At 41.8% G+C, this 115343-nt stretch carries 84 protein-coding genes and 3 pseudogenes (1 of these 87 running past the window's edge); 44 read left to right on the top strand and 43 right to left on the bottom strand.

Annotation, left to right across the window (positions count from 1 at the left end):
• From BCU94_RS04635 to galU, 8 genes are all read left to right on the top strand, one after another.
• Window positions 1-40: the end of an SDR family oxidoreductase gene (locus BCU94_RS04635; protein ID WP_102475745.1), read on the top strand. The gene continues 848 nt to the left of window position 1, outside the view; the window shows 40 of its 888 coding nt (coding positions 849-888); its start codon lies off the left edge, out of view; the stop codon is at window positions 38-40.
• Window positions 28-1158 (top strand): UDP-N-acetylglucosamine 2-epimerase (non-hydrolyzing), encoded by a 1131-nt coding sequence (gene wecB / locus BCU94_RS04630; RefSeq protein WP_102475744.1) that lies wholly within the window; start codon window positions 28-30, stop codon window positions 1156-1158. Before BCU94_RS04635 ends, wecB begins: the two co-directional genes overlap by 13 nt.
• The gene (locus BCU94_RS04625) at window positions 1159-2361 is read left to right on the top strand and encodes a glycosyltransferase family 4 protein (RefSeq protein ID WP_102475743.1); all 1203 of its coding nucleotides are present in this window, start codon (window positions 1159-1161) and stop codon (window positions 2359-2361) included.
• Between the two features lie 19 nt (window positions 2362-2380).
• On the top strand, window positions 2381-3361 hold the full coding sequence (locus BCU94_RS04620; RefSeq protein ID WP_102475742.1) for an SDR family oxidoreductase: 981 nt from the start codon (window positions 2381-2383) through the stop codon (window positions 3359-3361).
• A complete protein-coding gene (locus BCU94_RS04615) occupies window positions 3345-3899 on the top strand; it encodes a sugar transferase (protein WP_102475741.1) in 555 nt (184 codons plus the stop codon). The genes BCU94_RS04620 and BCU94_RS04615 overlap by 17 nt, the downstream gene beginning before the upstream one ends.
• Window positions 3900-3933: 34 nt before the next feature.
• On the top strand, window positions 3934-5100 hold the full coding sequence (locus BCU94_RS04610; RefSeq protein WP_102475740.1) for a nucleotide sugar dehydrogenase: 1167 nt from the start codon (window positions 3934-3936) through the stop codon (window positions 5098-5100).
• Window positions 5101-5440: 340 nt separating this feature from the next.
• Window positions 5441-7372, top strand: a complete 1932-nt coding sequence (locus tag BCU94_RS04605) for a nucleoside-diphosphate sugar epimerase/dehydratase (RefSeq protein ID WP_102475739.1) — start codon at window positions 5441-5443, stop codon at window positions 7370-7372.
• 48 nt (window positions 7373-7420) lie between these two features.
• Window positions 7421-8299: a UTP--glucose-1-phosphate uridylyltransferase GalU gene (galU, locus tag BCU94_RS04600; protein WP_102475738.1), complete on the top strand. Its 879-nt coding sequence runs from the start codon at window positions 7421-7423 to the stop codon at window positions 8297-8299.
• Between the two features lie 103 nt (window positions 8300-8402).
• On the opposite strand, the gene BCU94_RS04595 is transcribed toward galU, so the two are convergent.
• Complete coding sequence (locus BCU94_RS04595; RefSeq protein WP_241904956.1) at window positions 8403-9158, bottom strand: site-specific integrase; 756 nt, start codon at window positions 9156-9158, stop codon at window positions 8403-8405.
• A 14-nt stretch (window positions 9159-9172) separates the two neighbouring features.
• Between BCU94_RS04595 and BCU94_RS04590 the strand changes: the two are divergent.
• From BCU94_RS04590 to BCU94_RS04580, 3 genes and pseudogenes are all read left to right on the top strand, one after another.
• A pseudogene (locus tag BCU94_RS04590) lies at window positions 9173-10254 on the top strand (DegT/DnrJ/EryC1/StrS aminotransferase family protein); the annotation flags it as partial.
• A 56-nt stretch (window positions 10255-10310) separates the two neighbouring features.
• Window positions 10311-11477, top strand: a complete 1167-nt coding sequence (locus BCU94_RS04585) for a nucleotide sugar dehydrogenase (RefSeq protein ID WP_102475737.1) — start codon at window positions 10311-10313, stop codon at window positions 11475-11477.
• A 16-nt stretch (window positions 11478-11493) separates the two neighbouring features.
• Window positions 11494-12498 (top strand): NAD-dependent epimerase, encoded by a 1005-nt coding sequence (locus BCU94_RS04580; RefSeq protein ID WP_102475736.1) that lies wholly within the window; start codon window positions 11494-11496, stop codon window positions 12496-12498.
• A gap of 478 nt (window positions 12499-12976) precedes the next feature.
• Here BCU94_RS04580 and BCU94_RS04575 read toward each other — a convergent pair whose 3' ends face one another.
• Entirely contained in the window at window positions 12977-17998 is a 5022-nt protein-coding gene (locus BCU94_RS04575; protein WP_102475735.1) for a S8 family serine peptidase, read from the bottom strand.
• 520 nt (window positions 17999-18518) lie between these two features.
• Here BCU94_RS04575 and BCU94_RS04570 point away from each other — a divergent pair.
• Window positions 18519-19412 carry a LysR family transcriptional regulator gene (locus BCU94_RS04570; protein ID WP_102475734.1) on the top strand — a complete coding sequence of 298 codons (894 nt, stop codon included), beginning with the start codon at window positions 18519-18521 and terminating at the stop codon, window positions 19410-19412.
• A gap of 55 nt (window positions 19413-19467) precedes the next feature.
• On the opposite strand, the gene BCU94_RS04565 is transcribed toward BCU94_RS04570, so the two are convergent.
• Entirely contained in the window at window positions 19468-20409 is a 942-nt protein-coding gene (locus BCU94_RS04565) for a LysR family transcriptional regulator (protein WP_206747667.1), read from the bottom strand.
• 158 nt (window positions 20410-20567) lie between these two features.
• Window positions 20568-21422: a DUF4097 family beta strand repeat-containing protein gene (locus tag BCU94_RS04560; RefSeq protein ID WP_102475732.1), complete on the bottom strand. Its 855-nt coding sequence runs from the start codon at window positions 21420-21422 to the stop codon at window positions 20568-20570.
• A gap of 483 nt (window positions 21423-21905) precedes the next feature.
• Between BCU94_RS04560 and BCU94_RS04555 the strand changes: the two genes are divergently transcribed.
• The 4 genes from BCU94_RS04555 to BCU94_RS04540 all read left to right on the top strand — a co-directional run bounded on the left by BCU94_RS04555 (window position 21906) and on the right by BCU94_RS04540 (window position 26714).
• Entirely contained in the window at window positions 21906-22181 is a 276-nt protein-coding gene (locus BCU94_RS04555; protein ID WP_102475731.1) for a helix-turn-helix transcriptional regulator, read from the top strand.
• Entirely contained in the window at window positions 22174-23409 is a 1236-nt protein-coding gene (locus tag BCU94_RS04550) for a type II toxin-antitoxin system HipA family toxin (protein WP_102475730.1), read from the top strand. The genes BCU94_RS04555 and BCU94_RS04550 overlap by 8 nt, the downstream gene beginning before the upstream one ends.
• A 591-nt stretch (window positions 23410-24000) precedes the next feature.
• Window positions 24001-26031 carry a hypothetical protein gene (locus tag BCU94_RS04545; protein ID WP_102475729.1) on the top strand — a complete coding sequence of 677 codons (2031 nt, stop codon included), beginning with the start codon at window positions 24001-24003 and terminating at the stop codon, window positions 26029-26031.
• A 476-nt stretch (window positions 26032-26507) separates the two neighbouring features.
• A complete protein-coding gene (locus BCU94_RS04540) occupies window positions 26508-26714 on the top strand; it encodes an MbcA/ParS/Xre antitoxin family protein (protein ID WP_102475728.1) in 207 nt (68 codons plus the stop codon).
• Between the two features lie 92 nt (window positions 26715-26806).
• Here BCU94_RS04540 and BCU94_RS04535 read toward each other — a convergent pair.
• Window positions 26807-26929, bottom strand: a pseudogene (locus tag BCU94_RS04535) (IS3 family transposase); the annotation flags it as partial.
• 278 nt (window positions 26930-27207) lie between these two features.
• On the opposite strand from BCU94_RS04535, the gene glmM reads away from it, so the two are divergent.
• The 9 genes from glmM to cysC all read left to right on the top strand — a co-directional run bounded on the left by glmM (window position 27208) and on the right by cysC (window position 37813).
• Entirely contained in the window at window positions 27208-28563 is a 1356-nt protein-coding gene (gene glmM, locus BCU94_RS04530) for a phosphoglucosamine mutase (protein ID WP_102475727.1), read from the top strand.
• A gap of 181 nt (window positions 28564-28744) precedes the next feature.
• Window positions 28745-29821 (top strand): dTDP-glucose 4,6-dehydratase, encoded by a 1077-nt coding sequence (gene rfbB, locus BCU94_RS04525; protein WP_102475726.1) that lies wholly within the window; start codon window positions 28745-28747, stop codon window positions 29819-29821.
• Window positions 29814-30728: a glucose-1-phosphate thymidylyltransferase RfbA gene (rfbA, locus tag BCU94_RS04520; RefSeq protein WP_198590851.1), complete on the top strand. Its 915-nt coding sequence runs from the start codon at window positions 29814-29816 to the stop codon at window positions 30726-30728. Before rfbB ends, rfbA begins: the two co-directional genes overlap by 8 nt.
• Window positions 30728-31309 carry a dTDP-4-dehydrorhamnose 3,5-epimerase gene (gene rfbC, locus BCU94_RS04515; RefSeq protein ID WP_102475725.1) on the top strand — a complete coding sequence of 194 codons (582 nt, stop codon included), beginning with the start codon at window positions 30728-30730 and terminating at the stop codon, window positions 31307-31309. The genes rfbA and rfbC overlap by 1 nt, the downstream gene beginning before the upstream one ends.
• Window positions 31306-32445 (top strand): sugar nucleotide-binding protein, encoded by a 1140-nt coding sequence (locus BCU94_RS04510; protein WP_102475724.1) that lies wholly within the window; start codon window positions 31306-31308, stop codon window positions 32443-32445. Before rfbC ends, BCU94_RS04510 begins: the two co-directional genes overlap by 4 nt.
• Before the next feature lie 393 nt (window positions 32446-32838).
• Window positions 32839-33744: a sulfate adenylyltransferase subunit CysD gene (cysD, locus tag BCU94_RS04505; protein WP_076537299.1), complete on the top strand. Its 906-nt coding sequence runs from the start codon at window positions 32839-32841 to the stop codon at window positions 33742-33744.
• A 121-nt stretch (window positions 33745-33865) separates the two neighbouring features.
• The gene (gene cysN / locus BCU94_RS04500; protein ID WP_102475723.1) at window positions 33866-35272 is read left to right on the top strand and encodes a sulfate adenylyltransferase subunit CysN; all 1407 of its coding nucleotides are present in this window, start codon (window positions 33866-33868) and stop codon (window positions 35270-35272) included.
• 101 nt (window positions 35273-35373) lie between these two features.
• A complete protein-coding gene (locus BCU94_RS04495; protein ID WP_102475722.1) occupies window positions 35374-37101 on the top strand; it encodes an SLC13 family permease in 1728 nt (575 codons plus the stop codon).
• 73 nt (window positions 37102-37174) lie between these two features.
• Window positions 37175-37813: an adenylyl-sulfate kinase gene (gene cysC, locus BCU94_RS04490; protein WP_102437575.1), complete on the top strand. Its 639-nt coding sequence runs from the start codon at window positions 37175-37177 to the stop codon at window positions 37811-37813.
• 434 nt (window positions 37814-38247) lie between these two features.
• Here cysC and BCU94_RS04485 read toward each other — a convergent pair whose 3' ends face one another.
• The 4 genes from BCU94_RS04485 to BCU94_RS04470 all read right to left on the bottom strand — a co-directional run bounded on the left by BCU94_RS04485 (window position 38248) and on the right by BCU94_RS04470 (window position 43900).
• The gene (locus BCU94_RS04485) at window positions 38248-39642 is read right to left on the bottom strand and encodes an RsmB/NOP family class I SAM-dependent RNA methyltransferase (RefSeq protein ID WP_102475721.1); all 1395 of its coding nucleotides are present in this window, start codon (window positions 39640-39642) and stop codon (window positions 38248-38250) included.
• 193 nt (window positions 39643-39835) lie between these two features.
• Window positions 39836-41236 (bottom strand): BamA/TamA family outer membrane protein, encoded by a 1401-nt coding sequence (locus tag BCU94_RS04480; RefSeq protein ID WP_241904955.1) that lies wholly within the window; start codon window positions 41234-41236, stop codon window positions 39836-39838.
• Between the two features lie 129 nt (window positions 41237-41365).
• Entirely contained in the window at window positions 41366-43045 is a 1680-nt protein-coding gene (locus tag BCU94_RS04475; RefSeq protein WP_102475719.1) for a phosphoethanolamine--lipid A transferase, read from the bottom strand.
• Between the two features lie 183 nt (window positions 43046-43228).
• Window positions 43229-43900: a DUF2461 domain-containing protein gene (locus tag BCU94_RS04470; RefSeq protein ID WP_102437567.1), complete on the bottom strand. Its 672-nt coding sequence runs from the start codon at window positions 43898-43900 to the stop codon at window positions 43229-43231.
• Between the two features lie 230 nt (window positions 43901-44130).
• Here BCU94_RS04470 and BCU94_RS04465 point away from each other — a divergent pair, with 230 nt between their 5' ends.
• The 3 genes from BCU94_RS04465 to BCU94_RS04455 all read left to right on the top strand — a co-directional run bounded on the left by BCU94_RS04465 (window position 44131) and on the right by BCU94_RS04455 (window position 46466).
• Window positions 44131-44559 carry a RimK/LysX family protein gene (locus BCU94_RS04465; protein ID WP_102437565.1) on the top strand — a complete coding sequence of 143 codons (429 nt, stop codon included), beginning with the start codon at window positions 44131-44133 and terminating at the stop codon, window positions 44557-44559.
• 140 nt (window positions 44560-44699) lie between these two features.
• Window positions 44700-45338 carry a fumarylacetoacetate hydrolase family protein gene (locus tag BCU94_RS04460; protein ID WP_102475771.1) on the top strand — a complete coding sequence of 213 codons (639 nt, stop codon included), beginning with the start codon at window positions 44700-44702 and terminating at the stop codon, window positions 45336-45338.
• 168 nt (window positions 45339-45506) lie between these two features.
• On the top strand, window positions 45507-46466 hold the full coding sequence (locus BCU94_RS04455) for a diguanylate cyclase (RefSeq protein ID WP_102475718.1): 960 nt from the start codon (window positions 45507-45509) through the stop codon (window positions 46464-46466).
• 225 nt (window positions 46467-46691) lie between these two features.
• Here the strand turns inward: BCU94_RS04455 and BCU94_RS04450 are convergent, their stop codons facing one another.
• The 6 genes and pseudogenes from BCU94_RS04450 to BCU94_RS04425 form a co-directional block, all read right to left on the bottom strand.
• The gene (locus tag BCU94_RS04450; protein WP_102475717.1) at window positions 46692-47252 is read right to left on the bottom strand and encodes a CBS domain-containing protein; all 561 of its coding nucleotides are present in this window, start codon (window positions 47250-47252) and stop codon (window positions 46692-46694) included.
• Window positions 47253-47497: 245 nt separating this feature from the next.
• Window positions 47498-47642: pseudogene (locus tag BCU94_RS04445) on the bottom strand (IS3 family transposase); the annotation flags it as partial.
• 380 nt (window positions 47643-48022) lie between these two features.
• Entirely contained in the window at window positions 48023-48892 is an 870-nt protein-coding gene (locus BCU94_RS04440) for a DMT family transporter (protein ID WP_102437559.1), read from the bottom strand.
• 106 nt (window positions 48893-48998) lie between these two features.
• Complete coding sequence (locus BCU94_RS04435; RefSeq protein WP_102475770.1) at window positions 48999-50588, bottom strand: PAS domain-containing methyl-accepting chemotaxis protein; 1590 nt, start codon at window positions 50586-50588, stop codon at window positions 48999-49001.
• Between the two features lie 306 nt (window positions 50589-50894).
• On the bottom strand, window positions 50895-52370 hold the full coding sequence (locus tag BCU94_RS04430; protein WP_102475716.1) for a CotH kinase family protein: 1476 nt from the start codon (window positions 52368-52370) through the stop codon (window positions 50895-50897).
• 327 nt (window positions 52371-52697) lie between these two features.
• A complete protein-coding gene (locus BCU94_RS04425) occupies window positions 52698-53261 on the bottom strand; it encodes an isochorismatase family protein (RefSeq protein ID WP_102475715.1) in 564 nt (187 codons plus the stop codon).
• Window positions 53262-53542: 281 nt separating this feature from the next.
• Between BCU94_RS04425 and lgt the strand changes: the two genes are divergently transcribed.
• Window positions 53543-54340: a prolipoprotein diacylglyceryl transferase gene (gene lgt / locus BCU94_RS04420; RefSeq protein ID WP_102475714.1), complete on the top strand. Its 798-nt coding sequence runs from the start codon at window positions 53543-53545 to the stop codon at window positions 54338-54340.
• A 135-nt stretch (window positions 54341-54475) separates the two neighbouring features.
• On the opposite strand, the gene BCU94_RS04415 is transcribed toward lgt, so the two are convergent.
• On the bottom strand, window positions 54476-54898 hold the full coding sequence (locus BCU94_RS04415; protein ID WP_198589356.1) for a YeeE/YedE family protein: 423 nt from the start codon (window positions 54896-54898) through the stop codon (window positions 54476-54478).
• Window positions 54891-55310 (bottom strand): YeeE/YedE thiosulfate transporter family protein, encoded by a 420-nt coding sequence (locus BCU94_RS04410; protein ID WP_076537249.1) that lies wholly within the window; start codon window positions 55308-55310, stop codon window positions 54891-54893. The genes BCU94_RS04415 and BCU94_RS04410 overlap by 8 nt, the downstream gene beginning before the upstream one ends.
• A gap of 331 nt (window positions 55311-55641) precedes the next feature.
• Here BCU94_RS04410 and BCU94_RS04405 point away from each other — a divergent pair, with 331 nt between their 5' ends.
• Complete coding sequence (locus BCU94_RS04405; protein ID WP_102437550.1) at window positions 55642-57345, top strand: FAD-dependent oxidoreductase; 1704 nt, start codon at window positions 55642-55644, stop codon at window positions 57343-57345.
• A gap of 908 nt (window positions 57346-58253) precedes the next feature.
• On the opposite strand, the gene BCU94_RS04400 is transcribed toward BCU94_RS04405, so the two are convergent.
• Genes BCU94_RS04400 through BCU94_RS04375 form a run of 6 tightly spaced genes read right to left on the bottom strand, consistent with a single transcriptional unit; the run spans window position 58254 to window position 77452 of the window.
• Window positions 58254-58511, bottom strand: a complete 258-nt coding sequence (locus tag BCU94_RS04400; RefSeq protein ID WP_102475713.1) for a hypothetical protein — start codon at window positions 58509-58511, stop codon at window positions 58254-58256.
• A 47-nt stretch (window positions 58512-58558) separates the two neighbouring features.
• Window positions 58559-60187, bottom strand: a complete 1629-nt coding sequence (pfaD, locus tag BCU94_RS04395; protein ID WP_102475712.1) for an eicosapentaenoate synthase subunit PfaD — start codon at window positions 60185-60187, stop codon at window positions 58559-58561.
• Between the two features lie 9 nt (window positions 60188-60196).
• Window positions 60197-66319 carry a beta-ketoacyl synthase N-terminal-like domain-containing protein gene (locus BCU94_RS04390; protein WP_102475711.1) on the bottom strand — a complete coding sequence of 2041 codons (6123 nt, stop codon included), beginning with the start codon at window positions 66317-66319 and terminating at the stop codon, window positions 60197-60199.
• A gap of 14 nt (window positions 66320-66333) precedes the next feature.
• Window positions 66334-68625, bottom strand: coding sequence for a PfaB family protein (locus tag BCU94_RS04385; RefSeq protein ID WP_102475710.1), 2292 nt, complete (start codon window positions 68623-68625; stop codon window positions 66334-66336).
• Window positions 68622-76598, bottom strand: coding sequence for a type I polyketide synthase (locus tag BCU94_RS04380; RefSeq protein ID WP_102475709.1), 7977 nt, complete (start codon window positions 76596-76598; stop codon window positions 68622-68624). The genes BCU94_RS04385 and BCU94_RS04380 overlap by 4 nt, the downstream gene beginning before the upstream one ends.
• Window positions 76595-77452 carry a transcriptional regulator gene (locus tag BCU94_RS04375; protein WP_241901113.1) on the bottom strand — a complete coding sequence of 286 codons (858 nt, stop codon included), beginning with the start codon at window positions 77450-77452 and terminating at the stop codon, window positions 76595-76597. Before BCU94_RS04375 ends, BCU94_RS04380 begins: the two co-directional genes overlap by 4 nt.
• A gap of 519 nt (window positions 77453-77971) precedes the next feature.
• Here BCU94_RS04375 and fusA point away from each other — a divergent pair.
• Window positions 77972-80002, top strand: coding sequence for an elongation factor G (gene fusA / locus BCU94_RS04370; protein WP_102475708.1), 2031 nt, complete (start codon window positions 77972-77974; stop codon window positions 80000-80002).
• 192 nt (window positions 80003-80194) lie between these two features.
• A complete protein-coding gene (locus BCU94_RS19875) occupies window positions 80195-81022 on the top strand; it encodes a 4'-phosphopantetheinyl transferase superfamily protein (protein WP_277869087.1) in 828 nt (275 codons plus the stop codon).
• Window positions 81023-81128: 106 nt separating this feature from the next.
• Here the strand turns inward: BCU94_RS19875 and queF are convergent, their stop codons facing one another.
• Window positions 81129-81983 (bottom strand): NADPH-dependent 7-cyano-7-deazaguanine reductase QueF, encoded by an 855-nt coding sequence (gene queF, locus BCU94_RS04360; protein WP_102475707.1) that lies wholly within the window; start codon window positions 81981-81983, stop codon window positions 81129-81131.
• Between the two features lie 121 nt (window positions 81984-82104).
• Here queF and syd point away from each other — a divergent pair, with 121 nt between their 5' ends.
• On the top strand, window positions 82105-82758 hold the full coding sequence (syd, locus tag BCU94_RS04355) for a SecY-interacting protein (RefSeq protein WP_102475706.1): 654 nt from the start codon (window positions 82105-82107) through the stop codon (window positions 82756-82758).
• Window positions 82759-82897: 139 nt separating this feature from the next.
• Here syd and BCU94_RS04350 read toward each other — a convergent pair whose 3' ends face one another.
• Both BCU94_RS04350 and BCU94_RS04345 read right to left on the bottom strand, forming a co-directional pair.
• The gene (locus BCU94_RS04350; RefSeq protein WP_102475705.1) at window positions 82898-83671 is read right to left on the bottom strand and encodes a Zn-ribbon-containing protein; all 774 of its coding nucleotides are present in this window, start codon (window positions 83669-83671) and stop codon (window positions 82898-82900) included.
• 44 nt (window positions 83672-83715) lie between these two features.
• Window positions 83716-84048 carry a hypothetical protein gene (locus BCU94_RS04345; protein WP_102437528.1) on the bottom strand — a complete coding sequence of 111 codons (333 nt, stop codon included), beginning with the start codon at window positions 84046-84048 and terminating at the stop codon, window positions 83716-83718.
• A 191-nt stretch (window positions 84049-84239) separates the two neighbouring features.
• Here BCU94_RS04345 and BCU94_RS04340 point away from each other — a divergent pair, with 191 nt between their 5' ends.
• Complete coding sequence (locus BCU94_RS04340) at window positions 84240-84626, top strand: DUF3192 domain-containing protein (RefSeq protein WP_102475704.1); 387 nt, start codon at window positions 84240-84242, stop codon at window positions 84624-84626.
• On the opposite strand, the gene BCU94_RS04335 is transcribed toward BCU94_RS04340, so the two are convergent.
• A complete protein-coding gene (locus tag BCU94_RS04335; RefSeq protein WP_102437524.1) occupies window positions 84623-84853 on the bottom strand; it encodes a DUF2789 domain-containing protein in 231 nt (76 codons plus the stop codon). The two genes, BCU94_RS04340 and BCU94_RS04335, sit on opposite strands and share 4 nt — an antisense overlap.
• Before the next feature lie 165 nt (window positions 84854-85018).
• Between BCU94_RS04335 and BCU94_RS04330 the strand changes: the two genes are divergently transcribed.
• Window positions 85019-85657 carry a GNAT family N-acetyltransferase gene (locus tag BCU94_RS04330; RefSeq protein ID WP_102437597.1) on the top strand — a complete coding sequence of 213 codons (639 nt, stop codon included), beginning with the start codon at window positions 85019-85021 and terminating at the stop codon, window positions 85655-85657.
• The gene (locus BCU94_RS04325) at window positions 85658-85972 is read left to right on the top strand and encodes a DUF962 domain-containing protein (protein ID WP_102475703.1); all 315 of its coding nucleotides are present in this window, start codon (window positions 85658-85660) and stop codon (window positions 85970-85972) included. It abuts the gene before it with no gap.
• 1607 nt (window positions 85973-87579) lie between these two features.
• Here the strand turns inward: BCU94_RS04325 and BCU94_RS04320 are convergent.
• Both BCU94_RS04320 and BCU94_RS04315 read right to left on the bottom strand, forming a co-directional pair.
• On the bottom strand, window positions 87580-87966 hold the full coding sequence (locus tag BCU94_RS04320) for a DUF3301 domain-containing protein (protein WP_102437520.1): 387 nt from the start codon (window positions 87964-87966) through the stop codon (window positions 87580-87582).
• A complete protein-coding gene (locus BCU94_RS04315) occupies window positions 87963-88991 on the bottom strand; it encodes a DUF3549 family protein (protein WP_102437518.1) in 1029 nt (342 codons plus the stop codon). Before BCU94_RS04315 ends, BCU94_RS04320 begins: the two co-directional genes overlap by 4 nt.
• A gap of 119 nt (window positions 88992-89110) precedes the next feature.
• Between BCU94_RS04315 and BCU94_RS04310 the strand changes: the two genes are divergently transcribed.
• The 5 genes from BCU94_RS04310 to purU all read left to right on the top strand — a co-directional run bounded on the left by BCU94_RS04310 (window position 89111) and on the right by purU (window position 93677).
• Entirely contained in the window at window positions 89111-89428 is a 318-nt protein-coding gene (locus BCU94_RS04310; protein ID WP_102475702.1) for a YqcC family protein, read from the top strand.
• A gap of 1 nt (window position 89429) precedes the next feature.
• Window positions 89430-90275, top strand: a complete 846-nt coding sequence (gene truC / locus BCU94_RS04305; protein WP_102437514.1) for a tRNA pseudouridine(65) synthase TruC — start codon at window positions 89430-89432, stop codon at window positions 90273-90275.
• 440 nt (window positions 90276-90715) lie between these two features.
• Window positions 90716-91180 (top strand): flavodoxin, encoded by a 465-nt coding sequence (locus tag BCU94_RS04295; RefSeq protein WP_102475701.1) that lies wholly within the window; start codon window positions 90716-90718, stop codon window positions 91178-91180.
• Entirely contained in the window at window positions 91132-92604 is a 1473-nt protein-coding gene (locus BCU94_RS04290) for a PTS transporter subunit EIIC (protein ID WP_102475700.1), read from the top strand. Before BCU94_RS04295 ends, BCU94_RS04290 begins: the two co-directional genes overlap by 49 nt.
• A gap of 200 nt (window positions 92605-92804) precedes the next feature.
• Window positions 92805-93677 (top strand): formyltetrahydrofolate deformylase, encoded by an 873-nt coding sequence (gene purU / locus BCU94_RS04285; protein WP_102437509.1) that lies wholly within the window; start codon window positions 92805-92807, stop codon window positions 93675-93677.
• 100 nt (window positions 93678-93777) lie between these two features.
• Here the strand turns inward: purU and BCU94_RS04280 are convergent, their stop codons facing one another.
• The 14 genes from BCU94_RS04280 to BCU94_RS04215 form a co-directional block, all read right to left on the bottom strand.
• Complete coding sequence (locus BCU94_RS04280; RefSeq protein WP_102475769.1) at window positions 93778-94113, bottom strand: rhodanese-like domain-containing protein; 336 nt, start codon at window positions 94111-94113, stop codon at window positions 93778-93780.
• A 94-nt stretch (window positions 94114-94207) separates the two neighbouring features.
• The gene (locus BCU94_RS04275) at window positions 94208-94417 is read right to left on the bottom strand and encodes a DUF2892 domain-containing protein (protein ID WP_102437507.1); all 210 of its coding nucleotides are present in this window, start codon (window positions 94415-94417) and stop codon (window positions 94208-94210) included.
• Between the two features lie 22 nt (window positions 94418-94439).
• Window positions 94440-97703 (bottom strand): efflux RND transporter permease subunit, encoded by a 3264-nt coding sequence (locus tag BCU94_RS04270; protein ID WP_102475699.1) that lies wholly within the window; start codon window positions 97701-97703, stop codon window positions 94440-94442.
• A gap of 3 nt (window positions 97704-97706) precedes the next feature.
• Complete coding sequence (locus BCU94_RS04265; RefSeq protein WP_102475698.1) at window positions 97707-98780, bottom strand: efflux RND transporter periplasmic adaptor subunit; 1074 nt, start codon at window positions 98778-98780, stop codon at window positions 97707-97709.
• Window positions 98781-99019: 239 nt separating this feature from the next.
• A complete protein-coding gene (locus tag BCU94_RS04260) occupies window positions 99020-100291 on the bottom strand; it encodes an outer membrane protein transport protein (RefSeq protein WP_102475697.1) in 1272 nt (423 codons plus the stop codon).
• Window positions 100292-100695: 404 nt separating this feature from the next.
• Window positions 100696-102147 carry a sodium/proline symporter PutP gene (gene putP / locus BCU94_RS04255; RefSeq protein WP_102475696.1) on the bottom strand — a complete coding sequence of 484 codons (1452 nt, stop codon included), beginning with the start codon at window positions 102145-102147 and terminating at the stop codon, window positions 100696-100698.
• Window positions 102148-102308: 161 nt separating this feature from the next.
• On the bottom strand, window positions 102309-103013 hold the full coding sequence (locus BCU94_RS04250; RefSeq protein WP_102475695.1) for a DUF3379 domain-containing protein: 705 nt from the start codon (window positions 103011-103013) through the stop codon (window positions 102309-102311).
• A complete protein-coding gene (locus BCU94_RS04245) occupies window positions 103006-103569 on the bottom strand; it encodes a sigma-70 family RNA polymerase sigma factor (protein ID WP_102437495.1) in 564 nt (187 codons plus the stop codon). Before BCU94_RS04245 ends, BCU94_RS04250 begins: the two co-directional genes overlap by 8 nt.
• 96 nt (window positions 103570-103665) lie before the next feature.
• Window positions 103666-105288, bottom strand: coding sequence for a BatD family protein (locus BCU94_RS04240; RefSeq protein ID WP_102475694.1), 1623 nt, complete (start codon window positions 105286-105288; stop codon window positions 103666-103668).
• A complete protein-coding gene (locus tag BCU94_RS04235; protein ID WP_102475693.1) occupies window positions 105282-107270 on the bottom strand; it encodes a VWA domain-containing protein in 1989 nt (662 codons plus the stop codon). Before BCU94_RS04235 ends, BCU94_RS04240 begins: the two co-directional genes overlap by 7 nt.
• The gene (locus BCU94_RS04230) at window positions 107270-108274 is read right to left on the bottom strand and encodes a VWA domain-containing protein (protein WP_102475692.1); all 1005 of its coding nucleotides are present in this window, start codon (window positions 108272-108274) and stop codon (window positions 107270-107272) included. The genes BCU94_RS04235 and BCU94_RS04230 overlap by 1 nt, the downstream gene beginning before the upstream one ends.
• Complete coding sequence (locus BCU94_RS04225; RefSeq protein WP_102475691.1) at window positions 108262-108813, bottom strand: DUF4381 domain-containing protein; 552 nt, start codon at window positions 108811-108813, stop codon at window positions 108262-108264. Before BCU94_RS04225 ends, BCU94_RS04230 begins: the two co-directional genes overlap by 13 nt.
• Window positions 108814-109761: a DUF58 domain-containing protein gene (locus BCU94_RS04220; protein WP_241904013.1), complete on the bottom strand. Its 948-nt coding sequence runs from the start codon at window positions 109759-109761 to the stop codon at window positions 108814-108816.
• 18 nt (window positions 109762-109779) lie between these two features.
• A complete protein-coding gene (locus BCU94_RS04215) occupies window positions 109780-110736 on the bottom strand; it encodes a MoxR family ATPase (protein WP_102437486.1) in 957 nt (318 codons plus the stop codon).
• A 400-nt stretch (window positions 110737-111136) separates the two neighbouring features.
• Between BCU94_RS04215 and fadI the strand changes: the two genes are divergently transcribed.
• The 3 genes from fadI (at window position 111137) to BCU94_RS04200 (ending at window position 115025) form a co-directional block, all read left to right on the top strand.
• The gene (gene fadI / locus BCU94_RS04210; RefSeq protein WP_076537168.1) at window positions 111137-112447 is read left to right on the top strand and encodes an acetyl-CoA C-acyltransferase FadI; all 1311 of its coding nucleotides are present in this window, start codon (window positions 111137-111139) and stop codon (window positions 112445-112447) included.
• 5 nt (window positions 112448-112452) lie between these two features.
• Window positions 112453-114573 carry a fatty acid oxidation complex subunit alpha FadJ gene (gene fadJ, locus BCU94_RS04205; RefSeq protein WP_102475690.1) on the top strand — a complete coding sequence of 707 codons (2121 nt, stop codon included), beginning with the start codon at window positions 112453-112455 and terminating at the stop codon, window positions 114571-114573.
• Between the two features lie 263 nt (window positions 114574-114836).
• Window positions 114837-115025: a hypothetical protein gene (locus BCU94_RS04200; RefSeq protein WP_241901111.1), complete on the top strand. Its 189-nt coding sequence runs from the start codon at window positions 114837-114839 to the stop codon at window positions 115023-115025.
• The last annotated feature ends 318 nt before the right edge of the window (window positions 115026-115343 follow it).

Here is a 115343-nt window from a genome sequence, read left to right as displayed (position 1 = left end):
CTATAAACATAGATATGAGATATACAGATGCAAAAATTAAAAGTAGCAACTATTGTAGGTACTCGTCCTGAAATCATCCGTTTATCGAGAACAATCGCAAAATTAGATAAATACTGCGATCACACTTTAATTCATACTGGTCAGAATTATGACTTTGAATTAAATCAAATATTCTTTGATGATTTAGGTATTCGCGCACCTGATGTTTTTTTAGAGTGTGCTGGCGAAACTGCTGCAGATACAATGGCACAAGTTATCAGTAAGTCTGATAAAGTTTTTTCTGAGTTGCTGCCGGATGCCTTACTTATTCTAGGTGACACAAATAGCGCCCTTTCTGCTATTTCTGCCAAACGTCGAAAAATTCCTATTTTTCACATGGAGGCTGGTAACCGTTGCTTTGACCTGCGTGTACCGGAAGAAATAAATCGTAAAATAGTTGATCATATTTCTGATGTGAACATGCCTTACAGTGATATTGCCCGTGAATATTTATTACGCGAGGGATTGAAGCCTGAGTTTATTATTAAAACAGGTAGTCCGATGGATGAAGTCTTAACATTTTATAAAGAGAGTATTGATTCATCTGATGTTCTTTCTCGCTTAGAACTTGAAGCGGGAAAATACTTTGTTGTTAGTGTGCACAGAGAAGAAAATGTTGATTCAGACTCAAACATACACAAATATGTTGATGTGCTTAATACGCTTGCAGATAAATTTGCTTTACCAATTATTGTTTCAACGCATCCAAGAACGCGTAAGAAAATAGAAGCGCTAAATCTTCAGTTTTCACCTTTGGTTCAACTGTTAAAACCATTAGGTTTTTCTGATTATGTTAAGCTTCAAAAAGATTCTAAATTAGTCTTAAGTGACAGCGGAACTATCACTGAAGAATCTTCAATTATGAACTTTTCAGCGCTAAACATTCGTGAAGCTCAAGAAAGACCTGAAGGTTTTGAAGAAGGCGCGGTTATGTTTACCGGCATGGAGATTGACCGAATATTGCAAGCGATTGACATATTAGAAGATCAAAGTGACGGTGAGCAACGAACTTTGAATATAGTCGCAGATTACGTTGCGCCAAACGTTTCAGAAAAAGTAGTAAGAATCATCACTAGCTATACTGATTATGTTAATAAATTTGTTTGGAAAAAATCTTAAATGCATTTAGCTATTATTGGTGATGATAGCCTTCCTGATAGTACGTTAGTTCATGCAAAAATGTTGCATGAACTTGCTGCGGAATTTGTAAAACAGGGGCATACCACGGTTATAATTGCACCAGGGAAACCTAATCAGACTGTCCGCTTAAATAAGTCTGTTATTGATGATATTACTTATTGGAAATTTAAAAGTGGTAAATTAAGAGGGCAAGGGAAGTTAAAACGGGCAATTAATGAAACTTTATTATCTTTTAATGCTTGGCTGGCTATTCGTCATGAAGTTGATAATGAACCCTTTGATGGAGTGATTTATTATTCACCATCCATTTTTTTTGGCCCGTTAGTAAACAAAATCAAGATTAAAAACAGCTGTAAATCTTATTTGATTTTACGTGATATGTTCCCACAATGGGCTGTTGACGAGGGGTTGATAAGAAAGGGCTCTTTTATTGAGAAATATTTCCGCTATTTCGAAAATATTAATTATAGCGCTTCTGATTCTATCGGTTTAATGTCACCCAAAAATTTGACCCTGTTTACTGAACAGCACCAAGATAAGTTTAATACGCACGTATTATATAATTGGGCAGATACCAATGCTTCCTTAGTGAGAATTGATAGTGAAAATTTACGTGAAACCTATGGTTTGCAAGATAAAGTTATTTTCTTTTACGGCGGCAATATTGGTCATGCCCAAGATATGGGCAATTTATTACGTTTAGCGAATTCAATGAAAGAAGTCACTAATGCTCATTTCCTTTTTCTAGGACAAGGTGATGAAGTTGCGTTAGTAAAAGAAACCATTGAGTCTAAAAACCTAACAAATACCACTTTGTTAGGTTCAGTCACTCAAGCAAGATACAAAGAAATATTGACCCAAGTTGATATCGGTCTTTTTTCCTTAGCTGCATCGCACAAAACGCATAACTTCCCTGGCAAATTGCTTGGTTACATGGTTGAGTCATTACCAATTTTAGGCAGTATTAATGAAGGCAACGATTTAAGTGAAGTGATTACTGACGTTGATGCAGGTTATATTCTTGTTAATGGCCAAGATTCTGAGTTTTATCATGCAGCGAAGGCGCTTGCTGCGGATGAATATCTAAGAAAGCAAATTGGTGATAATGCAAACCGTTTGTTAGCAAGCCAATTTTCGGTTAAATCAGCTGCAAATACAATATTAAACAACTTAAAGTCATAATATCTAGCAAGGGCATGTAATGGAAATAGTTTTAACTGGCATGAGTGGTTTTGTGGGTCAGGCTCTTTTACCTCGTTTGCTTAATAAAGAAAATAATATACGTGCAGCTGTTCGTAGCCTAAATAAAACACTTGATGGGCAAATTTCTCAGTTTTCTATTGATAACATATGTAGAAATCAAAACTGGAAAAACATTGTAACAGGTGCTGATATTGTCATTCATTGTGCTGCTCGTGTACATGTTATGGATGATAGCGTATCAAATCCATTGGACGAGTTTCGTGAGGTGAATACCTATGGAACGTTAAACCTTGCCCAGCAGGCTGCGGATTTAGGGGTAAAACGCTTTATATTTATCAGCTCGATTAAAGTAAATGGAGAGTCTACCGAGCTTGGTTTTCCATTTAAACCTGACGATACTTTTATACCTACTGATCCTTACGGTTTAAGTAAGTACGAAGCTGAAGTCGGTTTACATAAAATAGCCAAAGAAACGGAGATGGAAGTAGTTATTATCCGTCCAACTTTAGTTTATGGACCAGGAGTCAAGGCTAATTTTGCTTCGTTATTAAATCTAGTATCTAAAGGGTTACCGTTACCTTTCGGTTGTATTTTTGGTAATCAGCGCAGTTTAGTGTCAGTCACTAATTTAGTCGATTTAATTATAACTTGTATTGACCATCCTAAAGCTGTTAATCAAGTGCTATTGGTATCAGATGACAATGATGTTTCAACAGCCTCTATGGTTAAAGAAATGTCTAAAGCTTTAGGGAAGTCAAGTAGAATGCTACCTGTTCCACTGTGGTGCTACTCTGTGGCTGGTAAACTGTTTAACAAGCAGGATGTCGTCAATCGTTTATTAGGCTCATTACAAGTTGATATATCTCATACCAAAGAGACGCTTGGTTGGGCTCCACCACAAACTATTGAGCAAGGCTTTAAAGAAACGGCTGATGCATTTTTGAAAAATAAAGAGAAATTAAATGATTCGATTAATTGATTTTGTAGCTGCTTTTTTGGGCTTATTATTCCTTTGGCCATTATTAGTCATTGTAACCATAATTGGCTTGTTTGATACAGGCTCACCGATTTTTATACAAACTCGTGTTGGTAAAAATAAAAAACAGTTTAAGTTAATTAAATTTCGTACCATGTCTGTTGAAACTAAATCTGTCGCGAGTCATTTAGCTAGTAATGCTTCAATCACGAAATTTGGTACATTTCTTCGTAAAACGAAAATTGATGAACTACCTCAGTTAATTAATGTTGTTAAAGGTGAGATGAGCTTGGTTGGTCCCCGCCCAAATTTATTTAATCAGGAAGAATTGATTAAAGAGCGTGATGCGTTAGGTGTATACAATGTGTTACCAGGTGTTACAGGTTTAGCTCAAGTACAAAATATTGATATGTCTACACCTAAGGTTTTAGCTGAAACAGATAAGCAAATGATCGACACTTTAACTCTTAAAAACTACTTTAAATACATCATCATGACAATAACTGGTAGCGGTAGTGGTGATGCTGTAAAACCTAAATAACTTATATTTAAAAGATTAAATTGGATAATATAGTATGAAAATTGCAGTTGCTGGTACGGGTTATGTAGGTTTATCAAATGCAATGCTCTTGGCGCAAAATTATGAAGTCGTTGCGGTGGATATCATTTCAGAAAAAGTGGAGATGCTTAGTAACAAAGTATCCCCGATTGTTGATGTAGAGATAGAAGATTTCTTAGTAAACAAAGCGCTTAACTTTAAAGCTACGCTTGATAAACATCTTGCGTATAAAGATGCCGAATATGTGATTATTGCCACTCCAACTGATTACGATGCTGAAACTAATTATTTCAATACATCATCGGTAGAAGCAGTAATTAAGGATGTAATGTCAATTAACCCTAATGCTGTTATGGTAATTAAGTCTACTGTACCAGTTGGTTATACAGCACGTATTAAGAAAGAACTTGGGTGTAATAACATATTTTTTTCACCTGAGTTTTTACGTGAAGGGCGTGCTTTATACGATAACTTACACCCATCACGTATTATCGTTGGTGAGCGTTCAGAGAGAGCTGCAGTCTTTGCTAACTTATTAGTGGAAGGTGCAGTAAAAGAAAACATAGAAGTATTGTTTACTGACTCAACAGAAGCTGAAGCAGTTAAATTATTTTCAAATACTTATTTAGCTCTTCGTGTGGCTTACTTCAACGAGCTTGATTCTTACGCTGAATCGCACGGTCTAAATGCTCGCCAGATAATCGAAGGGGTTGGCTTGGATCCTCGTATCGGTAACCATTATAATAATCCTTCATTTGGTTATGGTGGTTATTGCTTGCCTAAAGATACGAAACAATTGCGAGCTAACTATGCAGATGTACCAAACAACATCATTAGTGCGATTGTTGAATCTAATAAAACACGTAAAGACTTTGTTGCAGAATCAATTTTTAAGCGTAAGCCTAATCGCGTAGGTATTTATCGTTTGATAATGAAGTCGGGTTCTGACAATTTCAGAGCATCGAGTGTTCAGGGGATCATGAAGCGCTTAAAGGCAAAAGGCATTGAAGTGGTTGTGTATGAACCTGTTTTACACGAAGATGAGTTTTTCCACTCTAAAGTCATTAAATCACTTGAAGAGTTTAAAGCGAGTTGTGATGTGATTGTATCAAACAGAATGGTTGATGAAATTCGTGATGTTGCGGATAAAGTGTATACTCGAGATTTATTTGGTTCTGATTAGTATTCGTTGCTAACTAGATTAATAGACCTATCTATCTATCTATCTATTATGATTTTAGCGCTAGAGTATTGATTTACTTAAACTAGCGCTAATTTTGTCTGTCTCATCATCAAAAAAGTCGATAAAAATGTGTCTCATCGGTTTTTTGTTCACATTTATTCCTACAATTCCAGAGTAGTGCACAAGTTAAGTTTTTTCTTCGTGTTCTTTCATGCTCTCACATATAATATCCTAAGCTAGTTGTACGCATTACTCATATTACCCTGTAAATGGTATAGTGGTGAGGCGTTCGTATTTAAAGAAGTAATACACTATGATTTTTAAGTTTATGGAGCGGAAAATGGATTTTTTGCAAAAGTTGTTTCGTTTAGAGCGTAGTCAAAAACGTTTAGTGAGTATCGCAATTGACACTGTTTTTCTAAGCTTTGCCTTTTGGGCTGCGTTATTAGTCAGAGTTGATGATGTCAGTGTGTTACTTAATGGGCATTACTGGGCTTTGGTTGCTACAAGTATTCCTTTCAGCATTTTAGCGTTCGCCAAGCTTGGTTTGTACCGCGCGGTATTGCGTTATATGAGCTTACAAGCAATAACGGCTATTTTACTTGGTATTGTCGCGTCAACTGTCACTTTAGTGTTCGTCTCTTATTTTACTGAAGCGCATCTGCCTCGCACTGTTCCTATCATATATGCCATGTTCGCTTTGGTGTTTGTAGGGGGAACGCGTGCACTTGTTCGTTCTTTAGTTGGCTCAGGGCTTAAACGCGACGGTGAGCCAGTGATTATTTATGGCGCAGGGGTCAGTGGACGTCAGTTACTGAACTCTTTGGTATTAAGCCATGAATATTATCCTTATGCTTTCGTCGATGATGATAAAGCGTTACATGGCACCGTAATCCAAGGCGTTCACGTTCATTCTCCTTCAATCATACGTAAACTCATCAGCCAAAAAGCAGCGACAAAAGTGTTGCTTGCGATACCGAGTGCAACCAGAGCCAAACGTAAAGACATTCTTAATCGTTTAGAGTCACTGTCAACTCAGGTATTAACCATCCCAGCTATGGCAGATCTGGTGAGTGGTAATAAACTGTATAGTGATATTAAAGAAGTCGAAATTGATGATTTATTAGGGCGTGATTCGGTCGCGCCTAGACAAGACTTATTAACCGCGAATATTACCGACAAAGTGGTTATGGTAACGGGTGCAGGCGGTTCTATTGGCTCTGAACTATGTCGTCAAATTTTAAAAAAATCACCAAAGAAATTAGTGTTATTCGAACTGTCTGAATATTCGCTTTATGCCATTGAAAGAGAGTTATCAGCAACAGCAAAAGAGCTTGGGCTTAATGTTCGCATTTTACCGATGATGGGCTCGGTTCAACGTGAGAATCGTGTCCAAGCGATTATGGAATCTTTTGGCGTTCAGACTGTATACCACGCTGCGGCTTATAAGCATGTCCCATTGGTTGAGCACAATGTTGTTGAAGGTGTACGAAATAACGTGTTTGGCACCCTATACACAGCAAGAGCGGCTATTGCTGCAAAAGTTGAAACCTTTGTTTTAGTTTCAACAGATAAAGCGGTACGACCAACTAACGTTATGGGCACAACCAAGCGTATGGCAGAGCTTGTGTTACAAGCTTTTTCAAAAGAGGATCATCAAACTCGCTTTTGTATGGTGCGATTTGGTAATGTTTTAGGGTCATCAGGCTCTGTAGTACCGCTATTTAGAACCCAAATTGCCAATGGCGGACCAGTAACTGTAACTCACCCAGAAATCACCCGTTTCTTTATGACCATTCCTGAAGCATCGCAATTGGTTATTCAGGCTGGTGCTATGGGTAAAGGCGGTGATGTGTTTGTATTAGATATGGGTAAATCAGTCAAAATTGTCGATTTAGCCAGTAAAATGATCCGACTGAGTGGTTTTGATGTCCGTGATGAGTTTAACCCCGAAGGCGAAATAGCGATTGAATATAGTGGATTACGCCCTGGTGAGAAGCTCTATGAAGAACTATTGATTGGTGATGATGTCACGGGTACCGAGCATGAAAGAATAATGACGGCCAATGAGGTTCATCTTTCATGGGCAGAGTATTCTAAAATTCTTGAGCGTTTAGATGCTGCTTGCCATGCTTTTGACCATGCCACAATACGAGACATTTTATTAACCACGCCGACAGGCTTTGCGCCAACGGATGGTATTTGTGATTTGCTTTATCAGCAAACAGAAAAAAACAAACCAGCTGTTCAAAATGTGGTTAATTTAGTCTAGTATATTTTTATCATTATTTTTCAGTCACCTAATTAAATAAGGTTTTTCATGAAAGTTGTTATTCCCGTTGCAGGTCTTGGCACACGTATGCTTCCTGCAACTAAAGCGATTCCAAAAGAAATGCTACCTATCGTGGACAAGCCGCTTATTCAGTATATCGTTAATGAGTGTGTAGCTGCTGGCGTTAAAGAAATTGTACTGGTTACCCATGCCAGTAAAAATGCCATTGAAAACCACTTTGATAAATCTTACGAGCTTGAATCAACGCTTGAAAAGCGTGTTAAACGTCAGCTGTTAGAAGAAGTACAATCAATTTGTCCTAAAGACGTTTCTGTTATCAGTGTTCGTCAAGGTGAGGCTAAAGGCCTAGGGCATGCAGTGTTGTGTGCTAAACCTTGTATCGGTAATGAACCTTTTGCAGTGGTATTGCCTGATGTTATTTTAGATGAATATACAGCAAACCAAAAAACTGAAAATTTAGCTGCGATGATGGCACGTTACCATACCAGTTTTGCTAGTCAGATTATGGTTGCGCCAGTACCAGATAATGAAGTGAACAAATACGGTATTGCAGATTGTAATGGTGAAGAAATCGCCCCAGGTGATTCAGCTAAAATCAAAGCTATGGTTGAAAAGCCTGCCATTGGGACTGCTCCATCAAACTTAGCTGTTGTTGGTCGTTATGTGCTATCAGAAAAAATCTGGAATCTATTAGCTAAAACACCAGCGGGCGCGGGTGACGAAATTCAGTTAACAGATGCGATTGATATGCTAATTGAACAAGATACTGTTGAAGCGTTCAATATGACCGGTAAATCACATGATTGTGGTGACAAACTGGGTTACATGAAAGCCTTTGTTGAATATGGCCTTCGTGATAAAAATCTAGGTGATGATTTTGCTAAAGTAATTAAAACATTGCTCTAGATTAGATTACTTTCGCATTTCAAATAAAAACCAACTCACAATGAGTTGGTTTTTTGCTTTTAGAGACAAAATTATAAAATGGGGATTTTAAACCCCAAGCCTTTTACGAAAAGCCTTCACTTCGCATCAGCGTATCAAATGCATTTCCATCAGTACGTGATGCATTAGCTACATAAGGGGCATATACGTCAAACAATAAGCGAGTATCGCTGTGACCAAGCATTTGTGAGATGTACAAGGGATTCTCAAGGGCTGCTATATGAAGCACTGCTGCAGTGTGACGCGTCTCGTAAGCGCGTCTGCGTTTAAGTCCTGCTTTGATTAATGTGGGGTACCATAATGCTTTACTGACATAATGTGTATCCAGTGGCGCACCGGATTTTCCGGTAAACACAAAGTCAGAATAGGGGGCATACCCTGACTCACTTGAATCTTTAATGCGTTTAAAGGCTTCGTAGATGGTACCGCACATCTTTAAGTCTCGGCGTGATTTAGGCGTTTTTACATCACAGACCTCACCATTTACCCAGTTCTGACGGATACGAATTAAACGGTGTTCAAAATCAATATGCTGCCATTCAAGGCCGTGTATCTCACAGCTGCGTATACCAGTCCAAAACCGGATAATAAAGTAATCCTTCCACTCTTGTGGCACCTTGTCTAAAAACTTGTGCACTTCTTCAATCGTCATTGGGTATGACTCTGCTTTTTCTTCCTTGAGCGCTTTGTAGCGTCTTAAGGGATATTCAAATTTACATTCTTCAGCGGCCAAGCTAATGATGGCAATAACAGGCCAAAGTAAGAAATTAATACGGCGATTGGATAATTGACGTGTCTCACTGTCTTTCATTATTTCCATAAGTTCCTGACGAAAATAATCTATCTATCTATTGGACTGGGCAAGAATGTCGTCATTTTGAAACTGAATTTGCGGCTTGGTGTGGTTGTGATTATGCAATTGCACTGGGTAATGGCACTTTGGCGCTTGATTTGGTTCTAAATGCCTTAGGGGTAGGTGCTGCTTTTAAAGGCACAGAGCTTGATGAGGTGATCACCACGCCTCGTACCTTTTTGGCATCCGCTTCTTCAATTGTTACCGCCGGTGCGAACCCTGTATTTGCGGATGTAGACTTAAATAGCCAAACGATTACTGCTGAGTCAATAGCAGCAGTATTAACACCGAACACAAAAGCTGTGATTGTAGTACACTTTGCGGGTATGCCTGCTGAAATGGATGCCATTATGGCATTGTCTGAAAAGCATGGTTTTTATGTGATTGAAGATTGTACCCAAACTCATGGTGCTAAATATAAAGGGCAGGGCGTAGGTTCTATTGGTCATATTGGTGCTTGGTCTTTTTGCCAAGACAAAATTATGACTACTGGTGGTGAAGGCTGCATGGTGACTACCAATGACAAAACGTTGTGGTCTAAAATGTGGTCTTATAAAGATCATGGTAAAAGCTTTGATGCAATTTATAACCGAGAACACCCATCAGGGTTTCGTTGGTTACATGAAAGCTTTGGTACTAATTGGCGTATGACTGAAATGCAAGGTGCGATAGGGCGCATTCAGTTAACTCGAATGCTAGATTGGACTGCTAAACGTCAATCAAATGCAAAAGCGATAGACACAGCTGTGGCAGATATAAATGTAGTCAGAACTGTTGTTGTGCCTGATTATATTGAACATGAAGAATACAAGCATTATTTATTTGTAAAGCCAGAGAACTTAGCCGAAGGCTGGAGTCGTGATCGTATTGTGGATGAAATTATGGCTTTTGGGGGCCAGCTTTTCAAGGCAGTTGTTCTGAGATCTATCTTGAGAAAGCCTTTGATAATACCCCTTGGCGTCCTGAATATCGTTTACCCAATGCATTAGTATTAGGTGAAACCAGTATAATGTTTTTGGTTCATCCTACATTGACTGAGGCTGAAATAGATAAAACATGTTAAATTCTTAAGCATGTCTTATTACTGGCACAGAAGTAAATTATTGAGGTTATAAAGAAATGAAAATAGCAGTTGCTGGTACAGGTTACGTTGGTTTATCTAACGCAATGCTTTTGGCTCAAAAGAATGAAGTTGTTGCGGTTGATATAATCCCTGAAAAAGTAGAAATGCTCAATGAAAAAAAAGCGCCAATTGTTGATGTTGAAATTGAAGACTTCTTAGCTAATAAAACTCTCAATTTTAAAGCTACTCTTGATAAAGACATCGCATATAAAGACGCTGAATATGTAATTATCGCTACGCCAACAGATTATGATGCTGAAACAAATTATTTCAACACATCATCTGTAGAGGCGGTAATAAAAGATGTAATGGCAATAAATCCTTCGGCAGTAATGGTTATTAAATCCACAGTCCCAGTTGGTTATACAGCGCGTATTAAAGAAGAGTTGGGGTGTGATAACTTAATATTTTCACCAGAATTTTTGCGTGAAGGCCGTGCTTTATATGACAACTTGCACCCATCCCGTATTATTGTAGGTGAGCGTTCAGAACGAGCTCAAGTGTTTGCGAACCTATTAGTGGAAGGTGCAGTAAAAGAAAACATAGATGTTTTGTTTACTGATTCTACGGAAGCTGAAGCTATTAAGTTGTTTTCTAACACTTATTTAGCGCTTCGCGTTGCCTACTTTAATGAGTTAGACACCTATGCTGAATCCCATGGCTTAAATTCACGTCAAATAATTGAAGGGGTTGGCTTAGATCCTCGTATCGGCAGTCATTACAATAACCCTTCATTTGGTTATGGGGGTTATTGCTTACCTAAGGACACGAAACAATTACGCGCAAACTACTCAGATGTGCCAAATAATATCATCGGTGCAATTGTTGACTCAAATACCACGCGTAAGGATTTTATAGCAGATGCAATTTTAAAGCGTGAACCTAAAATCGTGGGTATTTACCGTCTAATAATGAAAACTGGGTCAGATAATTTCAGGGCATCGAGTATTCAGGGGATTATGAAACGCCTGAAAGCTAAAGGAATTCAAGTAGTGGTTTTTGAGCCAGTGATTGAAGAAGACCACTTTTTCCACTCTGAAGTTATAAAATCGCTGGAAGACTTTAAAGCTATGTCAGATGTTATTGTATCTAATCGCATGGTTGATGAAATCCGAGATGTAAGTGATAAGGTGTATACTCGTGACCTTTTCGGTTCAGATTAGTTTTTGAGGTAATGATATGAAGTATTTGGTCACTGGTGCAGCTGGATTTATTGGTAGTGCAGTTGTTGAAAAACTAGTAGCAAACGGACATGAGATAGTTGGTATTGATAATATTAACGATTATTACGACCCTGCTTTAAAGCATGCACGTTTAAAACGTATCGAGCACAAAAAATTTCGGTTAGTTGAATTAGATATTGCGGATAGAGAATCTGTAACTCAATTATTTAAAAGTGAAAGCTTTGACCGTGTTATTCACCTGGCCGCACAAGCCGGCGTACGATATTCGATTGAAAATCCACATGCTTATGCTGATTCGAATTTAGTTGGGCATTTAAATATTTTAGAAGGCTGTAGAAACACAAAAGTTCAACACCTTGTTTATGCCTCATCTAGTTCGGTATATGGTTTGAATAGTAAGACGCCATTTGCTACTTCTGATAGTGTTGACCATCCTGTTTCGCTTTATGCTGCAACTAAAAAGTCTAATGAGTTGATGGCGCATAGCTATTCTCACCTTTACGATATTCCAACGACAGGTCTTAGATTTTTTACTGTATATGGTAGCTGGGGGCGGCCTGATATGGCCCCGTTTATTTTTACCAAAAAGATCCTTGATGGCGAAATTATTGACATCAATAATAATGGTGACATGTGGCGTGATTTTACTCACGTCAGTGACATTGTTGAAGGTGTGGTTCGTATTGCTGATGTAATACCAAGTCGGGATAAATCTTGGACTGTTGAAAATGGTTCACCAGCGACCAGCTCTGCTCCATATTCAGTTTATAACATAGGCCATGGTTCGCCGATTAACTTAATGGGCTTTGTCAAAGCCATTGAGGATGAATTGGGTATTGAAGCCAGGAAAAACTTTAGAGAGATGCAGCCTGGTGATGTGTATCAAACTTATGCTGATGTAGCTGATTTATTTGAAGCTACGGGTTATAAACCTAGAGTTGGTGTAAAAGAAGGTGTTGCTGAGTTTGTAAAATGGTACCGCGAGTTTTATAACAAATAGTTATATCTATCTATTTATTTTTCTTTTTACTTTGTTGATAGAGAAAATAAGTTATCATCCCAAAACATACTATAGACGCAAAGCCTACAGCGACGAGTGGCATCCAATAATTAACCGTATCAGTAAACATAAGCGTTCTCTCACCTTATTATTCGGGATTTTATTATAATACCACAGTACACCTGTAGTGGATCAGTAAAGCTGGCCACTACTTTGCAGTCAATTGGTGTGTTTGGTTATAGAATAAGTTATCTGAAAGCTCAGCATTGCACGAAATCCGTAGCTCGACAATGTCCAAAAATTAGCAGATCGTTTTAATCATGACAGCATGTGAGCACAAACTGTGGGCTTAGTTCACTAAAGGGTACCGCTTACCAATAAAGTTTGCTTAAAAGCATAAAAAAGACCTTCATAAGAAGGTCTTTTAGTTTCATTATTCATTTTCTATTGACTAATGTTAATCACAATCCGATAACCGTTAGTGAGTTTTGCGTCGACGACCCAATCCAAAGCCCGCTAAAGCCAGTAGGCTTAAGAATCCTAAGCTACCACCAGAATCTGATTTAGGTGTTTCAGGTTCAATTGGTTGTTCCGGCGCGGGTGATGTTGGCTCAACACCATCAGAGTTAACCGTTAGCATGAATGTCGTTGAGCTCATATCGTTAGGGAATAAATTATCCGCTACCGTTACAGTGACCATTGTTTCACCCCAAAAATCTGTAGCAGGAGTGATATCAAAGGTTGAGCCTGAAGTATGACCATGGACCACAGCAGTAATGTTGTCACCTGTTACGGTAATGGTGTTAGCAGATACTCCACCATCGTTGTCCGCATAGTTAACCACAATACCTTCAAGTGTGGTGTTTTCATCAACCATTTTATCGCTAATAGCTGACATAATGATATTTGATGCAACGCTAATTATTTGTTCAGCATGGGCATTGGCAATACCTTCAATATCACCTGCGAGAGTGACAGTTTGATTGACACCAAGCGCTTCGTCAGTGACTTCAGCTTGCATATTCACCACAACGATACTGTCACTAGGACCTGTGATGTCATAACAGACGACTAAGTTATTTGACACTTTGTCTTCAAGGTCATTGAAAGCATAGCTCACACCAGTATGGCCTTTTAATGGGCCATAAGTATCACGTGGGCCGTTATATCCCCTAACGCCAATAGAACCTTCTCCCGCTTCACCAGCAAAGTCGATATTGTCATAGGCCATGATAATTTCGTACTCACCTGGTGCGTGACCAGTATTATTTTTCAAGAAAACTTGGTGATCATAAGTATCACTTCTAGGTGTGATCAATGTGTTCCAGTTCTCATCCCAACTCTTGTCATGAGTCGCCGCTTTATTCCATTCAATGATGGTGTAATCGTCTGCAAAGGCTAAAGTCACACCTTTCTCTTGGTTGATATCCCAGTTCGGTTCATACATAGCGAGTGTCCACTTTTGCGGACCAAACATTGCCATTGGGTCAGTAGCATCTAAGCCACCCCATAATGGTGCCACGATAAAGTCAGGTGGCGTAGAATAGTCATTAGTTGGTAGCTCTAGATACATATCCATCGGCACGAAGTCCCAAGGATTGTAGTTGCCTGTATCTAACTGTAACCAGCCTTTAGAGCTTAAGATAATAGCGTCAGTACTGAAATAGTCCTGATTATCAAATGGCGTTAGTGTTCCGGCATTTAATGGCATTTCAACATCGTGAACCCAGTTTCCTCCCCAAGGTGTTTCTTCTAAGAAACTGCCCCATGACACGTTAATACCAAACCGCGCTAAGTCTAAATAGCCACCATCAACCGGTGTTCCATCTGGATAATCAATCTCCAGTGGAGTACGACACATTGGATCATCAATGTTGGTCGTGATTTTATAGTTAGTTTCACGAGCCGATGTATCAAGCTGGCTACGCAGCAAGCTAAAGCCGTTTTCTGTTTCAGTTAAACCTTCAATCGCTGTAATTGAACCTGGTACTAACTTCAAGCCAGCAGATAGTGTCGCGTTTAACTCTACTGCGCGATCTTTCCCTGAAATGTTAGGTTGAATCACCATACTCATATCAATGATGTCGCCAACTCTTGCTGCATCTTGCGAGGTATTGATTGAAACTGTGTCCACACCACGTTTGATGTTTAACGGCACGATTGCTAATGAACCTTGTGCATTATCACCTGCAGAAATTGCGGCAGCAGAGTAATAATGTTTACCCTGTTCCATTGCCATATTCCAGTCGATGGTTAATGTTGAATTACGTTCTGTTGTGTCTTCAAAGTTAAGGTTAATTGCTGATGAGATTTCTTTAGGAATAACCACATGAGCCATTTCTAGGGTATCAACATTGTCGTATGGGAATAGCGGGTAACCCGATTGAACTAAAATCGTATACTCACCGGCTTCAGGTTCTTCTAATGCACAGAATTGCCCTTTAGTTGTTTGGCCTAGTATTGAGCCACAAATGGCTTCAGACTGATGTAAACGTCCATCATTGTTGAAATCACGGAAGATAAACACATTGGTTTGCAGGTACTGGTTAAATGGTGAGTCAATTTGCGACTCAACTCGTGCTAGCATTTCTGCGCGCAATACAGCGCTATTTTCTGGCACATCCACAGTAAAAGTTTTGATGCTTGGTAGTGTGGTATCCCAGAAAAAGTCATCACCGACAGGCATTTCACTAAACTGGCGACGAGGTAGCTCGAAAGTTTCTGTGGTGGCTTCAACAGGTGTATATACAACACCGGTTAAGCTTGACCCTGATGCGCCAAATGGTACGTCTGCAATCACATGCTGCGATTGATCATCATGGGCTGTGATGTTGATGGTGTTTGGCAATGTTTTTCCAGCGTAGGTAGCCAAAAACGGCCAATGTGCAGCAGGGATGGTGCTATCTTGCGGGGTGAATTGAATTTCTCCTGCAGCAGTTTGCACTGTGCCATCGTACCAAGCCATATCCGATTCTTTAAATAGGCTAGTCACCGTTAAATCAATCGTTTCACCCGCTTTTAAGGTAAAGCTTGATGGGGTAACTTGTACTTTTGCGGTTGGGTCTAAAGTAAAGTCCCAAAATAGTGGTGAGCGATCAGAGTATTGTGTATCAACACTCCAAGTGCCATCACGGGTGGCTTTCACTGTACGGATCCAGCTACAACTTAACCCACAATCTTTATTGATAAGCTGAGGTAAGTTAAGTTCACGAACTTGACCGCCATTTTTTGGATTTGCTCTGCGGAAGTTATCTGCCGTTTCATCCATTACAAGGCCGCTATTAATAGCACGTGCAACATTAACTAGACCGTGTCCAGCGCGATATGGACCGGCCACTTCAACTTTTCTATCAAAAGGATGAACAGTTTTAATCGCTTGGCTGTCGGCGGTCATTTGCAGGGCTGATTGTACTTCAGATGCTGTCCAGCTTGGGTTAGCCTGACGTACCAACGCCATTACACCCGCAACATGTGGACTTGCCATTGATGTGCCACTGATAGCGTTATAGTTACGCGTATCAGCTTGTGGGTTTAGTGGGTTTTCATCGTTCCAAGCGGCAAAAATATCCACACCTGGTGCAGCAATACCCGGCGAGAACAATTCTTCAATCGTGCTAGATGGCCCGCGAGATGAGAAACTCGCTAATTGATCAGCATCTTCTGGTGTGATCACGCGTGAAGCCGTTGACGCTGTAATTGTTCCTTGTAAATCGGTTCCTGATTGAAGCCAAGGTTGTAAACCTTTGATGCGCCAGTTACCGTACCACTGAGTCGCAGTGATGTGCACCCCAGGGATAGCATAAGTATCGTTAGAGACATCATCCCCTTCATTCCAAGTGTTATAAAGTACAAAGCCACCTGCGCCACCTGCGGCAGCATTTGATGCTTTGTCTACACGGGCTATATCGCCGCGTTCACAAATAACAATGTCAGAGGCTTGGAAGGTATCGGCTGGAAATGGTGTATTACAGCGTGCATCACCAAAATCGGCAGCAATGACAAAGTTACCGGTAAAGGCTTCTGAGATACCCGCAGCGTCAAGTCTGTCTGGTACCAGTGAAGCGTCACCACCTACAAAGTTATCTAAGGCTTTATCTTCAATGACAATTGAACGAGCATGCGTAGTAGCAGCAACGTTTAAGACCCAAGGCGAGGTATGATCAACGGTATATAGTGAATCTTCACCGTTTGCTGAGCCAGAGTTACCAGCTGATAAAGCGACAGCAACACCGGCCTCACGGGCTGACAGGAATGCCATTTCAAACGCATCATCCCACGGGAAACTTTCACTACCACCAATCGACATGTTGATGACATCAACACCATCCTTAATCGCTTGCTCAATGGCAAATAGCATTGCATCGCCAGAACAGCCACCACTTACCATACATACTTGGTATGAAATGATGTTAGCGTGAGGAGCAACACCTGAAATTTTTGGCATTTGCACGCCAATAGGGTTTCCAGCTCCGCCGCCAAGTTGCGATCCTACAACGTCGACATCATATAAAATATTACCTGCTACAGTACCGGCTACATGACTACCATGGCCTTGAAAATCTTCACCAAAATCAGGAGCTAATGGGTTACCCCATTCATCTTTATATTCTGCAGTGACATCTTTGTGGGTGTACACACCAATTAACTTATCGTTACAACGATTAGCAAATTCCTCTAGCGCACAATCACCTAAGTAATTCCCCGTGCCTAGTGGGTTGGTGTGTTCAAAACCGTCGCCGCCAATGGCTGCAAAAGAAGGGTGGTCTGTATTGATACCGGTATCAATAATACCCACTATCATGCCTTCACCTGTGTATGCGCTGCCATCAGCTGTTGTTGTGCCATCCCATACGCCAGTTGCCCCGACATGCTCAGGTCCAATATCAGTATGAAGTTGGTAAATTTTTGAGCGCTGCATGTAGGCCACTTCAGACATTGAAGCTAACTTCATCGCTTCATCTTGGGTCATTTCAACGGTAAAAGCATTCGCCGCTAAGGTAAATTGTTGCTTAACATCTAAGCCTGCTTTTTGAATAAAGCTTTGCTGTTTTGACAATAGATGGTTGGTATAAGCGTTGATCGCGTTAGCGCTTGCACCAGTTGCAACGCCCGCGGTAAATAGCTTAGCTTTTTTATCATTAAGCGTGGCCTGCGTTGCTTGCAAGCCAGGGATATCACCTTTGTAGGTTGCAACTGAATTGCCGTGCATTCTTACAATGTAAGTTTGCTTGCCAACAAGGCCTCTTTCTATTTGGAGTTTGTCTTTTGGTTGTTTGGCTTGGAAATGAATATTACGCATGTCACCACGTCTAAGTGGCGTAGTTGATTGGGTACTTACCTTAGCCTGAGTTTCTTTCTGAGCTAAGTACATTTCCATTAAGTTAATGCCTTGCAATTGTACTTGGTTATTTGCAGAAGGTGGGCTACTTGCTGCAGCACTACCGACACTACCTGCATACATTGCAGCTAACGTCATCAATGTCAGTTTTTTTATTCTCATGATGATTCCCTATTAATTATTATTATCCAAACAACACGAAGTTAATTCGGTGTTGTCAGTATTACAAATTTGTTAATTGATAATCCAATGCGAAATTAATCATTGACCGATGCATAAAATCTATTGATGGTTAAAAATAGTGAATATTAATTGATGCATTAAATGTATTACACTGATACTTAATTGCTATCAATGGTTGTTAATATTGCTGATACATATTGATACATAATCTCGATTGTATAATGTTATTTAAATCAGTGGTTTAAGTTCATTTTTCTGTAATTTAAGTTGTGCGTTGTTATTATTTTTTTGATGTTTAAGTTTTGTGTATTTATATGCTTTGAGCATTTTGTTAATCTTAATTGAATATTTAAAAAATAAGAGTATGTTGACGTAATTGTTATTGTTGGCTGATTTATTTTCGCTTGGGTAATATTGTTTAATACAGTTTTAAGATTGCTGATATTTGCTTTGTTATTGCTGTGTTATTTTTTTATTGTTTTTGAATTAAGTAGGTTGAATGGAGTTAAGGCATTTAAAGCATTTTCTTGTTGTGGCAGAACTAAAACATTTTCACCATGCGGCAATAGAATTAAATTTAGCGCAACCCTCTCTTTCTAGAAGTATTCAGAAAATGGAAGATCTTCTGGGTGCTAAGTTATTAGAAAGGAATTCACGTTCAGTGTCTTTGACCCCGTTTGGTGACGTTGTAGTAGAGCATGGCACTCGCATTGTGCGTGATGTAGAGCTATTAAAGCGAGAAATACAGGCTATTCAAGGGCTAGAAACGGGTGAGTTGATTGTTGGGGCGAGTGCTATTCCGTTAAATAGCATCGTAGGGCCTAGTATTGGGCAATTTATTAATATTTATCCACATGTCGCCGTTGAATTAAAAGTAGGGGCTTGGCAGGAGCTGTATCAGAAACTGTGTAAGGCTGAAATTTCATTATTTATCGCAGAAACCAAAGCGACTGAGCTAGATCAAAGGGAAGCGGTTGATGTTATTCCACTACCTTCTTTTCAAGCAGTATTTTGTTGTCGCACCGATCACCCGTTAGCGCAACAGCAGCAGATTAATTTAACAGACTTAAAAGCTTTTCCTTTAGCCATACCCAGTGGACTACCAACCAGTTTATTTGAGCAATTTGATGACTTGTTTAGTAAGCATCGAAAAGACTTTTCTGGTCTGGTTAAGTTTGAGCAGTTTCAGGCGATCAAAGAGTCGCTTTGTGAATGTGATTTAATCGCCTTAGCACCTGATGTCTCTATTCGAAAGGAGTTGGCTTCAGGGGCATTAGTTGCTTTGCACATAGTTGATATGCCAGATATTAAAGCGTCTTTCAGTATTGTACATCTTCGTAGAAGGCCGCTCACTCCAGCGGCTCATGCTTTTATCGATTTTCTTAAACAGTAAGCTTTACTCATTCAGTTGACAGAAGCTGAGACTCATAGCGTGAGATTATAAACTGTTATTCTCGTTTCTCTGAGGATTTTTCATCGAGCATGAATTCATTTATCGTCTCAAATAACCATTGATAAAGCGGCTTATTACGATGGCGATAATGATGGCAAAAGTGGTTTTCAAATAATATGGGTTCACCATCAAGCAGCGGAATCTTTCGGATAACACTATCATTATAAAGACCATGATAACTGGCGCCCATGGGATGTATTAACTCAGTTTGAGATACGACACTTAATACAGAACTCGGGTGTGGGCTTCGATAAACAATATCAGGTACTAAGCCCTTTTTAGCTAAAATCTTTTCAATATTAGTCATGTGCTCATTCCAACCTGGCACATGCAAAATAGCTAAAGGATATTGCACTAAAGATTGCTCTGTTATTGTCGATTGGGCAAGAGGGTGACTTTTACTGAGATATACCTTTGCTACCAATGACGGCAGCGGTTTAATACTCATTTCTTTCGACATACCATGGGGCAACATTGTTACCGCAAAGTCCTGTTTACCTGTAATTAAATCTGCTTCAGTTTCATTACCCCACACAGAGACAATAAGTTGAAGTTTAGGGGCAACCTCATGCAACTTTAAAAACAACTTATCACTGAGCATTCCAACTAATGCTGGGTGGAAAGTTGCGTGTATTTTTCCTGATAACTGACTTAAATCGAATTCATCCACGTGATTGATAATATCTGATAATTCTTGCCAAGTACTAGGCAGATGCTGAGCAAGATAATGGGCTTTATCGGTTGGTGTTAGACCGTGTCTTGTTTTAACAAAAATAGGATCTTGAAACGCATCACGAAGCTTTTGTAGCGATCGACTCACATTGGGTTGACTCATATTGAGCCGTTCAGCAGCCCGATGGGTATTGAGCTCTTCATATATGACAAAGAAAATCTTTATTAGGTTGAGATCAAGTGCTTCAAAAGGGGTCTTGTTCATCATTTATCGCTGGTTGAAACGGGTGAGTTAATGATAGCGGATTAGATTATATTTAACAGTGTTCGTGGCAGTTTAATAAGAATGGTATTAGCGGAAGAGTTGGGGGATAACTCGCTTACATACAAGGTATTAATGCATGTAAGCTGAGTCAGTTAGGCTTATTTCAGTTCAATATTACCGCTAATGGTGTTGATACTAAAACGACCTTTAGCATCGCCAGTTTTAAATTGAATGCTTTCTCTTGATGAGTATTTACTTTTTAACGGTTTATCATCAGTTAAGCTATTAGTAATGTCGCCACCAGCGCCGCCATCCACTTCGAAGGCTAAATTTGGCATGTTAGTGAATTTCACTTCAATATCACCACTGACAGTATCAAATGAAGCTTTTGACACTTTATCGCCTAAACTGATTTTGATATCGCCGCTTACGGTGACTAGCTTGATTTTTTCAGCGGCAATAAAATTGCCTTCAATATCACCTGAGACTTGGTCGATACTCAACTTAGTCACTTGGTTATTCTTTGACTCGAATTCGCCACTGACTAATCGATATTGTGCTTTCCCAACGGCATCTTTATCTTTGATATCGCCTGAGACGGTTTCTAATTCAATTTTGCCGTTTAAGCTTTCAGATTCAATGTTGCCTGACACTGTATAAAGCTTAATCTCACCTTCAATCTCTTCGGCTTCTAAGTTGCCACTCACTAAAGCGACTTCTATTTTTCCTGAGAGCATTTCCACTTTGTAACCTGCCGAAACACCGTCCGCTTCTAGCATCAGCTTTTTAGGTAATTTGATAACCAAGTTTGAACCGTCTTTATTATTGCCTCGGTAGCTACTGGGTAGTTTATCTTCAATGTGGATTTGATTGCCTTTTTGCTCAAAGATAAACCCTTCAGATAATTCATCTAACTGACCGGTTACGCTAATGAGGTCTTTGTTCCAGCCGATGATTTTAACTTTACCTCGCTGCACTTTTAATTCTATTTGCGGATTAGCACTCACAGTCATTTCTTTATCAACAGATTGCGCGGCAAAGCTCAGTGTTGATGTTAAGAGTGTTGAAGTAATTAAAAGACTGCTGCCTATGATGAGCCTACCAACAAACTATGACGTGATTTTGTTTATCTTGCTTAGGCTCGTAATTGTGAAAAATAAAGTATTACTTGAGGATGTAGGCGAATAACGTCAGAAGAGTTATTTTTTCACATTATTGACTAATGAATTTGAAATTCATGTTATTGCAAAGTGTTGGTACTGAATAATTTTAGCGGAATTCTGGCAGGATAATTTGTGAGCTAACAAGCGATCAGGATCACCACCATTATTCCGTATGACCTAAGTCTTGCTCTTCGTTTTTTGCTTGCACTCGAGCTGTACTACCTTTTAACTCTTCCCTTATTGAGTTTATAGTATAAAAATATGTTTTATGCTACTATAGTGACAATTATTGCTTTTTTTAAAACTATATTGTCACTATGGTAGCAGATTCTCATGCTTAATCTCTATACCGCTTTTGATGTTCAAATGGAGTTACGCGACTTTATAAGTCAATCTCGAAAACTAAAGAAGTTATCCGTTGAGGAGTTATCAACTCGCTCCGGGGTGCCCTATGGTACGATTAGAAAGTTTGAAAGCACCGGTAATATTTCACTGAGGCAGTTTTTGATGCTCTATGAAGCTATTGGTGATTTGAACAAAGTCCGTGCCTTGACAAAACCATCTAGTGCCCAGCCCACCAGCATTGAAGAGGTGCTAAAAAATGCTTGATACTCCGTTAAGAGTAAACAGAACCTTTTCCGACGGATCTAAAGCGCTTGTTGGTTCGCTGGCTGAAAATAGAACTGGCACCTACTTTCAGTTTGACGAGCGGTATTTAGCTCAACATTCAGCTTCAATTGCTCCCTTTAATATCAAAGCGGATCTAACCCTGCAAAAAGCCCCCAAGCAACCCCATTACGGTATTCATGGTGTGTTCGGTGACAGTCTTCCTGATGGGTGGGGCTTACACCTTATGGATCGCGTTTTCAGGCAAAATGGTCACAATCCACAACTTATCACCGCATTACAACGGTTGGCTTACATTGGTGACCAATGCCTTGGCGCATTGTCCTATGAACCTGAGATAGAGCTACTTGAGTCTGATCCTAGGGATGTTGAGCTAATAACATTAGGGCAAGAGGCGGTTAAAGAGTTTGAGGGCACAGAATCGAGATTGATTGAGCATCTTATGAATGCGGCTGGTTCTGGTGGTGCTCGCCCTAAACTCAATGTCACTAAAACCAGAGATGGCCAGTTTTCAACACACGAAAATGCCATTGGTGAAAAACTGATTGTGAAATTGACCTCTGAAAAATTCGACTTAAAACATTCAGAGAGCTTGGTGGAATACACCTATATGCAGATGGCCAGTGATCTGGGCATTGATACACCTAAATTTGAATTGATTGAAGCTGGGGGAGGACGAATGTGGCTACAGCAAACTAGGTTTGATTGTACTCCTAAAGGTAAGCGCCACATGATCTCTGCTTGCGGTTTACTGGACGCTCCCTTTAGGGAGCAATCATTAGATTATGTCGATTTGGTTAAGGCCACTCGAATGCTTTGTGGTGTAGGAGAGGCGAGAAAGCTGGTTAAACGCGCTTTGTTCAACTTTATTACCGTTAACCAAGATGATCACTCTAAAAACTTTGCCTTTTTAGCTGACGATAATGATCAGTGGCAACTATCTCCGTTTTACGACATTGTTTACAGCCCTTCACCATACAAAGAGCATATGACATCTTTTAATGGCAATGGCAGATCACCAAAGCACGCACTCAATATACTGGCTGGACATGCAGGCTACTCAAGTGATAAACCATTACGAGAGATGTTAGAAGAGATCTATCAACAGACCAGAAGTTTTGCTCAAGAAGCAAAAAATCTAGGGATCCCTAATCAATTACTGACGAGTATTGATAACCATATGACAGAAAAGTGGAATAGTCTTCGATAGCATTAATTTTGGTGTAATAAGCTAGATTTCAGTACCACGATATTTAGGCGTGTATATGCAAAATATTGATTGTAATGAGCCAAGAATTGTTCGAGTTGGCTTGATAACAGCATTTTTTAAAACACCTAATAGGCCTAACTATCTATTTAGTGGTGGTTTTGTTTTTTATCGAATGTCATCAACGAATAAATTAATATCCCTAAACAAACAATAAGCGACATCCCAACTGCAACAAAAGGCATCCAGTAGTTTACTGCTCCTGTGAACATTAGGTGGCTCCTAATATGAGTAATTCCATATCTTGATTATATTATTAGCTCATATACCATTCAAAATTATCAATACTTTTCTTGATTTTTTAGCTCAAACAGCAAAACAAAAGTTGCTGATTTGCTTTGTTGTTATGTTGATTGAAAATTGTGTGAAAGGACTTGAGCACAATTGTGAGAATGTTAGCGTTTTCTATGCTGCTACCAGCGTTTCGCTTAACTCATAAGTGCCTTCTGTTTAGAATGTACATTACTTTAGAGTTGAATAAGATTTTAACACTTTAACTCACTTTTATTACTCCCCGCCCAACTAAGAAATGACATGAAAAAAATACTACTTATTACTATCTGTATGTTACTTACAGCGTGTGGGTCTGATTCTGAGACTCAGAAACCGCTACCGCCTAATGAGGGCACACCGATCTCACCACCTTGTACAGTAGATTGTGGTGATGGTGGTGATAAAAATCCGGGTGGAGGGGAAAGTCCAATCCTACCCGCACCGCTACCACCTGTTGAGGGCACACCGATCTCACCACCTTGTACAGTAGATTGTGGTGATGAAGGGGATAAGAACCCTGGTGAGGGGGAAAGCCCTATCGTACCTGTAATGCCAGCTTTTGCTATTGAGCATTCCGATGATTCATACATTGCTGAAAGTACTGTGCTATTAAGTGTTCAATGGGAACGCGATTATCCTGCTGATGTCGAATATCAGTGGACACAGGTATCGGGTCCTGCAATTAGTATCACTGGCAATGACAAACCAGAAGCTAGTTTTTATGTGCCAACTTCTGCAGGCGCTGAAAATATAGGGATCCAACTTAAAATAACGAGTGAATATGAGAACAAAATTACCTCGGTAAATATTCCTGTTTATGCGCCATTAGGTTTAGTTGATATTGGAACCGTTAGATTACTTGATAATGACAAGAAACTAACGATTAATGGTGGGCATGATGGTGATTTGCTTTTTGAAAGCTCGCAGGATGAAATATTAAGTACTGACTCAGAAGGACTGTTAACTCCTCATGTTGTGGGTGAGTCACAAGTCACTGTGACACAGTTAGCTACAGATGTGTACCCAGAGCTATCTTCAACAATATCTATCACCGTAAACAAAGCAACTCGTGAGCCAGTAGACTTACCTTTAATTAGCTATTACTTTGGTGACTCTGAGCAATATCTTTCATTACCAGTAGATGATATTTCTGACATTGAATTTGAAAAGCCTTATGTTGTTGCCCTAGCTGATTCTACCGCTCTTGATATGACTCAAGCAGGGTCTAGCTTATTACTTGATATTCAAGGTGAAGGTGAAACCACCGTGGTTTATCATTCACCTGAAACTGACATCTATGAAGCGACAACATATGAGCAAGCAATAGAAGTACAGCATGCGGTATTTTTAAGTCAGCGCTATGAATACCCCATAGTGCCTTTAAGTGCAGAGTCAGTTCAAACGACCTACAAAAAAGGTGACAAGCTTAATTATAAATACAGTGCACGAATAATGAGTACTCGAGATGAAGGGGAGCAATGCTATACCTACTGGACCGATGAACAAGATGAATCAGGAAAGTGGATAAGAAAAGAATACTGTGTTGATCCTGGTGAGCAGATTGAATTACCTAGCGGGACATTTAGTGCTCAAATTAAAGATGAAGACATAGATAATCAAAAAATAATTTGGGATACAGTACCGACATACTTGCCATTTACCAGCCAAATGCTTGCAGCGAATTGGCATCGTTGTGAGTGGAGTTATGCAGAGCAAAACTACATTGGTTATGCCGATAATGTAAATAGCTATGAAGGGAATCGGACTTGTTCATTTTTATATCATCAGCAACCGCTTGAGTGGAAAAGCTGGCGGGAAGATGAAGAAGGGCGTTATAGCTTATCCACCTATACATTTGAGCCATCAACGTACCAAGGCATGATGGAAGTTTGGGATAATCAATTATCTGAAATGGTGTACCTAGAAGTCAATTATGCGCAGCTTACTGTTGAGCGCAGTAACCGTGACCCTGATGATACTGAGCGAACACTAGAATTAGAAGTGTGTGATGTATGGTTCAACCCAGAAGTTGGCCCAGTAAGAGTGACTTGTGATGACCGTGAAAAGGATGCCACCGTCTACCCACGAAGAAGTTATCCCTTACTAGAGTTAAGGCTTGAGATTGAATCTATTCGAGAGAAGAGAGAGCATGACTATCTGACTTGTATAGAGTGCCACAACGATTCTTCTGTTGAAATGCATATGGCGTCACATGGTTACCCAGAGCCAGTGAGTATGGCTTGTCATGTTTGTCATGATGATGGAAAGCAGTTTGCCGTGCCACATGACTGAAGTTACCATGTTCTGCAATAAGTGGACGATGCAGCTTGCTTCACACTTAATCGCAAGCAGAAACAATAAAATATTTTAATGCGATAGCAACATTCATGGCATTTGGTTGTGGTAATCAAATATAAATTTATCATAAGTAAATGCCATGAGTACGAACCTAACACACCTAAACTACCCATCTAGTTATCCATTAACTCTTTAGATTTTACTTCATTGCAAACCGAATGAATTAAAGTAGATTAACTCAGTTAGTTGTTCAGTTGCTGATAAGGCTTATGTTCCTATCAGCTTAATTGTTTAATTGAACTTAATATTTTTTTGCTAAACAGATTTTATGTTGAGTTAAATTTGTAAGCAGATTTAGGGTGGAGAGTTAACCATTTCTTAAGTATTGTCTTTTTGGAGAAGGACTATTTGCTATAATATATTTTTCTCTTTAGTTATACATACTTCGATTAATAAAATGGTGATTACTTATGAGTATAGACGTTCCCAGTACTAGTGACCTGATGCGAAAAACTGGTGATATTTATGGCGGTGATGAAGCTCTTATTGCGTTATTTTTTAATAGTGAGATAAAGGCGCTTGGCAACAAAAAACCGAAAGAATTACTTGGAAGTCTTGAAGGACGAAAATTGGTTAATGACGTGCTTGAAAAAATAAAATGGGGTGTGTTCAGCTAAATATTAAAGTTTGATTTCTTCAACAGAACTAATAAACGAATTCAACTTCGGTGTGCTAGCTCAAACTTATCAAGACTGTAACGCTGTACTGGTCAACCCAAACTGGACACTTTTAGTTGGAAATTTTCAAACGCTACTGGTGACAGATCACCATTAGCGGAATGTAGCCGTTCTAAGTTGTAATATTTCATATAAGTAGCCACGTCTTTTTCGAGACTGTTACACCCTCACAGATTTCTTCATCCATTAAAGATAGCAGCACTACATAATCACCATTTTATATTTTTGAACTCTTTAAATACCAGTAAGGCTGCATCAAATCACTTTGCTGCTTTGCTTTAACCCACAAAATCCAATAAAGATTGCTGTGGCTTAAAAATGTCACAATTAGATGAGTAAATGCGCGGGCTTTTCGTATATAATTTGCCTCCACTTGAAAAAGTGACCTTACTTTTGTTTTATACCAACATGGACTGTTGGTTTTGGAGTTGTTATGTCTCGTAAATATTTTGGCACTGATGGTGTGCGAGGAAAGGTGGGTGAGTTTCCGATTAACCCGTCTTTTGCGATGAAATTAGGTTGGGCTGCTGGGACGGTTTTAGCGTCAGCAGGCACCAAAGAAGTCATTATTGGTAAAGATACTCGTATTAGTGGTTACATGTTAGAAACTGCTCTGCAAGCCGGCTTTTCTGCTGCGGGCATTAATTGCGCGTTAGTTGGCCCTATGCCAACGCCGGCGATTGCGTATTTAACTTCGACTTTTAGAGCTGATGCAGGGGTGGTGATCAGTGCATCCCATAACCCTTATTACGATAACGGTATTAAGCTGTTCTCAAACTCGGGTACCAAGCTTAACGATGCTCAAGAATTAGAAATTGAACACTTACTTGATCAAGCCATTAATCATGGCGCAATGTCGTGTGTGGACTCGGCAAAGCTCGGTAAAGTTCGCCGTATTACTGATGCTGCTGGGCGTTATATTGAGTTTTGTAAAGGGACGTTTGATAAAAATAAATCCCTTGCAGGTTTGAAAATCGTCGTTGATTCGGCCAACGGCGCGGCGTACCACATTGCTAAAGAAGTGTATGCAGAGCTCGGCGCTGAAGTGATTAGCATTAATGATAAGCCTGATGGGTTAAACATTAATGAGCGCTGCGGCGCAACCCATTTAGATAGCCTGCAAACTGCAGTGATGGTGCATGAGGCTGACTTAGGTATTGCCTTAGATGGCGATGCTGACAGGGTGTTGTTTGTTGATCATAACGGCCATGTGGTTGATGGCGATGAAATCATCTTTATTTTAGCGCAAGCGTTTCAACAAGCTGGTGAGTTAAACGGTGGCGTTGTCGGTACCTTGATGTCAAACCTAGGTTTAGAGCTGGCACTTAAAGAAATGGATATTCCCTTTATTCGCGCTAAAGTAGGCGATCGCTACGTGGTTGAGCAGCTTAAAGAAACCGGTTGGCTATTAGGCGGTGAAGGCTCAGGCCATATCTTAAGTCTTAAGCATACCACCACAGGTGATGGCATTGTGGCATCGCTGCAAGTGCTTGATGCTGTTATTGAGTCAGGTAAAAGCTTAGCTGAAGTTAAGTCAGGTATGACAAAACTGCCTCAAGTGCTGATCAATGTTCGCTTAAGTGCCAACAACGCCGATGAAATTATTGCCTCTGATGCCGTGCAGCAAGCAGTAACCGCTGCTGAGCAAGTGATGGGTGATAATGGCCGTGTGTTATTGCGTAAATCGGGTACTGAGCCATTAATCCGTGTAATGGTTGAATCAACCGATGCGGATATGACCCAAACCCAGGCGCAATCAATTGCGGATGTGGTTAAAGCGGCAAGTTAATAATTTGTCTTATCAATCAGGGTAGATTTATCTATGCTATTAAATGCCAGAGTATTGATACTCTGGCATTTTTGTTTTTAGCGAAACAATAACTTTAGGCTTATATTGGGTATAATGTTTCGCTACAAGTTTACAGCTGAAGTCAGTCGTTTTAGTTCATTATTGTTAAGGTTTTTTGAGTATGATTTTAATTACCGGCGGTGCAGGTTTTATTGGTAGTACGCTTATCCGTCATCTCATTAAGCATACCGATGAGACAATCGTTAATATCGATGCATTAACCTATTCGGGTAACCTTGATTCTCTACAGGACGTTGAGCATTCACATCGATACCATTTTGTTCATGCTGATATTTGCGATGCCAAGAGTTTAAAACAAGTTTTTGCCAAGTTTAAACCGACAGCGGTAATGCACCTTGCTGCAGAAAGTCATGTGGATCGCTCCATTGATAATGCCAGTGCTTTTATGCAAACCAATATCATCGGGACATTCACATTGCTTGAAGTGTGCCGTGAGTATTGGAACACGCTAGCAACTGATGTTAAAACTGCGTTTCGATTTCATCATATTTCAACCGATGAGGTTTTTGGTGACTTAGATAGTGATGAACTGCCATTTTCTGAGCAGACGTCATATAAACCAAGCTCGCCTTATTCTGCCTCAAAAGCTTCTTCCGATCATTTGGTCAATGCTTGGCAGCGTACTTATGGTTTGCCAGTGCTGGTTAGTCATTGCTCAAACAATTATGGTCCTTACCAATTTCCTGAAAAATTGATCCCCCACACCATTTTAAATGCCTTAGCGGGTAAGCCGTTAACCGTTTACGGTAATGGCCTGCAAGTAAGGGACTGGTTACATGTAGAGGATCATGTTCGCGGCCTTTATCAAGTGCTGACACATGGCGAAGTAGGCCAAAGCTATAATATTGGTGGTCTTAATCAAGTGACCAATATTGATGTGGTTAACAGCATATGTGCGCTATTAGAGCAATTGGCACCAGAGGCTAAGCAAGGCTGCCAATCTTATGCTGAGTTAATTACCTATGTTGACGATAGGCCTGGTCATGATAGTCGCTACGCCATTGATGCATCGAAAATTCAAACACAGTTAGGCTGGCAACCCGTGCATGATTTTAATTTGGGGTTAGCTGCAACGGTTAAATGGTACATCGATAATCCTAGCTGGTGGCAACAGATCTTAACTGGTGACTACCGCCTTAACCGACTTGGGCTCGCTAATGGAAATATCAATGAGTAGTTTAAGCGCTGTGCAGCCCATCACTTCTGCACAGTATAAAGGCATTATATTAGCGGGTGGCACGGGCAGTCGCTTATTTCCGCTAACCCTTGGCACCTCTAAACAGTTATTACCTGTCTATGATAAGCCGATGATTTATTATCCCTTATCGGTACTCATGCTGGCGGGTATTAATGACATTTTACTGATCTCAACCTCTGAAGATCTGCCCAGCTTTAAACGCTTATTAGGCAACGGTGAATGCTTTGGTATTCAGCTCAGTTATGCAGAGCAAGCAGCGCCAGAGGGTTTAGCGCAGGCGTTTATCATTGGTGAGCAGTTTATTGGTGATAGTAACGTGGCATTAGTGTTAGGCGATAATATTTTCTATGGGCAAAACTTTACTGAAAAGCTAAAACAAGCTACAGCCAAAGCGTCTGGTGCAACCGTATTTGGCTATCATGTTAGCGATCCCGCGCGATTTGGGGTCATTGATTTTGACGATAAAGGTATTGCCCTAAGTATTGAAGAAAAACCGACCGTCCCTAAAACCAACTTTGCCGTTACGGGGCTTTATTTTTACGATAATGAGGTCGTATCCATTGCTAAGCGTATTAGTCCGTCAGCAAGAGGTGAGCTTGAAATTACCGATGTGAACATGGCTTATTTGGCTAAGAAAGCCTTAACCGTGGATATATTAGGGCGTGGTTTTGCATGGCTTGACACCGGAACCCATGACGCATTACTTGAAGCGAGTCATTTTGTGCAGACCATTGAGAAACGCCAAGGCTTAAAGGTGGCCTGTCTTGAAGAAATCGGTTTCATTAATGGTTGGTTATCTGTTGATGAGTTAGCGCAACAAGCACAATTTCATCAAAAAACGGCATATGGCACTTACCTAAGCCAACTCGTAGAGGAACATCGTTGATGAAGGTTATTGATACTAGCATTTCTGATGTCAAAATCATCGAGCCTCAAGTGTTTGCAGATGAACGTGGCTTTTTTATGGAAACCTTTCAGCAGCAACGTTATCAGCAATTGCTGAACACCAATAAACCCTTGGTGCAGGATAACTATTCACGCTCACATTATGGTGTGCTTAGAGGGCTTCATTTTCAAACCCAGAAGCCGCAAGCTAAATTAGTCAGAGTCGTTAGAGGCAAGGTGTATGATGTGGTTGTTGATATCCGCCCACAGTCATCAACTTATGGCGCTTGGGTTGGGGTTGAGTTATCTGAGACCAACCAGCGACAATTGTGGGTGCCAGAAGGCTTTGCCCATGGCTTTGTTGCTTTAGAAGCGTGTTGTGATGTTGAATACAAATGTAGCGATTATTATGACCCTAAAAATGAAGCTTGTCTTAGCTGGGACGATGCTGACTTAGCCATTAATTGGCCTATTAGGGAGGTCATTCAATCTGCTAAAGATCAACAAGGGTTATCTTTTCAGGCGTTAAAAGCAATGCACAATGAGCAGGCGTTAACCTTAAAGCCGGACATCACAAAGTGAAGCTGTTATTAACAGGCGCTAATGGTCAGTTAGGATTGAGTATTAGGCGCTGCATTGCAGATCATAATGCCTTTTTAGCCAAGAATAATGGCAACTATTCTAGAATTATTAGCAGAGCTCTTAACAGAGAGAACAACAGAGAGAGCCACTGTAAAATTAACACCGACTTGTCATCTCAATGCATGCCAAATGAGCTACAACTTCTCACGGCAGATAAATCAGATTTAGAGATCAGTGACGCTAATGCGGTCATGGAAATGATTGATAGGCTTAACCCCGATTTAATCATCAATTGCGCCGCCTACACCCAAGTGGACCAGGCTGAAACACATCAGCAGCTTGCTGGTGATGTGAATGCCACAGGGGCGAAGAATCTTGCCTTAGCGGCGCTAAAAGCATCTATTCCACTTATTCATATCTCAACCGATTATGTGTTTGATGGCAAAAGTGGCAGGCTGCCATCTCAAGCTGCAAGTTCAGCGCTGCCTGTAGATGAGCCCAAGCTTGCTGGTGGCCTTGAAGCAACCTTTGCAACCGCCTCTAACACTGCTATTGAAACTGCAATTGAAAACAGTCCAAGCCCATATTCTGAAACTGCTGTGCCAAATCCGCTGAATATTTATGGCGAGTCTAAGTGGCGCGGCGAGCAATTGATTACTGATATTCTGCCGCAGCACATTATCATTCGAACGTCTTGGCTGATAAGCGAATTTGGGCATAATTTTGCTAAAACGGTGCTGAGATTAGCCAAAACTAAACCGACTCTGGCGATGGTGGCCGATCAAATAGGTTGTCCTACTTATGCGGGGGATTTAGCCAAAGCGATATTAAACATCGCTGCGCAAATTCAGCAGGGTAAAACAGTTTGGGGCACTTTTCATTACTGCGGCGATACAGCTACCAGCTGGTATGGTTTAGCAAAAGCCATTGTCGATGAAGCAAGTGTACAAGCTAAGTTACTAACAGTTCCTACACTCAAGGGGATTGATACTCAGGACTATCCTTTGCCTGCTAAGCGGCCACCCTACAGTGTGCTTGATTGCCAGCAGATAAAAATGGCTTGGGGTATCGATGCTTGTGATTGGCAAGTATCAATTAAAACTTTGATTAGAAATCTCGATATTGATGTTTTATAACTTTTTTTAAGAGTATTTATAACGGTTTACAGATTTTGCTCAAGCTCAGCTTAAGTAATCGGCTACACAAATGCTAACTCATTAATCGGCCTAACCCTCCCAGTGTCTTTGGTTAACATCTAACCTTTCGCAGTTAGCTTTTCAGTTGTCACTCTCTACCACTTAGATGATTGGAGGAGTGAGTTATTACTTTTTAGATCATTATTCCAAACAAACCTTTTCATCCTTTTTATTCCTTTTTGTTATAGCTAACCCTTCATTAATAACTTTTACTATCAGTTGATACTGGTAATATGATTGCATGCAACTTTGGATTAACAATCATGGCTATGAGACGGATCATCATTTGTCTGTTTAAAGCGTATGAATTATTAAAGGTTTATTGGAATAGATATGTCGACACAATTGACTCATTTAAAGCAACTTGAAGCAGAATCCATTCAAATTATGCGTGAAGTCGCCGCAGAATTTGATAACCCTGTCATGCTCTACTCGGTAGGTAAAGACTCCTCGGTTTTATTGCACCTTGCGCGTAAAGCTTTCTATCCCGGCAAAATTCCTTTTCCTTTGATGCATGTTGATACCAACTGGAAGTTTAAAGAGATGATTGCTTTTCGTGATCAAATGGCCGAAAAGTACGGCTTTGACTTAATCGTTCATAAAAACCCTCGCGGTTTAGAAATGGGCTGTAGCCCGTTTGTTCATGGTAGTGCTAAGCACACCGACATCATGAAAACTGAGGGCTTAAAGCAAGCGTTAGATATGCATGGTTTTGATGCTGCTTTTGGCGGTGCACGTCGTGATGAAGAAAAATCCCGTGCCAAAGAGCGTGTGTATTCTTTTCGCGATAACAAGCACAGATGGGACCCTAAAAACCAACGTCCTGAGTTATGGAATATTTATAACGGTAAAGTGGATAAAGGCGAAAGCATTCGCGTTTTCCCATTATCAAATTGGACTGAATTAGATATCTGGCAATATATTTATCTTGAAGGTATTGAAATCCCATCGCTTTATTTAGCTGCAGAAAGACCAGTTTTAGAGCGTGATGGCACCTTAATCATGGTTGATGATGACCGAATGGAGCTTGAAGAAGGCGAAGTCATTGAGCATAAGATGGTGCGCTTTAGAACATTAGGTTGCTATCCACTCACTGGCGCAGTTGAGTCGGTTGCACAAACCTTACCTGAGATTATTCAAGAGATGCTGCTTTGTACAACATCTGAGCGTCAAGGACGAGTGATTGATAATGATTCATCCGGTTCAATGGAAAAGAAAAAAATGGAAGGGTATTTCTAAGCTTTTTAAAACCTCATTTTTATGAAGTGTTTGGCACTTCTGATTATTTGAACCATTACATTACCAATGTGTTGCTGCAGTTGAATATACGCTCAGAGCAGCGCGTTAGCTTAAGGAATTTATGATGTCTAATACCGCTTTAATCGCTTCAGATATTGAAGCTTATTTAAACGTCCATGAAAATAAAGATATGCTGCGCATTTTAACCTGTGGCAGTGTTGATGATGGTAAATCGACCCTTATTGGTCGTTTGTTGTATGACAGTAAAATGATTTTTGAAGATCAAATGGCGGCCATTGAAAAAGACTCAAAACGCTTTAATACCACAGATGAGTCGTTCGATTTAGCCTTATTGGTTGATGGCCTGCAGTCTGAGCGTGAGCAAGGTATTACCATTGATGTGGCTTATCGCTATTTTGCCACCGAGCAACGTAAATTTATTATTGCTGATACTCCAGGTCATGAGCAATATACCCGCAATATGGCAACGGGCGCTTCGACTGCTGATTTAGCGATTATTTTGATTGATGCAAGGCATGGAGTGCAAGTACAAACTCGCCGTCACAGCTTTATTTGCTCTCAGTTGGGTATTAAGCACGTCATCATTGCCATCAATAAAATGGACGCGGTGGATTACGACCAAAGCGTTTATCAAAATATTAAGAAAGACTATCGTGAGTTTGCTGAAAACCTGCAGTTTAACGATATTCGCTTTGTGCCGATTTCAGCATTAAAGGGCGACAATGTCGTCAACGAGAGTGCCAACATGACTTGGTACCCGGGTTCAACCATGATGAAACTGTTAAATACCGTGACGGTTGCCAAAGATAAAACCCACCCATTTCGTATGCAAGTGCAATACGTTAATCGTCCAAATCTGGATTTTCGCGGTTTTTGTGGCACGGTTGCATCGGGCGATATCCGCGTTGGTGATACCGTCAAAACCTTGCCTTCAGGTAAAGAAAGTAAAGTTAAATCTATAGTGACCTTTGATGGCGAGCTTGAAAAAGCCACTATCGGCATGGCAATCACTATCACCTTAGAAGATGAAATTGATATTAGCCGTGGTGACATGCTAGTTCGCCCTCATGAACTGCCATTATCAAGCAGCAATTTTGAGGCCGATGTGGTGTGGATGACTGAAGAGCCATTACATGTCGATCGTGAATATGCCATTAAAATGGGCAGTAAATCAGTTTATGGCTATGTCGAGAATGTGAATCACAAAGTCGATGTGAACACCCTAGAGACATTTGATGCACATCAACTTGAACTTAATGAAATGGGTAACTGTAACTTTGCAGTCAATGAAGCTGTGCAGTTTGATGCTTATGATATCAATCGAACCACTGGTGCGTTTATCATTATCGATCGCCTAACCAATGTCACCGTGGGCGCGGGGATGATAAGAAATTCATTAGAAGGCAAAGCAGCAACCACTGAAGCCAAACCTTCAGCATTTGAAATCGAATTTAACGCATTGGTTAGAAAACATTACCCTCATTGGGGCGCAAAAGTCATAGGCTAAGCTAGTACAGATGAGCACCTAGGCTTTATCAAAAAGCTGCAATGCGATTGATTAGCTTGCAGCTTTTTTTGACTTTGTATCCTTGAGGTTGGTTTCTATTTATGTCTACAGATGCATACTTAACAATAAGTATTTTCATACTAACGATTTGTGGTTTATTAAAATTTCAAAGTCGACCTGCTGCCGTGTGCGGTGTGACCTTATTATCATTAGTTGCACTTGGGTTGGTGTCTAAAGCGCAATTATTATCGAGTATTGCTAACCCTGGGTTAATCACACTCATTCTATTAATCATTTGCTCTTTCGGGTTAGAGAAAACCCGATTGCTGAGAGTTATTGCGTCAAAAGTGATTGTTGTTGGCTATAAAGCCACTTTTATACGGCTTTTTGGTATCACCACGATTTGTTCTGCGCTACTTAACAATACCGCGGTGGTGGCGACGCTTTTGTCGCCAATACGTAATAACCCGCATCATTTTGCCAGTAAATTATTATTGCCTTTATCCTACGCGGCAATTCTCGGTGGCACGCTGACTTTAATTGGCACCTCAACCAATTTGATTGTAAATAGCCTGTATATTGATGTTGAAGGGCGTTCATTAGCCTTTTTCTCTTTTACCGCTATCGGCGTGATACTGGTGATTTGTTGCGGGGCCGTTTTAGCGGTTTTTGTGAGGTTTTTACCAGAAAATGAACAGACACTTGATGGTAATAAGGGCTATTTTATTGATGCAAAAATCATCGAAAACTCAGAGCTGATTGGCCGCTCTGTCGAGGCCAATGGTTTACGTCATTTAGAGTCATTATTTTTGGTCGAGGTCGTAAGAGAAGGCAGGTTAATCACCCCGGTCGCGCCAACAGAAGTGTTACAACAAGATGACCGACTTATTTTTAGTGGTGATATTGCAAAACTAGGACAATTAGGCCAGTTTTCAGGGCTTGAAACATTTGCCCATAAAAATGATTTAAAAGGCTCAAATCTCACTGAAGTGGTGGTAAAGCAAGAAAGTATTTTAGTGAGAAAAACACTAAAGAAAGTCGGCTTTAGAGCACTATTTGATGCCGCCGTGGTGGCGATTCGCCGAGATGGCGAAAATGTCTCTGGCAAACTTGGTGAAGTCGAGTTACAAGCGGGTGACTTTTTAGTGTTATCTGTCGGTGAGGATTTTAAATCTCGACGTAATTTAAGCAAAAACTTTATTGTGCTTAGCGGCGTCGAAACTGAGATACGCCTTAACGGCTGGAGGGCATGGTTAGCTGTCGGTGGCTTTTTAACTTCAATAGCCCTTGCCGCATTTGGGGTCATTGATTTACTTGAAAGCTTAGTGATTTTATTAGGGTTACTGGTGTTTAGTCAGTCACTTAACGTCAATGAAGTGATGCGCCGATTACCGGTCAATATTTGGCTCATCGTCGCCTCTGCCATTTTACTTTCCCATGCATTGGTTAATGCTGGCGTTGTCGAATTAATTGGTGATGTGGTTAATCAGAGTGTCGATAAAGAGCATGCTTATATTGCCTTGATTATGGTTTATATTCTCACATGGTTGATGACTGAATTAGTGACCAACAATGCTGCTGCAGCGCTAATGTTTCCCATTGCTTATAGTTTGGCGCTCGGTTTTGGGGTGGATGTTTTACCTTTTGTGATGACTGTGGCATTTGCTGCCAGTGGCAGTTTTATTAGCCCTTACGGTTATCAAACCAATTTAATGGTGTTTAATGCAGGTCAATATAAGCTAAAAGACTTTGTCAAAGTCGGTTTGCCCGTCAGTATTGTTTACGGCTTAATCGTGAACATCAGCGTGCCAATATTTTTCCCGTTTTAATGGGCAGCTTTAAACAATAAAAACATAATATTTGTCAGTATTAACAGAACTAAAAAGTGAACAAGGAATAATCATGTCAAATACACCCTACCAAGACGTTAATGTGCTTGGTGACAAGTCAACAGATGTTGTTTGGCACTTGGCAAGTGTGTCTCGGGCACAACGCATTAAGTTAAATGGTCATAAGCCTGCCGTTTTATGGTTCACAGGGTTAAGTGGCTCTGGTAAATCTACAATTGCCAACGCGGTTGATAAAATGCTTCATGATCTAAACTGTAAAACCTATGTGCTCGATGGTGATAACGTTCGCCATGGCCTAAATGGTGACTTAAGCTTTACTGATACTGATAGAGTTGAAAATATTCGTAGGGTTGGTGAAGTATCCAAGCTATTTGTCGATGCGGGGCTGATTGTGTCTACTGCTTTTATTTCGCCTTTTTTAGCTGATCGCGACATGGTGCGAAGCCTGTTGGCAGCAGATGAATTCATCGAAATCTTTATTGATACCCCGTTAGCGATTTGCGAACAACGCGACCCTAAAGGGTTATATAAAAAAGCCAGAGCGGGCGAGATTAAACACTTCACCGGCATTGACTCAGCTTATGATGCGCCGACGAATGCTGAAATTCATGTGAAGACCGCAGAGCAAGATATTGAGCAGTGCGCTTTACAAGTGATTAGCTATTTAACAGATAACGGTTACTTATCGTAAGGCTTGGTTTTAAGCATGGTAGAAAGCACTTCTCAGCCAAAGATTTTTACACAAGGTTTGGCTTCAAAGAATCCACATTTGATCCTATGGTGCTTATGGCTAGAGTAAAAAATATTGAAGCGGCTCAAAAAGCATTAATATAAAGGATGCAAAGTGTGCCTAAAAATTATTCCTGCTATTCAGAGAGCTTGAACAAGTGCGGTACACTAAAGTAACAAACTTTATTATAAGAAAACGATATCCGCCCTCAGAAAATTATTAAACTATTGAGTTGTAACCGTTCATGATAACCATATTTTTTATCAAATTTTAATACGGGCGTACAGTACTGCTATTGAGTGCTGCCATTGAATAATTAAAAAGGCCTTCACAAATATTTGTGAAGGCCTTTTTTGATAATAGTTATTGTCATCGTTTATTGATAAATAGGGACATTACTTTCTCATCATTCTCGCCACATACATGCCGTCACTATTGGCTTCAAAGGGCCATACGGTAATATGCTCAAGCTTAGCTTGGGTAAATGGGTGTACGCTGGTGATCAACTCAAAGTCACTATTGTGTTGTAAAAATTGCTGCACCACTTGTTCGTTTTCAAGCGGTGATAATGAGCAGGTTGCGTAGACGAGTTTGCCGCCTGGTTTTACCGCCTTTGAACTGCGAGTTAAAATATCTAACTGCAGTGCGGGTTTATCTTCGATACAGCTTGGCTCATCTATCCAGCGCATATCTGGGTTTCTGCGCCATGTGCCAGTGCAACTACATGGGGCATCAACCAGTACGCCATCAAAATGGGCTTTGGCTACCGGTAAAGCATCGCTTTTCCAGCGCGCCACAGTAATGCTGTCAAAATTTGCCCGTTTAGCGCGCTTATTAAGCTCTTCTAGGGCTTTTGAACGAATATCTGATGAGGTAATAGTACCTGCTGTATTGTTGTTTGAGGCGGCATTTTGCAGCATCAATGAGCGCAGCTGTAATGTCTTACCGCCCGCGCCACTACAGGTGTCCCACCATTGCTCGTTTGCTAAAGGCTGACAGACATTGCCGATAACTTGCGAGGCTAAATCTTGAATTTCAAGTTTGCCCTGTTTGTATAAATCAACGTCATTAAGGTTAATGCTTTTGCTGCCAAGACTTAATGCATCAGCAAAGTATTCACTGGCTTGTGCGTCAATACCTGCAGCCTGTAATGTGCTTACTGCGGATGCTGTATCAATGCGCTGCGCTCTTGCCCAAATGGGAGGACGGCTACTCATGGCTTCAATCAATTTTAGTTTGTTTTGCTGATCATCAATGGTGCATAGCGCCCAAAACCAATCGGGTAATAGTTGAGTTTCAGCAAATTCAATGGTCGTGAATAACTGGCCCATAAGGCTATTTTTATGGCTAACATCAAAGTTTGCACTTGATTGCGGATTAGATGAGTTAGCAACATCATTAGCGTCAATGGTGTGATTTATCAAGCTGACTTGTTCGGGGCTTAAGCCGCCAAATTGTTGCCACGCATCAGCAAACTGACGCCATTGATGCTGCTCAAGTAAGGCGCAAGTGCTGAGCATTTGATACCAAGTTTGTTGCTCATGCTGAGAACCCAGCTGTTTTAGCCAGCCCCACCAACGAAATAGCCCAAATAAGGTTTCGCGGATCACGCGGCGATCTTTTGAGCCATGTTTTTTGTGCTCACGGAAGTAGTTCGCCACAATCCTATCTGCAGGCATTTTAGTGTCTAATACTTCATCGAATAACTTTTTGATGGTGGCAGAGTAGCTTAATGCTCTTTTTTCTGCGGGAGTATTAGCTTGAAGATGGGGTTGATTAACTGGTTCCATGACTCACTCAGGTTGGCTTTGCAGCGCAATGGGGATAATAGTGCTGCAGTTTACCATGACTGCTACTGTTGTTAAATCCGTGGTTGCAAGGTCAACAGCGGTTAAATCAAGGTATGTGACCTCAAATGCGACTAATCCTTAGATTAGTCGCCTTCCATTTTGTGGATAAAAGACAATTTAGTAAACAGCTCTATTAAAATGGGTGGTCTACCATCACCCATGCATTGGTGGCTTCATCTGATTGGGCGATATCAAACCTTACAATGATCCCTGCGGTTAATGCTCTAAGAGAAATGCCGTAATCAAATTTCAAATCGGTTAATAATTCATTGGCGGTATAAGCCTCGCCAACGCGGCCAGCTTCAACAAAGCCCACCAATTGAAACCAATCTAGACGTAAAAATTTAAGCCAGTTTACATCTTCGATGGGGTTGTTTTTGAAGGTATAGCGATATTCTGCAGTGCCGTATATGGAGGCTTTATCATGAAAACGGCTGTTGTCATAACCGCGCATTCGATAAAAACCACCAAGTGTTGCGCCTTCGCTGTAAGGGGCATCATTGGTGATCCGCCTGCCTCCTTCGTCGTTATACTCAAGCTTCCATGAGGGCGAGTAACCTGTCCAAAAATTTAACGCTAATATACGCTGGGATGCCCAGTCGGAGGCGCCAAAAGAGAAGTATTTACTGGCTTCAAATTCGATAAATGTCCACTGATTATCAGAATCTAGCCAAGCCGCATCATGGGAAATGGCGACAAACTGCTTACTGCCGTAACTGGGGTTTCGTGAAAAGTCGGTATTATCATAAAGCAGTCCTAAACTCATCGCATGAACGGCGCCATCTAATTCTCCGTCTTCAAATTCAAAGGTTTCAAAGCGGTTAAATTGTTTCAGTGTCGCCACTGTGGCTCCAGACTCAAGCGGATTCCAGCTGTCACCGCCAGAGGGTTTTGAGCTCAGCAAGCCGCGGGTTAGTTCATAGTGTACTTGGCCTTTATCACGTGTTGCGCCAATGGGTAGGGTGTATTCAAGCTGTATATTCCACCAGTTTGACGAGCCATCAGCTTGTAAAAACTGTTCATTTGATGAGTCATTACTACCAGGGATAGGTGTGCCTGCAGGGGTATAATTTAAGGTGCCCCCTGCGTAGGCTTTTTTCTGTGGATAATAACCGACAAAGCCAACGGCACTTAAAAAGAAGCGTTCGGTTCGTGGTATTTTAAAGTTCCAAATTCCTGCGCCAACACCGTAACTGACATCGCCACCATAGACAGTAGCGCCAATCGTCATTTGTTCTTGTCCATAACCACTGACCATAGTGCCAATGCCTAAGTTTAATCCCATTGAGTCAGTGCTGAAAGCGAAGGGGAGTATCAGCTCTTCGGTACCAACCCTTGGGGACTCAGCGCGATTAACGATGGATTTGATATTCTTTGGCGCGCTATGGGCAAAAGATTGCGTCAGTAATAGTGAAAAGGCCAAAAGGGCGGTGAAATAGTATCGAGTCGAAGCTCGGGAAAAGCGCATTTTTATCATCCGTGAGCCTTTAACATTGTCGGTGAGTACGTAATTAACGGGCTGATAGTTAATCATTTTATTTATTAGATAAATATAGATGAAGTTGATTAAAAATCTAATTCGGCGGCTAATTTAGGCCATATTTATTGCGACTAGTTTGAGGGCGACGAGTGATAGCAGAGATTAAATCGCTATCACTAAATGCTATTTTGCCCCCAAAAGCTCAGTTGTTTGCTTGCAAGAATGGCTAAGATCAAGCGAAGTATCGAGTAAATGGGTATCGACGCCATACAAGCCGATAAGCGTATTAAACAAATTGTCATGGGAATGTGTCCCCTGACTCACTTGCGTGATGATACATTGACGGTCGAGTTGCTTTGACTGGGTGTAGCTTTCTGGTAACCATAGATACCAAGGCACATGGGTTTGCTCTGCTGGCGCAAAGGCATAAGGGGTGCCATGAAGATACATGCCGCTTTCACCTAGTGATTCACCATGATCAGAGATATACATCATTGCCACTTCATAATCGCTGGCATATAGCTCTAATAGTTTTACGATTTCTGACAAAATATAATCGGTATAAACTAAGGTATTGTCATAGACATTGATGATTTCTTCATCACTGCAATTTTCAAGATCGCTGCGCTCGCAGGCGGGGCTAAAATGCTGCTTATCTTTAGGGTAACGCTTGAAATAGGTAGGCCCATGGCTCCCTATCGAGTGCAATATCAATAATTGATTGGTTAAGGTTTGCTGCTTGTTTTCTAATCTCTGCTCGATATGTGAAGCGAACTCGCGCACCAGTACTTGATCATAACAGCTACTACCGTCACACAAGTCATCACTTGAGTCAGTCGGAATATTAAACTCAATCACATGGGCTGCCAGATGTTTATCACCGCCATCATTGTCAAGCCACACCACTTCTGCGCCTGCTGTATGAATAATGTCTAGTAGGTTGTCACTGGCCAGTGCTTTTTCACGGTTATAATTATCGTGAGTGAGGTCGGAAAACATGCAAGGTAATGAATGCGCGGTCGCGGTGCCACATGAGCTGACGTTATTAACAATAATGAAGTCTAAATTTTCAGTGTAAGGATTGGTGTTTCGATGATAACCGTAATAAGCCATATTTTGAGCGCGGGCTGTTTCGCCGACGACCAGTACAAATAAAGTTGGCTTAGTTGGGTTGATATCGATTAAGCGTGCATCTTGGCCTCTAACGGTATAAGGCAAGGGGGTGACAAAGTTGTTTTTATAAAGATATTTTACCGTATTGAAAGCATGGGCTGGTATGATCATTTTTTTAAGGTAAGTATTATTTCGCCCCATGGACACATAGTCCTTATAAAAGCCTAGCAGCACGACTCCTATTAAACCTAAGCCTACAACCACTAATGTTGAGCGTCTCATTAAGGATTTAACTACGCTTTGTGATGGCGTTAGGCGCACTCGCCACAACCATATGGTTGGAATTAGTCCAAACACCACGATATATAAAATAGACGTGGTGCTGATATAGGACAGGGCTTCGCCAGTATTGGTTTCAAAGATATTTTCAATCATGGCGTAATCAAAATATACCTGGTATTTCATGGTGCCATACATGGCTGCTGCAGAGGTGAGCAGTAAGATTGTCAGTAAGGGTTTAAAGATAAACCGAGACGAAAATAAGCAAAAAACAATGATAAAAATGCCCAAGAGTACGAGCGCCGGCGTAAGAGAGAACACTAAATGGCTATCAGTTGATAATTGAAAAATACGTTGGATAAGCCCAAAGTTAATCACCAGCGCAAAATACAGCGCCATCAGCACTATCATCGTTTCTTTGCTGAGTTCTTTTGGGTTAATGGCAGAATATAGGCGCGAGAATGCTGTCATATTAAATGCCTGCTGGTGATGTTAGTCTCTAGTTTTATACTAGTTGAAATTTGGATAGTCGTCCGCTAATTCACCGACACGGTTTTCAGTGTCTTGGTTAGTCTCGTTTAGCGGCGAATGTTTATCTGTTTAAAGCAAACTCTATCCACGGCCGTTTTATCACGATGATATAAGTCATTATCACTAAAAATCTAAGTCTAAGGCAAAGCATAAATAGCTCATTAAACCGATGGTATGCTTGAACTCTTCAGCGCAGAACTCAACAAAATTATCAGCGCAGACTTGCTCAATGGTGACAGGTTTGATGGCAATAAAATCTTTGCGCTTTAATTCTTCAATGAATGGATGATCTTTATCAAATCCACGCGGTGGTCTTATTAAACGGTCCCCAGATAACTCAAACCCAGCTGCGGCTAATTGTACCGAAGCCTTTTTATAACCGTTAGGGTTTTCATCAATACAATGACGAATGGCATTGAGGGCTTTTGATTCAGGATGCCATATTCCTGCCGCTAAAAAACAACCATCATTGGCAAGGTGTAAATATATGCCCGGGGCATGGACATCTTTTGCTTGAAAATGCCGAAACTGAATACCGACGTTAAGCTTATAAGGGCTTTTATCTTTACTGAATCGACTGTCTCGTTGAGGGCGCATCATACTGCCACCGACTTTTTTAGGTACTGCAGTCAGCCTTGGCGATAAGCTGAGGATGGGCCCTTGCATGGCTTCGATAAACTTAAGGGTTGGGGTGCGCACCAAATCTTCATAGGTTTGCTGATGTTGCTTAAACCATTCTCGGTTGTTGTTATCAGCTAACTGACTTAAAAAATTAAAGCTTTGTTGAGAATACATTGGCTGCCTTATTAGTCTTAATCATTCATTGTCTCATAACGGCATATGATAACCATTAGTTCAAATACTTGTTCAATCATATAGATTAAGGTTAAATTCAATCTATTAACAGCTAGGGTTAAGTATCAGAAAGGCTTATATTAAGCTAGCGCTATGCACTGTCAAAGGCTAATTATTGCAGTATTGATAGTCTAGCCTTGGGATTAAACAGAAAACGTTAAAGGTTTACCATGACGACATCGTTACAAGTGCTTGGTTGGTGTGAATGGGCCACATTTCCAGAAATTGCTAATGAACGGGTCAATATGAAAATTGATACCGGCGCCAAAACATCATGCTTACATGCTTTTAAAATTGAACCCTTTATAAAAAATGACCAAGATTGGATTAAAGTGTGGTTTCATCCTCAGCAAAAGTCGCTGCGTGAAGTTGTGTGTGAGTTTGCGGTGTTTGATCGTCGTAATGTCAAAGATTCTGGCGGACATATAACCAGCCGTTATGTGATAAAAACGCCGATTATCATTGGTGAGCATCATTTTGATATTGAGCTGACATTGACTGCTCGTGACAATATGCAATTTAGAATGCTGCTGGGCAGAAGGGCATTATCAGGAAGATTTTTGGTAGATTCATCCGCATCATACTTGCTTGGCGCTTAATTTAAATTGGTTTTTATTCACAAAACTGAGTCATAAAATAAGGACTTATCGTGGCTTTACATTCCGTATCAATCATCAACCCAACCGTTAGCTCATCGTCTTCGGCTTTAGCTGCTATTTCTAATTCAAGCCCTGTAAAGATGACGCCTTCTAAAATCGTCTGTATTGGTCGTAACTATGTCGATCATATCCAAGAGCTGGGCAATGAGATACCTGCAGATATGGTGGTATTTTTAAAACCCAATTCGGCCATCACAACAGAGCTTATTGCTTTTCAACAAGAGCCTATTCATTACGAAACTGAGTTATGTTTTGTCATGAAAAATAACCAATTTTCAGCTGTAGGTGTGGGGTTAGATTTAACCAAAAGGGCACTGCAATCTAGCCTCAAAACCCAGCAACTACCTTGGGAACGGGCAAAAGCCTTTAACGGCTCGGCGCTATTCAGTGACTTTATTCCCCTTGATTCATTAGGTAAATCAGCCTGCGAAAAGTGGGCTTTTCAATTATCAATCAACGAAAAAGTTATCCAAGTGGGTCACAGCGACTTAATGATGTATAGCACATCTGCCATTAAGCAATCGTTAACTGAATTTATCAGTTTAGAAGACGGTGATATTGTGATGACCGGTACCCCAAAAGGTGTGGGAATGGTTAATGCTGGTGATGTTTTTACCATTAAACTATGGGCAGGAAAAGAGTACCAGGATAGTCATTCAATTGAGGCTTACATGTCGAACAATACGCCTTTGCTAACCCAGCAATGGTTGGCTAAATAGTTTTGTTCAAGATAGTAATCTGATGCTTAGCCGCGAAAGCTTAAAGAGGAAATTTTGATTTTAAGGTCTATACTTTTAGCGAAAGACCTTTATCTTAAATCCTGCTAAAAGGAAAGTTAGTCTGTTATCAGGCTAATCAATTAGCTATAAATGAGCGGCTAATTAAATATGACATTTCCTAATTCCTGTATAGAAAAGTATTATCATTTATATCAAAACTTGTTCAATTTCTCTGGTGTGTCATGGTGGTTAATCGATTTATCTGAAGACAGTAATACCTACTATTGCAACGATAGTATGTGTGACATGTTTGCTTTAGATAAACAATTAAATCATCACAGCGTTAAAAAAACCTGTCCCATTGCTGGTGATTACAATAAAAATATTGCTATCAAAGACTCCCAAAAAGCCAACAAGATCCGAGATGATTATCTTAAATTAACAAACGGTGTCATCGAAGAGTTTAATAATCGTTTTCCTTACTACGACAGTCGCGTTGACGATGTACTTTATTTTACCAGTAAAGCAAGGGCGGTACTGCGTGATGATAAAGGCAACGCAATCATTTTATTTGGAGTAATTGAGTGTGAACGCACCAGTGTAGAACTGTTTAAACTATTGAAAATAGATAGTTTAACTGGGCTTAATAACCGCCGAGAATTTGATTCTCAATTAGATTTTGTTATTAACTTAGCCAAAAGAGAGCATCAAAATGTCTCTTTAATCATGTGTGATATTGATTACTTTAAAGCTTACAACGATAGTTTGGGTCATTATCAGGGCGATCAATGCTTAATAAAAGTGGCTCAGTGTATTGCCCGAGTATGCAGCCGTTCGACAGATGTGGTGTGCCGCTATGGTGGCGAAGAGTTTGCCATTATTTGTTATGGCGAAAATGTAGATACGGCTGCACTGGCAGAAGATATTCGTAAAAGTGTCTTTGAGTTAAGTATCCCTCATTTTCATGGGGTAGAGCCCGTAGTCACAATGAGTGTGGGTTTTGTTACCATGACGCCAGATGTTGATACAACGGCCAGAGAGTTTATTGAAAAAGCGGATAGTGCGCTTTATCGCGCCAAAGAGCAGGGCAAAAATTGCTGCATTGAATTTACACTTGAAGTGGCTTAATTATGGTGTCTTTATCAATATCTGTCGAGATCCCCGTGATCCGAGCGAAGCGAAAGTTGCGGGGGTAGTTCACTAGGTTGACTGGATACGGTTTGGGCGATGGTATAAGTACAATTTGGGTTTATCTGAATATATGGATCTAGAATGTTAAATCTATAAGCCTGTAGAGTAAGGCTTATAGATTGAATTTGTATCATTCTCAGAGTTAATTCACCGCAGATTTCTCTAGCCGGCAGTGTTAAAAATCTGGCTAAATGAAGGGCGTTGATGAATTTCAATTGGCACACTTAGTTTTCTTGCTAAGTCACTAGCTGCAATAATACCGCGAATATGATGAAGTTCGTGATCAATCACTAACATATGGTGCAAGCTGTTTTCTTTTAAAATACGTACCACATCGCTGACTTTTGCAGTGGCAATTTGATCATAGTCAAACGCTTGAAGATCTTCTCTTTTTACCATGACATCAGTCACTAGCACTTCATCAATGTTGTGTTCTAGCTTTTTCGCTGTCATTAATAAATTATGATGTGAGAGCTCTTGCATGGTAACCACACCAAGGAATTTATCATCCTTATCAATAACAAGTCGCATATAAGCATGGGTTTTTTCCATGATTTTACCTGTGCCTACCGCAGTGGTTGACGCATCAACTACGATTGGACGGGCAACATCAAAGTCAGTAAAAATATCTAATGCAGGTGAGTCCATATGTGCAACTTGAACTTTGCTTGACCATAGTAAGTGATCGACAGATGCGGTGCTGAATAGTTGTAAATTTCTCATTGGCTAACTCCGTTACATTAAAATAAGTAGATCTGGTAACTGAATATAGCGTTGGCTAACTTTCAGGATTGGTGCGACGTTTAAAATTGAGGGGCATCAAAAAAACCATAACCTTAGGCAGTAAGAATAGCGCTGCTTAAACATGTAAGGCAAGTACATGAATGACATTTAATATTGGTTAAGCCATTGTTGTGGTTGTGAGTTTTATGTGTGGTGTGTGCCTAGTTGTGTTAATGTCGAACCTCTCTAAATTGACGAATCCATTTATCCATGGTTGGCTTGCCTACACTCATGTTTTGAGCAGCTTCAACAATTGAGTAATTTTGAGCTAGCACTAAATTGAGAAGATTCAAGTTTGAACCCTGCGCGAAAAAGTCTTCTTGTACGTTGCTCATAGTGTCACCTGTTAACTTATGAGGTGATGATATCATCTCTAACTAGGTGGCCAAATTAGCTATGACACTACTGACTCCACTCCACAAACTAAGTGCTGCTGTTGCAAGACAACGGCTATCAACAAAGTATGGCGACACAGAAATACAACACAGGCATTTTTACAAACCTAAAAACAGCTACGTTGGAATGTGCTACGACCTAAGGCCAACACTTAACGCGAATAGCGCTATAAAGATGCCTTATTGCTTTCGCATCAGTAAATACATTGCCGCACTAAGTAGTAGCATGGCAATGGTTGTATAAATCCAGTTAACATCGATATTGCCACCTGTCATTAATACAAACACCGGGATTAGAAAAACATAAGCTGAAACTTATTGCTTTCGCATCAGTAAATACATTGCCGCACTAAGCAGTAGCATGGCAATGGTTGTATAAATCCAGTTAACATCGATATTGCCACCTGTCATTAATACAAACACCGGGATTAGAAAAATATAAGCTGAAACTTGTTGCGGTGCTAATTTTACACTGGCTTTTTGAAACAGGAAAAAGCTAATCGCAGTGGCAAAAACAGCAAGGTATAAGCACGCCAACCAAGCATTGCCAGAGACCTGTTGCCAGTTGAAGTCGATTATCTGTGGGGTTAAACAAACCGATAATATAATCGCGGCAGCGATTAGGCTCCAGCCAGTAAATACCATAAAGTTCTCTTGTCGATAGCAGGCTTTTATGACCAGAGGATTAGCTGCCATAGCAATGCAGCCCAGCATAAACAGACTGTAACCTGTGTTCCATTCAAAATCCAAGTTAGCATTCGATTGCTGCAGGACTAAAAAAAGTGACGCACTAAAGCCGACAATAAGTGCTAACCAATGGCTTAACTTACCCACCTTTCTATAAATTAGCATGGTTAATACAGCCGTAATTAACGGCAGCGCAGTGGAGAGTGCACTGGTGGCAAAGGCCGAGGTTTTAGTTAAGGCACTAAACATGGCAGAAAAATAACCCAGTGCGGGCAAGGATACTAAGGCATAACGCAATAGGCTTTTAGCGCTAGGTAAATTAAAGCGCCGAGTAACAATTAATAGGACCACAAATAATGAGGCAGCAATAACGTATCTAAGCCAAGTGGCAATCATTGGTGGAACCTCAAGCATTAATTGCTTGCCTACAGGAAAAGTCATCGCAATGATGAAGGTGAAAAATAGCATTTGGATATGGGGACGCGCCGACTTAAACATATGTAAACCTTAAATGAAAAAAGGGGCGAAAACTCGGCCCTTTAGTGTTAATTCTAGCGACTTTTTCACATCGTGCTTTTTAAATAGCGACTTTGCTCTATGGGAATTAATGCTCCCTTTGAACGCTTTGTTGCCAAAACTGCTTCGACAAGTTGGCCGTTTTATTGGATAAACGAGTCATTTGCTCACATTTGATTTTAGCTTGGTCTGTTTGCGCTAAGCTGGTATTGGATAACTCATTAATCACCACGATGGATTGACTGATATCTTCGGCTACCGAGGCTTGTTGGCTCATGGCGGTGGCATTCATTTCTGCCATCGCCTGAATATTATCTAACGAGGCGCGTAACTGATCAAAAGCGCTATCGGCATCCTCTGCTAATTTCACTGAAAGATCCGCTTGTGCCTGACCTGCATCCATAGCTTTAGCTGCGCTTTGGGTACTTTGCTGAAAATTGCTCACAATGCTACCAATTTGAGTGGTGGACTCAGTGGTTCGCATCGACAATTGACGCACCTCATCAGCCACTACGGCAAAACCTCGACCAGATTCCCCCGCTCGGGCGGCTTCAATGGCGGCGTTAAGCGCCAACAAATTAGTTTGCTCAGCAATGCCTTTTATCTCACTAAGTACTGCTGAAATAGCATGGCTGTCATGTTCAATTGATTCAACAATGGTTGAGAAATGGGTCACTTCTTGTCTTAACTTACTAATGGCAGCAACTACATTCACCATACGTTCCTGACCTAATGTGGAAGCGTTATGACTACGGGTAATTTCTTGAGCTGTGTTATTGGTGTTATCACTGACTTCAGTAAAGCTGGTGGTCATTTCCTCCATGGCTGTGGCGACCTGAGTAGTTTGCTGGCATTGGCTTTGAGCACGCTCACGCGTATCAATAATAGTCTGATTAAGTTGCTCACTTTGTTCACTAATTGATGTGGCTGAATCAGCCATGCGGCCAACGACGCCACCGGTTTCAGTGATTAAGTAATTTAATGCTAAATCGATTTTGCTTATGTCAGTTTGGCTACCGGTTAAAATGCCGCAGGCAATGGGGTCGTCAATGATGGTAGTGGCTTTAACCATTAACGCTTTCAAGGGTTGGCAAAGGTAGTTTATGCCTAGTGCTGCGACAATAGTGCAGATTGTCGCGGCCGCAATGCTAAGGGCTGGAGTTGAAATCATGCTGGTGGCAATTGTGCTGATTAACAAGATAAACATTGCCCATAAACTTAGCTTGCCGACAAAACTCATGATGGGACTAGCGAGTTCTTTTGGCGCTATGCCATCATTGAGTTGCTGATAAACCTTTTCTGCAGTCGCAATTTGGGCTTTGGTTGCTTTACGACGAATCGACTGAAATTCATGTATTTCACCATTTTCATATACTGGCGAGATATAGGCATTAACCCAGTAGTATTTACCGCTTTTAGTACGGTTTTTGACGATACCAACCCAAGGTTTTCCGGAGTTAATACATTGCCACATAGACTCGAATGCTTGGGGCGGCATATCTGGATGGCGAACAATATTATGGGGCTGCCCATATAATTCATCTGCGCTAAATTCTGAGATGTTGATGAACTCTTGATTGGCGTATTTAATGTTTCCTTTAAGGTCGGTGGTCGATAACAGAATGCAGTTATTGGTGAGTGCTCGCTCACTATTTATAATAGGTTGATTTATACGCATGGTAACCATTAGAGGATATAAAAGTGGCTACATTTTGCCTGAGCTGCATTATGGATAAATTGATAGCGGTCAAGTATTTATGATCTATTGTTAAGATTTAAATATTAGCATTTCAATATGTTAACTTTAAAATTAATCTGTTTCACCGTGTCTTATTATTACAAGGGCAAAATGACCAAGTGAGATAAAACAGCTAAGCAGCCAAAAGGGGGAATTACTTTCCTCAGGTCTTTTGTCATTCCCTAATTTGTTGCTTAGACCGAATTTTGCAATAAATAGATTAACAATTTAAAGCTTCAGAAATCACTATTGCTTATCAAGATAATCAACCACGGCCTCAGTGCGACTTTCTGCATGTTCGATTAACTCATCAATAGCGCGATAGAAGTCACTTGAGCTTTCTAAGAATGAATAACCTGACAATTCAGTGGTGGCATAGGGCTCAATTAATGCTGAGTAACTGTTGTAGATCGCCTGCATTTTATTCGTTTCATAGGCATCATTAATTACAGTGAGTAAATATTGGTTATAGGTATCGCGATAAGTGTCATCGGCATAAATTTTAGCAATCAGTGGCCAGCTGTTTGAATTAATATCGGCAAAATCTAACGCTAGAGCGCCGCCCATTTTGCCATCTTGTAAGGCTTCATTATTGTCCCATGGGATCCAGGTGAGTTTTGCGGTATCTGGGTCGTTGTATAAGTAAAAATTATGCGGCATTAGGCCATAGGTGTCCCAGTTTTGAATCACCCCGTTTACGGCTAAATACTTAAGGAACACATCCACATCAAATACCGCTTCAAGGTTTGCGCGCCAGGTTTGTGGGTCAGTGCTGGCAGTATCGTCATGTAAGGCGTCAAATAATGCGAGGATATCTGACCAATCCTCATCATCTTCATTGGTTTTCTTCTCAAAGTTGTCTTGGCTAAATGTGCCTTCAATAAACATGGCACCATCATCTTCTGGTTTATATAGGTTGCCATCATCGCTAGCAAACTGGCTATCAATCACAGTATCGTCGACTTCTTCAACCAGCGTATATAAGCCAAAATATTCAGGGCCGTCACCATGATCAACATACAAGGTGTAAAAAGCGGTATGTGATACTGCAAGGCCCGCATCTTTAAAGACATCAGCAGCGACTTTTTCACGTAAAAGTGACTCATCATCATAGTTATTTTTCAGGCTTAACTTTTTGAAACCATAAAAGCGTTGGTTATCGATTTGGGGGTAATCATCTTCAAATTCATCAAAATCTAACTTAAACGACAACTTAAGCACGCCGTTCTGCCAGCTTGATTGCAACGACGAGTTACCTTTAAAGCGGATCCCAACGCGATACCATTGCTTGCCTTCATAATAGATATCCGCAGGCACCATTATTGGGTTTTCATCGCTATCTAGAAGACTATTAGAACCTGAAGATGTGCCAAAACTGCCGTAGGTGTTCGTCATATCATCGAGCATGCTATTCCAGCGGTCTTCGGTAACCACAAAATCTAAGCGTTTGACTTCAGTATCACTGAATACTTCTTCAAAATTAGGATCGACATTTTTACTGTGAGTCTCATCAGTCCAATCAATGGTCTCAAAATCTGTGTCACTGTAATCCTCTTCTGGAATGATAATGCCAGTTTCAGGTGTGGTGTCTTCGGGCTCTGTGGTTTCGTCGTTACCGCTGCAACCTGAAAGTAATAAACCACAGCTAAGGCTTGCGAGTAATAAAAACTGTAAGGGGATCCCGGTTAATCGAGTCGATGAAAAGCAAGCAATATTGAGCATAAGAAACTCCTGATAATGACGCTATTTTTTGGTAAATGAACGGAATACAAGGTTGTTGTCAGGTTAGGGTAATCAATTAAAGTGCAGAACTGGTGCAGAAAGGGTGGAACAAAGCAGTAGTTTTATTGAACTGTCTTGATTGAACCGCCTTGATGGCACCATTTTGTTGGTCGTTAGTGAAGCAGCGCAGTCAATCGCTGCAATCACCTATGGATTTAGGGGGCTGAAAGCGGTTAAAACGATGGGACTGTATTATTAACCTAGTGCTTACTCGTTGTCAGTTAAGACTATACGTTGTCAGTTAAGACTATACGTGGTCAGTTAAGACTAGGCGTGGTCAGTAGAAACTCTAGCGACAATATCTGCAGTGGTACCGGTTTCAGCCAGCTTTGGGAATATAGAGTTAACGCTATTGTTATGAACATCCATATTAAAATCAGTAATGGCATCTGTAGCGATGGTGACATTGTAGCCCAGCTCAAATGCTTGTCTTGCGGTTGACTCTACTCCCATGCTGGTGGCTATGCCACTAATGACTACTTGGGTGACTTTTAATGATGCTAAGTATTTATGCAGCTCAGTTGAAGTAAAAGCGCCCCAAGTGTTTTTGGTTAACTGTAAATCCTCTTGCTGAGGTTGTAACTCATCAATCAAGTGGCTCCAATTTTCTGGTTTTTGTTGCTGCACTCTGACTTGTTCGGTGCGCCCAGGAGCGATGCCATCAACATTAACTAATACAATGGGCAAACTGGCATAGCGAAATAACGACACTAACTTACAACTATTCTCGATGACTTCTTGGATGGGGTGGCAAGTATCTAAGGTCACCAGACCTTGTTGTAAATCGATTACGATCAAGGCTGTTTGGGTATCAATGGTGGTAATACTCATAACGATAGCTCCTAGTTGTTAAGCGGCTTGGACTGACGAGGATCAAATACACCCAATATACCATCATAGCTTAACGGACAAGGGCTAGCATCACTGAGTCGGCAGTATCGTTGGTTTTTGGTGATAAATGACAGCAGTAACGGAAAATAATTTTACTTGGGATAAGGATGATTTTGCTGCTAACTCAGAGCCCTGAGTAATAACTGCTTGAATTACCACCTAGAAGCACGTAATACTCTTGCTAGCATGTTTATTGTTCAATCCGATATGGAGCATCGATTTTGGAGCATATAGTTTGGAATTTAGACCCTGTTATGTTGTCGTTTATGGGGCTAAAAATACATTGGTATGGCGTGTTGTTTGCCACCGCCATTATCAGTGGTTTTTTGGTTATGAGGCGTATTTATGTGCTTGAAGAACTTGATCTCGAGTCACTGGATGATTTAGTCATATATTGCGTGGTTGGCATTGTTGTGGGGGCGCGATTAGGGCACGTGTTATTTTATGAGCCAGGCTATTACTTTGCCAACCCCTTAAAAATATTTGCCATTTGGAAAGGCGGGCTTGCCAGTCACGGCGGCACGGTCGGCGTGTTATTAGCCATGTACCTTTATAAACGCAAGGTGCAGTTACCGTTTTTATTCTTGATGGATCGCATTGCCATTGCTACGGGGATTTTCTGCTTTTTCGTCCGTATGGCTAATTTTACCAATTCAGAAATTGTCGGGGTGCCAACTGATAAGCCTTGGGGAATAATTTTTCAGCGTATTGATATGCTGCCACGTCATCCGGCGCAATTATATGAAGCAATCACCTATTTAGGGCTATTTATTCTAATGTGGCTGCTATATCGCTTTACTGAGATGAAACAAAAACAAGGGGCATTATTAGGGCTATTTCTAGCGTTGGTTTATGGCTCACGTTATTTAATTGAATTTGTAAAAGTAAGACAGGCTGACTTTGCCCAAGATTGGAGTATGAGTGTAGGGCAAATGCTTAGCGTGCCATTTGTGCTATTGGGGCTAGGGTTAGTGGTTATGGCTTATATGAAAAAGCTGCCAGATGCTTCAGTCAGTTAGCTTTAAGCGATAAAAAAATGCCAGCGATTATATCGCTGGCATTTTTCAAAAAGGGATAGATATTTTGGTGCTGCAAAATGCTAAGCGCTCACTTGAGCTTAATCGCGCAAGGTCCTACTGCGTTTCTTAAGGGGACTAGCTTTTCATTGGCCAAGAGATTTTTTTACTCCCGTAGTAGCCAAGCAGCATACTGGCCATGAACCAGTAAATCGCCGACTCACCGCGTAACAAACTTGCCACCGCAGGTCCTGGGCAAATGCCTACCATTCCCCAGCCAAGACCAAAAATAACTGAGCCAATAATTAACTTAGGTGTAAGCCCCTGTGGCGTCGTTGGCATTTCATCGCCATTAACGGCATGAGTACGGGGTTTGATTAAAAAATGATAACTTGGCAAAAATACCAATAGTGCGCCACCAATAACAAACGCTAAGCTGCCATCCCAATTGCCGGTGACATCCAAAAAATTAAGCACCTTGTAAGGGTTTACCATTTGCGAAATATTCATACCTAAGCCAAATAACAGCCCGGTGATTAACCCTACTAAGACCTTAAACATGCACACCTCCAGACAACCACACCACTAACGCCGCACTTAACATAAATATCACAGTGGCAATCATTGAGCGCATTGATAGGCGACCTATGCCGCAAATACCATGGCCGCTAGTGCAGCCATTAGCGAGTTGGGTACCAATACCGACAGCTAACCCGCCAACCAATAACCAAGTTAATGAATAGTCAGGTAAAGCGGCAGTGTGAAGGCCCATTAAAGGGTCAAACAATAAACTGGCAGCCATGGCGATAACAAAAGCCACTCGCCATGCTCTGTCTTTGTTGTTAGCGCCAAAAATGCCGCCTAAAATGCCACTGATCCCGGCTGTTTTGCCACTCAATAGCATGAGCATGGTTACCGAAAGGCCTAATAGCATTCCGCCAAATAAGGCACTCCAAGGGGTGAATTCTGTCATTCAACACTCCAATATAATTTAACGGCTGTAACACCTAATTGTCAGCGTGGTAACAATTAACGCTATCGCGCAGCATTAATTTCACACAAGCCATTGTTAAAGCAAGGTTTTAGAGCAGTATACAAGAGCGGGTATATTAATAAAATCTAATCTTATGAAATTTTGTTTAACTAGTTGTGCATTAGAAAAAACTTATGGATAATGTGTTTTATTCAATATGTGAACTATATAGAACGATGAATAAAAAGTATGGCAGACGACATCGTCGCAAAACACTAAGTTGCCATTACAGTTATTTCAGTTCAGCAATCGGTTGTAACGGGAGAGAGTCATGTCAAAAATTTTAATTATCGGTGGTGTAGCGGGTGGCGGATCAGCTGCAGCGCGTGCTCGTCGTCTTAGTGAAGATGCTGAAATCATCATGTTTGAACGAGGCGAGTTCGTATCGTTCGCCAATTGTGGTTTGCCTTACCATATTGGTGGTGACATCAAAGATAGAAGCAAGCTATTGCTACAAACGCCAGAAAGTTTCTTGGCACGCTTTAACGTTGATGTTCGCGTCATGAATGAAGTAACTGCAATCAATAGCGTAACTAAGTCGGTCACGGTAAAAGATTTGATCAGTGGCAATGAATACACTGAAACTTATGACAAGCTGTTACTTAGCCCAGGTGCTGGCCCCATTGTTCCGCCTATTGCTGGCATTGATAATCCGCTGACGCACTCGTTACGCAATATCCCAGATATGGATCGCATTCTTAATACCATCAAAACCAATAAACCCGAGCACGCAACAGTGGTTGGCGGTGGCTTTATTGGGTTAGAAATGATGGAAGCGTTTCATCAACTAGGGATAAAAACCACTTTAATTGAAATGGCCGAGCAGGTGATGACTCCTGTTGATCGTGAAATGGCAGGATTTGCTCATGCTGAAATTCGCCAGCAAGGTGTGGATTTAAAACTTGGAGTAGCACTTGAAGCTGTTGAGTTTACTCCTTGCGATCATATCTTAAGTATTGAGTCGGGCGAAAATGAAGCCCACCAACACAAGCAAGGTAAGTTAAGCCTTAGCCTTAATAATGGTGAGTCCTTAGAGACTGATATTCTTATTATGGCCATTGGTGTTCGACCTGAAACCAAACTTGCTAAAGAAGCGGGTTTAAAAATTGGCGATTTAGGCGGTATTTATACCAATGAAAACATGCAAACCAGTGATCCAGATATTTATGCCGTTGGTGATGCAGTAGAAGACAAAGACTTTGTGACTGGTAAGCAAACCTTAGTGCCGCTAGCAGGGCCAGCTAACCGCCAAGGGCGTATGGCAGCAGATAATATGCTTGGCCGCAATGAAACCTATAAGGGTACACAAGGCACCGCAATTTGTAAGATTTTTGACCTTGCAGTTGCTTCAACAGGTCAAAATGAAAAGCAATTAAAGCGTGATGGCGTTGAATACCAAAAAGTGTATGTGCATACCGCAAGCCATGCAAGCTACTACCCAGGCGCAGAAATTGTCTCGTTTAAAATGCTATTTGACCCTAAAACAGGCAAGATTTTTGGCGCTCAAGCAGTGGGCAAAGATGGGGTCGATAAACGTATTGATGTGATGGCGGTTGCCCAACGTGCCGGTATGACAGTTGAACAGCTACAAGACCTTGAACTGACCTATGCACCGCCTTATGGCAGCGCTAAAGATGTCATCAACCAAGCGGCATTTGTAGCCAATAACCTTATCAAAGGTGATGCAAGCGCGATACATTTTGAAGAAATGGATGATTTATCGGCAGATCAACTCTTGTTAGATGTCCGTAACCCAGGCGAGCTTGAAGCGGGTGGCTGTATCGCTGGCGCGATTAATATCCCTGTAGATCAACTGCGTCAACGCATGAGCGAATTACCAAAAGACAAAGAAATCGTCATTTATTGTCAAGTAGGCCTGCGCGGTAACGTCGCTTATCGTCAGCTGGTGAATAACGGCTTTAAAGCCCGAAACCTTATCGGCGGTTACCGCACCTATAAGTTTGCTAAAGCATAAAAGCTTTTTTTAATTTTTAGTTGTTATTAAAAAAGCCTGCAGTAATTTGCAGGCTTTTTTTTAAGTTAACTGTCCCGTCCTGAGATAAGTTGAATATGCTTTTATTTCTAATTAGTTATTGTGCTCAGTAATTCAATGGCTAAAACTTTAGTATTGAAATTCAACTTAATCATTTAAATTTACCACTTGTAAGCTGAATTAGCTTATTTTTAAGGCTGTAGGTTACGGCTTATAGCTGTAGCAAGCTAAATAATGTATGTGAGCCTAGAAGATAATAACTGCGACACCCCATGGTGAAAGTACTTTGAGAACAAGGAGGTGGCTACATACTTTTAAACCTTAGGTAAACATGATGAATTACTCAAAGTTATGTCCATGCTGTAAAGAAGAAACCGTTTTTTATAAGATTCATCGTACTTTTTGGGAAAGAAACTTTAAGTATAAAGAGTGGGATAAGCTATGTTGTCACGCTTGCGAATCTATTTTTTTTATTAATAAAGTACACCCACAGCAACATAAAATAGTGTTGAATACTGTACTTAAATCACATTGAATTTTTAAAACATTAATTTAAACAACAAGGATAATTGTGCGTTTTTGACAATTATCAGTTACTTCAAATCATGGCTTTTAATAAAGTTAATTATTATAAGCGAATGGACTACAGCCTTAGATTCGTCATTTGATGGATATGAATACACAAATGTCACAGCTGTGCTTACACGAAAGGTTGACCTTTCACATCCATGTGATCGTGATATTTGTATCTTATACTGCCCCTACGGCAGGTAATTGGGGCTTAAATGCAATCCCCAACTCCAGCCAGATGTTAAAACCTAAAAAAACCAACAAAAAAGGCATCTTTCGATGCCTTTTCTTTTTAGCTTTTAACCCGAAATAACTAAAGGTTATTTCAACAACGCCACTGCTTCCATATCCAGTTCTATATCAGTACAACCTTTGGCACAATATATTCCTGGTGCTTTGTCTGTCGGCTTCGCCTTTCTAGTATTAGGCGGTAATTGCAGCGTGAGCGGTTTTTTACATTCACTGCATTCTGCGCTGTTGCCTTTCAGCATGCGCTTTATCAAGTTCTTTTGTTGGTTAAATGACTCTTGTGTGGTGCCATTTACCGCTGAAAAATCCAGTTTTTGTGTTTCGCTCATTACCGCTACCTATATGAAAATTGTCTTAGCTTGATTACAGCACTTAATCACTTGACCTGATCAAGTGGGCTCCAACGTTGTAATGCTACTGGTATTGCTACGCCTTGGGCGGTCAGTAGATTAATACGTGCTTGATAAGCTGCGCCGTGCATCAAGTGTTTTGCTAAGTCTACCGCATTTCGCTGGGTATAATCATCTAAATAGCTGCCTTTTGCCCATTCATTGAACGCGCCAAGTGCTGGACCTGCCCAAATTTGGTAATCCATTTCACGGCCAACTTCACCTGAATTCGACCAGCGACTTGAAAGGCCAAGGTACCAACGGAAAATAAGCGCCATTTTACGTTTTGGATTACCTTGTGCGCGTTCGATTTGCTTAGGATCGCGTTCGTTAAAATGCGCCACTGTTCCTGCCCAAATCTCATCAAGGCTTGCACGGAACACTTGTTTTTCAAGTTTTTCACGCTCCTCTGCTGGAATCGCTTCGATAGACTCATAACGGCTATAAATCTCGTATAGCTTATTAGCACGCATTGGGAATAGGGTGCCGCGTTTAACCACTTGCAGTTTCACGCCCATTTCGAACATGTCCGCAGCTGGTGCCATGGTCACGTCAGCCATTTCAGTGGTGGCAAGCAGTTTACGAGTATGTTCACTGGCGCCTGCTTCAACACACGCTTGGTTGATAGAGCCGGTAACAATATAAGCTGCGCCCATATTGAAGGTCGCCAGCGCGGCATCAGGGGTACCCACGCCGCCACCACAACCGACACGAATAGGCGGGTTGTAGTTATATTCAGCTTGTACCTTGTCTTTTAAGGCCAAGATAGTCGGCAGTAACGTCACTAAAGGTCGGTTATCGGTATGACCGCCAGAGTCAGCTTCTGCAGTAATATCATCAGCCATAGGAACAAGCTGAGCTAGCTCCATTTGCTCGGGGGTGATTAAGCCTTCATCAACCAATTTTTGCAGTATTTTAACTGGCGCAGGTTGCATGAACTTAATCGCGACTTCGGTGCGGCTCACTTTGGCGATAACTTTGTTAGCAACAACCACATTGCCGCTAGCATCACGGCTTAAACCTGCCGCGCGGTAGTAAACAATTTGCGGTGTTAAGCCTAAGAAAGCCGATGCTTCAACGGTGCGTACTTTATGTTTTAAAAATAACTCAACGCTACCACGCTCAAGGGCTGGCTCGCTTGGGCTGTGAATTAAGTTAAACATGTATGGGCCGTTTGGCAGCGCCGCTTGAATGCGGTTAATGGCTTGCTCTACCCGTGAAGGAATTAAGCCCGCAGCGCCAAACGAACATAAGATGCCCGCTTGACCGAGGGCGATAACTAATTCTTCAGATGAAATACCATTAGCCATTGCGCCAGCATAGTATGCGTATTTAACCCCGTGTACACGGCGGAAGTTACTATCACCTAAGCTCTGGGTGCCAAGTGCGGGTGCAAAAGCGCTGACAGGTAAGTCTTGGCCGCTGCTAATGCTTTCTGTGACAACTTGGGCTTTTTGAGAAACCCCTAAGCCTTTTTCAGGATGGCTCACCAAGTAACAAGCTTGGGAAAGCTCTTTTAATTTATTACCGATAGCGGCAGGGTCAAAGCTGGCATCACTTGGGGCAACTTGCCAAGGCCATGGAGATAGCTTTTCGTTTTGAGTGCTAATTGTCATTATTAATCCTTATGCCTCTTCGATACAGATTGCGATATCTTTTACTTCGTAAATTCTTAAGCCATCTTTGCTTAAGTTTGCGTCACCAATAATGATGCGCTTGCCGTTTTCATCTTTCACGGCGCTGATATGCACGTCTAATGACATTTGCTTGTTCAGCGGGTTAATTTGACCGCGATACTTCCACTTTATGTCAGATAAAATCTGGCCAAACTTCGGATTGGTAAAGCCTTTACCTAAGTCTTTACTGATGGCGTAAGTTTGCATTAACTCGATAATAGCTTCAACGCCTAATGAGCCAGGCATAACCGGATCTTGATGAAAATGGAACTGGAAGAACCAATCGCTTGGGTCAATGGTGCGTGAACCCGATAGGTAACCTAGACCATTTTTACCGCCTTTATCAACGATTTCAGCTTTGTCGATAAAGTTAAGCTGACCGCCAGCTAAGCGATAATGTGGCTGGTTAGCAGGGGCGTGGAATACCCGCGACTGCTTATCGAGTAAATCGACAGTAATATCAGCGGCGACATTATTATCAATATGCCAAGGATGAGTAATACGGCCGTTATCAATCCCTAATTGGTTTTTAAGGGCGTCGCCTTTAAAGTAACCAAATACTGCGCTGCCTTTATAAAATGGCTCGCCATCAACACTTAATTCAAAGGTAAAGCTTTGAATGATGTTACTACCTGCAATCACGGTGGATAATAACTTTGAGTCATTGACGATAGTTTTACCGCGTAAATCAACATCACGTAATAGCTCACCGCTACCATCTAGGTTACGGAAGAATAACTCTTGGCCCGGGAAACCTAGTGTGGTGCCCATATAGCCTGAGATAAAGCCGTTAGGTTGCAGAGAAATTTCCATTAATACCGAGTAAGGCATCACTGAAGCGTGGCTGTTTTTTGTAAAGTACCAAGCGTCTGCAGGCACTTCGTATTCAGCGATACACGATGACGGCTTTTTAAGTTCGCCACGTTTACCTTGAATATCGACCACTCGCGTAGTGAGCTGCAAATCGCCACATGGGGTACGTGGTGGTATAAAGCCGCGGTAAATGCTGAAGTCTGGGCCAAAACAGTTTTCAATGTTGCCGGTTGCAAATTCGAACATGTGGTATGGCGTAAAGGGTAGCGTATCAGGGCTGCGGTTTGGGTAATCAGGAATAAGCGGCGCTTCAACATGTTGCAGCGGAATAACGCCTTTATTGGTTGCTGCAGATAGGTCAGGTATTTGTGACATTAACGGTGCATTTTTTGATGCAGGCTTATTATCAGCATTTGAACCAGTAGCAGTTACTTTTGTTGTTGAATGAGTCGCAGTGTCGTTAATAACAGTATCGTTAATATATCGCGCGCACTCGCTCTCTTCTTTAAGCATCACACCCAGATTTTGGAAATCAACCACAGCTTTACCGTTAAGCAAAATATCAATATTGGCTTTGGCATATGGGCGAGGGTGAATACCAATCTCAGTCACTTCCATGCGGTAAGTCAGTTCACCGTGTTGTGGCAGAACTTGACCACGACAACGCACTTTTTGCGAGGCATTTTCAAGTGGCTGGAAACGACCATTTTCAACTAAGGTGTGCATACCAATATGCAGCATGAAGAACTGCAGTAATTGACCACAACCTTCAGCCATTAGTGAGCCAGCCATGACTTGGTCGCCCTTAAAGTGACACGGGAAATACCAGTGATCAGGTGCCAGTGTTTTATGACCTTCAATGAAGCCTAAGCCCCATGCGCCGCCATGAACATCTAGATTGACAACTTGCTCAATCATTAAGAATTTTTCAGAGGCGAAGCATAATGAATCTTGCTTACCTGAAGCCAGTTGATGGTTTTGATGCTCACCCGCAAAACAAGCGCCGATATCGGCGTGCAGTAAGTTATGGATTTGACCATAATCAAACTGGGTTTGAGCGCAATGCAATAATGGCTCAAAACGTGGCTTATTCGGGTTGTTAAACGCATCTTCACGCAGTTTAATTTCATCTTCGGTGCGAATTACGCCTTTACCATCATCAAGTTCTTGGTCAGTAAAGAAGCCTGCACAACCACCGTCCATTTTCAGGATCATCTTATCGCCAACAAAACACTCGTAAGAGAAGAAGAATAATAAGGTGTCGCCATTTTTAGCGAAATTATTAATCTTAATGTCATAACGAAGCGTGTCGCCACCGCGTGGTAAGTCGTCTAAAAAGGTCAGCGTACAATCAAGTAAACGATAAACGCGCTCACCTTTGTTTTCAAAATCAATGCCCAAGTAACTGATCAGCATTAAGTCACATTGACCAGATTCAACCGCGACAGCCCAAGGTATTTGGCCATCAACTAAATAGGGCGCATCAACTGGGATATCATATTCAGTGGTCATTGAACATGGCTTATATTGGTTCATGGTGGCATCTAATTTAGTGACGCGCGAGACCAATAAGTAATCAGTGGTAGGCAGGCGTACGCGGCGTGAGTAGTTATCAATAACAGCGTAATCAGGACCAAATACCTTGGCGATGTCGCCTTCAGCGTATTCAACTAAATCAGCATAATTCCAGATACATGGCTTATCCGCAGGGATAGGCGCGATATAAGGTGGCACACTGGCATGATTTGGGCGCAGTGTCGGCGCGACTGCGACTGCAACTGGCTGAGCTAGCACGTTTACTGCTTGAGTCGGGGCGCTTTGTACTGGTAAAGCGTACGACTGACCATTGGCCTGCGCAAGTTGCTGCTTCATCAGTGCATCAGCAACTTTCAAACCTTCATTACGGCTTTTTAAGAATGCCAGTTGCGCTTGATGTGCTAACCACTGGTTTTGTTCAAAAGCAGTTAGATGTGCTGGCGGAACTTGTGCTTGAGCTTGTGCAAGCGAAGGTGTTTGCACTGAAGATGCAGGTTCCTGTTTAGCAGGACTGAACTGGGTAGAACGATCTGAAAACGGCATAGGGAACTCTATTATTGTTGATGGTGAATTCACCATCGCTTGTTTAGTCGTTGAAGTATTTTGCTGCTCACTCATTTGAGGTGCTTCAAAATGTCCTCGGCTCGTCATTGCTGTGACAGCAGCAGACGCTAAGGGTTTTATTTGGGCTGTTTTAGCTCGGATGCTATTAATCTCAGCCAGTGGCGCATCGACAATATGTTGGTAAATATCGCGGCCACCAAGGCTAACTTGCTTAACTAAGCTGAGCTTCTTGGCTGTTTGCTGCTGGATATCGATGTCTAAACGCTGCTGACTCGCACCTTGTTGCTGCGATGTTTGGCTCAGCAATAGCTGTGAACATTGGTTTTCACTCAATGTGGCTACGATGGCATGTTGAGGCGCTGCTACTGTATGAGGCAGTGCTGAGTTATTAAGAACTGCTTGCTTAGGCAGTGCTAACAAACCATGTAATAAACTGGCGATTCCAGATGCAGCAAAGGTATGGCCAATACAAGATTGAGCAGTAGTGCTTAGGGACTGGCTAAACAACTGCGATAAGGCTTGCGAAGCCTTGATGCTTGACGTGTTTAAGCAAGCAGGCGCTTGGTTTAATTCAAGTAATTGAATATCCGTACTACTTAATCCAGTTTGAGTCAGCAAGGTATCAGCGATTGAGCCGATTTGTTCACTATAACCAAATTCAAGGCTTTCAATGGTGCCGTAACTGCCAGCAAAGCCAGATGCACTTGTACCTTCATCAGTCATATCTTGATCAGAAAGCGCGCCTAGGGCTTGATGAATCAAGTCCACATTGGAAGCGTTTGCTTTAGTAGCCTGCAATACGATAGCACCAGCACCTTCACCAATTGATAAGTTCTGCTTACTGGCACTAGCTTGAGCAAGCGAGGCTGTCTTTAGGACGATATTCTCAATGCTACCTGATAAGTCTACTGCAGCAATAATCACTGCATCCAAAGGCTCTTGGCGAGATTCCATCGCCAGTAGATTTTGCGCCACATCAATACAGCGGTTAACCGATTGCTCACCGGCAGAAATCGTGAAAGCAGGGCCATTGAAGTCCCAAAGTGATGAGATGCGCGATGCCATAATATTACCAATGAAACTGGTATATTGATTTAACTTCGCCGCATCTAACACGCTATCCATCGCAATGGTTTCAAGTGCTTGGTATTCAGACTCTGACAAGTTAACGCCATGAGCTTTTAGGCTGGCTGCTATTTGCGTATGCAAGTTAACACGGCCACGGAATTGATGTAATTCAAGCTCCGTTTCCATTGCGACTAGCACAGCAACCTTACTGCCAGATTCAAGCTTTGCGTCATGAATGGCTTCATCTGCGACTTTCATTAATAGCAGTTGTTGCGAGATTAAGCGGTCATCTTCATTTGGCGGCACTTTGAAGCGCAAGAAGTCAAAATCAAACTGATTGATGTATGCCCCCTTGGGCGCCGCTTCACCTTCAAGGTTAATACCAAACTGTGATAATAATTCTGGGTGTTTATCTAAGCCTTTCCAACGTTTTTCTGGCAGGGCTGTAAACGCCGATTGTTTAGCGTCAATCGCTTTAGCAAAGGCATTAATACTTGATAGTGGCCCGAAATGAGCCGCCATGCCGGTAATGTGCATTGGCGCCTGGGCGCAGATTGTAGAAGCATTAGGCGTAGAAGACTGAGCAGTAGAGCTATGAGCTGTTGTAGCCGACGCTGTATTTTGAGCTTTACCTTGATACGACTCAATCAACAAATGCGCGTTACAACCACCAAAGCCAAATACAGAGACTCCCGCATGACGGGCATTATTTCCCGCTTTGTCTGGCCAAGGCAGTACGTCACTTGGCAAGTTAGTGTTACCAAAAGTACTGTTTGGTGAATTGATGGGGGCGCTGACATTGATACTCGGTGGTAACACGCCTTGGCGCATGGCAAAAATCATTTTCATGATCCCTGGCATACCGGCAGCCGTTAATAAGTGACCTAGATTTGATTTAGCCGAACCAATTAATGGCGTATTAGTGCCATTAAGCTTATCTTCAAAGAAGCGCTCCATTGAGGTCAGTTCAACTTTATCACCTAGTGGTGTTCCCGTTGCATGGCACTCAATCACTTCAATGTTGGCAGGGCCAAAGCTTTCATCATGCATAGCCGCATCGGCATAAGCACGTTCAAAGGCTTTTACCTGGCCGTCGCTATTTGGGCTAAGTACAAATTGACCTTTACCGTCATTAGATAATCCAATACCGCTCACTAAAGCGTATATATGGTCACCATCACGCTCTGCATCTTCAAGGCGTTTTAGTACTAATACGCCAGCACCTTCACCAGCAAACAGACCTTTAGAATTACTATCAAAAGGCGCTGAAATACCATGATCTGGGTAAGCGTGAAATATGGAAAAACCCATATTAATAAAGAATGGGTCAGCACCTGATACAGCGCCAGCTAACATCATGTCAGCTTTACCAGTATGTAAGTAATCACAGGCAAGTTTTAATGAGTAAACTGAACTAGCACAAGCTGCATCAAGGCTTAATTGCGCCGCGCCTAAACCCAGTGCATCAGCAACCAGTTTGGACGCGTTATGGGCAATGGCACCATTAGACAGTGATGCTGGGATTTGCTGCTGATTAAAACCGTCACCATCAAATGATTGTAAAGTGAAATTGGGTTGCTGCAATTTATGCTGCAAGGCTTTTTCAACTGCGCTGTGATATAGCGGTACAAATAATTCATTTGATTTTGCTGTTGGGAACGACAAGGTTCCCATGACAATACCGGTGCGATTAAGCGTTAGATTGTGCTCAGCGTTATTAATATCTACGCCGGCATCAACCAGTGCTTTACGGGCAGTATCGGTCGCCCATAAAAAGCTGTCGTCTAAGCCGCTAAATTGCTGCGCTGGAATGCGGTATCCTTCAGCATTGAAACTGAAGTTTTGAATGTAGCCGCCTTTGTCGCAATAAAAACGGTCTGACTCACCTTGTACACCTTGATAATCGGCCGGATTAGCGTTCAGTTTTTGACTGCTAATGGTGCTACGAGAATCTTTTTTATCCAGCAGGTTTTGCCAAAATTTAACCGGCGTGTCTGCGTCAGGGTATTGGGTGGCTAAGCCGACGACTGCGATTTTAGGGACGCTGCCAGCGTTATTTTTATTAGCATCGCTAGAGGCAATATTTTTCATATTCGATTGAGAACTCAAGATTGTTCTCCTTCTAATTGTGGGGCTAAAGTAGCATCCGCTTGAAGATTGTTCACTTCAAACTTAAGTGTGCTAGCCAACAAATTCGCTAACCCTTGTGTAAGGCAGGTCAGCGAAACAGGTGCTTTGTGGCTGATAAGCTGGGCAATACATTTAAGCAGCGCAGTTTGATCGTCTCCACCTTTGGCATTGACGGCAATGGCTTGGCAAGGCTCTGAAACTGTAGGACTTGTGCGAGCAATTTTATCAATCAAGGTGGTTGTTTGGCGATCTGCACCGATTTCAACAAAAAGTTTCGCGCCTAATTTACGTGCGTTGTTAACCAACTCAGTAAAGTTAAGCGGCTGACAAAAGGTGTCAGCGATTGAGGTTGCAATATCAAGGCTGCTGACATTAATCGGTTGTGAACTTGCTGCGCTGATAAATTTTATCTGTGCAGTTTGTTCAAGCTGCTCATTGTGGTGAAGCGCTTGTTGATAGAATTGAGCCACTTCGCGATGAATTAGCATGGCTGGCGCAGTATGCATTGCGGTCACGCGATTTGCTGCAATGCCGCGTTTGCCGATTTGTTTTAGCAGCGCTTTACAACTGGCTTCACATCCTGCCAGCACGCAAGTATCACCTTGAATGATAGCGAGATAACAACGAGGATATTGGGTTAAAACCGCTTCAATATCGGCTGGGGTTGCTCTAACCACAAAACTATTCCACACGATATCGTCGCTTTGATTCAACTGCCATGCCTGGCGCACGCAATCTAAACGACCTGAAATATCGGTAGTAAAAATAGTACTGGTTTGCGTCGCCTCAATCATACTGTGGGGTTGCTTCCAAATACCAAGACTTGCCCACATCGCCGCTTCGCCCATGGAGTAACCCATGGCAAAGTTAGGTTTTACATTAAAATATTCGCTAAGCACTTTGGTTAAGATATAACTTGCACCCACACCTGCAATCGCCAGTTCACCCAAACTCATATCAGTGACTTTAGCGTTATCAGCATAAATGCTATCTGCTTGCAGCATGGCTTTTACATCACCATCACGTTCTAGCTGAGCATATAAGTCAGGGAAGAAGCGTGGCAGTTGACTGAACATCTGTGGGTATATAGTGCCGACACCCGGGTAGACGAAACAAAGACCATTCGTGCCCAATGGCTCATTGGCCGTGAGTATCAAACAGCTACCTGATGGGGTCTTGTATTCAACTTCCGATGGCGAGCTTGCTAATGTATCTGAAGTACTTAGCATCGCCAACATGGCTTCAATCTCGCTGCATGCAGTTTCAATTGAATTGCCCATGATCACCGCAGCTTTACCTGCTTGGTGATCAAACTGGTTTAGATTGTTCAACATCAGTGCTAACAGCGTGCTGTGGTTCACATTGGTTGTTGAACTGGCATTTGGGCTAGTAGTAACACTGGCACTTGAAAGAGCAATAGCGTTTAACTGGCTTTGTAACTGCGTTAGTTGCTGCTGTATACCTGAGACTGTGCTGGCAGATATTGGGAAAAACAACCTAGTGTTATCCAGTAATGAGCTTGCCTCACCAAGTTCAGTTCCCTGAACGAATACCACCGCGTGTTGTAGCTCGGCTTCAATAAAATTGAAACTGGCTACACGGCTTTGGTGCATTTCACTAAACCAATACTGTTTATTCGTACTGTTATTCTCACTGTCATTCGTTGTTGGCAAGCTACGAGTCGCAAGGTGGCCAATCAACTGAATCAGTTCAAAAAACTTATCTTTATAGCTAGTGCAATGAGTCGCATCGATTTGAGTTGGACTAACATGAGCCCGTTTGGCTTGAGTTAGTGCTTGTTGCACGGCATCTGATAACTCGTGGCCTTCACCCATACCGGTTAAATAGGCATGGGGATGACATCGATGTTTTGCTGCAACAATGGCTGGCATCATTAACAGGCGGTATGGCAAAGCTGGATGGCTTAGCAATACCGTTTGTTGTTGCTCAATACGTTCAATCGCTTGAGCTAAATAGTCGCGAAAACTCATGTTTAAGTTTGTGGCGGTATTTGATGTGCCATCTAATGACGACACATCAATTTCAAGCGGGATGGCTGTCGCGCCTAATGTTTCAGCCAATGAACAAGGTTTGATAGCAGCAAATGCATTGTTATTTGTATGCAAGGAACCATTAGCTCCATTAGCAGCTTGCGCCAATGATGCAGCATCATTGGCAATCAGTTTTAAGGCGATGCGCATGCTTTTTACTGATGCAACTTTTGTTGGCTCAGGCTTTGACATCACAGAAGTTGATTGATTGCTCACACCGACTCCTGCAAATCAGCAAGTGCTTTAGCCGGGGCTAAAAAAGCCTCATTCAAGCTTTTGCTAATGGTTGTTTTTGCCGCTGTCATGGTGCAACTTAAGCGACCATCTTCATGGTAAAGCGCAATGTCAGCAGTCAAAGAGCGACTAGTACTTTTTACGACATTAAGCACTAAATAACCTTGGTCATTTGATGCAAATGGCGCATAAGTGGTTAGCTCACCAATGGTTGATGGCAAACTTGCTGCGTCATGCTTTATTCGCGCCCACACTAGCATTGCTTGTAGCAGTAGATCTTCTGCAAATGCCTGACTACCACCGATTTCAAGTTGCGCTTCAAAACCTAAACAATCAGTTTGTTCAATTTCTGGTAAGGTCACTTTACAAATAAGCTGGCTATCATTTGCAACCAATACTTGCTTGATCCCTTGTAAACGTGGGCCATGAAATAAGCTGCCGTTTGAATAAAGTTCACTGTCAGTACTAATGGCCTTGTTGTTTTTAACCTTATCAATGATTGACGCTAACTGAGCCATTTTATCGGTTGCTGTAGTGGCAACTTCATTAAGTAATGCACTGTTGACGATTAAGTTCGCTTGGTATTGCGGTCTTAATAACGCGTTAGCATCACTGTTACCGTCAAGTACCCGGCTAGAAATCAATGCTTTTAAGCCTTCAGCGGTTTCAGTTAACTGCAGAGTTAACTCTTGTGGCTGGGCCGACTCAAAAATAATGCCTTTAAGTAACTTATAATCTTTGGTGCTTACAGGTAAACCACATAGCTTTTGCGCTGTTTCACGCATCCATTGTATGGCGCACACTGTCGGCAGTACTGGATTACCCGCGATGCAATGATCTTCAATGAAGGGCATTGCAACCGGATTAAGTACTCTTACAACAGATAAGCTGCGAGGCTTATCTGCTGCAGTTGCACTGTTAGATACAGTATTTAAAAAAGATAATGTCAGCGAACTCTCAGCATTTAGCGCAGAGTCCGCATTAAGCTTTTTTACAGCTGAACCAGTTGCTTGTGCTGAAGAATCAGAACCTTGCATGCTCGAACCAATCAGCATTTGAACACCGGTTTCAGATAACAGGCTGTGGGCAAATAAATTTGCGCCTTTGTCTAACGGAATCACATAAACACCGCGTTCAACAAACATCTTCTTCAATGCTGAGCTGACCATTCCGCCATCCCAAGGGCCCCAGTTAAAGCTCATTACTTTGGCTTGCGGATAGTTATTGGCAAGTTGTAATGCGGTTTTATTGAGGATCTCATTTGACATTGAATAGTCACTTTGTCCGGTGTTGCCGTAGAAACCAGCAGCAGATGAAAACATAGCAACCAGCTTTAATTTACTGGCATCAATGGCATTAATGATACCTGCAAAGCCGGTGACTTTAGTGCCGTATACACGACCTAATTCAGCTAAGGTTTTGTCTTGAATATGCTTATCAGCCAATACACCTGCGCCATGAATGATGCCGGTAATTGATTTGAAAGCTGAAAGCGTTTGCTTAATGGCATCATCTGAACTGACATCCATACTGATATATTCAGCACTTGCGCCCACTTCTGTGAATGCTGCTAAGGCGCGATCAATTTCTAAACTACTGGTAATTGGCCATACTAACGCGTCAATTTGTTTTGGCGTTGGCTTGTTACCTTGAGATTGAATAAAGCCAATTGCAGCTGCTTTTAACTCTTTAGCTTGCTTGCCTTGAGCCCATGTCGGCAAGTTTGCCCCAAGGTGTTGGCTACGACCTGCAAGGATAAAGTGAGACTTTGTCTGTTTAGCAAGTGTAAGCGCACATTCAAATGTGACGCCCTTAGCACCGCCAGTGACTAACACAGTATCATTGCTATCAAGGGTAGTGGTTTGATAGCGCGTTTTCGCAGTTGTGGTCGCTGTTAATGTATGGCGACCTTCGCTGCTAATACCTACCTCAACAATTTCATTGGCAGCATTAACATCAAATAACTCAGCAATAACGGCATCAGCAAGGTCCACAGCTTCAAAGCCTGGCGCGATATCTAATGCTCGACAAAACACTGTTGGCCATTCATGGCTAAGGGTTTTACTTAGACCTGAAAGCGCTGCTTGATTTAACTCTGCAGTGGCGAGTTCATTAGTGTTTAAGTAACCAAAACCACCATCAATACGACTTACCGTCATAAAGCTTACACGTTCAGTTTTTGCTAATTCGGTAAAGCTTTTCTGTAGGTGCTTAGCCATTAAGAAAGCTTGTTCAACAGCAACAAAACCTGCATCACTTAGCGGCATGACATTGTTCGCAGTGGCAAGTTGTGGTTGTAGGTGAACAAAGCCAGCAACTTTATGGGCTTTACTGATTTGTGCAATGACATCACTAATCGCGTCATCATTTACAGCCGTTAGGTTGTAACTTTTGATATCACTGCTTAGCGGTGATTGTGCGCTAGTGACTGATTCTGGACTACGAATAACGGCGACGGTTAGGCCTGTTGCGGTGAGTTTTTCTGCTAGAACGCCTGCATTATGACCATCATCATTGATGACGATACACGCGTCTTTTGAAAAACCATCAACTAACTTATCCGCCGCTGGTAGCTTTTTTAGCGCGACTTCCTGATGTGGAGGTAAGTCAGTTGCTAATTCAGATACTGTTGTCGCTGCAACTTGTGGGGCAGAGTTTGTAGCTGCAGTAGAGTTCATAGCGCCTGCGGCTGATAGCTTAGAGCCTTCAGCGGGTAGCTTAGAGTTCATGTAGCTAACGATTTCACCAAGCGTGCGACACTCAGCTAAATCTTCTGGGTTAAGCTCTGGTAAGCCTGGTAGCTCGTCTTGTACCGTACCAAGAATCTCTACGCGCTTGATAGAATCGATACCCAGATCTGCTTCCATGTCCATGCTAAGTTCTAGCATTTCAGTTGGGTAACCAGTTTTGTCAGCAACCACTGACATCATGGTGCTTTGTACTTGTTCTGCACTTAAACCAGAAGCGACAGGTGCCACTTGAGCTGCAGTTGCTGACGCAGTAGCAGAACCAACTGGTAACTTAGAGTTCATATAAGAAACGATTTCACCAAGGGTACGGCACTCAGCTAAATCTTCTGGGTTAAGCTCAGGTAAGCCTGGTAGCTCATCTTGAACAGTCCCTAAAATTTCTACACGTTTGATTGAGTCGATGCCTAAGTCTGCTTCCATATCCATGCTAAGTTCTAGCATTTCTGTTGGGTAACCAGTCTTCTCTGCAACAACTGACATCATAGTGCTTTGAATTTGTTGGGCGCTCAAGGCTGTCTCAGCGGATAAACCAGAAGCTACAGCAGCGGCAGAAATCGCTGGTGATTCAGAGCTCATAGCGCCTGCGGCTGGCAGTTTGCTGTTCATATAAGAAACGATTTCGCCAAGGGTACGACACTCAGCTAGATCTTCTGGGTTAAGTTCAGGTAAGCCCGGTAGTTCATCTTGTACTGTGCCTAAAATCTCAACACGTTTGATTGAGTCGATGCCTAAGTCTGCTTCCATATCCATGCTAAGTTCTAGCATTTCTGTTGGGTAACCGGTTTTTTCGGCAACCACTGCTAGCATGGTATTCAATACAGTTTCAGCCGATAAACCTGAAACGACATTAGAAGCAACTGGCGAAACTGAAGCTGTAACGGCTCCAGCGGCAGGCAGTTTAGAGTTCATGTAAGATAAGATTTCGCCAAGGGTACGACACTCAGCTAAATCTTCTGGGCTAAGCTCTGGTAAACCAGGTAACTCATCTTGTACCGTGCCTAAGATTTCAACACGCTTGATTGAATCGATACCTAAATCCGCTTCCATATCCATGCCAAGTTCTAGCATTTCAGTAGGGTAACCGGTTTTTTCAGCAACCACTTCGAGCATGGTATTCAATACGGTTTCAGCAGATAAACCTGAAGCTACTGGTGCGGCTTGAGCTACTGAAATTGCTGGTGGCGCAGAGTTCATAGCGCCCGCGGCGGGCAGTTTGCTGTTCATATAAGCTACGATTTCGCCAAGGGTACGACACTCAGCTAAATCTTCTGGGCTAAGCTCTGGTAAACCAGGTAGCTCATCTTGTACCGTGCCTAAGATTTCAACACGCTTGATTGAATCGATACCTAAATCCGCTTCCATATCCATGCCAAGTTCTAGCATTTCAGTGGGGTAGCCAGTTTTTTCAGCAACCACTTCTAACATAGTGTTCAAGACTGTTTCTGCTGATAAACCAGCAGGCATTAATTGCACTGGAGCTGCTGACGCTGAAATAGGTTCTGCAGTAACGGTTCTTGCTGGTGCTAATGGGGCTGTTACTTTTGCTGCAGGCTCTTGTGCTATCTGTGATTGTGTTACCGGAGCTTTTGCTACTGGCGCTGCAACAGGCGCAGGTACTTGAGTTGGCGTTTGAACTGTCGCTGTTGCTGCAACAGCCTGAGTCATTGCTGGAGCTGCTGTTGTTGCTACTGTCTGCGGCTGAACTGGCAGCGAAGTGCCTGTTAGCATAGCAAGGGCAGACTGGCTTGATTGTGCTTGCTGCTCAAGGAACAATGTATGGCTTTGTAGTGTTTGTGCTTGATGCTGGTGGAATAGCTCCATTGAGCGCTGTAAGCTCTCTGGAATAGCGAGTCCTGCCGCAACCATTTTGCTTTGCTCTGTCATCAGGTGAGTAAAGGTATCACCGTATTGTTGAGGAATAGCCAAGAACTGCTGATGTAAGTTTGCAGCTTGTTGCTGGGCATTGAAAAATGCTTCTAAGCTACCAGTTCCTGCAGCAGGTTGCGCTAGTGCATTGCCAGCTACAGGCGCAGTGGTTACTGTATTGCTAACAGCTGGTGCGTTGGCATTGGCTGAGGCCACTTCAATATATTCAGTTTTTATCACTTCTTTTTCCACAATCTTTTCTACGATTTTCTCAACTGGCTTTTCAACAATCTTCTCAACGATGGTTTCAACCACTTGTGATGTTACTTGGCCTGTCGCCAATGATTTTTCCATTTTTGCAAGGGTTGGCGCGCTAATATGGTTCGATGCATTCAGTTTGACGTTCATGCCTTTAGGTTTAGCAGGCGCGGCAATGTCAGCTTGGTATGGATCAATTTCAGTCAAGGGTGCGCCCAATACACAAAGTTGCATAGCAGCAATGCGAAGCTGGGTATCACTATTACCTTTAGGATTCGGGTTTATGCTGACAACAGAAACTGACTCAGCTTTATCGCCCAAGGTGGCTTGTACCAGTTTTTGAAGAATGTTCTTAGGACCGAATTCAACAAATACCCGTGCACCCGCGTCATACATATTATTTAGCTGATCAGTAAAGCGCACTGATTGCAGCATATGTTGCTTGAATGCCGCTTTAATTGATTTAGCATCTGTTGGGTGTTGCTCACCGCTAGCATTTGAGAACAAGGCCACTTTACTTGCGCTAAATTTGGCTTTATCGATCGCTTTAGCAAATGGCTTTTGTGCATGACCCACAAGCGGAGTATGGAAGGCGCCAGATACTGGCAGCGCTATTGCTTTAAAGCCTAATGCGCTAATGGCTTTAGCCGCAGCTGCGCAACTTTCAGTAGGACCTGCAATAACAAGCTGAGTCGCTGAGTTGTAGTTAGCCACTTTTACGCCATCAAAATCACTGATGCAGCTTTCTAATTTTGCGATATTTTCAGCATTGGCCGCGTCAGCATCATTTGCTGGCAAGATAATGGCGTACATGGTGCCTTTATCAAGTGCATTACCGTCTTTATCAACAGCAGATGCTGCCATTGACTCGCCGCGTGCAAAAGATAATTGGTAGTAGTCATCATTAGAGATAACACCCGCTGCACATAATGCAGAAAGCTCACCAAAGCTGTGACCCGCAAACATGTCAGCAGCAAATCCTGCTTGAGTGAATAACTGGTATTGACTCATGCTGACGACACCAATGGCGCTTTGGGCGTTATCAGTGCTCGTCAGTAACGCTGCTTGAGCCTCTTTATCTGCTTTTTCAAATGCAGGGATTGGAAATAAGACTTGTGAAAGCGGCGTTTTGTTAAAGCTAGCAAAGACTTTATCAGCCTTGTTAAGCTGCTGACGCATTTCTGGGAAATGACAAGCGACTTCAATACCCATGTTTAAGTATTGAGAACCTTGACCTGCAAATAACGCAGCGACTTTTGGACTATTAGCAGACTTGCTAGCTTTAGCAGCAGTTATCAATGCTGCAGAGCGGTAGCTAGTGCCAGACGGCAATTGCCAAGCATCACTGTTTTGGCTTTCAAGCTGTTTTAATGCCAATTGTAATTGAGCCGTTAGCTCTGCTAAATTCGCAGCAACTAAGCCTAAACGTGGCGCGTTTACATCTAATGTTCTAACGGCATATTGCTTAGCAATGCGGGTAAGTTCAGCTTGAGCAATACTGGTGTTGTCAGTATCAGTTAGCTTAGCGATGGCAGCGATTAACGTGCTAACTTCAGTTTGAAGTGCCGCTTTATTATCGGCGCTAATTAACACACTTTGAGGTACTTGGCGTTGACGGTATTTCGCATCACGAGCATGTTCTGCTGTGTATTCTTCAAGCACCATATGGAAGTTAGTACCGCCGAAACCAAATGAGCTAATACCAGCACGACGCGGGGTGCCATCAGGGCGCGGCATCCAAGGACGGGTTTCGGTATTTAAGAAAAACGGCGAATCTTCAACATTTAGTTTGGGATTAGGCTTAGACACGTTTATGGTTGGTGGCAGCACTTTATGATGCAGGGCTAGGGCTGCTTTAATAACACCTGCCGTGCCAGCTGTTGACTTAGTGTGACCCACTTGAGACTTAACTGAACCTAAAGCAATGTGTTGTTTAGTGTCATTAAACTCGCCAAAAACGGACTTAAGACCGTTAAATTCAGCTACGTCACCTGCAGCAGTACCTGTACCATGTGCTTCAATTAAACCAACAGTGTGAGGCTCAAAACCGGCATCATCATAAGCTCGTTTTAATGCTTTTGCTTGGCCTTCTGGGCGTGGCGCATAAATTGATTTAAATTTACCATCTGATGACGCGCCCACACCTTTAATAACAGAGTAGATTCTATCGCCATCACGTTCAGCATCTTCAAGACGCTTCAGCGCCACCATGCCGATACCTTCACCGATCATCATACCTTTTGAATCGATATCAAATGGTTGAATGGTTTCGTTAGTGGTAAATGCAGGCGTTTTAGAGAAACTCATATACATAGAAGGTGAGTTATCAGTACACACACCACCGGTGATCATCATTTCACTGCGGCCTTCAACCAGCTCTGTTAATGCCATACGCATAGCGGCTAGTGAGCCTGCACATGCTGCATCAACCACACAGTTCATGCCACCTAAATCAAAGCGGTTAGCAATACGACCAGCGATAACATTACCTAAAGACCCCGGGAATGAGTTTTCTTCCCAGTGAACATATTGGTCTTGGAATTTCTTGATCAGCATATCGCTGTCTGCATCACTTAAGCCGCTACTTTTAAATACCTTTTTAAGTACAGGATATTGTAGGCGCGCAGTTAGGCTAGCATTGATTTTTTGACCGCCGCCCACGCCGAGCGTAATACCGATTTTATCGGTGTCATATTCAGGTGTTACACCCGCATCGGCAAGCACCTCTTTGGCGATAACCAATGATAATAATTGTGAGGTGTCAGTGAGCTCTAGGATATTTGGCGGTAGGCCAAACTCCATAGGGTTAAAGTCAACGTCAGGGATAAAACCACCGCGCTTACAGTAACTTTTATCTGGGGTTGTTTTGTCTGCATCGAAGTAATCTTCAGGGCGCCAGTGCGACTTAGGTACTTCAGTAATGGCATCAATTTTTTCACTGATTAAGTCCCAAAACTTATTCAAGTAACGCGAATTAGCAAAGATACTTGCCATGCCGACAATGGCGATAGGCATATCTTTAAGACGCTTATTGAGTCGTTTGTCTTCAACTAACTCTTGTGGGGTCGGTTCTTGGCTCATTTTGAGTCTCCGTTGTTCAGTCTATCCATAGCTGAATTATTTGTAGAGTGTGCTGCTTCCGAAGCATGCATGGTTTTAGCGCCCGGGAAGCGAGCTAAAAAAGTGTGGTAATTTTTTACGAGTAATTTTCTTAAATGAAACGGGCCGTGCTTTAACACATAAGCGATATAGCGATTAGTCGCTTGGGTATGGCTGTCTTGATAGATGTCGAGATAAACCCAGTCAGTTGCGAAATCAACACCCAGTAAAATCGAGTAACTTTCTTTATCCGTTAATTGTGGTGGAATCGTCAGTGACACCACTTGCACCACATTGTCTTGAGTGGCTTCAGGTAAGGATAAGGTTTTGGCTAAGGTTTCTGGGTTCAAAGTATAAGTGGCGACATCAGTGCCTTGAACAATAGGTAACTGGTTGAAATAGCGCTCGGGCACATAGGGGCTTTCGAATTCATCAAGCTTTGATACCCCGTAGCGTTTTAAGCAGCGGGCAAGCCCTGAGCGAGAGACATCCTTATTAATAAACTGCTGGGTTACCTTAAGCAGTCTGTCCAACGGCATTTTTAATTGGTAGCGCAAACCGATCACCACATACTCTTCCATTGGCGACAATGTGGTTTTGAGGTGATGTGGCGTGGTGGGGGTATCGCTGACAGAATCACGCTTACGCCACTTTCTCACGGTGGCCTCTGAAATATTGAGGATTTTAGCTAATTGGCTCACGCTAAAGTCAGACGTTTGAATGAACTGACGCATTTCAGGGGTGGTGGTGGCATTACGGTGACGCACCACTGGCGTGCTAGTGTCTGTCGTCACTGATTTCTTTATCGCAGCTTTTGCGCTTGGCTCTGCTGTCATTTATATAATGCTACTGTCATTAAGGCTTAACCTTGGTCTGTATTTTTGCAATACAATCTGTTGGGACTAGTAAAGATGAACAATAGTTAATCTTCATAATCATCGTTTTAGCACAATCGAGCAAGCAGAGTACCTGAGGTTTCGGGTCGATACAATCACCCGAGACTGATTATTCACAGATCAGACCATAACTAGCGAGCAGTTGTAAGCTCAAATGAGTATTTGTTATGAAATTTAATTGGTGAGTTAAAGCCTGATCTAGGTCAACTTTTAATCATAGTTACAGTTCTATACTGAATTTAAATAGCGCTAGGCACTTGCTTTAAATGACATGAATTATCTCACTTGATTTGCAAGGCGGACAGGCTCTTAAAAGGTGAACAGCAAGGTTTCACTGACTAATCAGTTAATCCTGTCGGCATACTTTTACTGAGATTGAGTTATTACAGCTAAACATGTGAAGCTAACAGTGCTTAAAGCGAAATGGATTGATTAACTATGTGATAAAGGGAGGCCACAATGGCTGATTTCACCACTGAGCAAATCCGTAATTTGGCTGTAATGGGTCACACCAACGCAGGCAAATCTTCTTTACTCGAAGCATTACTGTTTAGCGCCAATGCAATAACCTTAAAAGGCAGGGTCGACAAGGGCACAAATCATGCCGATTTCACTGCCCAAGAAAAAGCCCACCACCACAGCCTAGAACCTTCCTTTCTTAATTTTGACTTCCAAAACCACCATTTAAACGTTATTGATACTCCAGGTTTACCTGATTTTATTGGCAGAGCATTATTGCCTCTTTCTGCCGTTGAATCGGTATTATTGGTGGTCAATGCCAGCACTGGGATTGAATCGGTAACCAAAAGAGCCTTTGAAGCAGCCCGAGCGCAGGGCAAAGCAGTGATCATTGCCATTAACCACTTAGATGGCAACGAAGCTTTAGTTGCTGAATTGCTGACTGATATCCAGCAGCAATTTGGTCATCGCTGCTTACCCGTTAATCTCCCCAATGAAATGGCTAATGATGTGGTGGATTGTTATCTGCATTGCGATCTAAAAGCGAAAACCTTATTCAGCGATGTGGAAACTGCCCGTGATGAACTCATTGATACCGTGCTTGAAGAAGATGAGCGGTTAATGGAGCTGTATTTAGAGCAAGGTGATTCATTAACCCCAGAGCAATTGCATGCGCCGCTAGAAGCCGCATTGCGAATGGGTCATTTAGTACCAGTATGTTTTACCAGTGCAGAACAAGACATTGGTATTAGCTCGTTACTGGAAATGCTGACTAAGTTGATGCCAAGCCCTCTTGAAGCTAATCCGCCGCAATTTATCAAAGGCTTTACTGAAAATGCCACCCCTATTGATGTTAGCCAAAAAGCTGATGACCATGTATTAGCCCATATCTTTAGAGTGTCAATCGATCCATTTTTAGGCCGCATGGGCGTTTTTCGTTTATACCAAGGCACCATAGAAGTGGGCATGAAACTGTTTATCGGTCATAGCCGTAAACCCTTTAAAGTGACTAACATTCTTAAGTTACAAGGGGACCAGCATAGTAACGTCAATCAGGCTATCCCGGGTGATATCTGCGCCATTGCTAAAATTGATGAGTTAGAAGTTGGCGCTGTGCTGCATGACAGCCATGATGAAGATGAATTTCATTTACCTGAGCTGGTATTGCCGCAACCTATTTTTGGCTTGGCCGTGTCTGCAAAGCGCCGCGGTGATGAACAAAAAATATCGGAAGTGCTACATAAGTTAGTGGCAGAAGACCCAAGCTTACAGATTGCCCGTAATGAGGCAGAAGGACAAACTGTGCTGCAAGGCCAAGGTGATTTACATCTGCAAATTGCATTAGAAAAAGCGCAAACGCTGTTTAATGTTGATATGGACACTGACACTCCAGCCATTGCTTATCGTGAAACCATAATGGGTGAGGCGAGCTTTAGATATCGTCATAAGAAGCAATCCGGTGGCTCTGGCCAATTTGGAGAAGTAGAGCTTAAAGTTGAGCCCCTTGAGCGTGGTCAAGGTTTTGAGTTTGTCAGCAAAGTGGTCGGGGGCTCGGTACCCACTCAATATATTCCCGCGGTTGAAAAGGGAATTAAAGAAGCTATGACAGCTGGTGAGCTTGGTGGGTTTCCGATGCAAGACATCAAAGTTACTGTATTAGATGGCAAACATCACAGTGTGGACTCTAAAGAGATTGCCTTTGTGATGGCGGGTAAAAAAGCCTTTATGGAAGCCGTTAAACTTGCTCAGCCAGTGGTTTTAGAGCCTATCGTTGAAATGAATATTTGTGTTGCTCAGCAACATGTGGGCGATATCACCGCCGATATCAGTAGCGAGCGAGGTATGGTGTGCGGCACACAAGCCGATAGCTCTGGCATGGTCACAGTTGAAGTCGAAGTGCCCTTGGCTAATGTCAGTGACTATTCTACTAGACTAAAATCGATGACGGGTGGTGACGGTCAGTTCTCGATGAGCTTTAGTCGCTATGACGTACAACCTCAGCAAGCGGCAAAGACCACCGCGATGGCTTAATCGCCAAGGGTTCACCATGAGTAGTTAATCGTTGCCAACGGCAATAAACGGGTCTTAATCGCAAGCTAATAGGATTAAAACGGCAGGGGCTGTAATGTTCCAGCCGTTTTTATTTATTTGGCGTATTACACAGACTATAAATTCAGTTAGAAACAAGCGACAATGGCTTTTTGTTTTACTATTGAGTTGATTTTGAATTCTGACACCAAGATAAATCTATTTTTCTGTCCGCTTACCACGGCAGTATTGGATCAAGAAACCACCTCATTGGTGTCATCTTGGTTGCCTGCAGATGAAACCCAAAAAGTGAATCGCTATATTCAACAATCAGCCCGTGAAAAAGGCTTAATGGTTAGAGGTTACTTGCGGGCTTTGTTGTCGCGTTTTGCCGATATAAAGCCCAATGAATGGGTATTTGAATATGGCGAAAAAGGCAAACCGCGTTTAACTGATCTGCAATTTCAGCAAACGGGTTTAGGTTTCAACATCAGTCACAGTGGTGACTGGTTATTGGTGGCTATTTATCAAACTAATGCCCCAATGCAAGCGTTTGAGCTGGGGGCGGATATTGAGCGGCGCCGTGATAGCACCAATATTCATTCGATATTAAATCATTACTTTTCTGAACCTGAAGCGGCAGCTTTATTAGCTTTACCAGCAGTGGAGCATAGGGAACGTTTCTTTGATTTATGGACCTTAAAAGAGTCTTACATTAAGGCCAAAGGCTTAGGCTTAGCTTTATCGCTTAAATCATTCGCATTTGATTTTCAATCGGCTGAAAAAAGCGAGCTTAAGCTGAATAAAGGCGCTGTCATACCTTTACAATTCAATGTCTCTTTGCGGCTGATAAATGATGACAAAGAGCGCTTTGAGATTGAAAACCAATGGCATTGTAGTTTAGGTAAGCTTAATGAGAGCTATCGGTTTGCCATTAGCTTTTATAGTGGATGTGTTGCGAACGAGCCTGAATATAACGCTGAAGTAATAGATTGGGCTGAGCTTATTATTGATTCTCATTAAGTTGCCTTAAAGGCATGCCTAAATTGATCGTTAGCTAAGTCGGTTTACCTGCAGATCAAAAAAGGCACTAAAAAGTGCCTTTTAAGTTGTAATATCATTTTTGAAATTACTGTCTCGCTAAACGATGTGTCTCAGGCGGCTGCTCAAAATCACTTCTAAATGGATTAATATCTAAACCTCCACGGCGAGTATAACGGGCATAAACCGTTAACTTAGTGCACTGACAATAGCGCTTTAAGTCAGTAAAAATACGTTCAACACATTGCTCGTGAAACTCATTGTGTTGACGGAACGAAATCAAATAACGCAGCAACTTCTCACGATCGATTTTAGGGCCTTGATAGCGGATCATCACGCTACCCCAATCAGGCTGAGAGGTAATTAAACAATTAGACTTGAGCAAGTTGGATGTAAGCGTCTCAGCAACATGTTTCTCTTCAGTGCTGTCTTCAAGGTACTCAGGTTTAAATTGATAATCATCAACTTCAATATCAAGTTCATCAATACAGTTACCCGGTAACTCGACAATGCGCTGGGTATTAAAATGTTTTGGCTCGATGATTTTTACCGTGACCTCGCCATTGGCACAGCGGCTAAGATCTTGTTGTAAAGTTTGTTGTACTAGTTCAACACTGTCAAAGCGGGTTTGATTAAAGCTATTTAAATAAAGCTTAAATGACTTCGATTCAATTAAGTTATCACTTTCGATGGCAAGGTAAACTTCAATGATGGCTACCATAGGCTTGCCTTTGGCATTAAGCCAAGACAGTTCATAGCCAGTCCAAATATCAGCACCTTGAAAAGGTAACTCAGCCGTTAATGCAATGGCATCTCTATTTAGCTTACGAGGAACCCCTTGCAGCAATGATGCATCATATTCAGCTTGATATTGCGTCGCTTGACCTAAAGTTAAACCTTTAAGTGCTTCAGCATCACTATAGGGATCGTGATTGTGTGTCATCTAGTGTGTTTCCGTGTCAAAATAGGCCTTTATTATAATACCAATTTATATAATTAGGTAATCACTGTACGTGACAAATACACCAATCTATTTGGTCACAAACAATATTGGAGCATCTTAAGTGTCTTGTTCAACATCATTGGATCAATTTTCTAACCGTTATATTCAAGCTTACCAAGATACCTTAGGGGAATTACCGCGATTTTACCCAATGGGTCAAGGGTCTAGTTGTATTGAGGGCCAGTATGATCTTGAATCTGATGAAGCGGTATTTTGGCAGACTGTTAAGCGTAAAAGCACCGCAGACTTTAGTAATGTCGAACATGCTTTAGAGCTTAAGCTGCATGATGATATCAATGATTTTTACGGCCACTTCTTTTCAGCATCACTGTATTTTGATTCAAACTGGGGTGAAGGCGAATTACTGCAAGTTTGGAATCAGCAAGACTTTGAATCTTTGCAGCAAAATATCATTGGCCACTTGATGATGAAGAAAAAACTCAAACAAGCACCAACCTGGTTTATCGGTGTATTGGGTGATGGCGATAATATGCTAACCGTTGATAACGAAGATGGCAGTGTATGGATTGAAGTGCCTGGAAATAAGCCTCATGAGAAACTTACAGCAAGCCTAGCTGAGTTTATCGATAGCCTAACGCCAAGAGTTACACCTGCAATAGAACCTGTAGAAGAAGAGCATGGTCATGTGCCACATCCGGGGATTTGGCAGCGAATGAAAATGATGTGGAATGACTTATTGAGACGAAAGTCATAGATCAACGTTATTAATTTGCGATAAACCAAAAAGCCTGACTTATAGATTAATTAAGTCAGGCTTTTTGTTGAAAAGAAGGTTAATGATGCAGCTGTTCTGATCGATGTTAGATACTTCAGAACAATAACGTTTGAAATTATTACTGATGATCCCATGAGATATTCGACACAATTCTGCATGGCTCACATCTGAAGTGAAACATATCCAATAATGGCTCATCCAATAACCACTGTTTCGATCCACAGCGTGGACAGGCTCGTTCTTTTTCAGACTGTAAACTTTCACCACCAACGCGATAAAGATAATAGTAAGTCGGAATTTTGGTAATAAATTCAATTCTGCCGCGGATATCCCAGCCTCGTCTAAATAAATCACTTTTATGACTGGTCAGTTCTTCTAATGCTGCAAATTCAGCTTTGGTTGCCGCCGCCATTTGCAGTTCATCACAAGCTTGCCACTCTGTTTGCCAGCGAATAACTCGCTTATGGTCGCCATTAAAGCTTGCTGGAATTTGATATAGCGGAATAGGGAGAAGGTTGTCGCCACTTCTTAATGGTGAGCACATATGTACATAGCTGGTGTAAAGCACCTGCCAGCTGGGAGTGTCGATATTACTTTGCTCTGAATTGATATCTTGACCGATAAACTTTTCACGTGGCGCCAATAACTTTGCTTCAGTTAGCATAGTTAATGCTTGTTTGACCCATGGGCTGTTGTTACGGGCTGATAAACTGTTTTTTTCAGGTATTAATAGCCTGACTTTAAACTCACCTTCATTAAATGCGACAGCAAATTCTCGTCCTAATACTTGGCCATTGGCTCTGAGTGCTTCTAGAAAGTTATTAATGGCTTTTTCTGCCGCAGTGATAGTGGTATCGGCGAAACATTCAAATCTGAGTTCAGTGACAAACATGGTTTTCCGTTTTTAGCTGGTTAAATGTATTGAGGATGTGGTGCTTAACTTTCTAATTGTACAATTCGTTTTTCAAGTGCTGCTATCTTTAGGGCAAATTCACTTTCGACAGCGTCAAATTTAGCCTGCCATTTTTGTTCTAGCGCCGTTAATGGGTCTTGAGCCGTTTCAGTATTAGCTGGCTGTATCATGGCTGCTAAATCGGGTAAGTCTTGCCATTGCTCTTTGGGGATGGCTTTAAATTGCTGCAAACCCTGAATAAGGGTTGGCATGGCTATCCGCGTACCTAATTTACCTTTTATTAACGCTAATGTTGGCGTATGACCTGCTACAGCAATGGATTTTGCCGCCGCAAGGACTTGTTCAATTGGACTCATAATTAGTGAAAATCCTTAAATATCGGTAGTGAAATTACTCAAAAAGTGAGACATGGTTTTAAATGGTGAATAAAATCAAGGCTTTAATTTTTGGCACACTTTTAGCTTAATCAGTATTGAGAACAGTATAACTTACTCTGAAAAACAGTTTCAGTAGAAATTACATTAGAACCATTTGAAAGGGACGTATTATGAAAGCAAAATTGGGTGCAGCATTAATTATGGCTATAGCAGCGACTTCACTAACTGGTTGCGTATTGAATGTGGGCGATCACGAAGGTAAGCGTAGTGATTCATATTGGCAAAAACAACAACAAACTAATCGTAATAACTTAGCGAAACTTTCAATCGGAATGGCAAAAGATCAAGTCACCATTTTGATGGGAACGGCTGATTTCAGTGAGGCTTATGTGACCCAAGCTGACGCTGAAAGTCCAAAGAAAGAGGTTCAGGTGTTTTTCTACCGTACTCAATGGAGTAAAGGTGACGGCAAAACCACAAAAAGTGAATGTACCCCAGTTGTAATAAGTGACAACAAATTAGTGGGTTGGGGTGAAACTGCTTACCAAAACATTTAATTTCTTAATAAAACGTCCAGTTGGTCTATTAATTCAGACCACTGGCCGTCTTGATGTAAGGCCTCTTCAATAAAGTGTCTTTGCGATTCTGACCAAAATCCAGCCTGTGCAATGGTGCTATTTTTAGCCAGTTTATGTTGTTCGATAAACTGGTTAATATCTTCCTTAGATGAACTTAATCCTAATTGCTGAAATAAGTGTTCAAATGTTGTCGTTGTCGTATCCATGAGCTTTCACCATGTATGAATGATATTACTTTACTAAGATTAGGTGACCCTATTTAAATTGCAATATGTTTCAAAGTTGTTAAGTTGAGACTATCAACTGGATTAGTTAAGAGTGACATCATGGAAAACAACACTTTGCCCCCGAAAACTCAAGCAGCGCCGTCTTTGGATGAACAAACTAACGATCAACCTAGAGCGGTTTATTTGACTGCGGAAGATCTAAGAGTTGCAGCATCGATTATTTATAATGCCTATCATGATGATCCATTTTTTATTGAAGCTTTAGCCACTGCTAATAAAGCCAATTACGAACAAAAACTGCGGGCTGCAATCAGAGAAGAGCTCACAGAGTTATGGCAGCAAGAGCAACCATTAATTGGTTGGTTTGAAGGCAAACGTCTCATCGGTGTCGCCTGTGTGATCACCCATCAAGTGCCTCTTGGTGAAAGTCGTTACTGGCACTGGCGTTTAAAAATGGTACTCGGCACTGGTTGGAGTTCAACCCAAGCATTTATTAAAAAAGAGCATACCATCTTAGAAAGTTTACCGAGTAAACAATACGGTATTTTACAATTTATCGCTTTGAGCCCTAATGAGCAAAGAAAAGGTAATGGGGCAAAATTAATTCAAGCGGTGTTAAGTTGGTGCGATGAGCAGTTAGAGCTCGATGGGATCGGAGTATTTGTTAACAACGATAAACATGCAGCGCTTTTTATTGGTGAAGGTTTTGGCCATTTGTCTGATCAAACCATTGGCTCTGTTGATGGTGAGATATTAATTTATCAAAGTAAATCGGAGCAATAAATGGCTGATAAACAGTATCAAGACTTTAAGTCGTTTTATCCTTTTTATTTATCACAACATCAAAATGCCACATGTCGGCGCTTACATTACCTCGGCTCTGGACTGATAGTGTTATTGCTGTTGGTGACTCTAGTTAGCCAGCAATGGTGGCAACTATTATTTATCCCTGTCATCGGTTATGGATTTGCATGGATTGGTCACTTTGTATTTGAAAAAAACAAACCTGCTACTTTTGAATACCCGCTATACAGTTTGCTCGCTGACTGGGTAATGTTTGCGCAAATGTTAAAAAAGCTATTCCTCTCAAAGTCATAAACAGGCAAGTTTCACTTTGGCGTGTAAGACTTATCTCACATACCCTGTAAGTTATCTAACTTTAGTCTGTATGCATTCTCTAGCTGAATTTGTTTTTTGCCAATTAAAACATAGCCTTAAGTTTTTAGTTCTGTTTTGGTGACGAGAATTTATTGGTTTGTGAGTAAATGGGGTGTTTTCTCGTCAATGAATTTAGCTAAAATATTCCACAAGGTCGCAACATAAATAAAACAGGGTGTTTTGTTTAATATTGCACTTATAATGAATAGTCATATTGTAAAGCCAACAACCTTTGGTCGTTAATGTCTCAGGATGAGATGAAAATTAAAGGAAGGGGGCTGGTTATTCATTGAGATATTTATATGAGAAAACCTCTTATTAGCTATCTCAAAATATGAATTCAGGACGAAGTCAGGACACGCTCAAGGAAAGGGCATAAGCTCAGTTATGGATAACTGAAACTAGGATGAACCCTCATCAGGATGATGACGGATTGCAGGATGCAGCATACCAGGATGGTAATCTAGGAGTAAAACTGTCAGTCAAAGGGATAGACTGTTCAATGGATTGAAAACTCAAGTATTCAGCAACTGGCAAGAATACAAGGAAATTGAGTAACAGGGAATAAAGGGAGCAGGGAGCAAATAATCGCATGGATGGAGCAGGGAAGCACAATTTAGCCGGATAAGCTAACAGAGCGTAAAATAGGCGCAATCTTAATTTATTAGGATTGCGCTTTTTACATTTTAGAAACACAAATGTTAAATATGTGAATTTTTTTGCAGTGGTTAATTTCCCTAATAGCCAGAGTGTTTGTGCGATATATCTCACAAGGGGTGTAAGCCTTATCGCATTTGAAACGCGCCTTAAATTAGGTTTATTTTAAAGTTGTTGTTTTTATTGATTTTAATTTGACGCCTGCTGGTTTAGTGGTGTTACTACTTTGTAATTACGCTGTAATGTGAATACTTATGACTTACCTGTTGAACCATATGAACTATAATAGATACCAAGAAAGCAAATATGCACAGGAAGTGCTTAAGTTGTATCAATAGGATTATAAGTAAAGTGTTTTCTGCTCTACAGTGACTTTCAAATCAAGGTAAAATGTACGCTATGGACAGTGGCATGATTAAAAGGTTAGTGACAAGAAGTTAACTAATACCCCATCACTGCAGTTTATGGATATAAGCGACTTTATTAGATTGAAGGACATCAATTAAGGGATTTACGCCATAAGGGATTTATGGTGATTGCATTGGATGCAATAACTTGATTAAAGGATGTCATGGAAGAACCCCAAGGATGAATTAAGGACACGCTTAAGGATTTGAGCAGGCTCGGTCAATGGATAATCGAGTAAGATGGAAAGTACTTAAGTGTACAAGGAATATCAAGGATTGAATAAGGATAGCGCTCGGAGCAAGTTAGACGCATGGATGGTGCAGGGAGCACAACAATAGCTGGATGGCTTAACAAAAGCACAAGAGACCGCGGCAATGATTTGTCGCGGTCTTTCTTTTGGCTAGCGTTTAATAAATAACGATTTTCCAGTAAAAAATGGTTTATGCAGTATGGCTTACCTATTGAGTCGTTAAGCCAATAAATTACTTACACTTTCCGGAGTTGCAGCTAGATGCGCCGCCACAACCACCAAACTTACCTTTTGCCATCGGCGCATCCATCCATTCTGGCTCTGGGAAAATAGGCCAATTTATTTTTTCTATTTTTTTACCATGCATTTGGATATGCGCGCGATATTGGTTCATGCCATCGGTGCTAAATTCAAACAAAAATTTAGCACGCCAACAAAGGCCAGTAGTACCACCCAGGCTAGGTCTTGCTGACTCCATTGCGATAGCAAGGAGTTGTACTTTTTGCTTGCCGCAGGCGCTTTCAGCATACTTACGGCTAATTTCTGCCATTTGTCGTAATTGCCAAAAGAATGCGCCCACAACCACGACTGCTACGATTAAAATAAAATCTGACATCATTGGCTTAGTGCCTTAAATAAACCGCCAATAGCCGCTGATAGTTTCTCACTTCGTTCGGTATTTCTTAGTTCAAGCAACAGCGGCTGGCGTAAACTCGGTATAGACACGATATCAGCAAATACTTGGTTAAAGAAGATTTGTGGCTGATTTGCTAAGACTTCTAGATAAAGTTTGCGAGTTTGGTCATCTTTTAATGCAATCCAGTTTCTGGCAGCAATGGTGATCAATAAGTTTTCATCAAGTTGTTGGTAATTAACCAATTGCTTAATGGCTTTTTGAGTTAACTCAGCTTGTGAAGCAAGGGCTCTAAGATAGATATGCTTATGCTCAACCGGCGCTTGAGATAACTTATCAAACAAGGTTTGTGCAAGCACTGCATCAATGGTCACATGTTCTAAGCATTGGCAAATAGCTGCTTGAACTTCAACTGGGGCAAATTCAAAAGCGGCATTAATTTCTGCAGCGTGGTTATGTTGATCTAGGCGCACACAGATGTCGGCAATGCCTTGAAGCCCTAATTGCTGCCACGAGTCATCCACTTTCTTTGGACTTGCTATCAGCGCAGCAAAGTAGCTAGCGGCAAATTGATATTGCGCTGATGGTTGCTGGCTTAATTGACGTTTTACTAAGGCATTAAATAGCGCTAGCTTTTCCTGGCTAGGCTTGAAGCTAAAAGGGTGATTAGCATAGCGCTCTTGTTCTTCATCACTTAATGCTTTGGTTGGATCTTGCCCTAGAGCTTCGAGGATCATTTTGATGAATTGACTGCGCTGCGCTGGAGACAACAAGCCTTGCTCATCCAGTGGCAGCTTTAAAAACCAAATAAAAGGTGGCTGTGCTTCGCGCCAAAACACGATGGCAAATTGTGCATGACCTTGAGTTGGAAAAGGGTAAGGGGTTTTTAATGCTTCAATTTGATTAAACAACATCATATCGATGTTTTCGACTCTGCGGCCTAAATCATAAACCTGAAATTGAGTATTAGCGGTGTCTAAAAATTCACTTAGGGTTTCGAGTTGTGTCATGGTGTTTTTATATAGCGATTAACTTGTGCGTATTATAGGGTTAACTGCCTCCTGATGATATAATTAGTCGCACAAACAATCGTGTTATTTCAAACTTGTGTGAGCGATAAATCACAGTTATGCCGTATATTAAAACAGAGCAATACTTAATTCAGATAGAACAAAACCTTAAAGATGCAAACCTTTGGTCATCGACTAACCCTTCTGCTCAAGCGCTTGCGAGCAGTTCTCCTTTTGCCTGCGATACCATGGGGTTTGAGCAATGGTTGCAGTTTATTTTTATCCCTAAGATGCAACAGCTTATTTGTATGAAGCAGGCTTTACCTACTCAAATAGCCTTAGCCCCTATGGCGGCACATGTGTGGAGTCAGCGTGATGATCTTAATCCTTTGATACGTTTATTGGCTGAGTTAGACACCTTTTTAAGTGAGCAATAACATGATAGATGATGAATATTTCGATGACCAAGAAGATGCAGCGAGCCTTCAAGCTGAAACGCTAGCAGCGGAGGGGCTTGAAGATGAAACACCGCCTGAGTTAGAAATTCTTTTTGAAGATGAGCATCTGGTGGTTATTCATAAGCCGGCTGGTTTGTTGGTGCACCGCAGTTACCTTGCAAGAAAGGAGCGCTTTTTTGCGATGCAACTGACTCGAGACCTAGTGGGCTGCCATGTGTTTCCGGTGCACAGATTAGATAGACCCACATCTGGAGTGTTAGTTTTTGCCAAAAGCAGTGAAGTCGCCAGAGCGCTTTGTGAGCAGTTTGAACATCATCAAGTGACGAAAGAATATATCGCTTTGGTTCGAGGCAATATGCATGAGGCAGGCCGTTTAGATTACGCTTTAAAAGTAGAACTAGATGATGTTGCCGACAAAAAGGCCAATAAAGATAAGCCCGCACAAGAAGCGGTAACTGATTATAAGCCGTTAATGAATGCAGAGATCCCATACAGTTCTGGACGTTATCCCAGTAGCCGCTTTTGCTTAATTAACCTTACACCGCAAACGGGCCGTAAACATCAACTGAGACGACATATGGCACATTTACGTCATCCTATTATTGGTGATACCACCCATGGTGATGGTAAGCAGAATAAGTTTTTTAGATCGCACTTTGAGATAAATCGTTTATGGCTTATCGCTAAGTCAATTCGTTTTACTCATCCTGTGACCTTAGAGAAAATGCATATAGAAACAGAATTGGAGCAAGAATGGCTGAGGATATTTGAGCAGTTTGGCTGGGATGATGCGCTTGATTGCTCAGCACCTATGGATATTGCTTAGTAGGCTATAAAAAATTCTTACGTAAAAACTATCACGTAATAATAAGTTACGTAAGAATCTTAAAGATAAATCCAAGTACTTGGTAAGTGCGCTTATTAAGTACTTTGTTTTAAAGGGGTTTTATTGTGTTTTAACAATAATGCCTTCAACTTCTCGAACTCATCAATTTTTGCAAGTGGCTCGCTAGTATCTTGTTGTTCACATCTAAAGTAAAAGTTTCGCCTAATATGGGCGGCCTTATGCTGGAGTTTGAACAATCTATGCCGGTTGGCTTGGCGCATAACAATAACCTTAACGTTTAGATAAGTTGTTACTTTTGTTTGTATTTCATACTTGCAGCCCAGCGCTGGAATGCAGTATGGTGAAGCTATTAACTCAAATTAGTCAGCATTTAAGCTGTAATAATCAATGCAGTCAGTGAGCTTGGGGAAAAGTATATCATGGATAAAGTTAATATAGTGTTCGGAACAGTGTATGGAAGTGCACAATTTGTTGCTGAAACATTAACCGATAAGATCGCACAATTGGATTTTAATACCCAATTGTTTCAGCCAACTGAGCTATTGGGCTATGTTCCAGCTGAAGATGAATTACTGATCATAGTGACCTCTACCACTGGTCACGGTGACTTACCTGAAGATATTGTGCCATGGTTTAATGAGTTGCGCTCAGTAGCGCCTTATTTGCCTAAGCTTAACTACAGCGTTATTGCCTTAGGTGACTCAAGCTATGAAACATTCTGCGGCGGAGGAAAACAATTTGATGAACTGCTTACTGAACTCGGTGCAACCAGTATTACGCCGCGCCTTGAAATCGATGCCTGTGAAACCATGGAACCAGAAACAGAAGCCACACAATGGATAACAACTTGGCAAACCGCAGTAACCCAGTCGCAAGACAGTTAAGGTTATTAAGCCAGCGGTGGTTTAAATTTGCTCAGCGTCTTAGTCAGGCGCTGTTAATTCCCATCGCCATTTTACCCGCTGCAGGTGTCATGCTCGGGCTTTCTGCCAATCCCCTTCCTTTTATATCTACCGAACTCGCCATCGTGCTTTCGAATGTGGGTAATCTAATTTTTACCATGATGCCGCTATTATTTGCGATAGCTATTGCCATTGGCTTTTGTCAAGACCAAGGTATTGCCGCCTTTGTCGCAGTTTTTGGCTTTGGCGTTTATATTTCAAGCCTTGGAGCAATGACAACCCTTTATCACTTACCCTCGAGGCCCATTTGGGGGATGGAGACAATGGATACCGGAATTGCTGGTGGTGTGCTCATTGGCGCGCTGACTTGTTTGGTGGTGCGATTGAGTGAAAATGTAAAACTGCCAGCAGTGTTCTCATTTTTTGAAGGCCATCGAAGCGCTGCGTTAATCATTATTCCATTTTCCATGCTGATGGCGTTCATCTTAGCTTTTATTTGGCCCACACTGGCCTATGAAATCGATTCTTTATCCTTATGGGCTGTATATCAAGAGCCTGCTGTCGCCTTTGGTGTTTATGGCGCCATTGAACGATTACTTATTCCATTGGGCCTACACCACATTTGGAACGCGCCATTTTACTTGGAAGTGGGACAATATATTGATGACGGTAAATTGGTGAGAGGTGAAATAGCTCGCTATCTTGCTGGTGATCCTGCTGCGGGTAATTTTGCTGGGGGTTACCTCATAAAAATGTGGGGACTCCCTGCTGCAGCGTTGGCTATTTGGCGTAGCGCGGATAAATCTGAACGTAATCGCGTTGCCGGGATTATGCTGTCAGCGGCAACCGCAAGTTGGTTAACTGGGATCACCGAACCCATTGAATTTGCCTTTATGTTTGTGGCGCCGATATTGTTTTTAATTCACGCCATTCTGACTGGTGTGGCCTATAGCGTTTGTGTTTTGCTTGAAGTAAAACACAGTGTGGTGTTTTCCCACGGACTGATTGATTTCAGTTTGTTGTTTGCTCAATCAAGTAATACTCAATGGATTTGGTTTTTAGGGCCATTAACGGGGTTTGTTTATTATCTTTTATTTAGGGTGAGTATTGTAGCATTTAACTTAAAAACCCCTGGGCGGTTAGAAGCTGATGGTCACGGCAATAAAGAAAGCCTACGCAGCATGATTAGTGCTCTTGGCGGGGCAGACAATATTGTTGAATTAAATGCTTGTTTAACCCGCTTACGCATTACAGTCGTGAATCCAAAACTTGTCGATAAACCCAGGTTGATGCGCTTAGGCGCGAAAGGGGTGATCAAAGTGGGGCATGGAGTACAGGTTGTATTTGGGACTAAGGCGGAAAGTTTGCGCAAACTACTGCAAAAGTACCTAGACACCCGTAAATGATTATTAAAACCTCATAAATATAGCAACTCTTTTAACTATTTAATAATTAGGTTGCTATAAAAAAATCAATTATTGATATATCTGGTTATTTAATTACATCTCCCATAAAAGCTATGTTAAAAGTAAAATATAGTTTTTAGCCAGCTGCATTTTATTTGAATGTAAACGTCATCGATTTAATTCTTGTGAGCCAATAGTTTATGAAGTCTAAAAGTAACCCAGTTAACAATACAGCAAGCCTAGAGCGAAAAATTTTGATCACTGATTGTGAAGATGCAAAAGGCCTTATCGCTAAAATTACCGGGGTGTGTTTTGCCCATAAGCTAAATATTATTAAAAACACCGAATTTGTTGACCATGAACAAGGACGCTTTTTTATGCGTACTGTGCTTGAAGGGCAAATTAACGATCAGCAGTTATTGGCCGACTTAACTGAGGTGCTGCCTCTACAAAATCACATGAAGCTGGTGGATGCAGGCCGAAAACGTATAGTCATTTTAGTCACCAAAGAAGCCCATTGTTTAGGTGATATTTTAATGAAGTCCTATTATGGCGGTTTAGATGTTGAGATCGCTGCAGTGGTGGGTAACTACGATGTGTTGCAAGGCTTAACTGAAAAGTTTGATATTCCATTTCATCATGTTAGTCATGAAGGTTTAGACCGAGCCCAGCACGAGCAAGCGATGCTTGAGGTTATAAAAAACTATAATGCTGATTACATTGTATTGGCAAAATATATGCGAATTTTAACTCCTGAGTTTGTCGCTGAGTTTCCCAATACCATTATCAATATTCATCACTCATTTTTACCGGCATTTATTGGCGCCTCACCTTATCGTCAAGCGTGGGAGCGTGGGGTAAAAATCATTGGTGCGACAGCCCACTTTGTCAATAATTGCTTAGATGAAGGGCCTATTATCAAACAAGATGTGATTAATGTTGATCATAGTTTCAGCGCAGAAGAACTCGCTCATAATGGCCGCGATGTTGAAAAAAGCGTGCTGAGTAAAGCCCTGCAGCTTGTCCTTGATGAACAAGTAGTAGTCTATGGTAACAAAACCGTGGTTTTTTAGACTTTTAATGAAGTAACAAAAAGGTCTGTCAGAGTTATCTGGCAGACCTTTTTTATATCCAATAAGGGGCTCATTTAGCTGTAAGCGTTAATAAAGCGGGCTATTGCTTATTTGCTGATAAAGTAGCAATGCCGCCACCGTTATAAGTTTGAATGTAGCCTGCAGCGGCTAACTCATCGTTGGCAATACCGCTTCTGCGGCCGCTGCGGCAATACAATACGATGGCTGTATCTTTGGCAATATTTTGTTTATTTAACTCTTTAAGGGCGATATTAAAGGGAATATTAATCGCGCCCTCAAGGTGACCTGCGGCAAACTCTTCAGCGGTTCTTACATCCAATATCATCGCACCCTTGTTAATTTTCTCCCACGCAATAACGGGATTCATATCTTGGGCAAGGCTTATTTTACTCACTGTTAATACCATTAAGCACATGGCAAGTAGGGTGAGGGCTTTAACAGCTTGAATAGTAAATTTATTACAATCTAATGGCTGCACTGTGGCTCCTTATTGATATATTTTTGCAATGCTATTGGGTTGCTTTTTCTGCTTCGGTTTTTAGACCGAGTTTTTTCATCACCATAGCGGCGGGACAAAAACCAGTAAAAGCACTTTGAAATAGATTAGCACCAACAAATGCTGTCAGCCAAATAAAATGGTGACTGACGGTAGCGGTAAGCACTAAAGATAACAGCACCATAAAGCCGGCAAAAGCCATAATTGATCTTTCAATAGACATAAGTAACTCCTTAAACGTTAGATTAGTTGTGGATCCCTTGGCGGTTTTTCATTACTGCGTAATACAGCACTGGGATAACGACCAAGGTTAAAATGGTTGAAATAAATATCCCGAAAATAAGGCTGATTGCTAGCCCACTAAAAATCGGGTCATCAATGATAAATAGTGCGCCAATCATGGCGGCAAAGGCCGTTAACATAATTGGTTTGGCGCGCACTGCGGCGGCGTTGATCACGGCTTGTTCAAACGGTACACCTTCGGTTGCCTGTTGATGGATAAAATCAACCAGCAAAATTGAGTTTCGCACTATGATACCGGCCAGCGCGATCATGCCTATCATTGATGGGGCGGTGAATTGCGCCCCGAGTATTGCGTGCCCTGGCATGACCCCAATAATGGTTAATGGAATGGGCGCCATAATAATCAGTGGCACGGTATAAGATTTAAATTGTGCGACTACTAATAAGTAAATCGCAATCATACCCACCGCATAAGCAATACCCATATCGCGGAAGGTTTCATAAGTTATTTTCCACTCGCCATCCCATAGTACGGCAACTTCATCTAAGCCGTCGGGCTGATTGGCAAAGTATTGGCTCATTGGGTATGCTGCTTCACCACTTTCTTGCTCATGGTTTATTTGGCCTACCATATCAAACATGCCATACAAAGGGCTGCCTGTCGGGCCTGCCATATCGGCAATGACCATGATCATGGGCACCATATTTTTATGGATAATAGTGGTATCAATGCTGGTTTGTTTAATTGAAGCCACATCAGCAAGGGTGACCATTGCTCCTGAGGCTGAAGGGATTTTTAATAACATCACCTGATGCATATCCACCTTGGCGGCTTCATCAAGCTGCAGCCTGATTGGTGTTGGCAGGTGCAAGTTGCTTTGATAAAGGTAACTGGCATCTTTGCCATCAATTGCCGCTTGAATAGTATTAACAATACTTGAGTAAGCCACCCCAGCAATTGCAGCGCGATTACGATCAATACTCACTTGCCATTTGCTTTGCTGTGCGGGTAAATAAATATCCACATCTACAACATGCTCAGTTTGCTGAAAACGGCTCATTAAATCGTTAGCCGCTTGTTCGCGCAGCGCTGTGGTTGGTGCGTAAACTTCAGCCACAATCGGTGACCATACTGGTGGCCCTGGAGGCACTTCAACAATTTTGATATTGGCATTGTAAGCGACACCAATGGCTTGTAAAGGCTCTCTCACTGACATAGCAATATCATGACTGTTTCTATCACGTTCTGACTTTTCAACCAGATTGACTTGAATATCAGCCACTTCTTGGCTTTCACGTAAAAAGTAATGTCTCACTAGGCCGTTAAAATTCATTGGCGAGTGGGTGCCTGCGTACAACTGCAAGTGTTCAACTTCTTCAACAGTCGTCAGATAAAGTCCAAGCTCTTGTAGCAGTTTTTGATTTTGCTCAAACGGCGTGCCTTCAGGTAGATCAACAATCACCTGAAACTCCGATTTATTATCAAAAGGCAGCATTTTAAGCACAACGGCTTGCATGAAGGGTAATGACACCGCGAGTGCGATTAGTAGCACAATGCCTAACGCCATAGCTTTACGCGCCTTACTGGCGTGTTCACCATCAAGAAATGGTTTCATGATGAAAGTGAAAAAGCTCAGTAATTTAGTTGAGGCTGTTTCTGTATGGGGTTGCTCATTTAGGTCACTGCTGGTGTTACCTCGGTGAGCTTTGGCATTAAGCCATTTATTACTCAGCCATGGGGTCATCACAAAAGCAATCAATAGCGAGATAAGCATGCCCATACTGGCATTGATGGGAATAGGGCTCATGTAAGGCCCCATTAAGCCAGAAACAAACGCCATTGGCAGTAATGCCGCAATAACGGTAAAGGTGGCCAAAATTGTCGGCCCGCCCACTTCATCCACAGCCTGTGGGATTAATTCTGTGAGCGGTTTATTACTCATCGCCATATGACGGTGAATGTTTTCTACCACAACAATGGCGTCATCCACTAAGATCCCAATTGAAAATATCAGTGCAAAAAGTGAAATACGGTTAAGGGTAAAGCCCCATGCCCATGAGGCAAATAATGTCAGTGCTAAGGTAATAATAATCGCGACGCCAACAATGGCTGATTCGCGGGCGCCCATAGTTAATAGCACCAATATCACCACTGCAGCGGTAGCAAAAATTAATTTAAATATCAGTGTGTTGGCTTTTTCGCCCGCGGTAGCGCCATAGTTACGGGAAACAGCGACATTGACGTTATCAGGAATAAGTAAGTTATCGAGTTTGGCAACTTTATCTGTAATTAAATTGGCAATATCTACCGCGTTTTCACCGGCTTGCTTACCAATAGCAATGGTTACAGCAGGGAATTGACCTTGCTGATTAGCATGCCAGACCTGCTGCTTTTGAATATCGCTTTTTAAGGTGATATCAGCAACATCGGCTAAATAAACCACCTTGGCGCTGGCAGGCTCAGTGATTGAGTTATTAGCGGGTATTACTTTGATAACCAGGTTTTTAAGATCGTCAACTGAGTCTAAAAACTGTCCAGTTTGAACCTTAATCTCTTGATTATTTTGGGTTAATGAACCTGTTGTTGAGACGGAATTATTACTGTTTAGCACTTGCTCAATTTGTTCAATCGTGATCCCAAAACTGTTTAGCTTACTAGGATCTAAGCGAACATTGGCAATAAGCTCATGCCTACCTTGAGAATATATCTCACGGGTGCCTGGGATACGTTTTAGTTCAGTTTCTAGTACCGTAGCGACTTTAGTGAGTTGCTCAGGGTTCATGGTGGGATCATCTGACCATAAGGTGAGACCAAAAATAGGTACGTCATCAATACCGCGAGGTTTTATCAGCGGCTCACCAATGCCTGCAGCTTGATTGAATTTATCAAGGTTGGAATAAATTTTATTGTATAAATCGACAACAGCTTGTTCTCGAGGAATGCCCACTTTGAAGATGGCAATGATTAAGGCGCCGTCAGGCTGTGAGAATGAGTAAAGGGTATCAACACCTTTAATTTCTGAAATAATTTTTTCGGCAGGTAAGGTAACCTGATTAGCGACTTGCGTAGGACTTGCACCTGGATAGGGGATAAACACATCAGCAAAGGTGACATCAATTTGCGGCTCTTCTTCTTTAGGGGTTATGAGTACCGCAAATAAGCCGAGTAGTAATGCCAAAATAGCCAGTAAAGGGGTGATAGCACTGGTTTGAAAGTTCTTAGCAATGGTGCCAGAAATACCTAAACGAGGTTCTGAATTAGCCATGAACTACTCCTTACTTTGGTTAGCTGCGCGCAGTAACACGTAGCGACTGGCGTTAAGGATAATTTCATCACCTTTATCAAGACCTGATAACACTTCAACAGTTTGCTGTTGCTTGTCAATTTTTCCGAGGCGAATTTGTGTTAACAAGGTGTGCTGACCCACTTTTCGATACACGCCATCCAGATCATTGACCTGATAAAGGGCACTTAAGGGAATAACGACCACGTTGCTGGTTTTAACGGGTACCGCGATTTTAACCCATTGGCCGGTGAGAGCTTGAGGGTGACTAAAATTAACTCTTACTTGATGCTGGTGACTGTTGGCATCGGCAAATTGGTAAACATTGATATGGTTACTGATAACTTTTTCACCATTAGTTAAGGTTAATTCAAGCTGTTTAGCCGCTTGCAGGTTGGCTAAGTAACGCGAGGGGACATTAAAAGTTGCGCGTAACTCTCGGGTATCAAAACCGGAAAATAATGGCTGACCATATGAAATGGTTTCACCGAGTTCAATAAAGCGTTCAGTCACTCGGCCTTCAAATGGCGCAGAAACCACAGTGTAATTTAAACTTTGTTTTGCTTTATTAAGCTGAGCTTTAGCAGCTGATACCGCTTGCTTACTGGATTTGGCATTGGCGGTTGCTTCATCCATTTGCCCTTGAGATATGGCCCCTTGAGGAAACAGCGCCGCATAACGAGTCAGTGTCGCTTGTGCTTCAAAGTTCATGGCTTCTGAACTGGCAAGCTGAGCCTCTGCCGCATTAAATTCTGCGGTCTGCTCATCACTGGTAATTTCAAGTAAAGACGCGCCCGCGGTGACCACATCATTGACATCATAATTGACCTGAATAATGCGCCCTGAGGTTTGTGCTGAAACGGTAGCGGCTTTAATCGCTTCCACTTGTCCATCAATGATTATTGATGAAACAGACTCTGTTTCAGTGACTGTTAGGGTATCAAAAGCTTTATCGGTTTTTAGTTTGTCTGTATCAGCTATAGCGCTATAGCTAACAATAGCCAGCAAAGTAGGTATTACTGCACTAAATAAAGATAAGCGTTTGTGAAAGGTTGCCATGTTCCACCTCAAAAATTTGTTTATGAGAAAATTCTAATGGACTTTAGTATTAAGCGCAATTTATTTATGAGAAAAATCTAATGAAAGTATAGCAGATATAAAAAAACCACCGATGAATCATCGATGGTTTTTTAAATTATCAACTGTTTTAATTATGAAGAAGAGGCCTTAAAAACTGAAGTTATGCCTATCCATTTTACTCAATCTGTTTAATGCAGTCTGTTTAAGTAACAGTCTGCTTAAAATGTGTAGTTGTACTGTAAAGAGTAGTAGTTAGCACCTGATTCAGTATAAGCACTAACAGGACCTACTAGCTCACTGGTTTCAATTACATGTACTTTCTCGCCAGCCACTAGGGTGTAACCGAAATCAATGCTTGATTTTTCATTGATGTGGTAGCTAAAACCTGCTGAATACCAAGTACGGTCTGAATCAGGAATAGAAAGTGATGATACTTCACCGACTACACCTTGGTCTTTGGCAATACCCGCTCTAACGGTCCATTTATCATTGATGTCGTATGTTGCACCCAAACTTAAGAACCAAGAGTTTTCCCAGTTATAATGCTTGAGGATATGGCTGTCTGTACCATTTTCACCGTCAGTAAGCTCGATGTTGTCGAAATTACTCCAGTTAGTCCACTGGGCTGTATAATGGATAGCAAATTTGTCAGTTAACTGATGAAAACCAGCAAGCTGAGCAATATCAGCTAAAGGAATATCAATTTCACCAAAGTTTTCAGCAGCAAATGGTGGGTTATAAGCAATATCACCTGAAGCCTTCATGTTCGGGCTTTTACGATAGCTTAAGCCGATTCTGTTATTTTCATTAATTTCATAAGCAAGACCGAAAATGGCGCCAAAGCCCCAGCCATCAGCATCAATATCAACAAGGTTTAGTGGTATTTCACCAAAAACAGGAACTGTAAAATCACCTTGTCGAGTTAATGTACCCATACCTTTAATGGCATCAATACCAAGGCCAAGGCTTAGTGAATCATTGATACGATATGACACACTGGCATTGAAGTTAATGGTAGTCACTTCAGTGTTACCCAATAAATCGATTGGAGTATTAAAGTCGTGACCTGAATTTAGCGGGGCTAAATCAGTGCCTGTACCATAGTTACTAAATGCAGCAACACCAAAAGCCCATTTGTCATTAATTGGGTTGATGTAATAAAAACTTGGGATAGGCTTACCTTCAGCGGCATTATCCATAGCACCTAAATATTGACCATCACCAGAACCATCACCAATCATGGCATCAGTCACTTCAACATTCACATCAGCATAAGTACCAACAACCGAAATTGCTGTCTTATCAAATAATGCCATTGCCGCTGGGTTGCGAGCCAATACTGAAGCGTTATCTGCGATGATGGCATCCCCCGCCATTGCGCGGCCTAAACCGGTTGCAGACTGGCTGTTGAGTTGAAAACCCGCTGCGAATGTTTGAGTACTTGCTAAAGCTACAGCTGCTGCCAGTAGTGTCTTGTTGAATTTAGTCATAATTATTGCTCATCTTTATTGTCGCATATGCATGAATACTGCATGTGTTCATATCACTGCCACTTATATTTGAGCGCATCTTAGGTAACACAAGTAAGCTATACAACTCCGACCAGTGACTTTTGGTGTTGCATTTTTGTTAATAATTTGAGCTATTAAATATAATTGTGAGAAGGTCTTACAAACCTTTGTGGGAGTTAACGCTGTAATTTCAGTGGTTTGAGTTTGATTTTATAATGATAACTTTGTTAGGTTGCTGTAATTAAGAATTGTGACTAGGGCTGCTTTTTAGCTAACACCTGTACGCTGAGTTTAGAATCTTTACTCTAGAAATGAGCCAGCCGACTAATTGTTGTTAACGAAAAAGTCGGCAGGTGTTTACTAAGGGTTAACCTTGTAAAGCACTAAAGTGACTGGCGAAAGACCTTGAATGAGGCCACCGTCTCTGTGCTTGCAGGAAATAGCTTACTGACTAAGATACCTGCCAATGAGGCGAGCAAAAATCCAGGGACTATTTCGTACAAGTCAAAAATACCACCAGAGAGTTGTTTCCAGACCACCACGGTCACCGCTCCGACAACAATTGTTGCTACAGCGCCGTTACGACTATATTGCTGCCAAAATAGTGATAGTAATACCACAGGGCCAAATGCTGCGCCAAAGCCTGCCCATGCGTAGCTCACTAACCCTAGGACACTGCTTTCAGGATTAAGTGCAATGACTGCGGCCACAATAGCAATGGCGATAACCCCCAAACGGCCCACGAGCATTAACTCTTTATTACTCGCATCGGGTTTAATCCATTTGCGATAAAAGTCTTCAGTTATTACGCTTGAACAAACCAAAAGCTGTGAATCAATGGTGCTCATGATCGCGGATAAAATTGCTGCAATTAACAAGCCGCCAACCCATGGATTAAACGCAGCATGGGCAAGGTGAATAAATACAGTTTCAGGGTTATCTAGGGGAGTGTCGGCAAAATACAAGGTACCAGCGATACCCGTTGCCAATGCACCAATCAGAGAAATACCCATCCAGCTCATAGCAATGCGACGAGATAACTTAATGTCTTTAGCGCTGCCAATGGCCATAAAGCGAGATAGAATATGTGGCTGGCCAAAATAGCCTAAACCCCAAGCCAGTAATGACACTAAGCCGATGACTGTGGTGTTTTCACTGACAAACGACAGCATGGCAGGGTCAAGTTGCTGCAGGTTTTCTTGAGTCTCAGGTTGGCTGAAGATGGCAACAGGTACAATAAGTAAGGCCACTAACATTAAACAGCCTTGGAAAAAGTCAGTCCAACTGACGGCAAAGAAACCGCCTACAAAAGTGTAAGAAACGATGATTACTGAACCTATAATGAGTGCTAAGGTGTAATCAAGGCCAAATACTTTTTCAAATAATATTGCGCCGCCAACCATACCTGATGAGGTATAAAAGGTGAAAAAGACTAAGATGGTGACCGCAGCAACCATTTTTAATACGCCTTGGTTATCATGAAAGCGATTTTCAAAAAAGTCAGGTAATGTCAGCGAGTTGTCAGCCAGTTCAGTGTAAATACGTAAACGTTTGGCGACAAAAAGCCAGTTGAGCCAGGCACCAAATATCAGTCCAAAACCAATCCAAGCTTCACCTAAGCCGCCTAAATACACTGCACCAGGTAAGCCAAGTAATAACCAACCTGACATATCTGATGCACCAACACTTAAGGCGGTGACAGCAGGGCCCATTTTTCGGCCACCCAGAATATAGTCGTCAACGGTATCTGTTTTACGATAAGCCCAGTAGCCAATCCCCATCATTAACGCGAGGTAGCCGATAAAAGTGATTAGAATGGGGGTTTCTATGGTCATGATACTTCCGTATTTTTATTATTGTGGCGCATATGCTAGCAGATGTATGAGCCAGTGCACAATTTGGGAAGTAAATTTGATGTGATAACAAGCACTCAATAAGTTTACATTGACTGCTTATTATCTAATTGATAGGAGATGGTTACAGGTTGTGACTATAACTAGATAAAGGTTTGCTCTATTTCAGATTTAACAAACTGTAAATCAGTATCTTGCTCTGCAACTAACATCATGAATGCCCCAGCTGTTTGAAAGCCCAAGCCCTGATAGTGTTGATCTGCAAAAGCTTCTTCGGTGACCATTCTATTTTCAGCCGGGACAATAAAGAGGGTGACTTTACCGTCTTTACCTTCCATCACTAAGTGCAAGCTTTTAACTCCTTGAAAGTCACAATAGGAGGTATAAAACACTTTTCCGGGCTGTTGAATGAATTTGGCGTTTTCTAAACCGCCAATACCAGCCAGTTTAAAATTAACATCTTCAAAGCCAACATTTTGATCAACCAGCATTGATTTGGGTTCATGGTATACATGAGCGAGCGCATGCTCAGCTAAGTCAACGGGGGCAAATTTTAACATGCTAAAACTTAAACCGATGACTAATGCCACGGAGGCAGCCATAGCCATTAAATAACGAGTATGCTTTTTTTGCTCCTGATGTTTATTCAGTTGCTGACGTAATAATAATTTATCTGCTAAATCATTAGGCACATCAATATTAAGCGCATGGGTAAGCTTACTGTCTAATGTTTTTAATTCACTGACTAACTTTGCATCAGACTCAGACGCAGCAATTTGTGCCAAGAAATCTTCATCTTGGCTGTTGGGATCGTCATAGGCATGGCGACGAAATTGTAGATCATCCATTTGATTGACCTCTAACTTCAGGAGACTCTAAAGCGTCTTTTAATTGATTACGGGCACGAAATAATCGCGTCATGACGGTGTTTCTATTAAGTTCAAGCAACTCTGCAATTTCTTCACCACTAAAACCGCCAATGAGTTGCAGCAGTAATGGCTCTCGATATTCAATCTCTAATAAGCCGATCTGTTTACGTAGCCAATATTGCTCTGTTTGCTCTTCGGTAGTGGAAGACTTTTGGTCTTCAAGCAACTCTTGCTCTACATCACTGTAGTCAAACTGCTTACGTTCAAATCGACGGGCATTCTCTCGGCGCAAGATAGTGATCAGCCATGCTTTAGCGGCTTTGTCATCTTTTAAAGAGTCAAGCGCACGCCATGCACGTAAAAAGGTTTCTTGAGTGACGTCTTCAGCAACATGTTTATCGCCGATAAGCCAATAGGCATATCGGAAGATATCTGCGTGAAGTGCCCGGACGAGGCTGTCGTATCGTCGTTGTTTAGTTAACATGTCAGATATGACCGTGGGTTCGGACTTTTTATTTCGCAAGCTATCAAACATTTTTATCTTTTTGTTAAAAATATTATGTTCGATAGCTTAAAAGGTTACTGATGAATAGCAAGTATAATTATGCTTGCTATTCAATCAGTTTATTCGTTAAGGGTTTAACGAACTCAGCGCAGATGGGGAGTTTACTGCAGAATTATGACTGTAACTCTCAATGGCTTTTAATAAAGCCGCTTTATCAACAAATGTTGAAGATTGGCTGTATTTAGCCTGCTGTAATTGATGAGTTGCTTGAGCTAGCGCAGTTGATAACTGGCTAATATCAGCCAAGTTCATTGGTTTGTTTAGTAATGTAGAAAAATGCTGCTGCAGTAATGTAATGACTTGAGATACATCATTTTTATCACAGGCGAGGCTGATGTCTTTGATGCTCACTCGAGCAGAGGAGGACTGAACATCAACATTTTCAGAGGTAACTGTTAGCGACTTTTGCTTACGGGCGTTTAACCACAGGGCGATTGTGATAAGCCATAATGAGGCAAATAGCAGTGTTAACCAAGGCCAAAAACCAGGATTATTGCTGGGCTGTGTAACCTCAGGTGTAATTGGCGTTGGTGCTTGTTCTGGATTAGCCGCAATGGTCACTGTTCTTGCTGGAATGGTGGTAAATTGCTGCTGGCGTAGCTGCGAGTTCCACCACGGAATTGTAATTTCAGGAAGGGTAAATGTTCCAGCTTTGGTTGGCACGATAGCCGTGGTAAGGCTGTACTGGGCCACTACATGGTTTTCTCTAAGTACAGTTTGTCTAACTGGTTTTTCTGGATATGATTTCAGCGCACTTGGCATAGCTAATTCAATGTCAGGCAGGCTATTACTGTCAGCATTAGATGCGATGATATTAATAGTGCGGGTGATTGGGCTACCCACTTCAAATTCACTGCTGTCTTCAGGCCATACTTCTTTAGCGATTAATAAATCACTGACGAGCCAATCACCTTGATAGCTGTCAGGTATGGGTTTAATTATGATTTCAGTATCTTCAGCAGCAGCTTGCATCGGACGGCTTTCATTAAAGCCAAACATGCCGCCACGTCGTGGTGCTTCAACTAAAATATCACCTGAAAAACTCGCACCTTTAATGGCGAGTTTACCTGGAGTATCGGCAATCATGGCATAGGTTCGCTCAATTACGCGAAAACGGCGGCCATTAACCACTTCAACACTGTCTTGATCTTCGCCAAGCTGCTTGATCTCAGCACCTGATATTTCTGGGGCGCTAATGACACCACGCTGTAATTCAGCAGCTAAAAATAGCTTAACTTTATAGGTAATTAATTGGCCCACATAAGCTTCTTGAGTGCTAACTTCGCCTTCCACAAACAAATTGCGCATTTGCTGAGGCTGGGAGCCAGCATCTAAAACCGTTAACTCGATGGGATTAGATTGAATACCTTCCATAGTAAAGGCAGGAATAGTCACAGTGCCGCTATTTTTAGCCGATAATAATACTTGCCAGCGGGTTTCTTTACTGGAGTTGAAGTTAACGATTTGCGTGCTTCGTCCCACGCTAGTGCGGCCGACAACAAAGTCTTTTAGCAATATTGAGGTGTCTAATGAGCCTGCATTAACATCATCATCTGCGGTGACGTTTAATACAAAATACTCACCTTGCATGACGGGGTTACGGTCCACCGTTGCTTGAATGTTAGTGACCGCGAGTGCTTGCCCTGTAAAAAGAATAGCGACTAGGGCTAAAATGATTCTGTTTACCACTGTTGTTTATCCTTAGGAAGTTGGCCGTTTTGACGACGCTTTTGATATTCCAATAGCATTTTGTTTCTAATTAATACTTGTGGATCTTCACTGACTGCGCGAAGTGCTCTTTCTAAATCTGCTGGCAGCGGCTCTTCAGATAAAGCCGATGAGGCCACTGGTGTGCCAGACTCAGATTCTGGCTGTTGTTCTGATGTTTCAGCAGCTTGAGCTTGTTGTTGAGTCTTGTCTTGTTGCTCAGCAGTTTCAGGCTCAGCTTGAGCTTGGTTATCTTGACTGTTAGCTTGCATTTCAGCTTCATTATTATCGGCTTGTTGCTCATTTTGTTGAGATGAAGCTGATGAACTTTCGTCAGTCTCATTGGGGCTGTCATCTTGTTGAGAGTCACTAGATTGCTGATCCTGCTGAGAATCATTCGCAGATTGATCTTCTTGTGACGGGTCATTTTGAGACTGCTGCTGTTGAGATTGCTCAGAGCTAGACTCATCACTTTGAGATTGATCTTGCTGTGATTGATCTCCTTGAGATTGATCATTTGATGACTGCTCATCATTTGGCTTCTGGTCAGATGATTGGTTGTCATCACTTTGCTGATCCTGCTCCGACTGTTGCTCTTGTTGCTGCTTCATTTGCTCAGCCAAAGCGAGGTTTTTCTCGGCCTGAGGGAAATCTGCTTGTTGAGTTAATGCTTGCTTATAACGCTTTATCGCCTCATCAATTTTATTCAGCTGCAGTAAACTATTGGCTTGATTATATAAACCATTGGCAGAGTCATCTTGCTCAAAACCGCTTAAGGCATTTTCATAGTCACCAGCCTTATATTGGGCGCTAGCTTGCCATTGAGGCTGGTCAAATTGCTCGGCAGCTTTAGAATAGTCTTCTGCTGATTGAGCCTGATTAAATTGCTCTGAGGCTTGTTGATCGGCGGTTTGCCATAAATCATCCCAGCTATTAGCTGAAGCAGGAGTTGGCTGCATCAATAAGCCTAGCGTGAGGACACTCACCATAGGCAGTACTGTAAACCTAAAACTCAGCAGTACTGGAATAATCAACAGGAGGGCAATATAAGGGCCTAAATCTTGCCAAGCTTCACCTTCAAGTTCGGTGGCTTTTGCATTACCATCATTAGCAAGCCATGCTTCGAGTTGGCCCAGTGCAGCGCCGTCTGCCCGTGCTGGTAACATTAAACCGCCAGTGGGAGTAACCAATTTATCAAGCAATGAAAAGTCAGTTTTATCAACCACGATCTCACCGGCATTATCGCGCATGAGCTGACCATCTGGCAGCTGTATTGCTGCGCCTTGTTGGCTACCAAATGCCATCACCGATACTCGATATCGACTGCCATCCAGCGCTTTTGCTGCCTGCGCATATTGGGCTGCATTAACACCATCGGTCATCACAATAATATCACCGCTGATATGCCCGCCTTGACCTAATAACTGTTGGGCAAGGGTAAGGGCGGCGGCTAAATCTGAGCCTCTAACGGGCATAATGTCCGGGCTTAAGGTTGGGAGCAGATTTAATAGGGTAGAGCTATCACGGGTTAACGGACTAATAGTAAATGCATCTCCCGCAAAAGCGATTAACCCAGTTTCACCTTCTTTTAAATTGGTTAAAAAATCGGTGGCTCGATATTTGGCCTGGGATAGTCGATTAGGTTTTTGATCGGTTGCATACATGGATAAAGACATATCCATTACCAGTACACGCCCTTGCTCGCTAGCGAACACAGGTAGGCTTTGTTTATTCACGGCAGGGCCCGATATGGCCACAACCGCAATAAACCAACACAGCATTAATAACCATTTGGGTTGTTTTTTGATGTGTGCAGACTCACTGATCAAGGTGCTAGCAAGGTGAGGGGCAATATAGTGTTGCCATGCAGAGTTATTTTTACTCTGGCGCCACAAAAATAGTCCAATAATGGTTAATGGAATTAAGGCCAATAGCCATTCAAGGCGGATAAAATGCAAACTCATTATTTATCCTCCTTGTAAAAGGCTGAAGTCAGATTTTTAGGTAAATTCATTTGACTACGTAGACTAATACTTAAACTGATTAATAACGCTAACAACAATGGCCAGTAAAATAACTCGCTTTGGGGGCGGTAGGTTAATTGGTCGCGACTGACTGGCTCTAATTCATCAATTTTTTGATAAATTTCTTCTAGCTCTTCGCTATTACGGGCTCTAAAGTAATGACCATTGGTCATTTCTGCAAGCTGTTGTAATTGCGCTTCATCAAGATCTGCTGACGGGTTTACTTTTTCAGTGCCGAAAATACTGCGTCTTTCCAGTATTTCAGCGCCAACACCGACGGTATAAATAGTGACATTGCGCTCTGCAGCGATGCGAGCTGCCACTTCAGGTTCTATGTTACCTGCGTTATTTGAACCATCGGTGAGTAAAATGAGCACTCGGTTACTGTCGTTAACGTTATCAAAGCGTCTCACTGCCAATGCAATTGATTCACCAATGGCGGTTTGTTTGCCCACTAGGCCAATTTGACTATCGGCGAGAAACTTTGCCACCGAGCGTCTATCTTGGGTCAGTGGCGCTTGTAAATAGGCGTGATCGGCAAATAAAATTAACCCAAGGCGATCGCCATTACGGCGTTCGATAAAGTCGCCAATCACATGTTTAATAAGGGTCAATCTATCAACCGTTTTGCCTTCAACAACCATGTCTTCAATTTGCATACTGCCGGATAAATCTACTGCCAGCATTAAGTCGCGCCCTTCAGATGGCAGCTCTATAGGCTCGCCTAACCATTGGGGCCTGACAAGTGCGCACAATAAACATGCCCACATTAACCAATACAATTTACGGGATGGTTTGTCAGCATGGCTTGATATGACCTGATCAGCATTGGCTATACCTGGAAGCTGCAGGTGACCGCCATTATTTTTTGAAACGCGCTTTGGTTTTAACAGCCAAGGTAATGGCAATAAAAGCAATAACCACGGCCATGCTATTGAGAACATGATGCCTCCTGTGGACTATTTGCTTGCGTATTTGCGCTGTTAGCGATGCTTTTGATGGCATTAAGGGGCGCAAAGCGAGCTTTTTTAGTTAACCAAGACTTGGCTAACTTAAATAACTGCTGCTTTTCAGCTGCATTTAAGCCACAAGCTTGATAACGCTTGGCTAATAACAAGCCAATTTGACCTTGCTCTGCTTGCGGTAACCTTAGCTCAAGCCATTTGAACCATTGGTCGCCATCAAGTTGTGCAAAATCCTGTCTGGGTAAATAACTCAAGGCAGTTCGTTTTAGTAAGCTATTAATCTGGCTTGGGTATTGACTGTCATTTATATCAAGTTGCTGTAGTTGCGCTAATGCGGCCTTTCTCGGGGCGTGATATTTGGCACGTTTTCGCAGCTTGATGAAAGTGATGACACCAGCCGCGATAATGATAATCGCCACTAGCCAATAACCGGGGGCAATGGGCAATTGTGATATTGGCTGCGGCAGCACGATATCTTCCATTTGCATTAATGCGGGATTGATTTGAGGAGCATTCATCTAACGTAATAGTTCCAATTGATCGCTAAGACTCTTACCTGCATCGATAAAGCGGGTTTGAACTTTGAGCATTTTCATTAATTCAATAAACTGTTGTTGACGAGCTAACTGTTCATTTAACCACACATCGTAGCTATGGCGAGTTAAGGTAAGTTGTTGCTTACCATCACGTACAGGCAGTGAAAATCGCTTTGGTAACGCTAAAGTGCCTTGTCGTAATGGGTCTGTAATAATAAAGGCACCCACATCACAATGGCGTTTAAGCTCGGTGAGTGCCGCTAAACATTCTTGGCTAAAGTGCTGGCCATCAGTAATTATCCATACCAGTGAGCCGGGTTTAGCGATGCGTTGCAATCGCTGGCAAGCCCGTAAAATATGCTGGGGATCTTGGGGTAATTCATCAAAGTGATTTAACTGGTTTTGATGCACTTTGATTAATGCTGATGTGAGCTGCAAAATACCTTGTCGGCGACTGCGGGGTTTTAACTCCACATGTTCGGTTTCACTGGCAATCAATGCCCCCAAACGGTCACCGTGGTTAATGGCGTTCCAGCCAAGTGTTGCTGCGACATGGGCGGCTTGCAGAGACTGTAAAAGCAAACTCGAGCCAAAAAATAAGCTATGACTTAGATCGACCAGCAAGATAATAGGGCGTTCACGTTCTTCAATAAATAATTTGGTGTGGGCCTTGCCAGTTCTGGCCGTAACGCGCCAGTCTATGGTGCGCACATCATCACCATTTTGATAATGTCGCACTTCGGCAAATTCCATTCCACGCCCTTTTATGAGGCTGCTTCTATGGCCTGCAAGGCTGGCTTTTGCGCGGCTACGTTTCTCAGGCATCGCACGGGCAATACTCTGGCAACTTATTAGCTCTTGCTCATTAAGGTTGACGCCATTACTAAATAGCGGCAACTCTTTTTCAATTGACATAGCGGTTACTGACATAGTGGCTATAACTCAACATTAAGGTACAGCCACTTGGCTTAAAATATGATTTATGACGTGATCTGCACTAATGCCTTCTGCCTGTGCCTGATAACTCAACAGTAGACGGTGGCGTAAAACATTAGGCGCCACAGCTTGAATATCTTCAGGTGAGACAAAATCGCGTTGATGTAACCAGGCTCTGGCTCGCGCGCAGCGCTCTAATGAAATTGAAGCGCGGGGACTCACGCCGTATTCAAGCCACTTGGCTAGTTCTGGGCTATAACGCTCTGGCTGACGAGTGGCCATAATAATTTCTACGATATAGCTTTCAAGGGGCTCAGCTAAGTACAGTTCCATCGCTTGTTCACGGGCAGAAAATACATCTGCTTGTACCACAGGCTCGATGGTCGGTAACTGATGAGTCAGTGCTTCGTTACGAGACTGACGCAAAATCTGACGCTCGGTATCGGCACTTGGGTAATCTAAATTTAAGTGCATTAAGAAGCGATCTAATTGCGCTTCAGGTAGCGGGTAAGTCCCTTCGTTTTCAAGTGGGTTTTGGGTTGCCATCACTAAAAAGAGTTTTGGCAGCGGGTAACTGTGTTTACCTACGGTCACTTGTCCTTCAGCCATGGCTTCAAGTAAAGCGGATTGTACCTTCGCTGGAGCGCGGTTAATTTCATCGGCAAGGATTAAGTTATGGAAAATCGGCCCCGCTTCAAATTCAAAGGTACCCGTTTGAGCGCGATAGATATCGGTGCCGGTTAAGTCCGCTGGTAATAAATCAGGCGTGAACTGGATGCGATGAAAGTCGCCTTCAACGCCATCACATAATGCTTTTACTGCACGGGTTTTGGCTAAACCTGGAGGGCCTTCAACCAGTAAATGACCATCGGCAATAAGTGCGATGAGCATATTTTCAGTTAAAACCGGTTGTCCCAAAATGACATTATCTAAATAAGCGCGTAAAGAATGAAATCGACTCAAAGGCATGATGATACTCAAATTTATTGTCTAAAAAACGTTATCTAATTCACTCTATGTTAATGAATTTTATTGGCCTTTGGCTAGTAGCATTAACAGAATTTCATTTTTATTTATTCGTGGTGTTCATTAGCTGCAACTAAAGGTGCGTTAGCTAGCTTTAATCGATACTTAAATATATTAATAAAGCTAATGCTCTAAAGTTTAACCTTCTGTATTTAATATATAAATCACAATCGGGTTGTTAATTTTGTTGGAAATTGTCAGGTTATTTTCATACGGGTGTTTTAAACTTGCTAATTAAAAGTTAGAATCAGATCACACTTTTATGGTCAGACCAGATAACGCTGACAAAATGGATTTTCACTGAAAAGCCTATAAAGGCTAAACAATTAAAAGAGGGTGAACAATGAGTGATAGACAACAAGTAACCAATGCCCGCGGCGAGCGCATTGCAATTGTAGCGGGTTTACGAACGCCTTTTGCCAAACAAGCCACCGCATTTCATGGCGTTTCAGCTTTAGATATGGGCAAAATGGTGGTTAATGAATTGCTTTCTCGCTCAGAGTTAGACCCAAAAACCATTGAGCAATTAGTTTATGGTCAAGTTGTGCAAATGCCTGCTGCGCCAAATATTGCTCGTGAAATCGTATTAGGCACTGGCATGGATGTATCAACGGATGCTTACAGTGTCACTCGTGCTTGTGCGACAAGTTTTCAATCGGCAGTGAATGTGGCTGAGTCAATCATGACTGGTAATGTTGAAATTGGTATTGCTGGCGGCGCAGATTCATCTTCTGTTTTACCGATTGGCGTGTCAAAAAAGCTGGCTCATGCGCTAGTGGACTTAAATAAGGCCCGTACCTTTAAACAAAAATTCGCCATTGCACGTCGTTTGGGTTTAAAAGACTTAATGCCGGTACCGCCAGCGGTTGCAGAATATTCTACCGGTTTGTCAATGGGGCAAACGGCTGAGCAAATGGCTAAGACCTATTCAATTAGCCGCGCCGATCAAGATGCACTGGCTCATCGCTCACATACTCTGGCAACAGAAACTTGGAACTCAGGTAATTTACGCGATGAAGTGATGACGGCTCATGTGCCTCCTTATAAGCAGTTTATTGATCGTGATAACAACATTCGTGAAAACTCAGTTTTAGAGTCTTACGCTAAATTACGTCCAGCTTTTGATCGCAAACATGGTTCAGTTACCGCAGCCAACAGTACGCCGCTAACTGATGGCGCATCAGCAATTATCTTAATGAGTGAAGGCCGTGCCAAAGCATTAGGTTATCAGCCTATTGGTTACATTAAGAGCTATGCCTTTACTGCCATTGATGTTTGGCAAGATATGTTAATGGGGCCATCTTATGCTACGCCGCTAGCACTAAAGCGTGCTGGTATGCAGTTAGAAGATTTAACCTTAATTGAAATGCATGAAGCATTTGCAGCGCAAACCTTAGCCAACATGCAAATGTTTGGCTCTAAAAAGTTTGCTGCAGAAAAGTTAGGCCAAAATCGTGCGATTGGTGAAATCGATATGAGTAAATTTAACGTACTAGGTGGTTCATTAGCTTATGGGCATCCATTTGCGGCTACGGGTACGCGTTTGATCACTCAAGTATGTCGTGAACTTAAACGCCGTGGTGGTGGAACCGGTTTAGCCACAGCCTGCGCAGCAGGTGGTCTTGGCGCTGCAATGATAGTAGAAGTGGAGTAATTCTGATGGAAAAGACATTTAATTTACAACGCCGTGAAGACGGTATTGCGGTTTTGACTATGGATGTTCCTGGTGAAACCATGAACACCTTAAAAGCAGAATTTGGCCCAGAAATTAGTGACATTCTTACCGAGATAAAAACTGACGCTAGCATTAAAGGTTTAGTGATTATTTCAGGAAAATCTGACTCTTTTGTTGCTGGCGCTGACATCACCATGTTAGATGCCTGTACCAGTGTTGCTGCTGCCAAAGAACTATCACAACAAGGGCATGTGGTATTTAATGAATTAGAAAACCTCACTATACCGGTTGTTGCTGCTATTAACGGTGCCTGCTTAGGTGGTGGATTAGAGCTAGCGCTAGCGTGTCATTTGCGTGTGTGCAGCGACAGTAAGAAAACTATTATGGGTGTGCCTGAAGTTCAACTTGGGTTATTACCAGGTGGCGGGGGAACCCAACGTTTACCAAGAAAAGTCGGTATTACTACAGCGCTCGATATGATGCTAACAGGTAAGCAGCTGCGTCCGAAACAAGCACTGAAAATAGCCTTGGTTGATGACGTTGTTCCAGAGTCTATTTTGCTTGAGACTGCAGTTGCCATGGCAAAAAAAGGCAAGTCTGCTGCTAAAGTGGTTAAAAAGTCTGCTTTAAACAAGTTGCTTGAATCAACCAGTACGACTCGTGACATTATTTTTGATCAAGCCGCTAAACAAGTGATGAAGAAAACCCAGGGTAATTATCCAGCTCCTGCTAAAATCATTGATTGTGTTAAGCAGGGTATGAATAAAGGCATGATCAAAGGCTTAGAAGTTGAAGCAAGTCATTTTGCTGAACTTATTATGTCACCAGAGTCAGAAGCGCTTCGTAGTATATTCCTTGCAACCACAGAAATGAAAAAAGAAACCGGTGCAGAAGGGGGCAAACCTCGCAAAGTGAACAAGGCACTGGTTATTGGTGGTGGCTTAATGGGTGGCGGAATAGCCTCTGTGACGACAACCAAAGCTAAAATTCCTGCTCGTGTTAAAGATATCAATGAAACCGGCTTAAGTAATGCGTTGGCTTATGCTTATAAGTTGTTAGCCAAAGGCGTTAAGCGCCGTCATATGACTCCGGCAGTTAGAGATAATCTAATGGCGTTAATGACGACAACCACTGAATATAGCGGCGTAAAAGATGCTGATATCGTAGTAGAAGCAGTATTTGAAGATTTAGCATTAAAACATCAAATGGTGAAAGATGTAGAACGTGAATGTCATGAAAATACTATCTTTGCATCTAACACATCTTCATTACCAATCAGCCAAATAGCCGAAGCGGCCAGTCGACCTGAAAATGTGATTGGTCTGCATTATTTCTCGCCAGTTGAGAAAATGCCGTTAGTGGAAGTGATTGCGCACAAGAAAACCTCCCCAGAAACCATTGCTACGACAGTGGCCTTTGCTCGTAAGCAAGGTAAGACACCGATTGTTGTTCAAGACGGAGCCGGTTTTTATGTAAATCGTATTTTAGCCTTATACATGAATGAAGCTGCGCAAGTGCTTCTTGAAGGGCAAAAAATTGAATTTTTAGATAAAGCGTTAGTTAAGTTTGGTTTCCCTGTAGGACCTATTACTTTGCTAGACGAGGTAGGTATTGATGTTGGTGCTAAGATCGCGCCGATCTTAACTAAAGAACTGGGTGAGCGCTTTGAAGCTCCAAATGCATTTGATAAGTTACTTGCAGATGACCGTAAAGGCCGTAAAAACGGCAAAGGTTTTTACCAATACGGCAACAAGAAAAACAAAGCTAAGCTAGTGGATGAAAGTGTATATCAAGTACTAGGCATTAATAATCAGTTAAGTGGTAGTGAAAGCGATATTGCTATGCGTTGTGTTGTGCAGATGCTAAACGAAGCTGTTCGTTGTTTAGATGAAGGCATTATTGCCAATGCAAGAGACGGTGATATCGGTGCTATTTTTGGAATTGGTTTTCCGCCATTCTTAGGCGGTCCTTTCCGTTATATGGATACCATGGGGATCAATAATCTAGTGTCAAAATTACGTCAGTATCAGCAATTACATGGCGAAAGATTTGCCCCTTGTGAAAGATTAGTCAAAATGGCTGATGAGGGAGCGAGTTTTTATTAGTCTAAACTAAGACTTTAAGGATTACACATTTAACAAAGCGGCAACATGATGCCGCTTTTTCATTCTAAAGTGGCAGAGATTTGCCTGTTTTATGTACGCTGCGGAATATTTTGACTGTGGCTCAATTAAAAATCCCCATAGCTTTGAGTATTTGGCTTGGTTATAATGTGACCAAAGCTAGCATTGAACACAAAAACTTAATGCTACAAGCTTAAGAAATGATGTTAACTGAATGAATTGTAGAGGTTTCAGTGGTATTTCTAGTGTTTATTATTTCAATCTTATCGGCGATTTATCTTGGCAATTGTGCTTTTGCTCAAGGTATGGCAGTAAAAAGATGGTCATTTGCCGGTTTGTTGATGGGCCCTCTGGCTTACCCATTGTTCAACAGTCATAAATATTTATTAACCCGTAAACTAGCGGTTAGTAATGAACAGCAACAATACTTTTAGCAAACTCCGCGTATTAAAAAGGGAGCTAATGCTCCCTTTTTCTTTGCCTGTAAAATATCACTACAAGACTTAGTTCCACCATGCTTTAGCTGGGATGACCTCTAGATGCTCAAGGCCTTCAGGTAATTTAACTTTCTTACGTTGCGGCTGTGCAATTCCTAGTGCTTTTAATAAAGAGTTAAACATAATTTTATCTCCTTAAGCGATGCTTGAATTGGTGTATTTAATGTATGGGTTATGCGCTAATTCAGTGGTCGCTTCAGAGTACTTAATATAAGGGCTGTGCGCTAATTCAGTTGTCGCTTCAGAGTACTTAAT

Source organism: Shewanella sp. 10N.286.52.C2 (genome assembly GCF_002874545.1).
Lineage (GTDB): Bacteria > Pseudomonadota > Gammaproteobacteria > Enterobacterales > Shewanellaceae > Shewanella.
This window is presented reverse-complemented; position numbering and strand designations above follow the sequence as displayed.

What these genes read in the sequence shown, in the direction of transcription:
- purU (WP_102437509.1), top strand. Translation starts at nt 92,805, where the DNA reads ATGAAGTCTAAAAGTAACCCAGTTAACAATACAGCAAGCCTAGAGCGA.
- BCU94_RS04570 (WP_102475734.1), top strand. Translation starts at nt 18,519, where the DNA reads ATGGAGTTAAGGCATTTAAAGCATTTTCTTGTTGTGGCAGAACTAAAA.
- BCU94_RS04320 (WP_102437520.1), bottom strand. Translation starts at nt 87,966, where the DNA reads ATGATGTCAGATTTTATTTTAATCGTAGCAGTCGTGGTTGTGGGCGCA.
- BCU94_RS04605 (WP_102475739.1), top strand. Translation starts at nt 5,441, where the DNA reads ATGGATTTTTTGCAAAAGTTGTTTCGTTTAGAGCGTAGTCAAAAACGT.
- cysN (WP_102475723.1), top strand. Translation starts at nt 33,866, where the DNA reads ATGATGTCTAATACCGCTTTAATCGCTTCAGATATTGAAGCTTATTTA.
- BCU94_RS04585 (WP_102475737.1), top strand. Translation starts at nt 10,311, where the DNA reads ATGAAAATAGCAGTTGCTGGTACAGGTTACGTTGGTTTATCTAACGCA.
- BCU94_RS04595 (WP_241904956.1), bottom strand. Translation starts at nt 9,158, where the DNA reads ATGGAAATAATGAAAGACAGTGAGACACGTCAATTATCCAATCGCCGT.
- BCU94_RS04435 (WP_102475770.1), bottom strand. Translation starts at nt 50,588, where the DNA reads ATGCGTATAAATCAACCTATTATAAATAGTGAGCGAGCACTCACCAAT.
- rfbC (WP_102475725.1), top strand. Translation starts at nt 30,728, where the DNA reads ATGAAGGTTATTGATACTAGCATTTCTGATGTCAAAATCATCGAGCCT.
- putP (WP_102475696.1), bottom strand. Translation starts at nt 102,147, where the DNA reads ATGACCATAGAAACCCCCATTCTAATCACTTTTATCGGCTACCTCGCG.
- pfaD (WP_102475712.1), bottom strand. Translation starts at nt 60,187, where the DNA reads ATGACAATTAGCACTCAAAACGAAAAGCTATCTCCATGGCCTTGGCAA.
- BCU94_RS04625 (WP_102475743.1), top strand. Translation starts at nt 1,159, where the DNA reads ATGCATTTAGCTATTATTGGTGATGATAGCCTTCCTGATAGTACGTTA.
- BCU94_RS04560 (WP_102475732.1), bottom strand. Translation starts at nt 21,422, where the DNA reads ATGACTGTGAGTGCTAATCCGCAAATAGAATTAAAAGTGCAGCGAGGT.
- BCU94_RS04440 (WP_102437559.1), bottom strand. Translation starts at nt 48,892, where the DNA reads ATGTTTAAGTCGGCGCGTCCCCATATCCAAATGCTATTTTTCACCTTC.
- rfbB (WP_102475726.1), top strand. Translation starts at nt 28,745, where the DNA reads ATGATTTTAATTACCGGCGGTGCAGGTTTTATTGGTAGTACGCTTATC.
- BCU94_RS04425 (WP_102475715.1), bottom strand. Translation starts at nt 53,261, where the DNA reads ATGAGTATTACCACCATTGATACCCAAACAGCCTTGATCGTAATCGAT.
- fadJ (WP_102475690.1), top strand. Translation starts at nt 112,453, where the DNA reads ATGGAAAAGACATTTAATTTACAACGCCGTGAAGACGGTATTGCGGTT.
- BCU94_RS04215 (WP_102437486.1), bottom strand. Translation starts at nt 110,736, where the DNA reads ATGCCTTTGAGTCGATTTCATTCTTTACGCGCTTATTTAGATAATGTC.
- BCU94_RS04235 (WP_102475693.1), bottom strand. Translation starts at nt 107,270, where the DNA reads ATGAGTTTGCATTTTATCCGCCTTGAATGGCTATTGGCCTTAATTCCA.
- wecB (WP_102475744.1), top strand. Translation starts at nt 28, where the DNA reads ATGCAAAAATTAAAAGTAGCAACTATTGTAGGTACTCGTCCTGAAATC.
- BCU94_RS04230 (WP_102475692.1), bottom strand. Translation starts at nt 108,274, where the DNA reads ATGTTCTCAATAGCATGGCCGTGGTTATTGCTTTTATTGCCATTACCT.
- fusA (WP_102475708.1), top strand. Translation starts at nt 77,972, where the DNA reads ATGGCTGATTTCACCACTGAGCAAATCCGTAATTTGGCTGTAATGGGT.
- BCU94_RS04265 (WP_102475698.1), bottom strand. Translation starts at nt 98,780, where the DNA reads ATGGCAACCTTTCACAAACGCTTATCTTTATTTAGTGCAGTAATACCT.
- BCU94_RS04580 (WP_102475736.1), top strand. Translation starts at nt 11,494, where the DNA reads ATGAAGTATTTGGTCACTGGTGCAGCTGGATTTATTGGTAGTGCAGTT.
- BCU94_RS04430 (WP_102475716.1), bottom strand. Translation starts at nt 52,370, where the DNA reads ATGCTCAATATTGCTTGCTTTTCATCGACTCGATTAACCGGGATCCCC.
- BCU94_RS04455 (WP_102475718.1), top strand. Translation starts at nt 45,507, where the DNA reads ATGACATTTCCTAATTCCTGTATAGAAAAGTATTATCATTTATATCAA.
- BCU94_RS04400 (WP_102475713.1), bottom strand. Translation starts at nt 58,511, where the DNA reads ATGAGCGAAACACAAAAACTGGATTTTTCAGCGGTAAATGGCACCACA.
- glmM (WP_102475727.1), top strand. Translation starts at nt 27,208, where the DNA reads ATGTCTCGTAAATATTTTGGCACTGATGGTGTGCGAGGAAAGGTGGGT.
- BCU94_RS04485 (WP_102475721.1), bottom strand. Translation starts at nt 39,642, where the DNA reads ATGGAACCAGTTAATCAACCCCATCTTCAAGCTAATACTCCCGCAGAA.
- queF (WP_102475707.1), bottom strand. Translation starts at nt 81,983, where the DNA reads ATGACACACAATCACGATCCCTATAGTGATGCTGAAGCACTTAAAGGT.
- BCU94_RS04555 (WP_102475731.1), top strand. Translation starts at nt 21,906, where the DNA reads ATGCTTAATCTCTATACCGCTTTTGATGTTCAAATGGAGTTACGCGAC.
- galU (WP_102475738.1), top strand. Translation starts at nt 7,421, where the DNA reads ATGAAAGTTGTTATTCCCGTTGCAGGTCTTGGCACACGTATGCTTCCT.
- BCU94_RS04220 (WP_241904013.1), bottom strand. Translation starts at nt 109,761, where the DNA reads ATGTCAGTAACCGCTATGTCAATTGAAAAAGAGTTGCCGCTATTTAGT.
- BCU94_RS04475 (WP_102475719.1), bottom strand. Translation starts at nt 43,045, where the DNA reads ATGACAGCATTCTCGCGCCTATATTCTGCCATTAACCCAAAAGAACTC.
- BCU94_RS04545 (WP_102475729.1), top strand. Translation starts at nt 24,001, where the DNA reads ATGAAAAAAATACTACTTATTACTATCTGTATGTTACTTACAGCGTGT.
- BCU94_RS04415 (WP_198589356.1), bottom strand. Translation starts at nt 54,898, where the DNA reads ATGTTTAAGGTCTTAGTAGGGTTAATCACCGGGCTGTTATTTGGCTTA.
- BCU94_RS04280 (WP_102475769.1), bottom strand. Translation starts at nt 94,113, where the DNA reads ATGTGCTTAATGGTATTAACAGTGAGTAAAATAAGCCTTGCCCAAGAT.
- BCU94_RS04460 (WP_102475771.1), top strand. Translation starts at nt 44,700, where the DNA reads ATGACGCCTTCTAAAATCGTCTGTATTGGTCGTAACTATGTCGATCAT.
- BCU94_RS04375 (WP_241901113.1), bottom strand. Translation starts at nt 77,452, where the DNA reads ATGACAGCAGAGCCAAGCGCAAAAGCTGCGATAAAGAAATCAGTGACG.
- BCU94_RS04550 (WP_102475730.1), top strand. Translation starts at nt 22,174, where the DNA reads ATGCTTGATACTCCGTTAAGAGTAAACAGAACCTTTTCCGACGGATCT.
- BCU94_RS04465 (WP_102437565.1), top strand. Translation starts at nt 44,131, where the DNA reads ATGACGACATCGTTACAAGTGCTTGGTTGGTGTGAATGGGCCACATTT.
- BCU94_RS04390 (WP_102475711.1), bottom strand. Translation starts at nt 66,319, where the DNA reads ATGAAAAATATTGCCTCTAGCGATGCTAATAAAAATAACGCTGGCAGC.
- BCU94_RS04615 (WP_102475741.1), top strand. Translation starts at nt 3,345, where the DNA reads ATGATTCGATTAATTGATTTTGTAGCTGCTTTTTTGGGCTTATTATTC.
- BCU94_RS04350 (WP_102475705.1), bottom strand. Translation starts at nt 83,671, where the DNA reads ATGTTTGTCACTGAACTCAGATTTGAATGTTTCGCCGATACCACTATC.
- BCU94_RS04270 (WP_102475699.1), bottom strand. Translation starts at nt 97,703, where the DNA reads ATGGCTAATTCAGAACCTCGTTTAGGTATTTCTGGCACCATTGCTAAG.
- BCU94_RS04250 (WP_102475695.1), bottom strand. Translation starts at nt 103,013, where the DNA reads ATGGATGATCTACAATTTCGTCGCCATGCCTATGACGATCCCAACAGC.
- BCU94_RS04335 (WP_102437524.1), bottom strand. Translation starts at nt 84,853, where the DNA reads ATGGATACGACAACGACAACATTTGAACACTTATTTCAGCAATTAGGA.
- BCU94_RS04620 (WP_102475742.1), top strand. Translation starts at nt 2,381, where the DNA reads ATGGAAATAGTTTTAACTGGCATGAGTGGTTTTGTGGGTCAGGCTCTT.
- BCU94_RS04310 (WP_102475702.1), top strand. Translation starts at nt 89,111, where the DNA reads ATGCCGTATATTAAAACAGAGCAATACTTAATTCAGATAGAACAAAAC.
- BCU94_RS04295 (WP_102475701.1), top strand. Translation starts at nt 90,716, where the DNA reads ATGGATAAAGTTAATATAGTGTTCGGAACAGTGTATGGAAGTGCACAA.
- cysD (WP_076537299.1), top strand. Translation starts at nt 32,839, where the DNA reads ATGTCGACACAATTGACTCATTTAAAGCAACTTGAAGCAGAATCCATT.
- BCU94_RS04565 (WP_206747667.1), bottom strand. Translation starts at nt 20,409, where the DNA reads ATGAACAAGACCCCTTTTGAAGCACTTGATCTCAACCTAATAAAGATT.
- BCU94_RS04410 (WP_076537249.1), bottom strand. Translation starts at nt 55,310, where the DNA reads ATGACAGAATTCACCCCTTGGAGTGCCTTATTTGGCGGAATGCTATTA.
- BCU94_RS04225 (WP_102475691.1), bottom strand. Translation starts at nt 108,813, where the DNA reads ATGAATGCTCCTCAAATCAATCCCGCATTAATGCAAATGGAAGATATC.
- BCU94_RS04610 (WP_102475740.1), top strand. Translation starts at nt 3,934, where the DNA reads ATGAAAATTGCAGTTGCTGGTACGGGTTATGTAGGTTTATCAAATGCA.
- truC (WP_102437514.1), top strand. Translation starts at nt 89,430, where the DNA reads ATGATAGATGATGAATATTTCGATGACCAAGAAGATGCAGCGAGCCTT.
- BCU94_RS04290 (WP_102475700.1), top strand. Translation starts at nt 91,132, where the DNA reads ATGGATAACAACTTGGCAAACCGCAGTAACCCAGTCGCAAGACAGTTA.
- BCU94_RS04260 (WP_102475697.1), bottom strand. Translation starts at nt 100,291, where the DNA reads ATGACTAAATTCAACAAGACACTACTGGCAGCAGCTGTAGCTTTAGCA.
- BCU94_RS04315 (WP_102437518.1), bottom strand. Translation starts at nt 88,991, where the DNA reads ATGACACAACTCGAAACCCTAAGTGAATTTTTAGACACCGCTAATACT.
- BCU94_RS04405 (WP_102437550.1), top strand. Translation starts at nt 55,642, where the DNA reads ATGTCAAAAATTTTAATTATCGGTGGTGTAGCGGGTGGCGGATCAGCT.
- BCU94_RS04345 (WP_102437528.1), bottom strand. Translation starts at nt 84,048, where the DNA reads ATGAGTCCAATTGAACAAGTCCTTGCGGCGGCAAAATCCATTGCTGTA.
- BCU94_RS04480 (WP_241904955.1), bottom strand. Translation starts at nt 41,236, where the DNA reads ATGATTAACTATCAGCCCGTTAATTACGTACTCACCGACAATGTTAAA.
- rfbA (WP_198590851.1), top strand. Translation starts at nt 29,814, where the DNA reads ATGAGTAGTTTAAGCGCTGTGCAGCCCATCACTTCTGCACAGTATAAA.
- fadI (WP_076537168.1), top strand. Translation starts at nt 111,137, where the DNA reads ATGAGTGATAGACAACAAGTAACCAATGCCCGCGGCGAGCGCATTGCA.
- BCU94_RS04495 (WP_102475722.1), top strand. Translation starts at nt 35,374, where the DNA reads ATGTCTACAGATGCATACTTAACAATAAGTATTTTCATACTAACGATT.
- BCU94_RS04450 (WP_102475717.1), bottom strand. Translation starts at nt 47,252, where the DNA reads ATGAGAAATTTACAACTATTCAGCACCGCATCTGTCGATCACTTACTA.
- cysC (WP_102437575.1), top strand. Translation starts at nt 37,175, where the DNA reads ATGTCAAATACACCCTACCAAGACGTTAATGTGCTTGGTGACAAGTCA.
- BCU94_RS04275 (WP_102437507.1), bottom strand. Translation starts at nt 94,417, where the DNA reads ATGTCTATTGAAAGATCAATTATGGCTTTTGCCGGCTTTATGGTGCTG.
- BCU94_RS04540 (WP_102475728.1), top strand. Translation starts at nt 26,508, where the DNA reads ATGAGTATAGACGTTCCCAGTACTAGTGACCTGATGCGAAAAACTGGT.
- BCU94_RS04575 (WP_102475735.1), bottom strand. Translation starts at nt 17,998, where the DNA reads ATGAGAATAAAAAAACTGACATTGATGACGTTAGCTGCAATGTATGCA.
- BCU94_RS04245 (WP_102437495.1), bottom strand. Translation starts at nt 103,569, where the DNA reads ATGTTTGATAGCTTGCGAAATAAAAAGTCCGAACCCACGGTCATATCT.
- BCU94_RS04325 (WP_102475703.1), top strand. Translation starts at nt 85,658, where the DNA reads ATGGCTGATAAACAGTATCAAGACTTTAAGTCGTTTTATCCTTTTTAT.
- BCU94_RS04340 (WP_102475704.1), top strand. Translation starts at nt 84,240, where the DNA reads ATGAAAGCAAAATTGGGTGCAGCATTAATTATGGCTATAGCAGCGACT.
- BCU94_RS04380 (WP_102475709.1), bottom strand. Translation starts at nt 76,598, where the DNA reads ATGAGCCAAGAACCGACCCCACAAGAGTTAGTTGAAGACAAACGACTC.
- BCU94_RS04470 (WP_102437567.1), bottom strand. Translation starts at nt 43,900, where the DNA reads ATGTATTCTCAACAAAGCTTTAATTTTTTAAGTCAGTTAGCTGATAAC.